The organism is Asticcacaulis machinosus (assembly GCF_028550435.1).
Lineage (GTDB): Bacteria > Pseudomonadota > Alphaproteobacteria > Caulobacterales > Caulobacteraceae > Asticcacaulis > Asticcacaulis machinosus.
Map to the genome: position 1 here is coordinate 1,438,501 of NZ_JAQQKV010000001.1, position 115,343 is coordinate 1,553,843.

Sequence of the window (115,343 nt, forward strand, 5' to 3'; positions counted from 1 at the left end):
TTCCAGCCGGTTTTCGGAAAGCCCGGCGCGTGTCCGCTCTCCCCGTCCCAGCCACCGGCCATCAGCGCAATCGCCAATAAAAGCCCGCCATTTGATGGAAAGTAAGTTTCCGCCGCCCGCTGATAGCCCGGCCCGTCCGGCCCGGCATGTTTGGCCCCTGCCCCTGTTGCCGTCGGCACAAAGGCCTCGGCATGGGCATCCAGATGAACACGCGGCGTCATGCCGCTTTGGCCAAACTGGTTGTTCTTGGCCGGGAAAAACAGCCAGTCCAGCGCCTCATTTGGCGCTTTCAGACGCGCGGCGGTCATGGCCATCATCGGATAGTCCCACCCCCAGGTCTGTCGCAGATCCCAGTCGCGTTTCATCCGGTCGAGCGTGTTGCGCATAACTGCCTTATTGACATCCCGACCCGGCAGCCAGCCGAGCGGCATCAGGAACGACATATGGTCGCGGTTCTGGCAGGTCTCGGCAATCGCATTGCTCTTGCACGTCCCCGCCGCCTTATCCCAGAAACCCGGCTCTGACGCGACCGGCAGATATAGCCCGTCTTTTTGCGGGATATCCGGCCATTTGGCGAGGATACCGTCCCAATCCGCGCGGCGGCCCTTACCCGACCGTTCCCGCCACGTCTGCGCCGTCTCGATGCCCCAGCGGTAATAAGCCACTTCAAAGGCCGGATCAAAGGTGGTCAGCGGATCGAAATTTTCCTGCACCGGAATGATCGGCGGGCCGAGGCGGTAGCGCCCGCTGGCCTCATCCAGATAGGCAAACGATGCCAAAAGTTCCGCGCTCTGTTCAACCAGTTCGCCGTAAGCCTTAAGCACCCGCTGCCCTCCGCCCGCACGGTAGATCAGTTCTGACATATAGATCGGGTGCGGCTGCTGCCACATAATAAAGGGCGAGACTTTTGAAGGGCTGTCGGCACCATCAGGGCCGATCATCTTGGGCCACCATGCGCCTTTCAGACCCTGCTCTTTGGCCCGCGCCTGAGCCTTGGGCAAGAAATTGACATACCAGCCGAGGCTTTTTTCCAGCAACTGCGGGCGGCCCCACAGGGCAAAATGCGCCGCGTGCCACGGGTGCATCTCAAGGTGCGACTTGCCGTTCCAGCTATTGGAAAACAGCCCCTCCTCCTGCGGCGGGAAGGTGCCCGACGCGTTCACCGCCATCAGATATTGCGACAGAATAATCCGGCGTTCCAGTTCCGGCGCGCGCGGATCGGTCGAGCCCGCAAACTCGACCATGCCACCGTTTGACCAGTAATCGGCCCAGTGGTGTTCGGTGGCGGCTTTGGCCACAGCAGCGGTCGGTAAGAGTGCCCCGACCGTGGACGAAAACTGCGCCATAACGGTAAGCGTCGCGGCCCTGGTGCCCACCCGGTATTCATGCGGCGCGGTCTTTGTGATCTTGCCATCCATCGCTGTGCCGATGGCGGCATGATAGATCGTGTCGTCAATCTGACGCTTCAGGCGAAGTTCGCCCGCTGTGCGCGACACTTCGGTCGTGGTGTGGCCATCCGTATTCGTCCAATCCGACGGATCGGGGTTGAGCGATTTCGATACGCCGGGGAACCTGACCGCGACGCCCAACCGGCCCTGCGCCACCAGCGCAGAGGTGACCTCCACCATCACCGTGTCCTGGTCAGGCAAAACGCGGGTGATGACCGTGACCTTTTCACCATCATATATAAAGTAACTGGTCAGGGTGCCGGTCCACAGATCCAGCGTCTGATGGGTGGCTGTTATATCCGCGAACTTTGCCGGTGTGCCATCCTTAGCGCGCAGGTCAAGCGCCACCCGCCCCAGCGAAAAGCGGTGTGGATTTTCGCGCACATAGGCAATCGCTGGATTCTTCGTCGCTTCGGTCCAGTCCTTGATATAGCCATAGCGGCGGGCCTTCCCGCGCACCTCGATCGGGATCTGCGTATCAGCGACGGTGTAGCCATTTGGATTGGGAAAGCTGTGCCAGGCCCATTGCGCTTCGGTCAGCAAGGGCGCGATCTTAGAATAGGGTTCGGTAAAGGTCTGAAGGCCGGTGATGTCGGCGGTAAAGCCAAGATTGCCATTGCCCAGCATCAGCGGCGCGTGCGGATCAACCGCCGTCAGCACCGGATTGTGTCTTGCAACCAGCGCCTTACGGTCGATCGGGGCGGCGGGCTGAGCCGAAGCGGCCGGCAGAGCGGCTGTACTGGCCGCAACCGCAGCGGCTGACATCAGCAGACGACGGCGTGATAAAGACAAAGATGGCATGAGATTTACCTGAGCGTTCCGGAAGGGTTTTCTGGGATATTATACTGATGGCGCGCCACTATCGTCATGACAGCGATGTCAAAACCATCGTTCCCTTATTTGTATTATCATTCCATAATTTGAAATGCAGTCACAAATATTGCAGTGCATCACATTACGAAACTGAAATACCCCATCATCTTTAGCCCCAAACCCAGCTTCTGACAATCACAAAGGGGCAATGCGAATAGACGCCAATTGTCAAAAACAGCCATAAACAATCATGACTGAGACCTGAAAAACACAGCAATTTTCAAATAAAGCAACAAATTTGTAGCATAAATTCACCCATGAAAACATTTTTGAAAAATATGTCGAAAATGAGCATTTTCGTTTACAGCCCTTAATACATGCAGTATCTATTTTAAAAAACGCGTTCAAAAAAAAGGGATGGAGATGTCGTCAGCCAAACTGGCCGGATTGATGTCCGCTGTAAGTATAGTGATGGCCTCACCGGCCGTGATAGTTATGGCCTTGCCGGCCACGGCGGCGGTGATCGGCGTCAACACACCGGCGACTGAAGTCAGTCTTGCGCGCCTGAGCGAACTGCCGGCATCACAACGGACTGAGTGGACAGACTATATCAATCGCTCAGAGCAACAAATGGCCTTTGACCGCGCCACTTTAGCTGCGGAATTGCAGTCGGGCGAAGCGTCTCCGCCGCCCCCTACTGCCGGCAGCGGCAAGATGGTGCTGGGTAAGGACGCGGCGTGGTATGCGACGCCTGAGGCCCGTGCTATCGCCGATACGATCATAAGCTTTCAGACCCCGTCCGGCGGCTGGAGCAAGAATCAGGATCGCACCAAACCACCGCGCCTGAAAGGCCAGCGTTACTCAAATAATGCCGAGACCATGACAGTCGGCACCGGTAGCTTTGATGAGCCCCGCGACCGCTTCTGGACCTTTGTCGGCTCACTCGATAACGACGCCACCACCACCGAAATGCGCTTTTTAGGCCGTGTGCAGGCGCAGTTGCCGGGCGCTGAGGGCGATGTTTATCGTACCAGCATCATCAAGGGCATCAAATACCTTTTGATGGCGCAGTATCCCAATGGCGGCTGGCCGCAGAACTATCCGCTGGAAGGCGGGTTTCATGACGGCATCACCTTTAATGACAATGCGGTGGCCAAGGCGGCAGATATCCTTGAGGATGTGGCCGAAGGCCATGCCGATTTCGCCTTCGTGCCCGCCGACCTGCGCCAGACAGCCGGAGCCGCCAGCGCACGATCCATCAAAGTTATTCTGGATTCGCAAGTGGTGGTGAACGGCAAAAAGACCGTCTGGCCGCAGCAGGTCGATGCCCTGACCTTAAAGCCCATCTCAGCCCGCAACTATGAGCCGCGCTCATTGGCCAGCGCCGAAAGCAGCGATGTCCTGCTGTTTCTGATGCGCCAGCCCAACCCCTCGCCCGAACTTAAAGCCGCCATTCATACCGGCGTTCAGTGGCTGAAGGATCATGCGATTTATGATGTCGCCTTTACCTCGGTCAGCCCCGAAGAGGGCCGCAAGCTGATCGCAAAGCCCGGCACAGGCCCTATCTGGTCGCGCAATTACGACATTAAAACCGGTAAGCCGATCTTTGGCGACTGGAGCAAGTTCATCCATAACGATGTCAATGAAATCTCCAAGGGCCGCCGCAACGGCTATTCCTGGTACGGCAACAGCCCGCAAAAGGCCATTGACGCCTATCCGGCATGGAAGGCGCAGAACCCGTAATGGCCCCCTTCGCACGACGCCTTTTCCTGAAGATGACCGGCGCTTCGGTGGCCGCGTTGGGCTTTGGTCATGTCTCTGCGCTGGCGGCCAGCGGAGATGACATCGCCATTGATGCTCCGAAGGGCCTGACGGGCGCTGTGATCCAGGCCTCAGCCTACGGCGCCAAAGGTGATGGCGTAACCAACGACACCGCCGCCCTGCAACGGGCCATTGAGGCCACCGCCGCGGCTCATGGCACGTTGGTGCTGAAACCCGGCATATACCTTACGGGATCGCTGTTCCTGAAATCCGGCATGGCACTACGCCTCGATAAGGGCGTGACCCTGTTGGGTGCGCAGGACATTGCGGCCTACCCTGATAAGCCTACGCGCATCGCGGGCATTGAACTGTCGTGGCCCTCGGCCCTGCTCAATGTTTACGGCCAGAGCGATGTCAAAATTTACGGCGAAGGCACGATCGACGGCAATGGCAAGGTGTTCTGGGAACGCTTTAATGCCATCCGTTATGATTATGAGGCCAAGGGCCTGCGCTGGGCCGCCGATTATGATGCCAAACGCCCGCGCCTGATTCAGATTTATGATTCTAAGCGCGTTGAACTGGGCGGCGGACTGATGCTGACCCGCTCCGGCTTCTGGACGGTGCAGGTTGTCTATTCCAACAACGTCAAGGTCTCCGGCATTACCGTGCGCAACAATGTTGATGGCAAGGGCCCGTCGACCGATGGCGTGGACATCGATAGCTCGCACACGGTTCTGGTCGAAAACGCCGATATCGACGCCAATGACGACGCTTTGTGCCTTAAGGCCGGACGTGATGCCGATGGTTTGCGGGTCAACCGTCCGACCGAGAATGTCGTCATCCGCAACTCGACCGTGCGCACCGCCTATGCAGGCGTTACGTTTGGGTCGGAAACCTCCGGCGGCATCCGCAATGTGCGCGTTTACGGCCTTAAGGTCGTGGGGCCCGTACGGTACGGCGTCCTGTTCAAATCGGCAGCCACGCGCGGCGGCGGCGCGTCAGATATCCATATCCGCGACATTGAGGTGGGTCAGGCCGAAACCGGCATCCGCATTAACCTGAACTGGTTCCCGGCCTATTCTTACACAAAAATTCCTGGGGGTATGACCGATTATCCGGCCTACTGGACGACGCTGACCACGCAGGTGCCCAAGGATAAAGGTCTGCCGCAGGTGCACGACATCCATATCTCAAACGTGCACGGACGCGGGCTTAAAACCGCCATCGAGCTTGAAGCCTATGCTGGCGCGCCGCTTAAGAACATCCATTTTGACGGGCTTGATCTGGAAGCCGCGCAGTTCGGCACCATCCGTCATGCCCGCAACGTGCATTTCGCACGCAACCGCATCACCACTAACGGGGGAACAGTCATCACGGAGAATGTTGAGAACATCACTGGCCTCAACTGACGGCCGGATTTTTGCCGCCGAATGACACCGGTGGCGCAGACAGAAACTTAAATCAAATGATCTGCCTAAAAGGCACGATCACAAAAGGGGTTAAGGAAACCATGACACATAAGGATTTGAAATATTTACTGGGGGCATCGTCACTGGCGCTGACCATCGCCATGAGTGGTGGCGCATCGGCACAAACGCCCGCCGCGGCACCGGCCGCCGCACCTTCCGATGACGTGCAGGAAGTCATCGTTGTCGGCGCCCGCCGCGCCGAACAATCGGCTATCAACCGTAAAAAACGCGCCGCCACCGCTCAGGATTCGATTGTCGCCGATGACGTCGGCAACTTCCCGGACAAGAACGTTGGTGAAGCCATTTCACGTATCGCCGGTGTGGCGCTTGATGTCAGCGATGCCGGGGATCAGGGTGGCTTTACCATTCGCGGACAATCCGCCGATCTGATTCGCGTCGAAGTTGATGGCATGTCCATGCTGCCGACCGATGCTCAGAACGGACGCTCGGTAACGGGTCTGGGCGACATGTCTTCCGACCTGATCAAAAGCGTGGACGTGATCAAGGGCCAGACCGCCGATATGCGTGCGGGTGGCGTCGGGGGTACGGTCAAGATCGAGCAACGCTCTGGGCTTGATTTTAGCAAGCCACTCTACAAGCTCAACGTACAGTACCAGAAAAACACTTTGGATGACCACTGGTCACCGCGCATCAACGCCATCTTCACCCGTAAGTTCCTGGATGGCCGCTTAGGTATTCTGTTCAACGCTACCTATGATGATCAGCGCACCTCGACCGACTTCAACAGCGTGTCGGACAAACAGGTCGGTTATCAGCCCTTTGGTGACCACGACAATTCGCCCGAAAAAACCTTTACCACGCCGTATGAACCTACGGCAGCGGCTATCACCAACAAAGCTGATTGCGCGACACTACCTGTTGCCATCGCTGGTCAACCAAATGCGTACCGCGACCGCAACCCGCGCCTGACCTGCTATGCCCAGTGGGAAGACTATGCTCCGTCCCTGCCGCGTATGCGCCGTGAAAACCGCCGCGATGTGCGCACTTCGTTCCAGTTGCGCGCCGATTACCGTATCAGTGACGAACTGACGGTCTTTGCGTCCTATAACCCGAACATCCGTAAGCAGGATTTCCAGGCCTATAACCTGCAAATCATTCCGCCCACAGGTTCCACTAATGCCAGCGGCGTTCTGTCGACCAATATGCGCAACGTGGTGGTCAATGAAAACCACTACATCACATCCTACGATCTGATCCGAGGCAATGGTGTGACCACGCTGAACTACGACAGTCAGGTGCGTGACATTCAGCGTACGAACGAACAGCACTATATGCAATTGGGTGCCGACTTCAAAAACGAGAACTGGCTGGCCAAGGCCCGCATCCAGTACGCTTCCTCTAAGGGCGAACGTGAAGACGATGCCTTTAAAATTATTGCCTCTATCCCCCGCGCCTCCTTCTACATGATCCCTGAAAATGGCCTTTGGACGTTTGACGTACCGAGCTTTGATCTGAACAATCCGGCGTCCTACTATCCGACGTCACCTGACAGCCCGACAGTACCGGTACGCCCGGGAGTTTTCCAGAACCCGACAACCACCGCCCGGCTTGAATACACACCGCAGGCCGATAAAAACAACGAGTTGAACTACCAACTCGATGTTACGCGCAACTTTGATGATTTTGGCCCGTTGAAGTCCATAAAATTCGGCACGTTATACACCAAGCGTGAAAATGAGACCTGGCGTGAAGGCGGCTTCCTGCTAGCGCCTGGCGTCACCATTTCACGCGCACGCGCGCTTGACTATGTCCGTTTCTGTGACCCCACCGTGACCAATGCCAACTGTCAATTCGGCTCCAGAACCCTCGTCACCAGTGCCACCAGCACGGACCGTGTGGAAAAAGAGCACATGCTCACTCGCGCCCAGTATCAGGAGATGATCAACAACAGCCTGATTACCTTGCCGGGCGCAAACTACTTTGATGGCATGCCGGATCGTGGCAATCTGATCGATTCCTGGAAAGCGTTTGATTTCGACAAACTGTTCGGGACGTTGGGCAAGTATGCTGACCTCAGCCACCACAATATGGACTGTCTCTACACCTGTATTGCCTCAGACGGTAAGACCTATACACGCCCAAGCTACTCCACTGAGGAAGGTACGACTTCAGCCTATCTGATGGCAGACTTTGAAACCAAAGTCTTTGGCATGGACGTCATGGGGAATCTGGGCGTGCGCTACCAGAAGATTGATGTGCAGGCTGCCCCATCGATTAACTTCTATGAGCGCAAATTTGACCCAACCCAAGTCGCCACAAACGATCTGACGCCATACACTGAAACGCTTGTGGCACGCCGCACCAGCCAGATCGACCGTACCTCTGAGGATGTTCTGCCGAGCTTTAACCTGGCCGTCTGGCCGATCGAGGATCAGGTCGTTGTGCGCTACTCCGTAGCCAAGCAACGTGCCCGCCCCAGCATGACCAACCTTACGGGTACCAGTGCGGCAAACTGCTATAAGCTGGACCAGGCGCTGCTCGACTTTTACAACAACAATCCGGGATATTTCGACGATGGTGATCCGGACACCGAAAACCCAACAGCCTCCGCAGCCACACGCTGTTCAGGCCGCATAGGCAATCCGGAACTCAAGGGTTATCAGGCCGATACCCAGAACCTGTCGCTGGAATGGTATCCAAACCGCGATTCACAACTGAGCATCGCGACCTATTCTATCAATGTTAAAACCGGCAAGCCTGACACGGTTACGCTCCCCGAGTACGAGCTTGAGGGCACCCGTTATATTGCCGATACCTTCGAAGACGGAGACGGCGGCCTTAAGCAGACCGGCTTCGAAATCGCGGGCCGTACCGCCTTTACGTTCCTGCCCAGCTTCCTGCGCCATACCGGTGGGGGTTTCAACTATTCGACCACGGAAAGCAACGAAAGCTTTACGGCTATAGACCCGATGACTGGCAAGCCTCTACCGCCTGAAAAGCAATCCAGCTACTACTACAATATCAACTTCTGGTATGATGACGGACGCATCAACGCCCGCGTCGCCTATCAGGAACGTGATTTCTACTATGACCGGATTGATGCGTCCGAAAGCACCAACCGCGTGCCTACCGCGGCGATCCAAGACGCCATAGGCATAGATCTTCCGCCTGCTGGCGGAGGTACCAGCTACTTTAAGACGGTTACGCCGGTCTATAAGAATGGCTCCAAGTCACTCGATGCCCGCGCCTCCTTCAAGGTCAACAAAAACCTTGAAGTCTTTGTCGAAGGCAAGAACCTGCTGGATGACACCATTACCCGCTATGCACCTGATGAATTACGTAACATCGGTGATGGCGTACCTTATGTGTTTGATACCCTCTATTACGGTCGCCGTTACTACCTCGGTCTGTCGACGACCTTCTGATTTTAAGCGTTCATCTCCTGGCCCTGTCCGGCCCTGTTTATCAGGGCCGGACCTTTTTTCCTTAAGGTCAGCGCTAAAATCGATCAGTTTATAGCTTAAAGGATTACCTTATGAATGTGCGCACGATTATGCTGTCCTCAGCCCTGTCAATGGCCATGATCGGTGGTATCCCCGCTTACTCACAAGCCCCCGCCCCTGCTCAGGTGGCTGGCATAGAGGCCAGTTGGCTTAAAGCCCCCGCCCGGCCTAATCTTGACTTTTCAACGAACAGCATACCCTCACGTCAGTCCGTGATGTCCGCCCTCGATTATGTCGCAGCGTCCCAGATCGCTGACATGAGCCGCCGCCCCATTCAGCTTTCGACCGGCTCGAACCTGTCGGAAATATCGTCCAACTGGGTGGCCGCCACCTTTTACGTCGGCGCGGCGCGATTTGCGCGCGAGACGCAAAACAAAGACATTCTGCGCTTTCTGACCGCCACCGCCGAACACTATAACTACGCCTTTCGCGGCGCGCGGGCCGAGCGCCTGCTGCTCAATGCCGACGATGTGGCGATAGGTGATCTCTATCAGGAAATCTATGCCCGCCGTGGCCAGCAGGGCGTGATCATGCCCTTGCAGCAGCGTCTCGATTACATGGTGCCGCACCTTAACCGCTCTCAGGAAACGGAAAGCCTGATCTGGTGGTGGTGCGATGCGCTCTATATGGCGCCGCCAGTTCTGGCGCGGCAGACCGCTCTGACCGGTGATCCGAAATACCTCAAAGCGATGGATAAGGAATGGCGCCGCACCGCGGCCCGCCTGTGGGTCGAAGACGACCGTCTGTTCCTGCGCGATGAACGTTTTAAAGATGAGCACCACAAGGGTGCGGGTGGCCAGCCGATCTACTGGTCACGCGGCAATGGCTGGGTGATGGGCGGGCTGGCGCGCGCGCTGGAATCCATGCCCGCTGATTTCGAAGGCCGCGAGTTCTATGTCACCACCTTCACCAAGATGGCGGGCCGCATCAAAGATCTGCAACGCGCCGATGGCCTGTGGGCGACGGATCTCAATGACCCGAAATCCTTCCTGGAGGCCGAAACGTCGGGCTCGGCCTTCTTTGTCTATGCCCTGGCGTGGGGCATCAATCACGGCCTGCTGGATCGCGCAACCTACCAGCCCACCGTGCTCAAGGGCTGGGCGGCGCTTAACAAACATGTTCTGCCCAATGGCCTGATTGGGGCAGCACAGAAGACCGGCGACCGTCCGGTGCCGACCAAGGCGAATGATGTCGGCCCCTATGCCACCGGCGCTTACCTGCTGGCCGGGATTGAGGTCATGAATCTCGGTAACGCCACGCAAACCCTGCCCAAGGCCGAACCTGCGCGTGATGATGAGGCCACCATCCTTGCCACTACGCCGCAACCGATTGCCCCGGTCACCGTTATTGGCGACGAAGAGAAAAAGCGCCGTGATGCCGAAATGCGCGCGACCCGGGCCCTCGCCTACGATCCGGTAACGCTGAAACGGCCCGCAGCCGTCGAAAAACTGATTCCGCCCAGCGACCAGACGCCGCGCGCCGTCGCCCGCTTTGCGCCCGACCGATTTGATGACCTGTTGTGGGAAAACGATAAGGTCGCCCACCGTATCTATGGCCCGGCCTTAGAGGCCCGTGAAGCCCCGTCCGGCTCCGGCATCGATGTCTGGGCCAAGCGCGTGCGCTACCCCTATATGGACCGTCAGCTTAAGTTCCCGAACTACCACGTCGATCGCGGCGAAGGCTTGGATTACTACGATGTCGGCCGGGGTCGCGGCGCCGGTGGGCTTGGTATCTGGTTTGAAAACAAGCTGTGGACGTCACGCAATTTCTCAAAATATGAGATCCTGAAAACCGGCGGGGATGAGGCGAAGTTTAAGGTCGATTACCGCCCGTGGCCGGTCGATGTGGCGCGCAAGGTCTGGGAGACGCGGACGTTTTCATTAGCCTTGGGCTCAAACTTCACGCGCATGACCTCGACGATCTCATCAGACACCAAAGACCCGCTGATCGTCGCCATCGGTATCACCAAACGTAAAGGCGACGCCAGCAACGGTATCGTCACCCGCGATGCCAAATCTGGTATTTTGAGCTTCTGGGAACCGGCCAATCCATCAAGCGGCAGTATCGGTATCACCATTGCCGCCGATCCGGCGCTGGTCACAGGCTTTGCTGAGGACGCCGAAAACTACCTGATCCTGATGAAGGTGACACCGGGCCAGCCGTTTAGCTACTACATGGGCTCAGCCTGGGACGGCGGGCTTGATTTCAAATCGCGTGAAGACTGGGACGCCTTTGTGAAAACTCAAAAATTCTCATTCGCGCCTGCAAAGTAAGGAGTACCGCCCATGACCACCGGAACACGCCGCATGGCCCTGAAAGGCTTTCTGGCCGGAGCCTCCGCCCTGAGCCTGTCGATGACGCAGGCCTCCGCCCAAACCGCTGCGACCTCAGCCGCCCCGGCCAAACCCGCTGGCCCGGCACCAAAAGACTGGATTGACCCGAAGACCGGTCATCGGATCTTACGTCTGTCGGATGAGGCCGGATCGGGCGTGCTCTATTTCTACCGCCACGCCTATACGCCCGAAGGCGACCTGATGGTCATCAAATCGCCGTCCGGCATTGTAACCGTGCGGTTAGCAGACTGGAAAACCAGTGTGCTGGTCAGGGGTAAGGAAAACGATCTTCTGTTTATGATGCGCACCACGCGTGAAGCGGTCTATGCCGTGACCGACCCTGGCGCAGGTGAAGCTGAGGACAGGCCCAAGACTCTCTACGCCATCCATGTCGACACGAAAAAAGTACGCAAGCTGGGCCGGATTGCCTCAGGCCGCGTCACGGCCTCCAATGCCGATGATAGTTTGCTTCTGGGACAGGTTGCTTACGGGGCCAAACCACTGCAACCCAAGGACTCTGCCTCGATCGAAAAGTTCGGGCAGGCGGAATATGCCGCCCTTGGGCCGGACGGTAAGCCGCTTAACTTTGCCCGTGCCAAGGGCGTGCGGATGTGGGAACGCTGGTCTCAGCGTGTGCCCGCCGAACTGTTTGTCATCGACCTCAAAACCGGTGCGCGCAAGGTCATCTACAATACCGAAGAATGGATCGGTCACGCTCAGTTTTCGCCGACCGATCCGAACCTGATCCGCTTTTGTATGGAAGGGCCGTGGCACCGCGTTGACCGTATCAAGCTGATCAATGCCGATGGCACGAACTTACGATCCGTCCACACCCGCACCATGAATATGGAAATCTGGGGCCATGAGTTCTTCAGCCACGATGGCAAATGGCTGTGGTACGATCTGCAAACGCCGCGCGGTCAGGTCTTCTGGGTCGCGGGCCTCGAACTGGCGACCGGCAAGCGCGTGTGGAAGCGGGTCGAGCAAAACCACTGGGGCGTGCATTTTAACGTCGCCCATGACAATGTGACCTTTGCCAGCGACGGCGGCGACCTTGATATGGTCGCCCATGCCCCCGACGGCAAATGGATATCCCTGCTTCAGGGCGAGACCATCGTTGATGCCGATCTGGATGGCTATGACGACAGCCTGATCACCATCGAAAAATTCAAAGGCACGCGTCTGGTCGACATGGGCGCTCACGATTACCGGCTGGAGCCTAATCTGAGGTTCACGCCGGATGGCAAATGGATCGTGTTTGTCTCCAACATGCACGGTGATAACCATGTCTATGCGGTCGAAGTCAAACCCACCCGCGCGCCTGTGAAGGGTTAGTTTTAACGTGTTTCATAAGACCTATTACGCCACCCATCCGGATGAACTGGCGAATGCAGACACAGATGCCTTGCGGGATCGCTACCTGATCACCGACCTGTTTGCTGCGGATGAGGTGCGCCTGAACTACCTGCATCAGGAACGCCTCGTGATTGGCGGGGCCGCCCCGGTCAACCGGCCCGTCGCGCTACCCCGGCAGAGCGAACCGCCGTCCGCGGCGGGGCAATCCTTGCTGGCCCGGCGCGAAATGGGCGTGGTCAATGTCGGCTCAGGCGCGGGCACTGTGCGGGTCGACGGCGTGGCCTACCCGCTGGAACCGCTCGATGCGCTCTATATAGGTAGCGAAACCGGCGACGTCTCGTTTGAAAGCGACAGCCCGGATCAGCCGGCGCGCTTTTATCTGGCGTCCACCCCGTCGCATCAGCCCTACCCGACGGTGCGCATTGCCCTGAAGGACAGTCAGCCACTGGAACGCGGCAGCCTTGAAACCTCCAATGAACGCACCATCCATCAGTTGATCGTACCGCGCGTCTGCCGGTCGGCGCAACTCCTGCTGGGTCTGACCCTGCTCAAGCCCGGCAGTGTGTGGAACACCATGCCGCCGCACCTGCATGACCGCCGCTCAGAAGCCTATTTCTACTTTGATATGGGCGCGAACGACCGCGTGTTTCATTTTATGGGACAGCCCGACCATACCCGCCACCTGATCGCCGCCAATGAGCAGGCGGTGATCTGCCCGCCCTGGTCGATCCATTGCGGTGCGGGCACATCCAACTACGCCTTCATCTGGGCGATGGGCGGCGAAAACCTCGACTACGGCGATTTCAACGAACTGGATCTATGCCAGTTGGCGTAAAGACGCGGACTTTAAGACTCCGCGTCAGTCTCTGCCGGATCCGCCGGATTGGCGAAACGCACCATGACCTGACAACCGCTGTAGCCTCGCTCTGAGGCCTTGGCCGTGGATTGGCGCACCATCTGTTCAGCCGCACGGGCAAACTGGGGCAGCGGATGCGACAGGGTTGATCTGATGCGCACCTCACCCCACGGCGCAATATCAAAGCGCACCATCGCCATGCCCTCGATCTTCATGCGGCGCGCCTCTGCCGGATAAAGCTCGGCATTAAACACAAACGGCATGATCTTTTCACGGTCGTCATTGGGGCAGTCCTTCGGCCCCTCATCCTTATAGAAACTGTCGCGGTATAGCTCGCGCAATTCCGGCCACAGGGATGCGTCATTCGACGGCAAGGGTGCGGGCGGGATGATGTAACTGTAAAGGCAGTCTTGGGCGGCCGCACCGGAATAATAGTTTAACTGGGACAGCGCCTTTGCGATTTCGGCGGCATCTTCGGCGCGCGCCTCTGAGACAACCTGCGCCCCCAGCCTGACCTTGCCAGTGTCCAGCACATCATAGCGGGTCACTACACGCTGCGGCCGACCGGGCGCCCGCCTGAAAGTGCGGCTGTCCGGATAGGCCCGGCTGCGCACCTGCTTACCGGCCGCACGGCACGCCTCCGAGCGGGCATCGGTGTAGGGAATATTCATATAGTTGCGCAAATGGAGCGCCTCATACTTCAGCAGCATGGCCATTTCAGGCGCATGATCCGTCCTGACCGCCCAGGTCATCTTGCAGCCTTTGAGCGTTTGCGCCTGCGGCCCCAGCGACCAGCCCGCCGCCCATACCGGCAGAAACTGATTGCCGAACAAAGGCGCGCCGCCTGCGGGCACGGCCATGATATTGGTCAGGCGGCCATCTTTCAGGACATGGAACGACAGGGTATAGCTGTTTTCACGCGGTGGCGCCACCACATCGGAAGCGGGCTCAAACACCACTCTGGGCGATGGATTCACCCGGTACATTCCGGCCGGAAATTTCAGCTCAGACGACCAGTCCAACTTACCGTTTTCGCAGACCACCCCGGCCTGTTTCGGCTCAAGCGTATAGACCTGCGCGGTCGGCATCGGGCTGGGTATAGGGCGCTGGGCAGACACCGGCGCAGTATCAATCTGCGCCATAACCGCACCCGCCCCAAAAGGCATGAGTGCCAACGTAAACAGTATCGATTTCATGAGCCCCCCGACATTTTATCGGTTCAACCTATCGGGGTTTTATGACGCCATCAATACAAATCTGACGCAGGCGATAATAACCGCCCCTAGCCCTTATAGCCCAGTTCGCGGCTGATGGTGGCGGTGACTTCCTTGACATAGCCTTTGAGGGTTTCAAGGCGGGCATCGTCCATATATTGCGCCGCACTGGAGATCGAAATCGCCGCCACAATATTGCCCGACAGATCACGAATGGGGGCGGCCACGCAGCGGATACGGTCTTCGTTTTCATCCATGTCGAGGGCAAATCCGCCCTCGCGATACCCCTGCATGACCTCTAGCCAGCCTTTGAGATCATAACGGTATTTCGGAAATTCGCGCGCTTCGCGGTTATAGACTTCGCGCAGCTTATCCTCATCGGCATCCAGCAGCAGGGCCTTGCCCAGACCGGTCGGGCGCAGATACTGACGCTCCCCGATCACGCAGCGCACTTCGATGCGACGCGTGCCCGGAATCTTATCAATATAGTGCACCTGATGGCCATCCAGTACGCCCAGATTGATCGTGTCGCCGGTATCGGCCGCCAGCCGCACCAGATGATCGTGGGACACCCGTGTCAGGGTAATCTGCTGTGAGGCGGCGTGGCCCAGTTCCAGCAGCATAGTCCCCAGCGCATAGCCTTCGCGCTGGGTGAACACTAAAAAATGCTCCTCCACCAGCGTCGTCGCCAGCCGGTGCACGGTCGATTTGTTCAGGCCCAGCGATTTGGAGATCTTACCCAGCGTGTTATCACCTTTGGACACGCGCTTAAGCACATCCAGTCCGCGCATCAGGGTCAGGGCACCGGTGACACCGCGTTCTTTATCCTCGCTCGCGGACACCAACAGATCCTGATCGGCCAAATCGCTCATACCGTTTACTCTTCCCTTGCCGGCGCACGTCATCCCGAAATTCGGATAACCGTCCCAAATTATAGGCCAGCCCCGCCCCTAAACGCAAGTGTCAGACAAAAGACTATTTTTTGCAGGCTTGAATGGTTATCGCAGGCTGGACAGAGGTATGCGTGTCAGGGCGATGCTTTCTTTGTGGGCAGAATATACGACATAAAGATGGTCCTGCCAGACAACGGATTTAGGATAGTGGTAGCCCAGCCGTTTATAGCGCCCCTCAAACCTGAGCGGTTCAATATCGTCCCCACCGCGCAGCAGGTAGGACCGCGTAAAGGTGCGGCCATCATCGCTTAAGGTCACGGCCAACGGCATCCGCAGTTTATCACCGTTCGGCGCATTGACCATATAGGCGGTCCCGTCCGGCAGGTTACCGGCGCTTTGTTTGGCGCGCGCGTCCGGCATATTGGTCAGGGCGGGTTGCGTCCAGGTCTGACCGCGATCACAGCTTTCCGAGGCCAGTTGCTTAAAGGTCGAGGCCTGATCACGAAACACCATGACCGCGCAGTTACCGCGCAGGAACAGGCTGGGTTCCAGTTCGCGGCTGACCTTACCCTCGTGCGGCAAGTTGGTCATCTGTCCGCGCCGCCAGCCGCTGATCCCCAGCGGATCATCGGTAAAGAACGGTGCCGCGATCATGCCCGGTCGCAGGTGAAAGGCGGTGATAATCCGGCCGTCGGCCAAGGCGTGCGGATCCTGCTCGATAATGCCCTGAACCGGTTGATTATCCGCACCGGTGACGGGCTCTGGCTTTGACCAGTTTACGCCGTCAGAACTGCGGATATAGGCGGTGTATCCACCGTCACCCGACTGAAATCCGGTCGGCCAGACATTGATATAGGCAATCAGGGTCTGACCATCCGACCACCAGCCGCCGTTGGAGTGCATTTGCCCGCCCGAACCCGCAGGCATCAGAACCTTTGGTTTATCCCAGACCACCCCGTCGGCGGATGAGGCATACATGATCTTGGTGTCAGAGCTGTCTTCATCGGTGGCGGAGGATTGCCACTGGGCATAGAGACGACCTTTGAACGGGTAAAGCACCGCGCCGTTATTGAATTTATCGTCGTCGGACATGGGCGTGAAAATAGTGACGGTCTCAGTCCCCGTGGCCCGCGCCAGTCCCAGATTCTGCCGCGACGGATCAAACAAACCCGCCGCGATCGTATAGGGCGCTTCGGCCACAGCGGGCGCCGCCATCAGGGTCAGCGCCAGCCATAGCCCCCTCACCGCGCGGCGGCCTTAGGGTACAGCGATGCCCAGCCGGCCTTGGGCGACATGTCGTCAAGGTTCCAGTCGGCCTCGGTGAACGGCGCGGCGGTGGGCTTATAGTCCGGATAACCGCTCGACTCTGCCTCATTATCCACGATCTTGCCGCGGCCTTCGGCAACATCGGAGATGATCTTGAAGTCGATCTTATCGCGCGCCCACGGCCGCATACCGGCGCTGACATAGATGGCGTTTTCCAGCTTGGCCGCCGGAATGATGCTGATACCCGCCGGCAGGTATGGGGTTTTCGCCGTCAGAATCTGCGCGCCCGACGCCGTATAACGCCCGGTCTGCGGCAGCTTATTGCCGTTCTCATCGGCGGCGATATTGTCCTTAAGGTACAGGCTGACATCGCCTGAGCCGCCCAGTGCAAATAACGGCACGCCCTTACGGGTATCAGGGCCTGCACGATAGACATTGCCGATCAGGGTGATGATCCCCGTCTGCGGCGGCACGTCACCCCATTCATGGGCGATCAGGTTATAGTGCACCGCCTTGCCGCCCGGATTGTGGATCAGGTTATTGACGATGGCGACATGAGCCCCGCCCTTGATCAGGGGGCTGCGTTCTTCATTGGAATTATAGAGATTGCCGTAGATCAGGATTTTCTCGGCATTGTCATGGATCAGGGTGCCTTTGGAGTGTTCGCCCTTTTCGTGGACCGAATTGGCCAGCCCTTCGGCAATGATATTGTGGCTTAAGGTGACGCGATTGGATGTGCCTTTGCGCCATTCATCCGGCGTGGCCCCTTCAAAGCGCGGGCCCGACGCCGACAAATTCTCATCGGTCGCCCAGGAAAATGAGCAGTGGTCGATGATGACATTATAGGCACTGCGGGTCGACAGGCCATCAAGGCCGCCACTGCGCGGGGCCTTATCGTTGGCGCCGGGGCGAATGGCCACATGTTGCAGGATCACGTCATGGGTCGCGATCCCGAACTCGCCGCGCACAAAGGTAATGCCGGGGTTCGGCGCCGTCTGGCCCGCAATGGTCACATAAGGCTTGGCGATACGTAAAGTAGCCCCCTTAAGGTCGATCACCCCGCCCACTTCAAACACGATGATGCGCGGGCCATCGGCGGTAATGGCTTCAGCAAATGATCCGGGGCCGGTGGCATTGAGGGTAGTGACGCGGATGATCCGGCCGCCTTGACCGCCCTTGGTATCGGCGGCCCAACCCTTCACGTCAGCCGAGGTCTGGCTGAGGTCATGATCCTCGGTAAAGGCTTTCGCCGGCTGTACCTGAGCGGTGGCGGCATAGGCCGCGCCCGTGAGCATCAATGCCGCACATCCGGCGCCTAAGAAGGATTTCAGATAATTGGGCATAGTAACCTCCAGTAATTTCTATTTTTATATCGGCTTATGTTTATGGAATCAGATCGCGACGCAGATCCGGCACGGCGGCGGCCAGTTCACGGGTGACAATGGTAGCAAAAAAGTCTGCGCCGTCACGGCCCAGATGGGTGTAATCGAAACTCAGCTTCGCCTGCCCCATCGGCTCCAGCGAATTGCGTATCTGCTCTTCGGTCAGGGGCGGCGCATTGGGTACTGGCGCAACCCCGGTTGAGCCCGCAATGGTCGTGCCAGTCTTTCCGGCCTCCAGCACCTGCGGTGATGGCGGTTTCTGGGCAAACTTCATGGCCTCAACCGCCCCCATCGCCTGCACCGCTTCCTGTGAGCGGGCATAGAGGTCGACCAGCGGCACATTCATGTCTTTCGCCACCGCCCGCGCCGCGTCGGCCCACGGCCCCAGATCGTTTTCGACCTTACCGTCCTTAAAACCCCGCCGCGTCAGGGGCGTCAGCAGCACCGGAATAGCCCCCGCAGCGCGCACCTCATTGACATATGCCGCCAGATTTTGCGGAAACTCGGTCTCAAGATCGGTGGATCGCCCCGGCTTACCCGGCTGGTCATTGTGGCCAAACTGGATCAGCACATAGGTCTTGGCAAACCCGCCCGACTTCATCTCAGCCAAAGCGATATCCCATGAGCCTTCGGCGCGATAGTTGAAGGTCGAACGCCCGCCGCGCGCCAGGTTCACACACGCGGTAAACGAGGTCAGGTGATAACCGCAAAAGCTCGGCCCCCAGCCACCAACCACTGCCGTCGTCGAATCCCCGACCAGAACGATCTTTTTGGCCGTGACTTTTTTGACCTGCGCGCGGGCCTCGGCATCGGTCACCACCGGTGGGGCAGCAGGGGCGACTGGCGTCTGGGCCATAGCGGATGTCGCCAGCAGACCTGCCATCAAAGGGATAAGTAACTTCATAGGCGTGGCTCCCGTATTTATGTATATGGCGCGAAGGGCTGGGTTTTACTGGCCCGTATCTTACCCTGTGCATCGAATTCTATGGCAATCAGGCCGGGCTTTTCGCGAAACGGCATCTGGTCGTCATTGCCGAAAAAGGTCTGCCACCACTGGCCGTCCTTATCGCGGAAGACATTGCCCCCGCCCGCCCCCGCCGGCCCTTCGTGCCGTCCACGGTAAGGGCCGTACAGTTTGTCCGACGTGGCGAACATAAACGAATAACGCCCATAATAAAAATCGCACGCCCCCAGATAATAGGTGCCCTCGCGCTTAAACAGGGTCACCCCTTCAAAGCCAAGCTGGCGCAGGGCATGGTCGTCTTTTTTGTAATGGGTGTCGGGATTAAGATCAGGGTCGGTAAATACCATCGGCTGCCAGTCACCCGCAAAGCCGCTGAAGTCCGGCTTGATCTCACGGATCGTTTCCCCGCCGCCGTAGGACAGATAAACTCGGCCCTCATCAGCAAACAGGGTGGAATCAATCCCGCCCTTGATCGGTTCATCCGACAGAACATGGACATAGGGGCCGGTCGGCTTACCTGTAGTGCTTTTCAGCACCCCGATGCCGACACCGCTGATGCAGTGGCACAGGTAGTAATTGCCATTGATAAAATGGATTTCCGGCGCCCAGATTGCCCGGAACGGCACGCCCTGGCGCATCGTCCAGTTCTTTTCCCACTTACCGTCGCGCTCAATGCTCCAGACAAGGCCGAGATAATCCCAGCGCTTAAGATCACGCGACCGCCACAGCTCAATGCCGTCATTGAAGGCCCAGATATTATCGCCGGTCGAGCCGGTCATGTAGTAGTAACCGTCCCCCCCAAGGCAAATAATGGTGTCACGGATATGGGTCTCCCAGATCGGCCGGATCGCGGGTAAAAGGCCGCTTTTCACCGCCGCGCCGCCATCGGCATTATCCCAGGCCGCGGTGGGGTAGGTGCGCGGTATGGGGCCTTTGTAGCGCACCTCGGACAGGTTTGAGACCCAGCCGCCGTCCTGATTATCCCGCGTGACCGGCCCGCCCGCACCATTGACACCGCGAAATGGCCAGTAGTCTTTGGCAGGGGCTGGCACAATCCGGCGGCTGTTGTCGGCCTTCGTCAGGCGCGGTGTGCCGGGCTTAGGGTAGGTGTCATAAACGGCACCGGTTTGCGCGTGCCCAATCGATGGACTGACCAAAGCCGCCGCCATCCCGCCTAAAACCTGCCGCCGGTCAAACCGCATCACTTCACCTGCGGATGTTTGGCGCGCCAGCCTTCATAGGTCTCAATGGCCTTTTGCGGGCTGGTCGAGAACCAGGCATAGCCATTGCGGCGACCGGCGCTGACATCATCAACCGTATCGAAAATCTGCTTTGAGCGGTCACTGAAAATCGGTTTCAAGGCTTTCATGTCGTAATAGCGCGACCACAACGGCGGGGCATCGGCCTGCGCGTGCAGGCGGCGGCCATCGTCGCCCTCGACGCGCTTAAAGACATAGCCGTCGATCTTAAGCTGTTTAAGCATGGCGACACCGGCATGGACGGCCTTGACCTCTTCCGGTGACGGATCAGGGCGCTGCATCAGATACATCAGTATACCGGCGCTTTCAGTCGAGGATAGCGACGGCGGCTCATAGTTGCGGGCCGAGGTCGGCTGTCCGGTCAGCGGATCATACTGCTGCGGCCACAGGGTCAGCTTACCGTCGATCACCACCTGTCCGGCCAGTAGGGCCTTTAACCCCGCCTGTTCGGCGGCGCGGGCGCGGGCTTTGAGGGCATCCGGCAAAAACGCGAAATCGCCCTTGCCCTGAGCTTGGCCCGCCCCGGCATCGCGCATCAGGCTGATCACGCCCTCCATCGCATTGTCGTTGAGGGTGACCATGTCATGATAGCCGCCCTGCAGCGGCCAGACCTGCGGCCAGCCACCGTTCGGAAACTGAGCGGCCAAAAGGTACTCGATCCCACGCACAATGCTGTTGTGATAAGGGGCGGCCTCCGCCGGATTTTGGGCTGCCACCCGCGCCAGATAGCGGATTTCGGTGATGGTCGCGCCATTATCGGTCGTGCCGACATAGCTCCATTTGTCGATCAGCGGCCGGTCGAAATTAGCTGGATCATTGACGCGGTTTTCATTGCCGCCGACATAGGCCTGCCCCTTCTGGCGTGGCGGGACGTTATAGGGCTGGTTCTTGCCCCAACCGCCGGCGGGGGTCTGGTAGCTGACGATCGAATCCGCCACGGCGCGGGCCTCAGGGGTTTTGTACCACGCGGCCTCGGCTTTAAGCGGCATGGTCGCTTCGCCATTGCCGGTCGCCGGTTCGGCGGGGATCGTGGTCAGGCCTTTGCGCTCGGCCAGCAGGGCGTCCTGATCGGCGGTCATCCGGGCTTTTGAGCGCGCCAGATAGTCCAGCCAGGCTTTAGACTGCGGGCCCGCCAGTTCGGTAATGCGGGCCTCATTCAGCGGTGGCGACGGCACATTCATGCCGATTTCCTTGGCCTGAGCGGTGGTCAGGAAAGCCGCGGCCATGAGGGCAGCCAGTGACGGAACGATATATTTTTTCACGATGTTCTTCCCTGTTTAGGATGCAAGCCAATTTATGGCGTTAATCAGAAGTCGCGTTTGCAGCGGCGCCACCATGTCCGGCAAACGATGAACCATGACCTTCATGGCATTTTTTTGGACCACAAAGGTCGCCGCGCCATTATGGCGGTCATGGTCACGGCTGTAGGCGGCGATGACCTCGATACCATCACCATCGATGATCAGGCCATTGGACGGCTGCCCCTCGATCTGATGGAAGACCGATGTCGCCTGATCGACCGGCAGGCCGTCAAAAATGGCGTAGGCCCGCAGGTAGTTCCAGTTGCCCATCCACGGCGCGCGCAGATTTCCGACCGCCCCTGAATAGCTGAATAGCCCCAGTGCCGACAACTGCTTGGCTACCCCGTCGGCCAGACCATCTTCGGGCACATAGGCCATCAGCGGCGTACCGGATTTGACAGCCGACAACACATCAGCAGGCAACTCCCCCAGCACCAGTTTCGGCTTTTCGTCCTTGCTTGGCTGGGCCTCAAGGCCGGTTTGTTCGCCGATTTGACGCCGCGCGATTTCATCAGCTTTGAGGCCCGACGCGATTATGGCGTTATATTTGACCCCGACTTTGAAATCCTCAAAGGTCACGCCCTTGATGGCCGAAAGCTGATCGCGGAAGGATTTCGATACCCCCGACAGGGCGATGCGTATGGGCTTGGTAAAGGCCGGTTTAGTATCCACCACCCATATGTCGCGCACAAAAGACGGATGGCCTTTCAGTTCGATCTGGATCTTATTCAGCCCCGCCTTGGTCAGGGCCGGTGTTTTGACGCTTTCGGCCAGCAGATAGCGGTACTGATCGCGGACATGGGTTGGCGCGGCATAGGTCGCGATATCGGTCGCCTTACCGTCCGGCTCAATCAGGCTCAGTTTCAATTCGCCGGATATTTGTGTATCCGTATCATTGAGCAGATAGATATCCAGCTCCGCCGCCTCACCGGCCGCATAGGTTAGCTTTCTCTGCTTAGCGATGGGGCGGACCGGCAACAGGCTCTGTCTGATCAGGTCGGGATTGGCCTTGAAATATCTGAGGTTATCGACAATGCCGGAATGGTTCTCAATGGCCGTCGTTTCCCAGCCGGAAATGGCGGCGACATCGACTTCATCACCGATACGGATATTTTCCATATAGTTCTGCCAGCCGTCATAGACCTTGCGCCCGACCGATAAAAACAGGCTCTCAGTGGTCGGAAACGCTTTGCGGAACCCCCATTTGTCGAGATAGGCGGAGGTGTTTTCGACAATGACCTTATGGTCCTCAAGGTCGTAGGATTTGCCGCCGCTGGCTAAGATATCGGCGACCATTTTCACATGGTTGTCGGCAACCGCACAGCCCTGCATTTCACCGAATTCGACGATGAAGGGCTTCCCCGTCTGGCGATGCACATAGTCGTCTTTGTTGACATAAAAGCGGTCATACCATTGATCGCCCGCGGCCTGATGCTCGACCCACCAGCCGCCCCATTGCTCCACGTCTGAGCGGTAATAGTGGTCGTTATAGGCCAGGTACATGGCTTGTGCTGCGCCGCGCTTAACGAAGCCGTCATTAAGGATGACCGTGCGCGACGGGTCGGTGTCATGAATGGCTTTCAGCACCCGCTGCACGTCGGGGTTTTGCAGATTGGCCCCGATCTCGTTTTGCAGGGTGTAGTGGGCCAGCGACGGGTGCGAGCGGAAGGTTTTGGCCATCGTCACGCATTTTTCAAACATGAAGTCGCGGCTGAACTGATCGGCCTCGGATAAGGTCTCGCCGGGTTTCAGGTCGCGGCCAATGGCATGGCGTCCCCCGCCCGGCTCCATCACCCGCATCAGGCCCAGTTCGTCCTGCGCGGTAAAGACATCGTGCTTACCGACATTGCGGTGGGCGTGCAGGCAGTTGAGGCCCAGATCGTGTGCCGCCTCGACCTCCCGCCTCGACAAAGCCTTGGTTGGCCACATGCCATTATAGGCCCAGTAACCCCATGAAATCGCCGAATAGAGCTTGATGCGTTTGCCGTTCAGCCGCAGCAGGGCATCGGTGCCGACGCCATCAACCACAAACCAGCGGAACCCAAAGCGCACGGTTTTGATCGAGGTGCCCTTCCCTACCGGCCACTCAAAACGCAGACGATAAAGGTTGCGGTTGTCTAAATCCCACAGCTTGGCATCCGGCTTGGTGAGCGTAAACTTCGCCGTGGCGCGGTTGCCGCTGATGTTGAGGCTGTCCAGTTTGATATCGGCGGCCAGTGGCGTTCCGTGGTCATCCGTCAGCGTGATCTTCGGTTTGCCGGTCTTCACGGCCTTACTGAGCGCAACCTCCATATGGGCGGTGACGGTACGAGCGTCAGGTGTATTCAGAACCCACGCATCCTCGATGTGCGCCTCCAGCGGATGCACACTCAATGACAGGCCGCGGTCCAGCCCGCCAAAGCCGTGGGAGGCAAACAGCTTCAGCTTGCCCCACATCATGGTGGTCGAATCGCGCCAGTCATAGCGCCCGCCCGGATTGGTGATGCGGATCGCCAACCGGTTGGCCTGCCCCGGTTTCATGGCCGCCGTCAGGTCGCAATCGATCGGCAGTTCCGACATGATCGAATAGCCGACCAGTAGCTCATTCAAGAACACCTCGGCCCGCAGGCGTGCCCCGCGAATATGCAGCAATACCCGCTTGCCCTTGGCTACGGCCGGGATTGCAATCTCACGCCACCACCACGACACACCGCGATAGGCACCGTTTTGCGGCACATCATCATCGGCAGCATAGCGGTATTCATCGCCCGTATAGGGGCGCAGACCAAACCGGCCCCAGAAATACTGCTCGACCGTTGCAGGCAAGGTCACCGTGACTTCGGGTTTCAGCGCCCCCCAGCCGCCGGTTGGCGGATTAATCGGCAATGATTTCAAGTCGACCTGCGACGGCAAGTAGATCACATCGTCCTTATAGGCGGCTTTTTCATCGACCCACAGGTTCCAGCCCTCATCGGGAATGTCCAGCGCACCCGTTTCAGACGCCACAGCGGGGGCTGAAAACGTGACGGCGGTTCCGGCAGCCGCCGATGCGCCCAGGAAATTACGTCGGTTAATCACGGTCATTATTCGCTCGTTTCCCCCTCTCCCCACATGTGGGGAGAGGGTTGGGGTGAGGGGCAATCTTTTGAGAAACCGTTTGGCCCCTCATCCGGCACAAAGACAAATCTTTGCGCCACCTTCTCCCCGCTTGCGGGGAGAAGGAAATTCATTCGATCCAGTTCAGGTCTTTGAACACGGCCTGCAGCCGCCATTTCGCCGCCTGTTCCGCCGTCAGCGTTTTGGCCCAGAAGGCCCGCTGGCTCATATCACCACCGGGGCCGGTCGAATTAAACTCGGCATAATGGGCGGTGGCATAGGTTTCGGTCTTGCCCGGCGTCCATTCGCGCCAGCCTTCCGGGTGGATGCGGCCGTCGATCTGGGTATTGAGAAAGATCACCTGCGCATAAGGCCGCCACGCCCGCCCGAAGTAATAGGTGCCCGTCCCCGCCGTGGTGATGCGGCAGTGATCAAACACATAGGCTGAGGTCTCCGACTCAGCCGTGCGGCTGTGGGCCGTAATAAACGCCCCGTCACGTTCGATAATATGCAGGTGACATTTATCAAAAAACGCCAGGGCATTGCCGAAAATAAAGTCGACATGGCCCTCGATATAACAGTCCTTATAATACTGGCGGCTCGGCTTGTTTTTGTCCTTTGAGGCCGCGTAAAGCGTGTCCTGCGCCCCCAGCAGCATGACCTTATCCAGCACCGCCCGATCGGCCGTCAGGTACAGCGCCACGGCTTGCGACGGATTATCCGGCTGGGTGGTGTGATAGTCATTGGCTATGGTCAGGTTTTCGGCGCGAAAGCCATCACCGGTCACCGTAAAGGACGAAGACTTGCCCGTCCCGCCCGCCATTTTGGCGCTGTCGCCCCAGACGATGACCGTATCATCGGGCCGCTCCCCCTTACCCACAATGTGGACATCGGGTTTAGACAGCGTCAGCTTTTCGCGGTAGGTGCCGGCTGATAGCTCAATCACGCCGCCGGTGGCGGGTAAGGCCTCAAATGCCGCCGCCAGTGTCTTGTGGTCGGCAGGGACACGAATGACGGGACGATTCTGGGGCTGGGCCCAGGCCTGCGTTACCGGTGTCACCGCCACCGCAAGGCCGCCCAAGACTAATCTGCGCGAAATCATATCCGCCCCTTACAACGCTCTGTAGGTGAAGTTCTTAAAGCGCGCCTCGCCCTTACCGGCCGCGTAGAAACCGGGCTTGAGCATCAGGAAACCGCCGCGGACATTGTGGTGATAGCCCGACACTTCCATGCCGCGGTCAAAGCGTTTCCACGTCTTACCGTCGGCGGAGGTATCAAACGTCACGATATGGCGGTTGTTCCGCAGGCGCATAAACATGCGTTTGCCGTATTGATGGGCCGGACGCCCGCGCTCAATGCCATACTGGTGGGTGACAAAATTTTTCCCATCAAACCCAAGACCGCAATAGAGTTTGGTGTCGTAAAACAGGATCAGACCCGCGCGCGCACCATCATCAATCTCGATCTCACATTCAATCTCATAGGCCGGATCGCCGACAATGGTGATCAGCGGCGCGCCTGAGCTTGGGGCCTCACCGGCGGCCTTGAGGTGCAGCGTGCCATTATTGAGACGGATACGGTCGCGCTCACCCGCCGGCGGGTTGAAGAAGTTCCACTGAATGCCGTACTTATCGGTTGAGAAATCATCCGAGCGGGCAATGCCGTGAGCGGGTGTCGCGCCATGCGGTTTGCCGCCCTTGGGCTTTGCGATCGGCTTTGACAGGTCGCCGCCGCCATAATCGAACCAGCCGTCTTTCGTCCAGGTGATCGGGGCCAGAAGCGTCTGCCGCCCCAAGGTCCAAAAACCGTTTTCATAGCCGTGATAAACGCTCCACCAGTCACCCGCTGGCCCTTCGACCAGGGTGGCATGGCCGCGTGACCACCATTTTTCGTCAGCACTGACCGTGCGCACCAAAGGATTGCGCGGGTGATCTTCCCACGGGCCATTGATCGACTTTGAGCGGGCGGCGATGACCATATGGCCGGTCGGCGGGCCTGCGGTGCCACCCACGGCGGTGATCAGGTAGAAATAGTCACCGTGACGGGTGATCTTCGGGCCTTCCGGCGCAAAACCTTCGACGATCCAGTCGGACGGATAGCGCCACGGCTTATAGACATTTTCCGGCGCGCCGACGCGGCTTAAACCATCGTCCGACAGGCGAACGCGGTCACCACCCGACAGGAACAGCCAGCGTGAACCGTCTTCGCCGACCGCATGGCCGGGATCAATGTGGCTGGGCAGGTCAAGGTCGATCGGCTCGGACCAAGGCCCCTCGATCTTGTCGGCCCAGATCACCCACGAGGTGGTTTTCGAGTCCGGCGCTGTGGTCTTTTTGGTCGGGATATAAAGATAATACCGGCCCTTGTGTTTGATCAGTTCCGGCGCCCAGACCGAGCCGATGTTCTTCGTCAGGGTCGCCGTCACCGGCCGCCAGTTGACCAGATCCTTTGAATGCCAGATCACCAGACCCGGATAGGCGTCAAAGGTCGAAAAGGTCATATAGTAATTATCACCGTCCTTCAGGATCGACGGATCGGGATGATCACCGGCCATGATCGGGTTGAGGAAGGTGCCGTTGCCGAGGTCGGCCTTGCGCTGCCCCTCGACGCCCTTGGCCCACGGCGATATCTTGCCTGTCAGTTGTTGCAGTTCGTCCGACGGCGCCTGTGCCTGGGCGGCCTTGGGCGCGCCCAATAAAAACGCGCCTAAACTGAACGATTTCAGGGCATTGCGCCTGCTGGTGTCTGACATTTCCGGTTCCCTTGTTTCATAGTGCAATAATTTTTAAGTGTGTTGGATCGGGTAGCCCCCGACCTCTTGTTCTGAATGCATAATCCGGCCCGTACCGGCTTTGGCTTGGGCTACAATACGGGCATCAATGGCATCGCGCCGGTTGGGACGCGCACCACAGGTTTTATACACGAAGGCTTCAACGGCTTTGGCCGGGCGGGAGTTAAGCCCCTGCGGCCAGAACATCTCCTTTGGCACCGACCGGATAAAGGCTTTTGGCTTATACGTGTCACCGGTGTCATGTCCGTCGGGACGGGCCTGATAATAGCCGATAATCGGAGCTGTGCTGCCATCGGCAAAGCTTGCGATATTATCAGTGGCATGCAGCCGCAAATCCCCCGCGCCACCAAAGGTCAGCATAGCAAGACCTGCCCGCGTATCCACGCCCCCGCGCATGACGTTTCCACGCAAAATCATGCCGCCGGACTCAATCACCCGCCCCGCCCACTGATCCTCAACCAGCGTATATTGCGCGCACGTATGGCCCGGATTGACGAACACATTATTGATGACCGCACACTGCCCGCCGCCCTTAACCAGCGGATGGCGCTCATTATTATGGGCATACAGGTTACCGTAAATCAGCACCCCCGTCACATTATCGTGCACCAAAGACCCCATCGAATGGGGGCCTTTTGAATGGCTGGCGTCATGCAGGGATTCGGCGATCAGGTTATGGCTGAAGGTAATGCGGTGGGAAGTGTTACGCCGCCAGTCCTCAGGCCCCGCCCCGTCAAAGCGCGGCCCCGATGCCGACAAGGCTTCATCGACCGCCCAGGTAAAGCTGCAATGATCGATAATGACATCATGACCACCGACAATCGACAGGCCGTCCGGCTCAAAGCCGCCGCCCTTGGCCACCCCAGCCGTGCCCGGCCGCACGGCGATATGGCGGAAAATGACATCATGGGTGGCCACCCGCACCCCGCCCTTGATCAGGGTTACACCAGGTTCGGGCGCGGTTTCACCGGCCACCGTCACAAACGGCTCACGGATATCGAGCGAGGTCTTACTGAGATCGATCACGCCACCTATGGCAAATTCAATCACCCGCGGGCCGGTGGCTTCCAGCGCGGCTTTGAGCGAGCCTTCGCCGGACGGATTGAGATTAGTGACGCGTAAGGTTCGCCCGCCCGCCCCGCCGCGTGTGGCGGTATAGAGCGACGGCGATGAGGCCAGCACGGGCCCTGCCACGGTCAGGCTCATCGCCCCCGCCAAAAGACCGCGCCGGTCGATCATGCCGCCACCAGCTTCACGCCGTCAAAAGTGTAGGCCGCGCTTTGACCGGCCCGCAGCTTAACCTCGATCACCTGCTGACCAAACACCAGACGGGTAGCCTCGCCCAGACGGCTGGTCAGAGTTACCCGCTCAGGTTTGCCATCCTTCCAGCTCAGATCAACGCCGTAGCCCGCCCGCGCCTGAAGGCCCGCCACCTTACCGGTCGGCCAGGCCGAGGGTAAGGCAGGCAGGATGATGATCTCATCATTATAGGACTGCATCAGCATCTCAACCATGCCGGAGGTGCCGCCGAAATTACCGTCGATCTGGAACGGCGGATGGGCATCGAACATGTTGGGATAGGTGCGCTCAGGCCCCAGCAGCAGTTTCAGGATGCTGTGGGTGCGCTCCCCCTCGCCCAGCCGCGCCCACAGATTGATGCGCCAGCCAATGGCCCAGCCGGTCGACATATCGCCGCGCAGATCAAGCGATTTCTTGGCCGCGGCGGCCAGTTCAGGCGTCCCGCGCGGGGTAATCTGGGTTGACGGATAAAGGCCATACAGATGCGAGACATGGCGATGGTGCATGTCATGGGCGTCCATATCCCAGTCGTCTTTCCATTCCTGAAGCTGACCGGCCTTACCGATCTGGTTGGGCACCAACTGGCCGCGCAGGGTCTTAATTTCCTTGCGCAAAGCCGCATCGGTTTTCAGGATTTCAGCCGCCCTGACCGTATTGTCAAACAGGTCGCGGATGATCTGCATGTCCATAGTCGGCCCGGCGCAGATCGAGGTGCCGAACTTATGGCGGTTTTCCGGCGATATCGACGGCGATGTGACCATGTAGCCTGAGGCCGGATCCTTAACCAGCGTATCGACAAAGAACAGCGATGCCCCTTTCAGGATCGGGTAGATCTCCTTGAGGTAAGCCTTGTCGCGGCCATAGTCATAGCGATCCCACAGGTGCAGGCACAGCCACGCCCCGCCGGTCGGCCATGTGCCATAGAAAGCCGCATCGATCGGGGCCGTCGCCCGCCACAGGTCGGTATTGTGATGCGTCACCCACCCACGAGCGCCGTACATGATTTTGGCGGTCTCAGCCCCCGTCACCGAAATGTCCCTGACCATCGAAATTAATGGATCAACCAGTTCCGGCAGGGCGGTCGGCTCAGCCGGCCAATAGTTCATCTCGGTATTGATATTGATGGTGTATTTGCCACCCCACGGAGCCGAGGTCTTTTCGTTCCATAGCCCTTGCAGGTTCGCCGGTTGCGTACCGGGACGCGAGCAGCCAATCAGCAGATAGCGCCCGTATTGGAAATAGAGCGCCGCCAGTGCCGGATCGTCCTGAGACAATGATTTGGCGATGCGTTCATTGGTCGGCTGATCAGCAAATTCGGTGCGGCCGAAATCGACAGAAACACGGTTAAACAGGCGCTGATGCTCGACCACATGGTCGCCCAAAATCTGATCATAGGGACGCGCCACCGCCGCCGCGATTTGGGCTTTGGTAATGGCGGTGGGATCGCCCGACACATCACGATAGGTCTTATAGTTGGTGGCCGCCGTCGAATAGATGATGACCTCATCGGCCTTCGAGACGACCAGTTCATCGACGCCTGTAGTCTGCTGGCCACCCTTGGCCACCACCCGCACCCGGTTTTCAAAGCGGAGCGCGCCGTCCTTACCGTTATGAGGGCTGTTGCGTCCGGACAGGACAATTTCGGTAGGGCCTTCGATCGCGACCGCTGCTGCCATCGGCGTCTCAAACCCAAGCTGAAATGATACGCTGCCCGGTTTGTCGGCGGTCAGGCGCACCACCAAGACCTGATCGACGGGGGAGATAAAGGCTTCACGCGTATAGGTCACGCCGTTCTGACGATAGGTGACGGTCGATACCGCCCGCGTCAGGTCAAGCTCGCGGCGGTAACCGCTGGCGTTCGACGACGGCCCAAAGGTCAGGGTTAGTTCCCCGATCGTCTGGTATGAGACCTGACGGATCGGATTGGCCATCATCCTGGCCTGAATGAGCGTCTGCGCCTCAAGGTACTGGCCGTCAAAGATCAGCTTGCGCACTTCGGGTAGAGCCGCCAAGGCCTCCGGATTTGCCGGCTGATACGGTGCCCCGGCATAGAGGGTGTCTTCGTTCAGTTGCAGCCGCTCACGTGCCACGCCGCCGAACACCATCGCCCCCAGACGGCCATTGCCCAACGGCAGGGCCTCAGTCCATTCCACAGCGGGGGTTTTATACCACAGGGTCAGGTCACCCGGTTTTGCAGGCTGACGCGGCTGTGGTGACGGAAGAGCGGTTTGGGCCAGCACTTGGGCCAGCACATGGGCGGGGATCGCGGTCATGCCCGCAAGCACAGCGGAAAACTTAAGACCGGTTCGCCGTGTAATGCCTGCCATGATGAACGCTCCGTATGGGCATAAATACTAAAGCGATATGCGAAAAAGTGTAAGCGGTTTTTCGCACCAATATCGCGTTAAAACAAAAACTTAGAGAAAAATGACGATTCCATTAAAGTCATTTTTCTCTAAAAAAAAGCGGACACCCTGAACAAAGGGTTTCAGGACATCCGCTCAGTCAGCCAGCTTGTGTCAAACCTAAATGAGGCAAACAACGGGGAGCTGGTTTCGGGCAGCAAAGGCCGGGCAGGCCTTCGCATGGGAAGAAAACAATCCCCGGCGCAGAGATCACCGCGCCGGGGTATATGCTTAGTACTTGTAACGCACGCCCAGGGTATAGGTCGGGCCGGTCGAGCCGTACTGGCTGACGACCGACTGAGAAGTAACCCCATAGGCATAGCGGTTCGTGGTCTCATCCGTGATGTTCAGGCCTTCGAGCGTGATCGAAATCCGCTTGGTCGGCTTATAGCTCATCGAGAAATCGACATTGAGGGTATCAAGGCTGCCCGCAAAGTCGTTGATCAGCGGTGAGTTACACGGTGTTCCGTCCGCATTCAGACCCGGTGAGCACGAACCCGACGCCAGCGGATAGGTCGTGTAATAGCCTTCGCGCTGTGACCCCGAAATACGGGCGCTGAACTTTTCAGTCTCGTAGTACAGGGTCAGGTTCATGGCGTCAGGCGAAGCCCCCAGCCACGGCCCAAGGCCATAGGTCGGCGCAACCGTGGCCGTGCCCGGATCAAGGATGTAGTTCAGTTCAGAGTCGATATGAGTCATATTGAACTGAATGCCGGTGTTCTTGAAGTACCAGGGCAGGAAGGTGAAGTCCTGCTGATAGTTGAACTCCCAGCCCTTAAGCGTACCGCCCGGTGCGTCGCGGAACTGACGCGCGGTGGCTTCGTAATTGCCGTCCACATAGGCCAGTTGGTTGGCATTGGTGAACTGAAGCCGCAGTTGGGCGATATCTTCCGCCGACAGGAAGGTGTTCAGAGGTGCCGAGAACAGAACCGTCTGCGGGTATGAGCCGATGTCTTTCTTGAAGTAGGCAAACGACACCAGACCACCCTTGGCAAAATACCATTCGGCACTGAAGTCATAAGTATTGGCACGGAACGGGCTGAGCTTCGGGTTACCGATGGTCAGTGTGGCGCCTGTAGTGGCCCCCGTGTTCGGGATATTGATCGCGGTGATCGATGGCGACAGGTTACCCAGCAGCGGGCGCGCCATAACCTTAGACGCCCCGAAACGCAGGTAGAAGTCGTTCATGACTTCCCACGCCAGGTTAAACGACGGCAAGGTATCGGTATAGCTGTTCTCACCGGTGATCGGACGACCCGCAGAGGTCGACCCGTAAGAGGTCAGATTGGTTTCGACCTGACGCACGCCGATGTTCCCGAACATGTTACGACCAAAGACATCGTAATCAAAGTTCAGCTGGCCATAGAAGCCTTGCGTTTTTTCCGAAACGCGGAAGTTTTCACGCCCGCCGTTACGTTTACCGTGGATAGTCCAGTCACCATATTGATTGATACACTCACAGGTGAAGCCAAAGACAGAGTCAAAGGCGGTGATGCTGGGGGCAAAGAAGCTGGTGGTGGTTCCCGCCGGCAGATCAAGCCCCTGACCAAACTGGATGACCCGGCCCAAAGAGGCGACTGAGACACCGGCTTCTTTTTCGGTCGGGTTCAGCAGATCGTTTTCACGCTCCGTGAGGTTGGTCTTGAAACCAAAGGTCCTGCCGATAGCCCCGAATTTAAACGTCAGATGATCGTCAAAGTCGAAGGCGAAGTCTGCGCGCAGGCTTTCGTAGTCGTTGGTGACAAAGCGCTGATAGTGACGCATGCCGGAAAAGCCCTTGACGATGCCCCAGTTGGCTGGGTTTGCCGTGTCAAAGCCAATGTTAAACACCGGCATGGCGCCGTCAGCCCGCTCATCAAAGGTGAAGGTTTCAGGCGCATCCATACGGTTGAATTCAACCAGAAGGCCCTGATTCTTGTTTTCCGAACGCGAGCGACCGTAGGTGAAATCACCACGGAAGCGATCGGTGAATTCATGGGTCAGGTTGAACGACAGTTGCTTGAACTCGGTCGTGTAGAAGTTCTGATCCGCCGCCGAGCGCCAGTCAACATTGCGCAGTTGCAGATAGTCCGCCACGCCGTCTTCGACATTGGCCGCCAGCACATCCACGCCCTGACGCCCGATCAGCTTGTCGCGGAAGCCAAGACCATCGGCTGACGCCACATAGCCCGGTGAGGTCGCGACGTTGTAATAGTCATAGGGGTCAAGGTTTTTCGGGTTGTAGCTATAGTTATAGCCCGACACCAATGCCCCGCCGTAGAAGCTCTGACCGCAATCGATGGCCCCCTGGATCGCCGTTTCGGGACGTGCCGTACAGGTACCGGGATAAAGTCCACGACGGGTGTTGCGCGCCGCCGTTGTATTGACGGCCGTATTGGCCGAGGTGGCATAACCGGCATTGGTATTATCGCGGTTCAGGCCGACGGATGACACCTGATAGATGGTGCTTTCGTTCTTGAACTTGGAATAAAGCCCATCAACGGTCAGGCGGGTTTTTGGCGTGATCTGCATCTGGAAGGCGGTGGTGATACCCAGACGCTCCTGATAAAGATCCTGCTGCTCGATCGAGCCCAGCGCGGGGATACGTACCAGAGACGCATCCAGCGGGTTATGCAGCAGCGCATAGGCCGTCGGGTCAGAGCCGGTGACCGCGTTCAGATAGTTGGTATTGGTAATCGCCGGCGTATTGGTGACGACACCGGTCGCGCTGATCTGGTTGGTAAAGGTCGTGCCCACAGGTGCCGAGAAACCGGCGCGGCGCGGGTTTTCCAAAGTTGTCCAGGTCGAGTTGCGGTACAGGTAATCGGACTGACCGGCACCGCGACGATACTGATCGTTCTCAGCCGTGCGCTCGGAATAGGCGACCGAGGCGAGGAAGCCCAGACGGCCATCGGCCCAGCGCTTGGACACCAGACCGGTGACGCGCGGATTGTGGGTTTCACCGTTCTGATAATAGGCATCCTGCAGCGAGAAGGCGAACTGATCGTCCTTATAGTCGAACGGACGGCCGGTTTGCAGGTCAACCGTGGCGCCCAGCGAGCCTTCGTCGGTTTCAGCCGAAGCGGTCTTACGCACCTTCAGCGAGTTGAACAGCTCCGACGCAAAGGTGTTGAAGTCAAACGAGCGAGAACGGTTGGGGCTGGAGCCGGCATCATTGGCGCCGCCGGTCGACAGAGCCTCAAGGTTATTGATGCGGACGCGGGTAAAATCGCCGCCCAGACCGCGCACCGAGATGGACCGGCCTTCGCCGTTATCACGGTCGATCGAGATGCCGGGAATACGCTGCAGCGATTCAGCCAGGTTGGCATCCGGGAAGTCAGCAATGTCTTCGGCATTGATGGCGTCCAGCATAACGTCGGCCTTGCGCTTGACGTTCAAAGCACTTTGCAGCGAGGCGCGATAGCCGGTCACCACGACCGTCTCCACATCACCCGCCTCAGGTGCAGGCTCAGCCTCCTGAGCAAAAGCACCCGACGCAACTGCCAAAGTCATCATAGCCGCGATGGAAATACTGCACCGCAGAGCACTAGACACATTTCGCCCGTTATTTTTTAAATACTTCATTGTTTTCATCCCTGTTATTAGGCCCCTCTACTTAAGAGACCCGTTGCCGTTTTTTTTATTTTTATTAATTGACCTGCATGATACCGGTGTCATCGCCATCTGAAAAGCAGGCCGATCAATTAGATTTAGATGGTAGCGTTATCTTTTGCGCAAAGACAAGCCTGAAAATATGATAATATGGCTTTTATCCTACGGATTCGTCGCGTTATTGCCACAAAAACACACAATTTTTCATATCCAATTTTATGATATAAAATAATTTTTAAATTTAAAATTTTTCCGCACTGCAAATAAACCGACTTGAGAATAATTATAAATATTAGCCGAATTACTTTAATCATGGCAACGCTGTCATTTTAAACTTAACAACCCGGTTTACAGCCAACCGACTCACAGGCCATCAAGTATAGCCCGGACCCTTGCCGCCAGTTCATCAATAGTAAAGGGCTTTCCGATCAGTTCCACACCCGCATCGACCACGCCATTATGGACGACGGCATTGCGGGTATAGCCCGTCGTATAAAGCACCTTAATCTCCGGTCGGATGGCTCTGGCGGCATCCGCCAGCTTTCGCCCGTTGGTATCTGGCATGACGATATCTGTAAATATCAACGCGATATCGGGCAGGGCTTTTAAGATCTCAAGGGCCGCCGCCGCACTGTCCGCCTCCACGACACGATACCCCAGTTCGGTCAGGGCATCGCAGCTAAACCGGCGCACGGCGGGCTCGTCATCCACCACCAGTATCAGTTCCTGATCACCACTGGCTTCTTCATCAACCGCGGCCTCATCCTCGATCACCTCACCTGAGCTTTCAGTATCGCGCGGCAAGTAAACCTTGATGGTCGTCCCCTCCCCGACTTCGGAATAGATTTTGATGTGGCCGCCGGATTGCTTAATAAAGCCATAGACCTGACTGAGCCCCAGCCCCGTGCCCTTGCCCACCGCCTTGGTGGTGAAAAACGGATCAAAAGCCTTGGCAATCACATCGGCAGGCATACCTGAGCCGGTATCGGTGATGGCAATCATGACATAGTGCCCCGGCGGCACGCCCACCTCTTTTGACACATAACGATTGTCCAGATGGGCGTTCTGGGTTTCTATCGTCAGGCGCCCGCCCTCCGGCATGGCATCGCGGGCATTGACCGCTAGGTTGAGAATAACGTTTTCGAGTTGATTGGGGTCGGCCTGCGTCGCCCACAGGCCGCCGGCCAGAACGGTCTCCAGCCGGATATCCGCGCCGATCGAATGCCGCAGCAGGTCAGACATCCCCGATACCAGCCGGTTGACATTGAGCACTTCCGGCCGCAGCGGCTGCTGCCGCGAAAACGCCAGAAGACGCTGGGTCAGATTGGCCGCCCGGCGGGCCCCATCCAGCGCCGCTTCAATATAGCGGGCGACCCGAGAATCTTCGCTGCCCAGCCGCCGTTGCAGCAACTCAAGCGACCCCATGACCACTGCCAGCATGTTGTTAAAGTCATGGGCAATGCCTCCGGTCAGGTGCCCCACAGCTTCCATTTTCTGGGACTGGCGCAGGGCCTCCTGCACGTCCTGCAGTGCCTGTTCTGCCGCAATGCGCTCATTGATATTGGTGACCACCTGATAGGCACCGATGCGCTGGCCTTCATCGTCATAAAGGTTATTGAACTTCATCTCATAGGTGTTGCGCACCCGGTCCGCCTCGCCAAAGGCACTGATGGCCGTAAACTCTTCCCCTGCCAAAGCCCGCGACCACACAGCCTGCGCCGCCGTCCTCTGTTCAGGCAGAGGATCCAGAAGGTCGAGCATCCGGTCGCCGACTTTAGGCATGGCCCCGAATACGCGTTCAAATTCATCGGCGCCGGCTTTGTTAATTGCCAGCCAGCGATAGTCGAGATCAACCACATGGATAAAGGAATCGGTCGATTCAAATACAGTGGCCAGCAGGTTGCGTTCGGCCGTGCGCGCCCTGACCTGCGCCTCCAGCGACACCGCCAATGCCTTAAGCGCGCCTTGCGCCTTCACCCGTTCAACGGCGGCGCGGATGCGCACCGCCACTTCCTGAATGAGGGCTGTTTCATCCTCAGACCACTCGCGAGGCGTTTGAGAATTGATAAACAGCATGGCCACGGCCTGATCGCTTTCGACGATCGGGACATTGACCAGCGACAGCGCCTGCTTGCCCTCCAGAGCGTCTATGGCATGTGCCGTGCGCACATCCAGCCTGACGTCGTTAATCGACACCAGCCGTCCCGCCTTAAGGTCATCAACAAAGGTGCCAAAATGACGAAGATTCAAAGTGCCGACCACGCTTGTAACCTGCGCCGCGGTCCAGTTGCCTGCCACCGTGATGCTGTCGTCGCGCGGGTCAATCGTCCCATAGCCGACGCGGCCAGCTTCCAGCGCTTCACCCAGCACTTTCGAGGCGGCATAAATGATGTCTTCGGCAGCCTCCAGATCCCGGATGTCTTCGGTCAGTTTCATCAGGGCTTCACGGCGCACCTGCGCCTGCCGCCGGTCGGTGACATCCACCCCTTCGACCAGTATGCCGTCGACCTCGCCTTTGCTGTTTCGTAAGGGCTGATACACGAAATCGAGATAATGGTGCTTGACCGGGCTGGTCGCGCCCGATTGCAGCGCGAATTTATGGTTTTGGCCGCTGTAAGCTACGCCTGATCTGTAGACCTCATCCAGCAAGTCGGCATAGCCCTGCTCGCTGGCTTCCGGCAAAGCGACCCGAACCGGCATACCCAAAACCTGACGATTATCGATCAGCCGGTTGTAACCGGGATTACTGTAGACATAGACATGTTCCGGCCCGCGCAGCAGTGCCATGAAGGTCGGGGACTGGTCGAAAAGCTGCACAAAGCGTTCGCGCTCTTCGCGGGCGATGCGGTCGGCCAGAACCTTGCCCGTGGTTTCAACCACCGTATCCAGCATCCCCAGAACCCGGCCGGTGTCATCGCGCACAGGGCTGTAGCAAAAAGTAAAATAGGCTGTCTCAAGCGTGCCTGAGCGGTCAATAACCAAAGGGTAGTCTTCAATAAAAGTCGACGCACCGCCCAATGCCTTATCGGCAATCGGCTTTAGCTCTTCCCAGACCTCGGCCCAGGTGACCCGCATGGGCTCTCCAAGCGCTGCCGGTTTTTGCCCCAGAATGGTTTCATAGCCATCATTATAAATGGCAATCAGCTCCGGCCCCCAGAACAGACACTTAGGGAAATCCGACGACAGCATCATATCGACCGCAATACGCAGGGTGGCTGGCCAGCCCTCTATCGGCCCTATCGGTGTTGCGGCCCAGTCAAAGGCGCGAACCTTGGCGCCCATCCGACCGCCGCCGCTGTTAAAACCCGAAAGTGCTCTGTCCAAGAAAGTGCCCCGTCAATTACCGCCGTCCCGGCGATTACCCCAAACGCCTCTTTATCAAAGGGCCCGAATAAAGGATCAATCAGGAAGCGATCAACGCACCTTTGACATTTTGCCCGCAAAGCCTTATCGCCACGGGCATGTCAAATACCCCCTCGACCGAAGCGCCACGGCGCAGAACCTTCGCCATCATCTCCCACCCGGACGCCGGTAAGACGACCCTGACCGAGCATTTGCTGCTGGCCGGTGGCTCAATCCGTGCCGCGGGTCAGGTCAGGGCGCGCGGTGAAAACCGCCGCACCCGTTCCGACTGGATGAAGATCGAAAAAGAACGCGGGATTTCGGTGTCGTCGTCGGTGATGACGTTTGAACACGATGATAAGATGTTCAATCTGCTCGACACACCGGGCCACGAAGACTTTTCGGAAGATACCTATCGCACCTTGACCGCCGCTGACGCCGCCATCATGGTGCTGGACGCCGCCAAGGGGATCGAGCCGCAAACCCTGAAACTGTTTGAAGTGTGCCGTCTCAGGGATATCCCGATCATCACCTTCATCAACAAGATGGACCGCGAAGCCGAAGACGCGCTGGCCCTGCTGGATGAGGTGGCATCAAAGCTGCAACTCGACCCATCGCCGCTGTACTGGCCTGCCGGGTCCGGCAACCGTTTTCGCGGCATGATCGAGCTTAAGACCGGCCTGTTTTACCCGTTCACCAAGCGCGATTCCGGCGCCGAATATGATCAGGGCCACGAAGCCCCTGCCCCCGTCGATGACGCCGTTGCCAAGGGCTGGATGAACGCCGACGAGCTGAGCGAACTGAAAGACACCGCCGAACTATTGGAGGGGGGATTTAAGCCGTTCGACGTTGAGGCCTTCCTTGAGGGCCACATGACGCCGGTGATTTTCGGCTCCGCGCTGCGGCATTACGGCGTCAACCAACTGCTTGAAGCCATTGGCAATTTTGCGCCCGCGCCCAAGAAGGTCAAGGCGTCCAAAGCCGGTGCCGAGACCCTGGTTGACCCGACCGAAAAAGAGGTCACCGGCTTTGTTTTCAAGGTGCAGGCCAATATGGATCCCAACCACCGCGACCGCATCGCCATGTTGAAACTGACATCGGGTAAGTTCCAGCGCGGCATGAAGCTTAAGGTGCAAAACACCGGTAAGCAGTTGTCGGTCAATGCGCCGATCATGTTCTTTGCGTCTGACCGCGAACTGGCCGAAGATGCCTTTGGCGGCGACGTTATCGGCATCCCCAACCACGGCGTGTTGCGGGTCGGCGATTCATTGTCCGAGTCCGGCACGGTGCGCTTTGCAGGGCTCCCCAACTTTGCGCCGGAAATCCTGCAACGGGTGCGCGTGAAAGACCCGCTCAAGGCCAAGCACCTGAAAAAAGCGCTGGAGTCCCTTGCCGAAGAAGGGGTGACCCAGTTGTTCCGCCCGTCGATTGGCTCGGACTTTATTGTGGGGGCCGTGGGTCAGCTTCAGTTTGAGGTTATGGCCGACCGTCTGGCCAATGAATACGGCCTTGATTGCGTCTTTGAGCCCTCGCCTTACGCCGAAGCCCGCTGGCTGGGCGGGGATGCCGCTAAGGTAGAGGACTTTGCCTCAAAGCACCGCGGCGCTATGGGTACGGACATCGACGAATATCCGGTGTTTCTCGGTAAATCGGCGTGGGAGATCAACTATGTGGCCGAACGCTATCCAGATGTTAAATTCCTGCGCACTAAGGAACGGGGTTAGAAATTAACACTGCAACGAGTTTACCCCAAACTAACCACCGAACTTGCCTCGCAGCTCTCACTGATTGAGCCGAGCGATGGCGGAGTTTTATATTACCCCTGCGCCATTACGTTGAAAGACGGTACAGAATTGCCGCGCGTCTATATTTGCGAAGCCACATCGTGGTATAAATATTGGGGAGTGTGGCCTGAAGACGATGCTGGCAAAAAGAGTATCGATCTAAATCTGATAGCTGGCATTGCAGCGAGCCCTCAAAGACTTCCTGCAAGTTTTGCAAACAAACTGTACGATGCCGGAGAATCCGGCATGGGCTATACTATCTTTACGGTCGTTTTCGCTGACGGCTTAGAAGTCGCCTATGGCACTGGCAATGCCGTAGATTTCATTAGATACCCGCATGGTAAAACGGCCCATGACATAAGGGATGTTTTGCCGCATATGGGCCGTGATACAGCACGAACTTGCCCCGATTATATCTGGTGCTTGTATAGTCAGTAATAACCTGTATTCGCCACCACTTCGGGAGTCGTGCCCTGAACGCTTTCACCCCAAGCGCGCTGGGGCATAAATCACGCGCCCTTGGCCGTCAGGCGTTCCAGCGCTTTTTTGGCATCGCGTTCGGCCAGGGTAAAGCTGCCCGCCACGCCGGTGGCCGCAGCCACGCCGCCGCCGGTGGGCCATATTTTCCACTCGGTATTTTTCGGACCGCGCGGGTAAAACTTGATCTCAAAGGTTTTAGGTTCTGTTTGCATGGTGTCGCAGTAACAGTAATTGCGCCAAACACCTAATCCCGAATGACAGCCCTTGCCAAGAGCCCTCAAACGCGTCACCATTGCTCAAAAATAATCACATTTGATCTCCGGAGGATCGCATGGGCAATTTCGGTCTCAACCGCCGCCAAATGACGCGCGCTTTGGGTTTAGGCGCAGGGCTGGTCAGTATCGGCACCCTGCCCGCTCAGGCCGCCGCCAAGCGTCCGTGGCCATTCCTGATCGGGGCGGACGTGTCGTGGATCCCGCAGGATGAGGCCGAAGGGGCGACCTATTTCGTGGACGGCGTACAAAAAGATCCGCTGGAGATCCTCAAATCGGCCGGTTTCAATGCCATCAAGCTGCGGGTCTTTGTTGATCCTGAAAACGGCTATTCCAAGCGTCACCCCGACAAAAAATGGTGCGGGATTGATCAGACCATTGCCTTTGCCCAGCGCATCAAGGCGGCGGGAATGCACTATTCCCTGACCTTTCACTACAGCGATACCTGGGCCGACCCTGAGCATCAGAACATCCCCGCCGCTTGGGCAAAACTCGATACCACCGGCCTGATCGACGCGGTTTACCGGCACACTCACGACAGCCTGAGCGCCATGAAACAGGCCGGCGTTTCGCCCGATCTGATCCTGATCGGCAATGAGACGACCTTTGGCACGCTGTGGCCGTTCGGGCGAGTGCCGCTGACCATACCGACCGGCAATCCCGTTACCGACGGCAACCACATGAAGGTTGAAGGCGCGGGCGGATTTGATGTCTTCGCAGAGTTCCTCAAAGCTGGTCTGGCCGCCTGTGCTGAGGCCACACCCGATGCCAAAACCGCGGTCCATAACCATCTGGGCCGCCACTGGCCGATTGTGCAGAACTGGATGGATAACCTCATTCAGCGCGGTGTGAAATTCGATGCCACCGGCTTTTCCTGCTACCAGCAGGCGCAGGAAGGCGACTGGGAGCGCACCTTTGCAGAATACGCCAGACGCTATCCTGACCACGGGTTTTTCGTGGCTGAATATTCGAGCCGCAAGCGCTATGTCAATGATATCGTCCATGCCCACCCGAACGGCTGGGGCGCCTATATCTGGGAGCCGACCCGCCATCAGGAAGCGGTGTTCGACAAGGACGGTCATAACGCCGGCGAAGGCCCGCGTCCGAACCTGATCTCTCAGGGCCTCAATGCCGCCGAAGCGCCGGGGTCGACGCCCTCAGCACCCACCACCACGCCACAGCGCCCGCGCAGCCACGGCGGCCGCTATGACGCCAATGGCTTGCTGGATCTATACCGGCAAATGGCAAAGGATTATGCCGTCTAGGCCGCCGCCACCTGATCGTAACACAACACCCGCAGGCGGTGACCATCGGGATCGAGCGCCACAAACCCCAAACCAAAGCCCAGATCGGTCGGGATCTGCGGCAGACGCACGCACGCATCCCACAGGCGCTCATAGGTGCGCACGATCATATCCGCATCGGCCATGACAATATCGATGTGCTGCGCTACCGCCGAGCCTGGCACCAGTTCCAGCCGCATGTCGTCGGTGACGAAGATAGCCTGATCCACCGCATCCCCGACACCCTCACGCCCCAGCAAAGCCTCGTAAAACCGTGCGCTCAGGTTCACATCGCGCACCTGTAATCTGATCTGCTTCATGATGGCCCCTCATATTGAACAGAGCGACTGTAACCGGAACTAATGCCAGCTTTTGTCAGCAGACTCAGGCACCGGTTCACGCCCACGATGCTCGCCGCGACTATCCCATTTCGCCTGGGCGCAGGCCTCTTCGTCGCGCCAGTCCTTAAGCAGCGATAACCGGCGGCGCGGATAGCGCTCGGTCGTGACGGTCAAGGTCTGGATACGGTCAGAGCGGAAATGGCGGAAATTGCTGCGGGTTTCACACCACGCCACCAGCACGCGCGCCCGCTCCCAAAAGCCGAGCGCCACCGGCCAGATGACGCGGTGGGTCACCACCTCATTGACGTCGCTATAGAGAATATCAAGTTTGCGCTCATGGCGCATGGCCTGCCGGATCATCGCCAGATGCTTGTCTTCCTGCTCGGACGGGGCCAGTTCCTTCCAGTTCGAGACCATCAGGCCCGACGTCTGCAATCCGTCGCGCACATCATCCGGCAGGACCGCCGAAATCTTGGCCAGAGCATTGGTCGCCGCCGCACTTAAGGACTTATCGGCCCGGCCCGCGACCCACTGCGCACCCAGCGCCAGCGCCTCGATCTCCTCCAGAGACAGCATCAGCGGCGGCAGCATAAAACCCGGCCTGAGCACAAAGCCGACCCCGGCTTCGGCTTCTATATCCGCCCCCTGCCCGCGCAGTTCACCCATATCGCGGTAGAGTGTGCGCAAGGAAATACGCAGTTCCTGTGCCAGAAACTCCCCCGACACCGGATAGCGGTGCCTGCGCAAAATTTGCAGCAGATCAAACAGTCTTTGCGTGCGCGACATGGGAGAGTTCCTGAACAGCCGCGTCTGTTTTACCTCATTTAAATGAGAACAAAAGCAGAATTTAGGTATGTCTCGCTTTATTCCGCGATTTTCCCGCGCAGGCCCATGCAAGTGACGTTTTCAAGCGCCTCAAGCTTAAGCTGCGCCCCCTCAAGGTTGGAGCGCGAAATGTCGGCCCCATCCAGCTTAGCCATCCGCAGGTCGGCAAAGGTGAAGTTGACATTCCTCATCCGCGCGTCTGACAAATCCGCCGGCATATAGCGATCCTTGGCAATCATCAGCGCGCCGAGCTTCGCCCCTTCGAGATTGGCCCCGTCCATGCGCACCTTGGCCATACGCGCCCCGCGCAGGTCAGCGCCGGAAAGGTCGCAGTTACGCAAATCCGCCCCATCAAGCTGCGAGCCCTGAAGCTGAATACCACGCATATCCAGACCGTAAAACACCGCGCCCTTGGCCGACAGCGCCGCCAGATTAAAGCCCTTGATCGACTTCAAACCGCGCAGATCCGCCTTATCGAACACGGACGGCGTGCCCTCCTTGCCGATCGTGCTGACCCACAAAGCGTGCTGGCGCAACATATTGCCATAGGGCAGATCGGTAATGTCCTGACCCACCGGTTTATCGGTCAGAACCCCGGTCATGTCGGTTTGCGATACCCGCCACATATCGGTCTTGGCACCGATCAGCACGGCATCTTTCAGCGACGCGCCACTGACATCGGCCCCCGACAGATTGGCCCCCTCAAGGTCAACATTGTCCATGATCGCCTGCTTCAGGTTCGCCCGCGACAGGTTACACGATTTCATGATAGCGTCGGTGAAATCGGCCTTCATGGCCTGAATGCCAGTCAGTTTTGAGCGCTCAAGATTGGCCCCGCGCAGGTTGGCATAGGCAGCCTCAGACGCCCGTTCGGAGATTTCGCGATAAACCAGACCGGTTTTCTTATCCGGCATGGCCATAGCGCCTTCGCGCAGGTCGGCCTCAAACATATCAACGCCTTCGAGGTTGGCCCCGCGCAAACACGCCCCGCGCAGATCAACCCGCCTGAGGCTTGCCCCTTTGAGACAGGATAACTGGATATCGACACAGTACAGGTTCGAGCCGTCCAGCACCGCACCGGTCAGGTCACAATCGACCATAATGGCGGCGGTGAAATCGGCATCTTTCAGCACACGGCCCTTCAGCGACAGGCCCGACAGGTCACACCACGCCAGTTTCGCGCGCATACCGCCGGGTATGCCCTTCATCAGCCGCTCATGCTTCAGGCAGATCTGATCCAGTTCCGCTTGAGACAATCGGGTAAAACTATATTCGGCGGCTGCCGCGCTCATGCCAACTTCCTGAAGTTTCAGGCGTTAAGCATAGGTAAGAAGTCTTAACTTAGGCTTTAAAAGCGCATGCCAAAAAGTGTTTACGGTTTTTGGATCCACATGCGCGTTAACTTTTAAAAGCGCTGTCCACGGACAAATAGCCGAGTTCGTGCAGCGCCTTTGCCACCTCAGTACCAGGACGCACAAAGAGGCTGCGGTAGCCTTTTAGCCCCAACGCCGCCAGACCTTCTTCGTAGGAAATGCACGGGTCGGGTTCGTATTCGCCGTCAAAGCCAATCCCGTTATGACTTTCGGCAATGCGCGGACGGCCCGTTTCCAGAAAATGCACGAAGCCCGCAATCAGATGGAACGCCTCGTCGTTCAACAGCCCGGCCTCAACCTCTACGCCGGCGTTTTGCAGCCGGCGCACACCAGTGTGTGAGGCAAAGGGCGACGGATCGGGACAGGCGAAAATGACCTTAACCACCCCCGCTGCGACCAGCTTTTCAGAACAGGACAGCCCGCCGCCGGAACGCTGCCCGCATGGTTCCAGCGTCACATAGGCCGTGGTGCCTGTGGCCGCATCACCCGCCTGCTCCAGCGCCATTTCTTCGGCATGGGGCCGCCCACCAGAGCCGGTAAAGCCCTCACCGATGACGGCACCGTCTTTTACGATGACGCAGCCGACTGCCGGATTAGGCCAGGTCGTCCCTGGCCGCGCCAGCGCGATTGCCCGGCGCATGAACGAATCTCCCTCTCCCCGTAAACGGGGAGAGGGTTGGGGTGAGGGGCTTCTTTCCATTGCCGGAAAATAACTGAACTCAGGTGACTTCACAATTCCCTTGATCCGCCCATCGCTAATGGCCGCAATCGTCTCCAACACCGGCCTGACTTCGCGCATCACATCGGCTTGCCAGAAACGTGCGACCGACCAACCATGCTCATTCAGGTAGCGATTTCGCACGTCATCATACAGATTGCCGACATGCTGACTGCCGTCAATTTCGACGACCAGCCTGATCTCTCGACACGCAAAATCTGCGAAATACGGCCCGATTGGCAGTTGCCGGACAAATTTCAGACCGCCCAACTGCCTATTGCGCACATGATGCCAAAACCGGGATTCTGCGTTGTTTTCCACCCTGCGCAATGACCGTGCGCGGTTTGTCGTTGGTTTTGGCCCGCGCACTTTTGCCCCTCACCCTTCCCTCTCCCCGTAAACGGGGAGAGGATTTTATTTACGATGACAGGGCGTCGAGCACCGGCAGAGGATTGGCGCGGTCGACATCCAGATAGTGCGCCGACATCGGGCGCAGCGTGTCACTCAGTTCGATCACCAGCGGATTGCCGGTCGGCACTTCGACCTCAAGGATCGCCGCATCGCCCAGATCAAACAACAGCTTGATAATGGCGCGGATCGAATTGCCATGAGCTGCGACCAGAACCGTCTCACCGTTTTTCAGTTCCGGCACGATGGTCGATTCCCAGAATGGCAGAACGCGATCCAGCGTGGTTTTCAGGCTCTCAGTGAGTGGCAGAACCGAACCGGCATAGCGGCGATCAGCGGCGAAATCATAGGCGCTGCCGGCCTCAAGTTCCGGCGGCGGCACGTCATAGGACCGGCGCCAGATCTTAACCTGATCTTCGCCGTGAATGGCCGCGGTTTCCGCCTTATCAAGCCCGGTCAGGCCGCCGTAATGGCGCTCATTCAACCGCCAGTCCTTGATCACCGGCACATAACTCTGACCCGCCGCATCGAGCGCCAGATTGCAGGTGCGAATGGCGCGCGTTAGCACCGAGGTGAAGGCCAGGTCGATTTCGATGCCCTGTTCTTTGATCAGTTCACCGCCGCGCGTGGCCTGAGCCTCACCCTCAGCGGTCAGGTTGACATCGACCCAGCCGGTAAAGCGGTTTTCCAGATTCCACTGGCTCTGGCCGTGGCGTAGAAGGATTAGCTTGGGCATGGGTTCACCTGTTCAAATATTGAGATATCACAAGGCTATAAAAGCCCCCAAATAAGGACGCAAGGCTATTTCTTCACTTCCGCAGAAAGCCTGTCCTTCTCACTCCTCCCTACGAAGTGGGGAGGTGGCATGGAGCGTAGCGAACATGCCGGAGGGGGATATCGGCAAGAGGTAAGGCCCCCTCCGTCTTTTTAGCCATCGCTAAAAATCCACCTCCCCATCGCTACGCGACAGGGAGGAGAAAAAGCGATGCCATTCAAATTCCCAACCAAGTTGTCGGTTCTAAACGCACGCCTTCCAAACTCTGATGGCCTGTTTCATCGCCTGCACATCATGAACTCTGACCATTTTCGCCCCCAGTTCAAGGGCTTTCAGATGCACGGCAATCGTTCCACCGATGCGCTCATTCGCCTTGGACGGATCGGCCCCTTCGCGCTCTTCCAAGGCCGCAATAAAGCGTTTGCGCGACGCGGCCATCAGCAGCGGAAAACCGTGCGCCGCTAACCGACCCGTGGCGCGGATCAGGCTCAGGTTATGATCCAGCGTCTTGCCAAAGCCGATACCGGGATCAAGCCAGATGCGCTCGCGCCCTACCCCCGCCGCCATCGCCGCCTCGGCGCGGGCCAGCAGATAGGCTTCAACCTCGGCCACGACATCGTCATAGCGTGGTTCAGACTGCATGGTTTGGGGATCGCCCTTCATGTGCATCAGGATGATGTCGCAGTTCAGTTCAGCGGCGGCCTCTAAGCTGCCCTCGCCTTCCAGCGCGCGGATATCGTTCCAGATGGTGGCTCCAGCAGAAACTGCAGCGCGGGCGACTTCGGGTTTGAAGGTGTCGATGCTGATCGGGACGTCATAGTCCTTACGCAGTCCCTCAATCACGGGCACGACGCGGGCGATTTCATCGGCTGCACTGACCGGAACCGCACCCGGACGGGTGGACTCACCACCGATATCGAGCACATCAGCCCCCGCCTCGATTAGCTCTTTAGCCTGCTCAATCGCCGACGCGTGCAGGAAAAACCGTCCGCCGTCAGAAAAGCTGTCGGGCGTGACATTGACCACCCCCATGATCAGCGGGCCGGATTGGTTGCTTAATTCACTGAGCGTCATGTTCACCCCACCACCATCTGCGCCCTATGGGCTTGATGGCCCCCCTCCCCTGCAACAGGGGAGGTTCTACGCTGAGAACTCCCCCTGTTGCAGGGGGAGCTTGATGGCAATAGCAATATTGACATCAAGAGGGGGTAAATCACTTCCGACCCACGCGCTTGATTTCCCAGTTAAGCTCGACGCCGAACCTGTCCTTGACCTCGGCGCGGACGGTATCGCCCAGGCCTTCTAGGTCGGCGGCGGTCGCTTCACCGGTATTGATCAGGAAGTTGGAATGCAGTTCGGAAAACTTGGCACCGCCAAACAACTTGCCCCGCCAACCGGCTTCATCGACCAGCTTCCACGCCGAATGGCCTTCGGGGTTTTTAAACGTAGACCCGCCGGTCTTTTCGCGAATGGGCTGGGTCGTTTCACGCCGCGTGGTGATTTCGTCCATGCGGTCCATGACCGCCACCGGATCATCGGGCGTCCCCTGATATAGCGCGCCCGTATATATAAGGTTTTCCGGTACTGAATGGCGATAGGTGTAGCCCATATCTTTGTTGGACAAAATCACCCGCTCACCAGCCCGCGTTAAGGCATAGGCTTCGACCAGCACGTCCTTGGTTTCCGCGCCATAGCAACCGGCATTCATAACAATCGCCCCACCGATCGTCCCCGGCACACCGGTGTAGAATTCCAGATCACCGATACCGTTTTGCGCAGCAACCTTGGCCACCTGTTTATCGAGGGCTGCCGCTCCGGCATAGATACGGTTATGGTCCATCGGGCGGATATCGGCAAAGGCCTTACCCAGCCGGATAACCACGCCGTCCAGCCCGCCATCGCGCACCAGAAGGTTGGAGCCCACGCCGACCGCCATAACCGGCACCGCCGGATCGATAGCCTTAAGAAACGCCTCCAGATCGGCTTCGTCTTCGGGCAGGAAAATCACATCCGCCGGCCCGCCGACCCGGAACCAGGTAAACGGCGCCATGTCGGCATTGGTCATGATACGACCGCGCACGGCGGGAAGGTTGTTTATCCAGTTTGTAGGCCAGCTCATGCCGCACCATCCAGTTGCCCCGGCAGGGCATAGGCCCATTGCGTGATATCACCGGCGCCCAGCAGGACGACCAGATCGCCCGGCTTGGCCTCAGTGCGGATCAATTCGGGCAGGGCCGCGGGGCTTTCCAGCGCAATGGCGTTGCGGTGTCCAAAGCGGTGCAGGCCGTCAACCAGCGCGTCCTTGGAAACGCCGTCAATCGGCGCTTCACCGGCGCTGTAGACATCGGCCACAATCACCGTATCGGCATCATGGAAGCAGGATGAAAACTCAGCCATCAGGTCACGCAAGCGGGTATAGCGGTGGGGCTGCACGACGGCGATGACGCGATTTGAAGTCACCTGACGCGCGGCTTTGAGCACCGCGGCGATTTCGACCGGATGGTGGCCGTAATCGTCGATCACGCGGATGCCGTCCTTGGTCACGCCGGTCGTGGTAAAGCGGCGCTTGACCCCGCCGAACCCGCCCAGGCCCTTACGCACATCGTCCTCACTCACGCCCAACTCACGAGCCACGGCGATGGCGGCGGTGGCGTTGGAGACATTGTGGTTGCCGGTCATGGGCAGTTTCAGCTTTTCCCAGGTGAAAGGCTCAGAGTCGCGCGGTGAAAACACCACATCAAAACACGCCCCGTCGGCGCTGAATTCGATATTGGCGCAGCGCACCTCGGCCTGCGGGCTAACACCGTAAGGGATCAGGCGGCGGTTATCGACCTTGGCGGCCAAAGCCTGCACTTCGGGATGGTCGATGCACACGCAGGCGAAACCGTAAAACGGAATGTTTTCAACGAAATCGACAAAGCCTTTTTTGACGGCCTCAAAATCACCCCAGTGGTCGAGGTGTTCGGCATCGATATTGGTGACAATCGCCAGCGTCGATTTCAGGCGCAGGAAGGAACCATCGGATTCGTCTGCCTCCACCACGATCCAGTCGCCGTCACCGACCTTGGCATTGGTGCCATAGGCGTTGATGATGCCGCCATTGACCACCGTCGGGTCCATTCCGCCCGCATCCAGTAAGGTTGCCACCATTGAGGTCGTGGTCGTCTTGCCGTGCGTGCCACCAACCGCGATCGAAAACTGCAAACGCATCAGTTCGGCCAGCATTTCGGCGCGGCGCACCTGCGGGATGCGGCGTTTCCTCGCTTCAACCATCTCAGGGTTATCGGCCTTGACCGCTGTGGAATAGACGACCGCGCATACGCCTTCGGTCACATGTTCCGGTGCGTGGCCGATGAAGATTTTCGCCCCCAGCTTTTCAAGGCGTTCGGTGTTGGCGGAGGATTTCGCATCCGATCCCTGCACCTTATAGCCGATTTTGATCATGATTTCGGCGATGCCGCTCATACCGATGCCGCCAATGCCGACGAAGTGCACGGGGCCTAAATCAAACGGGGTCGGGCGAAGTTTCTGAGTGGTCATGTAAGGCGAAATCACTATTATAAATTAGAGGTGGGGTTTGCGTTTAAACCATAGCGCCTGAGGTGTCACTTGCGATTTTGAGCACAGGCCACGATCGGAACAGGTAGGAATAGTTCGGATTATATGCTACAATCAGGTGCGCACAGTTAGGAGCTTTTGATATGGCCAAGATTTCAATTTCCATGACCGATGGCATGAACGACTATGTTCAGGCGCGTGTCAAGGCTGGCGACTATAACAACACCTCCGAATATTTCCGCGATCTGGTCCGGCGGGATCAGGATCGCCGCGACGCCCATGAGAAGTTACGTGAGATGCTGGATCATGCCGAAGCCAGCGGCATAAGCCCGCGCACGCCGCAGCAAATTATGTCTGATGTCAAAGCAAAGTTCAAAGCAGATGGCCGCATATAAATTAACGGCAGATGCGGACGCTGACTTTACCAACATCTACGCATATTCTCTGGAAACCTATGGTGAGCGCCAAGCTGACACGTACACAAGTGCACTCATTACAGGTTTTGAGATTATAGGCTCGAACCCATTTATAGGCAGAGATATCTCTTCCATTAAACCTGGCGCACGATGCCTGTTTCACGAGCGGCACAGCATCTATTATCGTTTAGACGACAGCGGCATCGTTATATTTCGCATCCTGAATCAAACACAGGATCCGCTGCAACAGCTTTAATCTACTTTCCCAACCTCTTTAAAAACCAAAATATCCCCGGCGCTTTACCCTTTCCGGCATCGGGGTCAGCACGGGCGGCGCCTACCGGGTCATCCAGCACCTTCCCCACATAGAGCTTAAGCACCAAAGTGTAGAGCACCACCGTCAGCGGCGTGGCGAACAATATGCCCATCGGCCCCAAAAGCGTACCAAAGGCAATCACAGCAAACAGGGTTACAACCGTCGGGATTGAGGCCACATGCTTTTGCACCATCGGCGTAATCACATTGCTTTCCAGTTGCGACACGCTGACATAGATCAGCAGCGCCCACAGGAACGTCGGCAGACCCTCAGACCCCGCCAGCAACAACCCCGGCCCGGCCGAGACAATCGGCCCGACGATCGGCACGAACTGCGCTAACCCGGAAATCAGCCCCAAGGCCAGCGCGGAATCGACGCCGACAATCGACAAACCTATGGCGGTCAGACTGCCCACCAGCACCATCGAAAAGGTCTGGGCCACCAACCACATCTGAAGCGCCTTACCGGAATCATTCAGACATTCCTTGGTCAGGGCGCGCTGCGATTTGGGAAACAGGGTGACAATGCCATCACGGTAGCTGCCCGGCCGCATAGCCAGGAATATGCCGCCGACAATCGCCACCACCAGATTAGCCAGCGTCGAGAATACCTCACCGGCAATCTTCGGCGCCATCGAGATCAGTTGACCGGCCTTTTGCCCCAGACTGTCGATCTGCTCATGGACAATCGTGTCGGCGGGCGTGCCGTTGATCTGAAGCTGAATCTGGTTCCAGGCCGCCGGCATCTGCTGCCACAAATCCTCGATCTGGCGCGATATTTGCCAGCCAAAGAAGTAAAAGGCCCCCGTAAGCCCCGCGATCAAAATCACCAGCGCCAGCAGGATAGATATCGGTTCGGGCACCCTGAGATAGCGGATAAGGGGCTCAGATACCGCCCGCAAGACCACCGCCACAATGATCGCCCCAAAGATCAGCAGCCAGATCGAAACGAGCTTCAGGGCCAGCGCGCTTAAGGCGACAATCAGCAATATGAACAGCACGCGCTTGATAAAACCGACCGTTAAATCGCCGCTGTCAGGCTTGAACATCGCTATCCCTTTATAAACACCGGATAAGGCTACCACGCCCTATGTAAAGACGCGCTATTGAAATCAGGCTTTTTTCGCCACAGTCCGCTCAACCAGATCAGCCAGCCGTTTGGCGGCATCGGCCCGCGCCACGGATCGGGCGCAGACGGCCATACCTTTCAGGCGCACCGGCTGATCGATGAGGGTCTTGATCGCCTCGGCCAGAGTTTCGGCATCGGCGTCGTCTTCGTTGATCACGATGGCTCCGCCCGCTTCTTTCAGCACCTCGGCATTGTGGAACTGATGATTATCGGCGGCGATCTTAAGCGGGATCAGCACAGACGGTTTTCCGGCCACCGCCAGTTCGCAGCAGGTCGAGGCCCCGGCGCGCCCGATGACCAGATGAGCGCGCTCAAGGCGTTCAGCCATATTGGTGAAAAACGGCGCAATATCGGCCTCAATCCCCGCCTCGGCATAGATTTTCTTCGCCTCATCCACCTGTTCGGCGCGAGTCTGCTGCTCGACGCTCAAGAGTATTCGCAGTGATGGCGGCAGCAGAGCCAGCGCCTGCGGCACGGTCTCGGACAATATCTTCGCCCCCTGCGACCCGCCGGTCACCAAAATGCGGATCGGCTTGAAATTGTCCGGATAGGGTTTGTCAAAAAGCGCACGAATATCAGGGCGCACCGGATTGCCGACCACCTCGACCTTACCGGTCAGGGCCTCAGGCGCCATCTTCAAGGTCGGGAACGCGCAGGCGACCGCATCGACGCGGGTGACCAGTTCACGGTTTGAGCGCCCCAGAACCGAATTTTGTTCGTGGATCAGGGTCGTATCCGAACGGGTAATCGCCGCGATCAAAGCCGGATAGGACGGGTAGCCGCCAAAGCCAATAACGGCATCGGGTTTTAGCCGCCCGAAGGCTTTGCGGGCCTGAAGCACACCGGTGGCGATCTTGAACCCTGCGCGGAGCATGCCGAAAATATCGCCGCGTTTAAAGGTCGCGGCCTCCAGAGACAGGCGTTCAATCGCCGGAAAATTTTCGGCATAGGCCGCGCCGCGCGTATCCGACGCCAGCACAATCCGCCAGCCGCGGTCAATTAGTTCCCGCGCCAGAGCTTCGGCCGGAAACATATGGCCGCCCGTGCCGCCTGCCGCCACGACCGCCAGTTTGGATTCGGATTTTTGTTTATCGGCCACGATCACTACCTTCTTAATTTTATGAGGGCATATGTCCTCATCGATACTAAAAACTCAAGTCGGTTGACGGGCCGCCCCTAAGCCGACTTGACCTTATAATACCACCTTAAAATTGGAAATTTTAAGGTGAACTACGTTACCATTTTGTATGGTCATTATCCTCGGTCACCGGCACTTCACCGGCGCGTTTACGGGTGAGCGCCAGAATAAAGCCCATCGTCAGCCCCATAGCCAGCATGGACGATCCGCCATAAGAAATAAACGGCAAGGTCATGCCTTTGGGTGGGATAACCCCCAGATTGACGCTGATATTGATGAATACCTGCGAGCCCAGCATGATGTATAGCCCTGAGGTCGCGATCTGACGAAACGGATCGGTCATAGACATCGCCTTACCCAGCCCACGCACGACGATGACGGCAAAAATGGCGATGATCAGCAGCAGCATAAATAGCCCCGCCTCTTCACCGATCACCGAATAGATGAAGTCGGTATGCAGATCCGGGATAAAGCGTTTTTGGGTCCCCTCATTGACACCCTGCCCCCACAGGCCACCATTGGATATGGCCGACAAAGCCGCATTGACCTGATACTTGTCACCATCCGGGTTGATAAATCCGATCAGGCGGTTGCGAAAGTGCGGTGCCCAGAAAAACAGGCCGACCAAGGCTGCCATGACCGTGCCGCCTAAGCCCACCATCCAGCGCACCGGCACGCCGGAGATAAAAAAGCACGCGCCAAAGGCAATAGTGATCAGGAATGACTGCCCAACATCGGGCTGGATCAGCAGCAGGCCTATCGCCAGCACATAAAGGCAAAAGGCGATGGTCACCCCCGGCACGCCCTTACCCTTTTGACCCTCGGCAAACATCCAGGCGATCAGAATTATCAGCACGGGTTTCAGAAATTCAGACGGTTGCAGCTTGAAAAAGCCCAGGTCCAGCCAGCGCTGCCCGCCTTTTGAGGTGTGACCGATAAACGGCAACAGCATCATGATCAGAATCGCACCGCTATAGATGGCGGCACTCACCCGCTTGACGCCTTTCAGCGACAGCATGGACACAGCGATCATGATGCCGACCGCGACCAGCGCGAATAATATATGGCGCTGCGTAAAATAGATCGGCGAATGGGCGCCAATCTTGGCCGCAGCAACCGGTGATGAGGAAAACGAAAACCACAGGCCGATGATCATCAACAAGGCCACAAAGCCCATAGTCGCGCGGTCAACCGTCCACCACCACATGGCCATCGGCCGGCGGTCGGTGCGGGAAAAAGCCTGAGCGAAACCGGTGGCCATGATCTCACCTGAAATTGACGGAGTGTATGTAAGGTTTCAGGTGTAGAGGATGAGGGTTAATGGATGTTAACTGTGATGTGCTTTTTGTTAAAAAGAACTCCCCCTGATGTAGAGGAAGCTGATGATTTTGAGCCTTCAAAATTATCAGAGGGGGTTAAGGTGCCGTGTAAGTTACCCCCTCTGAAACCAAACAGGTTTGATTTCAGTTCCCCCTCCAAGAGGGGGAGTTCTTAGAGCTAGGACGCCGCCCCCGCAATAATCGATTTTGAAATTTCCGCCACAGCCTCTTTGAAGGCGTCACCGCGTTTTTCGAAATCCGGAAACTGGTCAAACGAGGCGCAGGCCGGTGACAGCAGCACGACCTCATCCTTTCCCGATTTCTCAGCCTCGGCATAGGCCTGAGCCACAGCGGTAAACAGGTGGCGCGACTGCACGCACGGCGCGGCTGAACCGATAGTCTTTTCAAACAACTCTGCGGCCTCACCGATCAGGAACGCACCTTTCACACGCGGAAACAGATCAGACAGGCTCTCGATGCCGCCCGCCTTGGCGCGGCCACCGGCGATCCAGTAGAATTTATCATAGCTCGACATAGCCTGACGCGAGGCATCAGCATTGGTCGCCTTGGAATCGTTGATAAAGCGCACCTTACCGATGCGGCCGATCTCCTGCATCCGGTGATCAAGACCGGGGAAAGATTTCAGACCCGCCGCGATCACTTCTGCCGACAGTCCCAGCGCCTTGCAGGCGCTATAGGCCGCACACGCATTTTGCCAGTTGTGGCGCCCAACCAGTGAGCGCGCGCTTTTCAGATCGAACACCGCCTTGGCGCGGTCGGAGGTGGCGTCATAGATCATACCGTTCAGCGCATAGACTCCGCGCCCCAGCGTCCGGCGCGCTGAGATCGGGATCAGCTTGACCGACGGATGGGAGTTCATCTCAGTCAGCACCCCTTGGGTCCACTGATCATCCGCACCGATGACGGCGGTTTCCTCTGGCCCCTGACCCGCAAAGATGCGCAGCTTGGCCGCAATATAGCCATCCATATCACCGTGGCGATCCAGATGGTCGGGCGAAAAATTGAGCAGCACCGACACATCCGGTTTGAAGCTGTGGGTCAGGTCAAGCTGATAGCTGGAGGTTTCAATGACATAGATACTGCCCGGCTCCATCGCAGGCAGATCAAGTACGCCAATGCCGATATTGCCACCGACATGGACATTCTTTCCGGCGGATTTAAGGATATGGCCGATCAGTGCTGTGGTCGTCGATTTGCCGTTGGTGCCGGTAATGGCCACGGTTTTCGGGCGCTTACGCTCCGGCAAGGCATTCAGGGTGCGGGCAAACAGCTCGATATCACCCAGCACGGGCACCCCGGCAGCCTTGGCCGCCACCACCGACCAGTGCGGCTCAGGGTGGGTGAGCGGCACACCTGGCGACAGCATAAGCGCGTCAATCTCTGACCAGTCGGCGGATTTCAGGTTCTCGATCGTAAAACCTTCTTTGGTGGCGGCCAGCATGTTCTGGGGCTTATCGTCCCACAGCAGCGGCTCAGCCCCTCCGGCCTTCAACGCGCGCGCGGCGGTTAAGCCTGAGCGCCCCAGACCAAAGACCGCCACCCGTTTTCCTTCAAAGCCTTTAACGGTTATCACAGGCCTGCCCTATCTTAATTTCAGCGTCGCCAGACCAATCATGGCCAGAAGGGCCGCAATGATCCAGAAGCGGATAACCACCGTCGATTCCGCCCAGCCCAGCTTTTCAAAATGGTGGTGGATCGGCGCCATCAGGAACACGCGCTTACCCGTTAGCTTGAAATAGCCGACCTGAATCATGACCGACAGGGCTTCCATAACAAACAGACCACCGACAATGGCCAGCACAATCTCATGCTTGGTCGTCACGGCGACAGCGCCCAGACCACCGCCCAGAGCCAGCGATCCGGTATCGCCCATGAAAATCTTGGCGGGCGGCGCGTTATACCACAAAAAGCCCATACCGCCGCCGATAATGGCCGCGCAGATCACCGCCACATCGCCCACTCTGGGGACAAAATGGACATTGAGGTAACCCGCAAACACATAGTTACCAACAAGGTACGAAATCAGCGCAAACGCCCCGGCCGCAAAGATCACAGGCACGGTCGCCAGCCCATCAAGGCCATCGGTCAGATTAACCGCATTGGACGCGCCGATAATGACCACGGCCCCGAACACCACATAGAACCAGCCCAGATTAAGCAGAAAATTCTTGAACACCGGCACGGCCAGCGAGGTATGCAAATCTGGTGAGGTCGGTGACTGCGGCCCAAACGCCACCAGAGCCCACACCGCCACCACCGCCACCACGGTTTGCGCGATCAGTTTCTGGATGGACGATAAGCCCGCCGAGGATTGTTTGGTGACCTTGGCGTAGTCGTCGATGAACCCTAAGCCCCCAAAGGCCAGCGTGACGCCAAATACGACCCAGACCGCCGGGTTGCTAAGGTCTGCCCACAGCAGAACCGCCACCGTAATCCCGGCCAGTATCATCAGCCCGCCCATGGTCGGCGTGCCTTTTTTGGTCAGCAGGTGCCCAGCGGGGCCGTCTTCGCGTATCGGCTGCCCCTTACCCTGCTTTGAGCGCATCCAGCGGATGAAGCGCGACCCCAGCGCCACCGCCACGATCCAGGAGGTGGCCAGCGCCAGCGCAATGCGCACCGTCAGATACTTCAGCAGGTTCAACAGTGGGATGTGGGCCGCCATGCCCGCATATTGTTCGTAGAGCCAGTAAAACATGAACCGTCTGAAACCTTAAACCAGAAATTATACGAGAGACGCCGCGATCAAACCGGCTTTCGAGCCGTTGGAGCCCTTTATCATGACCACATCCCCTGAGCGCAAGTCCGCTTTTAAGGGGACGATCAATTCGGATGCTGTGGGCGCATAGGCCCCGCGAAGGGCAGGCGGTACTATCTGCCAGAGATTGGCCATCAACGGCCCCGCGCAGTAAACCTTATCAATAGCTTGCGCCTCGATCACCCCAAACAGACCGGCATGCAGCGCCGCCTCATCCGGCCCAAGCTCCAGCATATCAGTCAGCACCACGATTTTACGCTGATCAGGTTCTACTACCCGCGCGCCTAACGATTCGATGGTCGCCGTCATTGAGATCGGATTGGCATTATAGCTTTCGTCGATGACGGTGATGGCCTTACCGTCCACCGTGACATGACGCACACTGCCGCGTCCGGCCAGTGGTTTGAAATCCTCTAACGCCGCAATGGCGACCTTGGGATTCACGCCCAACGCCTGCGCCATCAGCAACACCGACATGGCGTTGACGGCCTGATGCTTACCCGTCGTATAGAGTTTGAAGTCATAGCTCTGGCCGTGAATTTCGGCCTGAACGCGGGCATAGTCACCGTCAGCACCCGTCACGACATCATAACCGGTCAGCAGGGCATCCGCCCCAACGCTTTCACCGAATGATGTGACCTTTACGCCGACCGCCTCGGCGCGTGTCTTAAGGTCATCGAACCATTTATTGTCGGCATTGAGGATGGCCAGCCCACCAGGTTGCAGCCCGTCAAAAATCTCGGCCTTGGCCTTGACGATCCCCAGTTCGCCGTCCGGGAAGTTTTCGGTGTGAACCGCCCCGACCGTGGTGATGATGACCGCATCGGGAGCCACAAACTGAGACAGGGGCGTGATTTCATCGGCGTGGTTCATGCCGATTTCAAACACCGCGCGCTCAGTCTCACGCGGCATCCGCACCAAAGTCAGCGGCACACCAATATGATTGTTAAAGCTCTTGATCGCCGAATGGGCACGACCGGCGCGCTTAAGCGTCGCCATGACCATCTGGGTGACTGAGGTCTTGCCGACACTGCCGGTCACCGCCCCGCGCTTACAGCCAATCGCTCGGTCGCGGGCATAGACGGCGGCGGCCTCTAACGCGCCTTGCACGTCTTCGACCACGCAGCAGACAGCCCCTTCAATTGCCCGTTCGGTAACACAAAACGCGGCACCGGCCTTGTAGGCAGAGGCCACAAATTCATGACCGTCGCGCGCACCTTTGAGGGCCAGAAAAATATCACCGGCCTCAATGGCGCGACTGTCAAAATTGACGTTAGAGGCATGGAGCGCAATGGCGGCCTGATCGCTCAGGGGCAAACCCGCCGCATCAACCAGAGCGCCGCCCACGGCCTGCGCCCACTCCTTTGCCGTCCACAAAACTTCGGTCATGCTCTCTCAAATGTTTAGTGGCCCCTCACCCTAACCCTCTCCCCATGAAATGGGGCGAGGGGACTTTTCTGCTCCCTCTCCCTGCTCGCGGGGAGAGGGCTGGGGTGAGGGGAAAAAAGCCGGATTGAGAAACAAATCTTATGTATTTAGCGCCTCAAGCACTACACCGGCGTCATCGAAAGGCAAGATGTCGCCCTTGATAATCTGGCCCTGTTCGTGACCTTTTCCGGCGACCACCAGCACATCACCGGGTGCAAGCTCATCCACCGCGGCGAAAATGGCGGCGCGACGGTCACCGATATCCTTATAGGCACCGGTACCGGTCATGCCGGCGCGAACCTCGGAGCGGATCGTTTGCGCCTCTTCGGAACGCGGATTATCATCGGTAACAAAGCTTAGGTCCGACAGACGCTGGGCAATGCCGCCCATGATCGGACGCTTGGTCTTATCACGGTCACCACCGCAGCCGAACACACACAACAACCGGCCTTTGGTATGGGGACGCAGCGCCTTTAAGACCGTCTCAAGACCGTCCGGCGTATGGGCATAATCGACATAGACCTCTGCACCATTCGATTTAGTACCCACCCGCTCCAGACGCCCGCGCGCGCCGGTAAGCTTCGTCAGTGACGCCAGCACATCGTCGATCGCCTCACCGGCAGCCAGACACAAGCCCGCCGCCACAAGGGCGTTCGACGCCTGAAACAGACCTGCCAGAGGCAGCTTGACCTCATAACGCTTACCATAGTGATCAAGGTGCAGAACCTGACCATCAGCGATCAGATCACGCTGGATCAGGGTCAGATGCTGCCCGCGCTCACCGACGCTCATGACATTGGCGCCCGACAGGATCGCCGTCGCCGCAAAGGCGTTATAGGCCTCGGAATCGGCATTGAGCACCGCCTGACGTCCACGCGGCAGCAGTTGCTCAAACAGGCGCAACTTCGCCTGGCGGTAGCTGTCCATAGTGGCGTGGTAGTCGAGGTGATCCTGCGTCAGATTGGTGAAACCCGCCGCCGTCAGGGTGACGCCGTCAAGTCTGCGTTGATCGATACCGTGCGACGACGCCTCAAGCGCCATGTGCGTTACGCAGTCCGCAGCCAGATCCGCCATATAACGCGCCACATCAGCGGCATCTGGCGTCGTAAGCCCCGGTGCGGTAATCGCCGTCTCCACAGCACCGTCCTGCTTGACGACACCCAGCGTTCCCATGCTGGCGGATTTGCGACCCATATGGGCAAACATCTGACGACAAAATGTGGCCACCGACGTTTTGCCATTGGTGCCGGTGATCGCCACGCAGGTCTTGGGCTGGGCGCCGTAAAAGGTCTTGGCCGCCAGGGCATAGGCACGGCGCACATCAGCGACCCTTATCAGGTTGTCGATATTATCAACCACGGATTTCAGTTGAGACTTTGCACCGTCATCGGGTGTCAAAATCGCGGCAGCCCCTGCCGCCAAAGCTTGCGGGATAAACTCACGGCCATCGACCTTGGTGCCGGGCAGCGCACAGAACAGCACGCCTTCGCCCACCTTGCGGCTATCGGCGGTGATGCCGGTCACGACCGGATCGTGATCCAGATCGCGGCGCAGGATGTCAGACAGTTTCATGCCGGTTTTGGCGGTAGTCATCACTGGCCTCCCGATACCGGCGTGGTTGCGGCCGGCACTGCCACCGCCCCAGCCACGGCAAGGGATTGGGCACCGCTTTGGGTCTCAGCCGCGACAGGGGCCTTTTCAAACTCGGCGGTTGCAAACTTGTCTTCCTTGCGCGCCACGTCCACAAACGGCGCAATACGGTCAATGACACGGCCCGCCACGGGAGCCGCCACAAACCCGCCGGTGCGCAGGCCCGATGAGGCTTTTGAACCCTTGGGGTCATCGACCATGATCAGCACCATATAGCGGTCGTCTTCGATAGCGCCATCGGTCGGAAAGACGGCCACATAGCTGGAGAACAGGCTGGAGCGCAGATAACGGCCATCCACGACCCGCTCCGCCGAGCCGGTCTTACCGCCGACCCTGAGGCCCGGCGCATTGGCACGGGTGCCGGTGCCGCGAATGCCGTTGATGCGCATCAGATCAAGCATCTGGCGCGAGGTATTGGCCGAAAAGACGCGCGGCCCTTCCAGTACCTGCCCCGGCTGATGCTTACGGACGGTGAGCGGGCGCACATAACCGCCATTGGCCACCGCGCCGAACGCCTGCGCAAAGGCCAGCGGCGACATGGAAATACCATGCCCGAACGAGGTCGACGCCAGAGTGCTGCTGGTCCATTTCTTCGGCACGATCGGGCGGGCCGATTCATAAAGCTCGGTCTCCGCGGCCCGGAACAGGCCCAGATTGTCGTAGAACTTCGTCATGGTATCGATGCCGACACTTTCGGCCAGTTGCGACACACCAATGTTGGAGGAATGGATAAACACATCCTCCAGCGTCATGACGCGATTCTCAGCGTGATAGTCGGAAATTTTGCGGCTGCCGATCTTAAATGGTGCGCGGGCATCAAAGACCGAATTGATCGAGGCCGTGCCGGTCTCTAACCCGATGGCCACCGAAATCACCTTAAAGATCGAGCCCATTTCGTAGACTGCTGCCGCCGCACGGTTCTTCTTTTCGTTCTCGGAAAAGCTGCCGGCGCGGTTCGGATCATATTCCGGCCAGCTTGCCATACCTAAGATTTCGCCGGTGCGCACATTGGTGACGATACCGATGGCCCCTTGTGCCTGCTGATCGACGGCCGCCGCACGCAGTTCGTTCTCCAGCGCACCCTGCACCCGCAGATCCATAGCCAGTTCGACCGGCCCGCCGCCGTGCGCGGCCAGAGTCAGGTCAATATCGTCATTCAGGGCCCGCTCGGCCCCGGCCACACCTTTGCCGCCGCGCTCGGTCGCCCCGATATAGCTGGCGCCCGTGATGCCCAGCGGATAGGTGCGCACCCGCACCGGCTCAAAAATCAGGCCCGGCAAACCATAGTTCAGGATACGCGCCCGATCCGAAGGCTTCAGCCAGCCCGCGATGCGCGCCCGGCCATCGCCGCGCAGAGCCTTATCAATCGTTTCCAGCGACACATCCGGCAAAAGCTGGATCAGAGCCCGCTTCACCAGTGGGCGATCAGCCGCCATCATGTCGGTCGGATCGACATAAAGAATGAAGTTTTCACCGTCCGCCGCCAGAAGTGCACCATTACGGTCGACCAGTTCCGAGCGCGCACCGGGCGACACCGGCGCGCCGGTCACACCATCGGCACCGCTGAACAGCGCAGCCTTGACCGCAAATATCATCAGCACCGCAAACATGCAGGCGATCAGCGCCAGAATGAAAAAGATGCGCTGGGCGGTGTTTTCGTGGGTCTGCCCTTCGACATGGGCGCGCTCAAAGGCATGCTCGACCTTCCAGACGCTGTCGGTGACCCACTGAAAGCCACCAGACGACGGGACAAACGGAATAGAGTATTTCATCGTGTCCCCTCCTGCGTATGTTCGATCACCAGCGTATCCGGCGCTGCCGTCGGCACAGGCACCGCCGAAGGCGCTTGCGGCATCGGCGGCACGGGCGAGGCCGGGCGCTCAACCCCGCGCACGCCGGCGCCCTGCCCGCGGGAGATTTCCACCAGCGAATCAAGATTGGCCTCGTGGCGGGAATCGACCGGCTTCATGCCGAGATAGACCGACGCCAAAGCTTCGATGCGCTTGGGCTGCTCAAGGTGGGCGACGGCGGCGCGAAGCGCCTTAACCTGCTCGGTCTCCGCCACGATCTCACGCTTTAAGGCCTCAAGCCGCTTTACATCGGCATCTTCCTTCATCTTGATCCAGCCCAGAGCAAACATCATCCCAAGGCAAAGCACCAGCCCCACCAGTTCCACCAGCCGGACGCCGCGCACCCTTTGCTCAAATACACCCAGTATGCCACTCATGACCGCACCTTATTGGCCGAAGGTTTGCCGGAAATCGTTTGTTCAGACCATGAGGCTGCCGCCGTGCGACGCCCCGCCCGCAGCTTGGCCGATCGCGCGCGCGGATTACGGGCCAGCTCAGCCTCTGACGGCCCCTGCGCCTTATGAGTCACCAGTTCGTAAGTCGGATCATTGGCGGCCTTGACCTCAGGCGCATAGCGCGAACCTGACGGCAGCTTGCCGCAGCGCTCGGCAAAGAAGTTTTTAACGATGCGGTCTTCAAGCGAATGGAAGGTGACCACTGCCAGCACCCCGCCGGTTTTCAGAACGGCCTCCGACACCTCAAGGGCGCGCTCAAGTTCACCCAGCTCATCATTGACCGCAATACGCAGACCCTGAAAGGTGCGCGTTGCCGGATGGACCGGCGCGCCCCGACGCCCGCCCAGGGCGCGCTCGACCACTTCGGCCAGATCCAGCGTGCGCTCAAACTTTTGCTCGGCCCGCCTGCGAACGATGGCCGCGGCAATCCCGCGCGACTTGCGCTCCTCACCATAGAGCCAGATGACGTGGGCGATCTCTTCGGCGCTATCCTCGTTCACGATATCAGCCGCCGAGCGCCCATCAACGCTCATACGCATATCGAGCGGCCCGTCACGCATAAACGAAAACCCGCGCTCGGCCTCATCAAGCTGCATAGACGACACGCCGATATCGAGCACAACCGCATCGACAGCCGCAACACCCGCATCCGCCAGCCCTTCGGCCATTTCCGAAAACGGGCGATTGATCCACTGGAATTTACCCGGAAAATCCGCTGCCACCGCATCGACATAGGACTTTACGCGCGCATCACGGTCAAAACCGATGACCTTCGCGCCACGCTCCAGGAAAGCGCGCGTATAACCACCCGCGCCGAAGGTGCCGTCAACGACCAGCTTACCCTCAATATCACCTAACGCTGCCAGCACTTCATCAAGCAGCACCGACATGTGGACAGATTGAGACATGTTACGCCCCCCTCTGCATGAGCACGTCACGGGCAAGCTGATCCTGCTCAGCCTGATAGGCGGCATAGGCCGTGGGTTCCCATATCTGAAAACGGTCATAAAGACCGACGATCAGCGCCTTATCGCTCAGGCCGAATTTGAGACACAGACTATCCGGCAGGGTAATCCGCCCGGCAGTGTCAAAGCTTAGGCGGTGCATGCCGCCGTAAATCTTGTGCTCCAGAGCCCGGCGCGCCGGCGATCCCACAGCATAGCCTTCGATCAACTGCCGATAGCGCTCGAAAAACGCCGCCCCGCCGCCTTCGAGACAATCGGCTTCGATCGAGGCAAAACAGTAAACGCCCTCAAAGGGGGCAGCATCGGCAGAGCCTTGGGTTGCGGTCGTGCGGAAGTCCTGCGGGATCAGCAATCTCCGCTTGGCATCAAGCTGCTTCTCAACATGTGAGAGAAACACCCCTCGCACTCAGGCTAAAATCTGCCCGCTCCCTTTTCACAACCTACGGTGCGCGCCAGCCCGCCCGGCGCACCTCATCCGACGACATCAATAGGGTTAACATGGGATGAATTGGGATGCAATGACTCCAAATGACACTTTCGGGGAATTTTGACCCAAAAACAACAACTTGGAACAAATTAAGAACACGGCATTTCAAGGCTATTTTCGGCGCAAACGATTGAATCGACGTTAATATGCTGACAAATTCCGGCACAAAGATGCCATAGAGGACTCAGCAGGAGGCCACACCATGTACGGACTTATCGGCAGCTTCAGTGCTCACCCCGGCAAACGTGACGAACTGATCGGGTTAATGACGGCCTCGACCAGCGCTATGCCGGAATGTATCAGCTACATCATCGCCAAAGACCCGCAGGATGCCGACAAAATCTGGATCACCGAAGTGTGGGACAGCGCCGAAAGCCATAAGGCATCGCTACAAATTCCTGCGGTCGCCGAAACCATCAAAAAGGCCATGCCGCTGATCGCCAGCTTCGGCCAGCATACAATCACCGAACCCGTCGGCGGTATGGGTATGTAAAAAGATTAGAACCTCCCCTGAAATCAGGGGAGGCTCTTTAAAGCGAGTAATATATATCAGATGGCCTGTAAGCCGGGTTCTGTACGCGTTGCCGCGTGGCGATCATTCCTCTGGGCGACTCATTGCTGAGCCGCTCAAGCAACCGACCCGGACGTGCTGGGGTAGTAACACCCTGTAAGGCCGAAACCTTACGCGCCGCCCCTATTTGGTTTTGCTCCGGACGGGGTTTACCGTGCCGTTCATGTTACCATGAACGCGGTGCGCTCTTACCGCACCCTTTCACCCTTACTGTTATAAATAACAGCGGTTTGCTTTCTGTGGCACTATCCCTAAGGTCACCCTTGGCGGGCGTTACCCGCCGTCCTGTTACCGTGGAGCCCGGACTTTCCTCGAAACCCGCAAAGGCTCCGCGACCGCCCGGCCATCTGATAAGCTCTTTTGCGCGTAAATCAGACTGAAATCAAGGGTTCTGCGGTTTCTCAAACAGCTTGAGCCACGCGCCCACCACGACACCCAGCCAGCCGATCATGGTCAGTGTCCCGCCGACCGGCGCCATCATCGACAACAGGCCCGCGCCCCGAGTCACCCGCATCACGATATCACCGGCAAACAGTCCGGCCCCGGCCAGCAGCAGAAACGCCGCGATAAGCTTCAGCTTCGGCCCCATAAACGGCACGCCCATCAGCCCCATACCCGCTGCGGCATGAAACAGCAGAAACGATCCTGCCGTCGTCAGGCGCGGATCGGCATGGGCCCCCGCCGCCAGCAACATAACCCCCGCCAGCCCCCACAGACCGGCAATCATCAGCAACATGGCATCAAAGCCCTTGGTCGGTATCGGGGTCATAGCTTACTCCACTAACAGGGTGACATGCCGCAGCAGCGCCATCAGGCGCACGCGGGTTTCCGCATCGGCGCGGCCGTCGATGTTTTCCGGCCGCCAGTGGCGCTGAAAGGCCGTCACAATGGTTTTGGTCTGATCATCGTAAGGCCCACCCGCCAGAATATTATAGCCCAGCTTCCCCAAGGCACTTTGCAGGGAAAACACGCCAAGACCGTCATCGCCTATATCGAGCGGCGGCCCCATAACACCTTCAGGCGGCAGATCCGGCTCAACCCACAGGCCATGCCCGCGCTGAGCCAGATACGCCCACGGGAACAGTTCACCGGGGTCTTCTTTCCGTTCAGGGGCGACATCGGAATGACCTAAGATACGGTGATCGGGAATATCCCAGCGGTCACGAATATCATCCAGCAGCAGCACCAGCGCCTCAATCTGTTCGGGCGGAAAATCGCGGTAGCCGAACTCATGGCCGGGATTGACGATCTCAATGCCGATCGACGCGCCGTTGATATCGGTCTCCCCTTTCCAGTACGACACGCCGGCGTGCCAGGCGCGGCGCGCTTCGGCGACAAGGCGGTAAACCGTGCCATCTTCGTCGATCACATAGTGGGCCGACACCTTGGCGCCGGGATCGCACAAACGATCCAGTGCGGCCTGTGCCGTTTGCATGCCGGTATAGTGCAGCACGATCATATCCGGCGGGGATTTTCTGTCGTTATAATTCGGGGAAGGCAAGGAAATGTAGGGCACAGCTCTTTCCAAAAATCAGAGCCAGCAGCCGAAAAAAATCGTGAGATTTGAGTCGAGTACTAGGCGTCAAGTGCAGCAGGTATACCGAATACCTGCCAGCGCAGACAACGACGTAATCGTCCAAAGACCGCGATTTTTATTTATAAGCGACCCAGGTATTACCCTCTTTTTTGGCCTCGAACACGCCTTTGGCGGCCTGATCGGGCTTGCAGCGCACTGATACGCGTAAGGGCTTACGGGTAAACAGGGCCACCAGTGTCGCGGCACCCAGACCAATCACCGCCAGCACGGCCAGTGCCGAGGCAAAGACCACCATAATGGCCAGAGCGCCCAGCGCCCCCAGCCCCAATAAGGTCATAAATGCAATATGGGTAAGTCTTGACATGAGGTTTCTCCGGCGCAGGCGGCCCCAGGGCTGATAGCGGTTACTAAATACGCCACCGACCCGATGAATAGCTTCGAATGTTTTTGTGTAACCGTTCATCGGTGTACCCCTAAAACAAAGCCTAAACACACATGCCCCGCCGCTATCTGGGACACTAACAAACCTCTTAAGTCATCAGATTGGCATGAATGAGGCAAACGTCAACCATGCACGGCGGCCTTAACTTCGTTTTTACAGAATTTTTACCCTGTTCTTCACAAAAGTGCGCTATTTTTGCGCCGCACGTCCCGAATACGGACAATTTTAGCCTCTGTCACCCCGATCGTCAGTTCAGCCCGCGCTCCCCCAGAATCTGGGCATAGGCCTGATTGATGGCCGCAGATTTGTGGTTGTAAAGCGTGATATATTCGGGCGGCAGGCCGCGCGCGGCGATCTTGTCCGGGTGAAACTCCGACAAGCGTTTGTTTCGCGCCAGCCGGATTTCCCCATCATGGGCATCCGGATTGAGACCTAAAATCACATAGGGATCATTGTCGTTAAGGGCGACATAGGACGATTTGATCCGGCGATAAACCGGGGTTTCAATGCCGAACAGCCTCGCTACCGTTTCCAGATAGGTTTCTTCGGCGTGGTTAAGTGTGCCGTCGCTGAGGGCAATGTGAAACAGTCCCTCCAGCACGTTTTCCAATATGTGCGGCAGACGGGCATAACGCCGCGCCAGCCGCTGGGCATAGGCCTCAAAGCCGATCGAGGTCTGACGCGCCAGATCGTACAGCCGCAGCACATCGCGCTCAGACCGCGCTTCGGGGCTGAACACATCCAGAAAGGCCTGCTGTTCGATATCGTGCGCCAGCCCGTCGGCCTTGGCCAGCTTTGCCCCCAAAGCGGTCACCGCTGTGGCGAAGGCCGGATCACGGCCCGGCGGGCCTTTGGGGCAATCAGGACATTCGGCCGGATCAAACTGCCGGACGGCCAATTGCGCGAGGTTCTTCCAAAATGACATATCTCAACCATCATAGCGGCTTTTTCCGCAGGCGCGAACTTAAGTTTTTGTAAGACTGTCATTTTATGGGGCGCTTATATTTTCGCCTTATTTCCACGCATAATAAATCATAGCTTTTGCGGCCGCCACCTGTGTAATAGTGTCGCATTTATTATTATCTTAGGATTACCCGCCCTGATGCCCCTGCGTTTTACATCTGCCTGTCTTGCTCTGTTGATGGTGACGGTCTCAGCGTCTCCCTTGCTGGCACAGGACGCCGCGCAGACCAATGACGGCCCGATCTCCACCAATGTCAGCGGGATCAAGTCGCAACTGCTGCACACCCCGCAGATCGAAGACGCCCCAAAGGACGATTTTGGTAAGGTGGCGTGGTGCCACGGCGCCCTGTCCGGACACATGATGATGGCCGAACGCATCAGCGCGGTCGAGCCGCTGAGCAAGGACATGCAGGCGATCGGCCAATCTTACCTGCGCGCCTATGAGGCCGCCCTTACCCTGTCTAAAGACGGCAAAACCGAAAAAGGTCGCAAACGCGCCGAACTGGCCCGCCAAAACGGCTATGACGGTTGGGAAGAAGCCCGTCGCGCTGATCTGGATAAGGCCGTCGGTGCCTATGTCACCTGGTCTTTGCCCGGCGTGTGTGAAACCGCAGCACTTAACATTTCCGGTCGGCCGAAGCTGTTTTCGGAGTTACAAACCGAAGATGAAGCCCGTATTGTGACCGAGGCCCTGAAGCCCGCCTCGGAACGGACGGCCTTAGATGTTCATCAGCCCAAGGCGCGGGAATCGCGCGTGTTGGGCGATGAACCACCTCCCGCCGCCACGTCGGAAGTCAAACCGGAACCCGCCAGCCTGACCGCTGAGGCCGCGCCGTCTGATGATAGACCCTCATGGGCGGACGGACTAAAAAGCCGGTTGGGCTGGGGCAAGAAAAAGAACTAAATACCGCTTAATCCCGATTAACCATATTTCTGAACCTGATTTTCAGGGTTTTGAGCCACAGTCGCCTTATGACGATATGGCTTTATCTGATGGCTTACCTCGGCGTGGTCAACTTTTTGACCTATGCCGTCTGGGCTATGGACAAGACATATGCGACCCACGGCGCCCGCAGGGTGTCTGAGCGGCGCCTGCTGGGGCTATGCCTGCTGGGCGGGTGGCCGTCGGCCTTGATCGGCACCTACAGGCTGCGTCACAAGTCATCAAAGCCCTCTTTTCTGATCAAGATGTACAGCCTGATTGTTCTGCAACTCAGCGGTTTGGGCGGGCTGATCTGGTACGCCACCGCCGCGGTTTAGAGCACGTCCCGATCTGATTGGATCGGAACGACGCTCTAAAGTTTTGGTTTAACGCGCATTTGAGTCCGAAAACCGTTGCACACTTTTCGGAATGCGCTCCAGGTTATTGTAAAGCTACAGTTTGCTGATATGGATGCGTCATGACCGACGCACACTCCGCCCTGCCCCTGTCCTGCTATATCCGCACCCACAACGAAGCGCGTAACATCGAAAATGTTGTTCGCGCCGCCCTGAGTGTGGCTGATGAAGTTATTGTCATCGACGCGGGATCAAACGACGGCACCGCGCAAATTGCCGAAGCGGCGGGCGCGAAAGTCATCCACAATCCGTGGCCCGGCAATGGCTTTCAAAAACGCATCGGCGAAGAGGCCTGCCGCCATGACTGGCTGCTGGATATTGATGGCGATGAGGTCATCACGCCGGAACTGGCCGCCGAGATCAGGGCATTGTTTGCACAGGGCGAGCCGCCTGCATCCGTCTATGAGATCAAGATGGTCCATGCCCCGCCCGCCGGTGAGCCGTGGTGGGGGTTCAATCCGTCGTTCCGGCGCAAGCTCTATGACCGGCGCAAATACCGCATGCCGGAACACAAGATCTGGGATCAGTTGCCGATCCCCAAGAATGAGGCCGTGCCGACGCTCAAAGGCATTCTGCTGCACTATGCCTTTAAGGACGTGGAGCACGTGGTCGCCAAATATAATGGCCGCTCCACCGCCCGCGCCCGCGACGGTAAGCGTAAGTCGAAGGCGTCGCTTAAGCTGCGCCTATGGTTTGGGTTGCCGGTCTATTTCCTGAAACAGTTTGCCGGTCGCGGCCTGTGGCGGGCGGGCACTTACGGTCTGATTTTCGCAGTGTTGTCGGCCTATATGCGCTGGCTGCGCGATGCCAAGATGTATGAGGCCATCCTGTTTGAGGAACGCGCAAAAGCCCGGCGTTAACCGGTTTTCGTAAAGCTTTCTCAATACCGGCCTTTTAATCACCACCTCACGGCGGACAGGTATCATCCGACCGATTTGAGATGAGTATGAGTGCTGTAAACAGTTTGCTAAATGTGCGGGGCGCCCTGAGCCACACCACGCACCTGAACCCGATCGGATCGACCTATTATCGCAACCGTGACGGCTATACGTCGCGCGATGTCCGCGATCATCCCCGTGTTCCCAATCTCACGGCCACCAACCACGCCGCTCAGGCGGTACGGGTTACACTATCACCCGCGGCCCAGGCGCTTATGAAGGGCTAATCCGGCATCTTTTAAGTATCTGTGCCGACATCGTCCCAATCGCCGTCTTCGTAATTAATCAGCCAGTTGAGCGCCTGATGGCGTTCGCGCACCACGCTTGGGTGAAGGTTCGCGGGCGGCTCGGCACCCTCGAGTCCCGCCTGACGCACGGCCCAGTGCAGGCGGTAGATCAGGTCGGCTTCGTCAAGGATTTCATGGACATCGCGGTGGCCGATACGGGTGATATCGGGGTGATTAAACCCGATCCAGTAGTCGATAACATCAGACACATCGACCTCATCATCGGGGAACCATAGCTCAGGATAAACCCCGATCGCCCACATCAACGGGATAGCGGCTTCAATGCGCCATGAAAACTGAATGGCAGCATTTTCCGCAATTTCATCAGCCTCCAGGAACGCCTGCTCTTTCGGTGATAAGTGTTCGGCCAGATCATGTTTACGAACATAGGCCCGCGCGACGGAAACGTCATTCTTGATCGCCGCATTGGCCACGGTGGCAAGGCACATGGCGCGGCGCACAATCTCAGCCCCTGAGCGGATTTTAACGTCCGCCGCCTCTTCGATCTCCGGCAGGGTGCCGAGCACCGGCACGCCTTTGGATTTCAGGAACGCGATGGATTTTTGTTTGCGGATTTCGGATTCAGACATGAAATATCTTCTTAAGAACTCCCCCTGCAACAGGGGGAGCTTTTATTTGATGATTTTTCATCAAATAAAAGAGGGGGTAAACTTATGGCGTGAACAATTTCAGGCGGTTCAAGGTTACAACAATAATCCCTTCAACCACCTCTACAGGATTTGCCAATACATCCGTTGCTTGAATCCTGTAAACCTCAAGACCTTTATCCCGCAGCCATTTATCGCGGATAATATCGCGCTCTGGGCGGTCGCCGATATCGTGCGCCATACCGTCAATTTCGATGACTAGCCGCGCCCTTGAACAATAGAAATCTGCGACATAGGGGCCGATGGGATATTGCCTGCGAAAGACAGGGCGGCCAATTATACGCTGCTTTAACCGCGTCCAGACCAACATCTCAGGTAACGACATATCTGCGCGTAACGCCTTCGCTGCACAGCGCATGTCGTTGGTCATTTTACCCCCTCTTCTATTTGATCCATAAGATCAAATAGAAGCTCCCCCTGCAACAGGGGGAGTTCTTAAGACGGTATATAATTCAAAATCGGAGACAACCACCGCTCGGCCTCATCAACAGCCCAGCCCTTGCGGCGGGCATAGTCTTCGACCTGATCTTTTTCGATCTTGCCGACGCCGAAATAATGGGCTTTCGGGTGCGCAAAATAGAGCCCCGACACCGACGCCGGTGGGGTCATGGCCAAGCTTTCGGTCAGTTCCATACCCGTCCGCGCCCGCGCATCCAGCAGGTCAAACAGCGTCCATTTTTCGGTATGATCAGGCTGCGCCGGATAGCCCGGCGCCGGACGGATACCCTTATACTGCTCGGCAATCAGACCGGCGATATCGAGGTCTTCGTCAACCGCATAGGCCCACAGTTCACGGCGCACCTTTTTATGCAGGCTTTCCGCAAAGGCTTCGGCCAGACGATCGGCCAGAGCGGTGGCCAGAATGGCGTTATAATCATCGCCAGCATCTTTGAACTTTTTGGCGATTTCCAGCTCACCATGCCCTGCCGTGACCGCAAAGCCGCCAATCCAGTCGGGCGTGCCATATGGTGCCACAAAATCCGATAGCGCCAGATTGCTCTGGTCGGCGCGCGGTTTTTTCATCTGTTGGCGCAGGGTGTGGAACTTGGCGATAACCTTGGTCCGCGTCTCATCTTCATAGACTTCGATATCGTCATCGTCGGTGGCATTGGCAGGCCAGAACCCGACCACGCCGCGCGCTTCAAACCATTTCTCGGTCAGGATGCGCGCCAGCATTTCCTGCGCGTCTTTGTACAATCCACGCGCCGCTTCACCAACGATATCGTCCTCTAAGATATCCGGGAACCGCCCCGCCAGTTCCCAGGTCGCAAAGAATGGTGTCCAGTCGATATGCTCGGCCAGATCATTCAGATCATAGGGACTGAACGTGCGCACGCCCAGAAAGGTTGGTGCGACCGGCGGTTCCGCAACAAAATCAATCAAGAATTTGCGCTCACGCGCTTCGTTAAGGTCTGAGCGGGGCTTGTTATCGCCCTTGCCGTAAGCGTCTCGTACCTTGACGTAATCGGCCTTGGTATCAGCCACAAATTTCGGTTTATCGGTCTCACTCAGCAATTGCGACACCACCCCCACAGCGCGGGAGGCGTCGAGCACATAGACCACCTGATCATTGGAATAGCCCGGTTCGATCTTGACCGCCGTGTGGGTTTTGGAGGTCGTCGCCCCACCGATCAGCAGCGGAATATCAAAGCCGGTGCGCTGCATTTCGCGCGCCACAAACACCATTTCATCAAGGCTCGGTGTGATCAGGCCGCTCAGGCCAATCATATCGACCTTATGTTCCTTCGCTTCGGCCAGAATCCGATCCGCCGGCACCATGACGCCCAGGTCGATGACTTCGTAATTATTACATTGCAACACAACGCCGACGATATTTTTGCCGATATCGTGGACGTCGCCCTTAACCGTCGCCATCAGGATCTTGCCCGCCGCCTGATAGGCTCCGCCGTCGGCGACATGCTGCTGCTTTTCCGCTTCCATAAAGGGCATGAGGTAGGCCACGGATTGCTTCATGACGCGGGCGGATTTCACGACCTGCGGCAGGAACATCTTGCCGGCCCCGAACAGGTCACCGACCACGTTCATCCCGGCCATCAGCGGCCCTTCGATGACGTGCAGAGGGCGCGCGGCTTGCAGGCGGGCCTCTTCGGTGTCGGCATCGATAAATTCGGTGATGCCATTGACCAGCGCGTGTTTCAGGCGCTCCTCAACTGTCCCTTCGCGCCAGGCCAGCGTCTTAGCCTCGACCTGACCTTTTTCGCCTTTGTACTTGGGCGCGAGATCAACCAGATATTCCGTGTTCGATACGTTATGCCGCTGGGGCCGGTTCAAAATAACGTCTTCGACGGCCTCACGCAGTTCCGGGTCGATGTCGTCATAGACCGGCAGGTCACCGGCATTGACGATGCCCATGTCCATGCCAGCATTAATGGCGTGGTAGAGGAACACCGAGTGGATCGCGCGGCGCACGGGCTCATTGCCGCGGAAGGAGAACGACACGTTCGACACCCCGCCCGATATGCGCGCATAGGGCAAGGTCGCCTTGATGACCTTAACGGCCTCAATAAAATCGACGGCGTAGTTATCGTGCTCTTCGATCCCCGTCGCGACCGCGAATATATTAGGGTCGAAAATGATGTCTTCAGCCGGAAACCCGACCTCGTTCACCAGAATATTATAGGCGCGGGTGCAGATTTCGATCTTGCGCTTGGCCGTGTCGGCCTGGCCCACCTCATCAAACGCCATGACCACGACGGCGGCCCCGTAACGCAGACATTTAATGGCCTCGGCGCGGAACTTATCCTCGCCCTCCTTCATGGAGATCGAGTTGACGATGGCCTTGCCCTGCACGCACTTCAGGCCGGTCTCGATCACTTCCCATTTGGAACTGTCTATCATCACCGGCACGCGGGCGATATCGGGTTCCGCCGCCAGCAGATTCAGATAGGTGCGCATGGCCACCACCGAATCGAGCAGGCCTTCGTCCATGTTTACGTCGATGATCGCCGCCCCGGCCTCGACCTGCTGACGCGCGACATCGAGCGCGGCGCTATAATTGCCCTCGATGACCAGTTTCTTGAACTTGGCGGAGCCGGTGACGTTGGTGCGTTCACCGATATTGATAAAGGAAGGTCGCATTAATTCGGATCATAATTTTTGATTTTTAGAAGCTGCACTTGGCGCTTCACAAGCGTCTTGATGTCCCTGTAAGCCTGATCAGAATCAAGTGCAATCGCTTCACGATCTAATTTGTCAGCCAACGCACAAAGAGATACATAAAATCTTCGGCAGCTCACGCTTCTTAAAAGGATACTGTTAAGAACATTGGTTTCAAAAACCTGTCGTGACGACATGATTTCGGACTTCCCCGCTTCGTAATAGCCCAGATCACGGCGTCCAAGCATATGCTTGACGCAGTTTTCAGACCAGCGGGTGAACAGGTCAACAGAGATCAGACCTTTAGCGAAATACTCCCATTCAAGTTCACGCTGTTGCCAATACTGATAATAATATTGCAAAACTTCGTGGCGCGTTATGGTTGCATCACCAGCCTGGAACCGCCCCTGCAAGTCACGGCGCATAGCGGCAGTGCGCGTGAAATTCTCATAAAATTGCAGCAGGGCCTGTCCCGATATTTCACCCGCCGAAAGCCGCGCCTGAGCTTTTATTTGCAGAAATGCAACAAATACAGAAATCGCAATTACAGGAAAAGCCAAAATAGATATAAAGCTTTCCAAATCCTGCCAATTACTAATTTTCCAGTTTATATCCATCATAGCACAACAATCACAAACTTTTTATACTACGTTTATTCATATAACTTTGAATATATTTTGAAACCTCAGACATCCTCTTATCTTTTGGTATAATGCCATGCTCATACCGCCCCACACCGATTTGATAAAGTCCCAGATAGAATTCGTAAAAATAATGATGATTTTTATAAACACTATCAATAAATTTAGTAACAAATACATCTCTAGAATTCAGATTTTGGTGGATGCCTTCTTTGTCAAAATATGGCACATCAAGTTCACCTGACATCATTCCATAACTATATAAACACCACCCTCGAAAGGTATGATAAGGAATAAGCCCGGCTTCAAAAAAGTCCCATTGGTGACTGGTATGAAGCCAGTACTTGGCATAGTATGTATAAGCCGTTCGATAATTTATGGTTTTATCGTCGCGCTCATATCGTTCCTTCAGGTTCTGTAAATAGTCTGAGATAAGGCGATATCCGGCACTGTTTGATGCAAGCCCATTAAATGTCAGATCCTTACGACTTATATCGGCCTGGATTCTGATTTGCCTGAAAGCCAGATAGACAGATAAAAGAATAAACGGAGCCGAAAACGCTGTAACTATACCGCCCACATCTTCCCATGATTTGATCTCAAGCATCCCCGCCCCCGCGTAAAACCAGTTTTATATTAACTCAAACGGTTCTAGCCCCGCAAGGCGCATGGCCTTGGGGCGGTCAGGCACAGGGCGCGGTGTGATGCCGCGCACTTCATCGGCCACATGGCGGATATGATCGGGCGTGGTGCCGCAGCAGCCGCCCAGGATATTGACGATCCCGTCTTTCGCCCATTCATGCAGTTCGTGGGCGGTCTCATGAGGTTGCTCATCATACTGCCCCATAGCATTGGGCAGGCCGGCATTGGGATAGGCGGCCACCAGCGTATCGGCCACCCGCGACAGCTCCGCGATATGCGGGCGCATCAGATCGGCCCCTAACGCGCAGTTAAAGCCAATCGCGAACGGCTTGGCGTGCTTGACCGAGTTCCAGAAGGCCTCGGCGGTCTGGCCTGACAAAGTGCGTCCCGACCGGTCGGTGATCGTGCCCGAAATCCAGATCGGCAGCTTTTCCTGTTCTTCGTCTTCGAGGTCTAAAATCGCCTTCAACGCGGCCTTGCAGTTGAGCGTATCGGTAATGGTTTCAATCAGATAGAGATCGACCCCGCCCTGATAGAGCGCCCTCACCTGCTGCTTATAGGCCTCATAGACCTGATCAAAGGTCACCAGCCGTGCGCCGGGATCGTTCACGTCCGACGACATGCTGAGCATCTTGTTCAGCGGCCCGATGGAGCCGGCGGCAAAGCGCGGTTTATGCGGCTCCTTGGCCGTCCACGCATCGGCGGCGGCGCGGGCCAGCTTGGCGCCTTCATAATTGATGTCCCAACACGCCTGCGCATCCAGATGATAATCATCCTGAGCAATCGTGGTGGCCGAAAAGGTATTGGTCTCACTGATATCCGCACCAGCCTCGAAATAGGCATTGTGCAGGTCGGTGATGATATCCGGCCGCGTCAGGCACAATATATCATTATTGCCCTTCATCTGGCCGACGTGATCCGCAAAGCGCTCACCGCGAAAGTCTTCTTCGCTCAGGTCACGGCGCTGAATCATCACGCCCCATGAGCCATCCAAAATCAGAATGCGCTCTTTGGAAGCGGCATAAAGCGCTTCAATGCGTTCGGAGCGGGTCATAGGGTAAGCACCTTTTAGTTTAAGCCATTTCGCGGTCATCACTCAGTTATGCGCATGACGTGCGGTTTTCAAGACGACAGATCATCCGAAGTCTTAGCAGACTTCCTGACCAGCCGGATATTCAGTTCCGTGTTCAGCCCAGCGGGCAAGATACTTGCCGGACTTGAGCGGGTTGCCACCACCTGAAACCACGGCGCAACCGCCTTGATCAGCGCCTTGTGGTCAAAGCCCAGATGGTGTGGATAATAGGCCATGTCAGGGGTCATCCACACCTTATGGCGCTCAAAGCCCGCATCCCCTTGTGCCGCCCGCCATATGCGTCGCCAATCCGTATCAAAATCCTGACGCCGCTGCGACCGGAACAGGCCCTTAACAACAGCGATCGGCCCTGTCTCGACCGGCACGCCAATAATCAGTTCACCACCGGGTTTCAGTATCCGATACATTTCCTTAAGCGCCGCCTTCGTCTCTTCCGGCGGCAAATGCTCAAAAACTTCGAGGCAGAAAACCGCATCCGCCCAGCTATCCTGAATATCAGCCGAAGCTGCCGTAAGCCTAACTCCGTCGTAGCCCATGAGATGGGCTTGCGCCTGAGTCAGGAGGTTGTGCGTGGGTTCAAAGCAGATAAACTCAGCGTCTGGCACATGCACCTTTAACCGCACGACCAACTCACCGTCACCGGCGCCGTAATCCACAATTCTGGCCTGATGACGCGGCCCAAGAAGCCTGATGGCATCTCTGAACCGTCTATTCTGCAACCAGCGTTTGAACGGATTTGGGTCATGCCGCGTCAGGGCCGCATAGCTTGGCTGCACATTCATGACCTGACCCCATAGCTTTGGACGGTAACCACGGCCTGTCCGTCAGGCGCTTACCGCCTTTACACCAAGCACCCGGCAGATGGAATAGACCAGTTCAGCACGGTTGAGGGTATAAAAATGGAAATTCTCCACCCCTTCGCGCTCAAGCTCCAGCACCTGCTCTACCGCCACCGCCGACGCCAGCAGTTTGCGCGTTTCGGCATCATCATCCAGCCCGTCAAACAGTTCGGCAAGCCACCCCGGCACATTGGCTTCGCAGGCCGCAGCCATGCGTTTTAAGCCTTTGAAATTGGTCACCGGCATGATCCCCGGCGTCAATTCAATCTCAATACCGGCGTCCGCCACCGCATCGCGGAACCGGAGGTAAGTTTCCGGCTCAAAGAAGAACTGGCTGATGCCACGCGTGGCCCCGGCATCGACCTTTTGGCGCAGGACATCCAGATCGAAATCCAGCGACGGCGATTGGGGATGCTTTTCCGGGTACACGCCCACGCTGACCTCAAAATCGCCAATACGCTTGATAGCTGCCGTTAATTCAGTCGCGTTCTGATAGCCATCGGCGCGGGGGGTATATTGCCCGTCCTGAAGCCCTGTCGGCGGATCACCGCGCAGGGCCACAATGTGACGCACACCGGCGGCCCAGTATTCACGGATGACCTCATCAACCTCTGCGCGTGACGCCTCAACGCAAGTCAGGTGAGCGGCGGGCTTTAGCGAAGTCTCATCCAGAATACGCTTGACCGTACGATGGGTACGCTCACGGGTCGAACCACCGGCCCCATAGGTCACCGACACAAACGACGGATTAAGCCCCTCAAGCCGGCGGATAGAATTCCACAGGCTCAGTTCCATTTCTTCCGATTTAGGCGGAAAAAACTCGAACGAAATATTGAGATGGCTGCCGCCGGATGACACCGAACGCGCAATGGAACTCAGGCGGGTTTGCAGATTGGGGCTTATCATAGTGAGGTCTTTATTTTTGAATTAGTCTTTGCGCGCCAGCCAGATGCGGACGGTGAGGCCCGCGCCATCGATCGGCGGCAGGGCCGTGTCGTTAATGAGCGTAAGATTCGCCCGCATCAGCCAGCCGGACATATCGTCATCACTGATGCCTAAGCGCCTATGCTGATATTGCTCCCGCATGTGCTCCAGGCCATGTGGCGCGAAATCGACCACCAGCAGACGCCCGCCGGGTTTAAGGATACGTCCGGCCTCGCGCACCGCCTGCACCGGATCAGGCAGGAAGTGCAACACCTGATGCACGATTACCAGATCGGCACTGTCCGCGCTAAGTCGTGTGTCGGCAATATCGCCGTGGCGAAACTCAAGCTTGACGTTCGATTTCAGGTCGCTTTCGGTGGTTTTGGCGCGGGCGACATTGAGCATCTGCTGCGACAGATCAAGGCCGGTCGCGGTCTTGGCGCGCGGCCCTAACAAGGTCAGCATGCGCCCGGAACCCGTGCCTAAGTCCACTAAATGATCAAACGGCTGATGCCCTAAAATACCCACGATCGCCGCTTCGACATCGGCTTCAGATATGTGGTGTGAGCGGATTTCGTCCCACCGGCCCGCGATATTTTCAAAATAGCTCTGGGCCGATTTCAGGCGTTGCGCGTGAATGTCATCCAGTGCGCGCACATCATCAGCATAGTCATCGCCCAGGGCATCCAGCACCGCCGTCACCAGCGGACGGATGGCCGGCGCATCTGAGGCCCGGTAGAACACCCAGGCACCGTCCGGAAAGCGGTCAATCAGCCCGGCCTCGCTCATCAGCTTCAAATGACGCGAGACACGCGGCTGGCTCTGGTTTAAAATCTGCACCAGTTCCATGACCGACAGCTCCTCATCGGCCAGCAACCGCAGCAGGCGCAGACGCGTCGGCTCACCGGCCGCCTTTAAGGCCTCCAGCAGCGCCGCCGCACCCAACACAGGATTCGATTTCGATCTCATATAACCATATAAAGATATCTTTATATGGTATGCAAGCTTTTGTTTTCGCTGAGCACGATAAGACGTGATTTTGCACTAAAAAACGCGCCATCTTGCGAAACTACCGCGTCGCCTTCACAATAACCCACATGCTGATGGCCACCGCTCAAAGCCTTGTAACACAAGATCCACATCAAAATGGACAGGAAATTCGCGCCCTGATGCAACAGGCCCATGACGCCGGAGCGCGTCTTATTCATTTCCCCGAAGGTGCCATGTCGGGCTATCAGGTTTCTAACCCGCAGTGGGAAGCCCTGCACGAAGAACTTGAACTTACCGCAACGCTGGCCAAAAATTTGAATCTTTGGACGATATTGGGCAGCGAACATCGCCTGACACCCCCTAACCGCCCACATAATAGCCTTTACGTCATCTCAGATTCCGGAGACGTGGTGGCTAGGTATGATAAACGCCTATGCTCACACAATGAGATCAATCATCACTACACCCCCGGCAACACCCCAATCGTCTTTTCAATCGACGGCTTCACTTTTGGCTGCGCCCTCTGCATTGAGATTAATTTTCCGGAACTCTTTCTTGAATATGAAAATTTGGGCGTCGATTGCCTGCTGCTGTCTTCCTATTCACAAAACCCCATTTTTGGCATCATGGCTCAGGGCCATGCGGCCGCAAATAATTACTGGTTCAGTATTTCCGTACCCGCGCAGTTCGCAAGCGCCCTGCCCGCTGGCCTTATCGGCCCCGATGGCTATTGGATCAGTCAGTGCCGAACGGACGCAGCTACCGATCTGTGTTTCGCACACTTAGATCGCATGTCCCCCGCGTTCGACATCGCTCTCAACAAAGCCCGACCGTGGCGAAAAACGGCGAGAGAGGGCAGCATTTACAGAGACAATCTGATTTGTGACCCACGCAGTGAGAATAAAGCTAGTTTCTGATTTAAACGGTCAGCAAACCTGCGACCGTATGGCACAGCCTGCGTGACTTGATCTTTATATCCTGATAAGCCAACTAGGTTATTATGAGCACGAACGCATCTGAGCCAAATCTATCTGAGCACGCCATGACCGCTGAAAAGCCTACCCTTATGACCGCCATCAAGCGGGGTCTCAACCGGCGCTGCCCGGCCTGTGGCGAAGGCCGCGCCTTTAAGGGCTACCTCAAGGTCGTCGATGCCTGCGATCATTGCCATACGCCGCTGGGGCTATATCCGTGCGATGACGGCCCGGCCTATGTCACCATGATCATCGTCGGTCATATCGTGATCGCGCCGCTGTTTATGTTCGACAGCGTATTTATGCACTATCCGTTTGAGATCCTGATCCCGTCATCGATTGCGGTTATGGGTGCACTGACCCTGTGGCTTTTGCCCTATATCAAGGGCGGCTTTCTGGGGCTGGTCTGGCGGCACGGGTTGAAGCAGAAATCCTGACTCAGGCCGGCATAATTCCACACGGTCGGAACAATCAAAGTAATGTGATTTACACCGCCTCCGCCGCGCTTGACAGCCTGAGCGGGTTTGCGCGACATAAAGCCTCGTTTTCATGAACTTATTCACGGGGCACATCATGGCGCACACATTTGAAATCAAGAAAAACAAGGCTGGCGAATTTGTCGCCTATTTCAAATATAATTCTGAGAGCATCTTCTGGACCGAGGGTTATAGCTCAAAGGCGGGCGCCAAAAACGCCATTGAATCGATCCTGAAAAACGGCCCGAACGCGGAAATCGTCGACTCCACCGCCGACTAAACAAAAAACGCCCCGGTCGATGCCGGGGCGTTTTTTAATATCTAACGCGAACTAAATTTATTACACCCGGTCAAGGGCATCGCGAACCAGAGCGATAGCGCCTTCGGCCTCTTCGGTGCATTCCATCGACAAACGGTCGATTTCTTCCTGCGCAAATGAGCGCATCAAAAGTGCCGCCTGAGGCGACAGAGCCATGAGGGTACGCACAGATGCGCGCGCCATGGCCAGCGCAGCATCCATATCTACTAAATTCGCTGTGTCACGCGCCACTGCCAAAGCATACAGGCGCGATGCCACATCCGGGGAGGAACTTGGCATATTATTCTTCTTGGGCATGTAAGGTGAATGGGGGAACTCAGGTACAGTACACGGGTAGATAATGACAAAAACACACAGTCCCGCTAAAACTGCTGACGCCTTGCATAATTTACATTGTAACGAATATTGTGACGAAAGCTAGGCCACCCAAATTGGTCAACCATAGCGGTCATCAGTCGTCATATAATTGTAATTTAAAGACTCTTTGAAAATTGCTTTGGAAAAATTACGAATTAACCGTGTTTTTTCGTATTATTTATCATGGTAGCGCTATCAAAACGCATAATATATCGAAAAAATTGCACATCTTTGCAATAAAAACGGTATCAAGATGATGAATTATGTCGGAAATAAGGCCGCACCCGACATAATCCACACCCATTCAATCAGAATCGATCAGCGCTTGAACAAACCACCCAGCACGTCCTGAACAATACCGCCATTGCCCAATTGCCCTACGATATCACCAAGCCCATCCGCTGAGATCTGACCATTGGGGCTAAGCTTATCGATCAGGCCTGGCAGCACATCGGCGATTTGCGCCGGATTAACGCCCAGGCTCCGCGCTAACTGCCCCACCTGCTCGGAGCCCAGAACCGACTGAATTTGTTCGGCCGATACGGACAGGTTTGCACCACTACCCAGCCACGACTGCACCACATCCTGCAGACCGCCCTGAGACAAAGTGCCAACAATATCATTCAGGCCGCCGTTACCAATCAACCCTGACAAAGCCTCAATATTGAGACCGCCCTTATCGCCGCCACTCAAGGCTCCCAAAACACCATTCAGAATGTCCATAATCCGCTCCTTGATTTTTGCACTCACCCGACCTTAAGCCGTTAACCGCAGATGTGAAAAGCCGCAAATCGCACTCTGACAGGGCTTTGAGTAACAATTGCGACACCAGAGCGTTTTCCCATAGATGCGGACGACAAAACAAAAAACCCGCGCCAGATACCGGAGCGGGTTTTTCAGATCTTTAACCGGACTAAGCCTTAACCAACCTTGGCGGCCAGACGCTCCTGACCTTCACGGATCAGTTGGGCGGCCACTTCGGGCTCACCCCACCCCTTGACGGTCGTGGTCTTGTTCTTTTCCAGATCCTTGTAGTGCGCAAAGAAGTGCGTGATCTGCTCGATCAGGATTTCCGGCATCTGGCGATAGCTGGAGACATTGGTGTAGTATGGGTGCAGCTTATCAACCGGCACCGCCAGGATTTTTTCGTCCTTGCCCGCTTCATCTTCCATCAGCAGCACGCCGATAGGGCGCGAACGGATCACAACGCCCGGATAGACCGGCACCGGACCGACCACCAGAATATCGCACGGGTCACCATCATCAGCCAGGGTGTGCGGGATAAACCCGTAATTGCCGGGATAGAACATAGAGGTATAGAGAAAACGGTCGACAAACAAAGCGCCGGAATCCTTATCCAGCTCATACTTGACCGGCATGCCCCCCTGCGGGATTTCGATAATGGCGTTAATGTCCCACGGGGCGTTCGGGCCGATAGAAATCTTATCAATATTCATTTGTTTTGGCTTTTTGATCTGTATAACAAAGTTGCGCCCATTTAAGAGGTTGAGACTGTTCGCACAAGCGAAGAGTTACAAAAAGCGAAAACTTTGTATCCGCGCAGGGTAAAACCCTGTTCCCGATTGTATCGGCAGTCATTTGTTAAGCTTAATGAAATCAATCCCGTGTCAAACAAGGCACAATACCGAACGCTTCAGGCATCAGGGAGATTAACATGGCTGATCTGAATTTCTGGGCTTTAAGATTTGATATCATCGCCCTTGGTATATTCTTCATCTGCTGGTTCGGCTATGAGCACCTGATCCGGCTGTTGTCAAAGCGCCGCGGGATGCTGCTGAAAGACCTGACCGTCGTGCGCCATGCCTGGATGCGCGAAATGGTCATCCGCGATTTCAAGCTGTACGATTCCAACCTGATCGGTCACGGCGTCAATTCGGCCAGCTTTTTTGCCTCAGCTAACCTCATCCTGATTGCGGCGATCGGCGGCGCCTTGTTCAGCACCGATGTCACCTTCCAGTACGCCACCGGACTAGGAATTGACACCTCATCATCGCTGCTGGTGATCAAACTGTCGCTGGTCATTCTGTGTCTGGCGCGCGGTCTGTTGAATTTCGTCTGGGCCCTGCGCCAGATGAACTACTGCGTGGCCGCGTTCGGGGCCATACCGCTGAATGTCGATAAAGATACCGCCGAAAAATTCACCCAAGCGGCCTCGGATATCATTGATCCGGCCATGTCGAATTTTTCGCAAGGTGTGCGCGGCTATTATTTCTCGCTGGCCGCCGGGGCCTGGTTATTCGGCGCCTGGCCGCTGGCCATAGCCAGCCTGGGGGCCGTGTTCCTGCTTGGCTGGCGGCAGGCCAACTCTCAGGCGTCACGCGGACTTCGCCGGATGCGCGAATTGCTGGAGACGCATCCTTATCCCACTCGCACCCGCCCGCTGTACGAAAACGACCCTCTGCCAGCCGAGGAAATTATCGCAATGCAAAAGGCCGATAAGGCCAAACATTCGCCCGAAAACCAATAGAGACTCCCGCAAACCCAAGCCTAATCACAAACGCCTTCAGGATGTTTTTGCATTTGTAACCATACGTGATCATACAAATGTACATTTGCACTTGCGATTTTCCGCACCGCAAACTATCTTGAGCTTGTTCGACGTGTTTACGTCGATGCCCTTCCTGGGCGTTTCCTCCCTGTAGACTTTAGCCGCGCTTGTAAATAGCGCGGCTTTTTTTTGCCCGCAAACCGGCATGCGCTCACACATGCAACGGTTTCAGGCGATATTAAACGCCTTAAGGGCCTCGATCACCGTCGCCAGCGACGCCTTAAGCGGGCCATAGCCCGAAGTCGGCTCCAGACGCGCTTCATCCATGTAGATGCCGCGATTGATCTCAATCTGCAGCGCATGAACGCCCCGGTGAGGCTTACCGTATGTTTCCATCGTATAGCCGCCGGCAAAGGGCATATTCAGCCCGACTTTCAGCCCCTGCGCCTCAAACTGCTTTTTGACGAACCGCGTCAGTTCCGGTGCGCAGGTTTCCCCGTAAAGATCGCCCAGCACAATGTCCGGCAATTTGCGCTGCGGGTGAGCGCTGTTCAGCACCGATGACGGCATGGAGTGCCAGTCGATAAAGGTAACCGTGCCACATCCCGCCTGCGCCTGACGGATCAGATAGTTTAACGCATGATGATAGGGCGCATGGACGCGCTCGATGCGGATTTTGGCCTCATCATAGCCGATCGGATGGCGATGAATTTCCCTCTGCCCGCTCAGGCAGCGCGGAATAACCCCAAAGCCGGAGCGCACGCGCAGGGTCTGAGTCAGGGCGTCGCGCGGCAGCGCTCCTTTGATCAGCCGGGCATCCAGTTCACGCGGGTCACGGTTCACATCGACAAACGCCCGGCCATACACTGCGCGTACCGTGCGGATGCCTAAATCGGGCGACATGCCGATCAGGCCATCAACATAGGCATCTTCGGTTGATCGCAGAACCGTTTCCGGTTCGCGCGCACCGGCTATGAAACTATCCGGATAATAACGTCCCGAATGCGGCAGCCCGAACACCAGCGGCACAGCACGTCCGTCCTCCGGCTCGATCAGATCGACCGCTGGCAAAAAATCGCGCGACATGTGCCACAGTTTCGAAACATTCGTATCCATATTAGCTATTTAGTAGGCCATTCGTGCGAGTTCTTCATCCCTAATTTACGTCAATTGCGTTATTATCGGTTATCGACACCGGGACGGCGCCTGATCTGGACGTAAGGCGTTTAGTGATTATGGGGTACCATGAAGAAAATTCTGCTGGCTGAAGACGAAGATTCCGTACGCAGTTTCCTGACCCGCGCCCTGCAACGGGCGGGCTATGAGGTCGTAAGCTGTGCCGATGGTGACAGCGCGATTGATGCCCTCGATCAGGGGCCCTATGATCTGCTGCTGACCGATATCGTCATGCCGGGCGCCGACGGCATCGAGGTGGCCAAGGTCGCCGGCCAGCGTCAGCCGGGCCTCAAGATCATGTTCATCACCGGCTTTGCGGCCGTGGCCCTTAATGCGCAAAAGGCTTCTCCCGAAGCCAAGGTACTGGAAAAACCGGTGCATCTGCGTGAGATCGTAACTGAGGTCGAGCGCCTGATCGCGGCTTAAGCACGCTTAAATCTGATTGTGGGATTAACCCACAGATTTCCCGAAAAATGGCTTGCTATGGCGGGGAGGCTTGGTTATACACCGCTTCCTCGCATAAAGTGGACTCGTAGCTCAGCGGGAGAGCACTACGTTGACATCGTAGGGGTCACAGGTTCAATCCCTGTCGGGTCCACCATTTTACCCTTGCACACCAAGGGCTTGTGAAAAACCCTTGTTTCATCTCAAAACTTATGCGGCACGCAGGCGCTACGCTGAGATATCAAAATCTCACATAGTGCGCGAATGCAATATAGCCGTTATGTACGACGACGTAGCATTTTCATCCGCTCCGAGGACCTCACAGACATTAAACTGTCGCCTTGGGCACACAGAAAAGGACCATATCCTGACCCGGCAAGTCTGAATATGGCCTGCGATTTCGATCAACCGTATAGCCTTTACTGGCCAAGCGGGCACTTAAGCGGATTACATCGCGCAGCACCGCCGCCGGGCAGGGTCACCACATAGTCGGTGCCGTAGGCATTGCCCGGGCGGAAAAAGTCCGTGGAGACAACCTGCGCACCACTATCGAAGGCAGCCTTCGCACGGGTCATATCATTGGCCTTGGCCTCATAGGTTTCGATGTCGGAGCGCGTGCGCACGATATAGCCTTCGGCGACATAGCGTTTAATCTCCTCTGAGCGCACCAGAGCATTGTCGTACATCAGAAATGCGGCATGATCTTCCCCCGGTTCGGCGCGCAGGAAAGCCACACGGCCTTTTAGTGAGGGATGCCCGTCAAGATAGGCCTTGGTCGCCGCAGGCCCTGTGGCCGTGATCATCAGGAATACAATCTTGCCCCGTGCGGCCTTGAGGGTGGGCCAGTGCCCCGCACGAACCGCCGCATTCAATGTCGCATAGTTACCGCGCACATCATCCGGTGTAATCAGCCGCTCACGTCCCAGAACATCGATAATTTCCTGATCCAGTTCGGCAAAGCGTGCTGCATCGAACGGCACCGGCGGTGTTGGCTGCGGCAGGACAGGCAGGCCCTGGGTCTTGGCTTCCAGAAGAATGAATACCGGCACATGTCCCGGATTGGCATTCGACCATTCGCGGATCTGGGTCAGACACAGTTTCAGAGTCGGGCAATGGCTGCGAAAATCGATATCCGGCACATGCAAAACCTTGAAACCCGGCTTATCCAGATCGGTCGTATTGTGTGGTGGCAGATCGGTTACCCCTTGCGAACGCAGAAGACGATACCCTGCCGGATCAAGATAATGACCGCCCTTAGGGTCGGGATTGACATCGATTTCGAGACTGCGCAGGCCGGCATCCAGCTGGGTCTTCAGATCCGGATGGTCGTAATTCAGCCCTTCGGACAGTTTCATACCGCTGGGGTGTTCTTCCTTAAAACGGGCCATATCAGCTTCGGACATGTTGGCCGAAAACTGCGCCATCATCTTTTCTATCACCGGATCAACTACAGCCATAATCCGCTTATCGACCGGACGGGCATAGGAGTTGTGCGTACCCAGAACCTGAATTTCGTTGAGCTTAAGGTCACGAGGCGCGGTTTCGAAGTCTTTGGCGACGGCGCCATGGCTCAGGGCCGCAGCGGCCACGGCCAGAAGAAGCATGTTTTTCATAAGAAAGCTTTCAGGCAGGTTGTTGCTTTAAAGAGGTGCCCCACACCGGTTTAGCGGACCGGTGCGGGGCGATAACGCCATGACAGGGGATATGTCGCGACGACCTATTTCGAAACCGTCAGACGCACGCCAAAGAAGCGCGGTGCCGCCGGAATAACGGTGGAGATACCAAACGATTTGCCGGTATTGCCGACATCGCGGTACCATTGCGTATCGAACAGGTTCTCGGCATAGGCTTCGAAGCGCAGCGTGCCGTCCTGACGCTCGACGCCCAGACGCAGATCGGTCAGGCCGAACGCTTCCTGACGCTCTATGGTCAGGTTGTCATTGTTGAAGAAGTAGTCCGACTTCCATGAATAATTGACATTGCCATAGCCCCGCCAGTTCTGCCCGATCGGGCGGCGGTAATCGGCGCTGACCGAGTAGGTGTGCTCAGGCGCCAGACGGAACTTGTGACCGGAATAATCAACCAACGCCCCGCCGACCACTTCGTAGAATTCGTCATACTGGGTGTGCAGATAGGTATAGCTGCCGTTGAGGCTCAGTTCAGGCGTAATCTTAGTGCGGCCCAGCAGTTCAAGACCATAGGCCGAAGCCTTACCGGCATTGATCGTGCCTTTCGTCAGATCCTGAGAGCGGGTCTGGAAATCTTTATAGTCATAGCTAAAGGCAATGGCCTCGACATAGGTGCGCGGTGCGACATTCCCCTTGAAGCCGGCCTCCAGATTGACCACTTCCTCAGACTTGACCTCACTGTAGGACGGCTGGGCCACACCGCCCACCGGAGCCGCAAAACTGATCTGCGGATAACCGGCCTTGATGCCCTTGGACGCACCGGCATAGAGGTTCATGGCATCATTGATCTTATAGGTCACTGCCAGACGCGGCTGGGTCAGACCATAGGTTTGCGAATGGCTGAAGGTCTGCCCCAGAGAGTTGGACAGGCCATTAGGCAGGGCAATCGCCCGAACGCCGTCAATGGTCGAAACGGTCGAACGCTGACGCACCGTAGCATCGTCACGGGTATAACGCAGACCGGCATCAAGCACCAGACGATCGGTGGCGGCAAAGGTGATATTGCCATAGGCCGAAACCGAGTCACGGCTCAGGGCACTGTAGAGATCGGTCTGGTTACCTGTGGTCACAGGCATGCCGTAGAAGCTCGTCACCGGCGTCAAAACCCGCGGGAAGCCCGCCAGCAGATACTGTTCATTGATAATGAAGCTCAGTTCATTCTTGGTGCGGTCCTTATAGAAGGAGACACCGAACACCGACTTAAAGCGGCCTTTGTTGTCATAGCGGAAGCGGAATTCCTGACTGGTCAGCCACTGATTATCAGGATTATTCACCGGCAGGATGAACGGATAGCTGGTGCCGTCACCATCCCACGCTTCCTGGAATGTCACTTCACGGTAGCCAGTGATCGAATTCAGCGTCCAGGCATCGGAAAGCTTCCAGTCGCCCAGCAGGGTCACGCCGGTCTGACGGCGCTGCTGCGGCACCGGCAGCTCATTGCGGTCAAAGGTCGTGAACGGGTTGGTGTCCGTACCGGGGGAAGCTACCGACAAAGCCTTGGTGATGGTGGCGTTATCATTATCGGCCTGATGATCGACGATCAGGTCAAAGGCCAGAGCTTCGGAAGCTTCGTAGCGCAGAGATACGCGCGCCGCCCACAGATCATCGCTGCCGGCCGGTTTGCTCGCCGATAAGATATCCTGAAACCCTTCGCGCTCACGGCGGCGGGCGGCTACACGCACCGCCAGCTTGTCCTCGATCAGCGGCATATTGACCATGCCACCAACGCTGTAGAGGTCATAATTGCCAAGCTGGCCTTCCATATTCCAGTCATAAAGGCGCGTATTGGCCTTTTTGGTATAGACGGCCACGGCGCCGATTTCAGAACCGCGACCATAAAGGGTTCCCTGCGGGCCTTTGGCGACTTCGACGCGTTCAACGTCAAACAGTTCCTTCAGAAGGCCGCGCGAGCGCGATGTGTCGACATCGTTCAGGAAGAAGGAGATCGACGGTTCGGCAATGGCGCCGGCGTTACCGGCCTCGATGCCGCGCATGACGAAGCTGGCCGAAGAGTCTGTGGATTGCTGAACGAAGAACCCCGGCGTGCGCGTCGACAGGCGCTCAAAATCCGTGAAGTTTTCGCGGTCGATATCAGATGCCGAAAACGCCGTGATGGCCAAGGGCACGTCCTTGACAGCCTGAGTGCGCTTCTGGGCCGTAACAACGACGGTTTCCAGCTCCGCAGGCGCAGCGTCCTGAGCATACACTTGTGCGAATGGCAGCGCACTGACGCCGGTGATGAATGCCGCGCTCAAGGCGCGACGGAATGTCCTTAAGGACGACGGATTACAACGCATGGCAAACCCCTTTGGCCGAGATGTTATGGCCGGGAGATAACATTGACGCATGACAGTTGCGTGACGAATGTGCGAAAAAATTAACCAGAAATAGCCCTGAGAAACGCAACATCAGAACAGTTGTGCGAAAAATATTATGCCGCCGATTTTAATTGGCGCCACACAACCCACAACATAAACACAGAGGGCACAAGCTGGCCGATCACGGCAGCTATGCGCACGGCATCTGCCTGCACGTCGCCTGTTATGGGCTGACGCGGATCAAAACCAGCCTCACCCAACAACCGGAACAGAATGAAAGTCGTGGTCGCTGCCGACAGGTTCAAAACCAGATGAAACGCGCCATAAAAGGTTCCGGCAGCTTTGCGTCCGTTGCTGACACCTTCACGATCCAGAAGCTCCCCCAGAAGCGCACGCAAAAGCGTAAACGCCGCCCCGCTGATCAGCCCGCGGACGATAGCGTAAATCACGAAAGGCCAAAGCTCACCTTTTGGCAACACCATCAACACCAGACTGCAGAAGACCTGTAGCCCGAGCACCAGCTTTAAGGTCGGCACCGTATCCCAGCGATGATGCAGCCGGATCCACACAACAATGCCCAGCAAACCGCACACAGTCTGAACCAGCAACAGGCTGACGCCCCATTCCGGCAGTCCCATCCCGTAACGCACCAGAAACAGATAAAGCCCGGAATCCACCGCATAATAGGCGCCAATACCTGCGAACAATGAGGCCAGCGGCCAGTAGGCGCGTTTGGAAAAAGCCAAACCATAGCTGTGCCGCAAGGCCCGCAAATCCATACGTCCCGTCCCATTGCTGTCCGGAGTCCGCCACAGCATCCAGATCAGGGTTACCGGCAGAACCAACAGTATCAAACCGCCGATCAGGTTCATCTGCGCGGCAATATTGTTGTGACCGAGCCGTTCCAGCAATGCCGGGCCAAAGGCAAACACCGGCATGGCCAGCAAACCCGCACCGGTACGCAGGCCGAATACCTTCATCCGCTCCTGCGGGTTTTGGCCGATCTCCAGAGCCCAGGCACCGTGCGGCACATTGATCATGGTCCAGCCTGCGGTCAGCGCAAATAATCCTGCCGCCATCTGCCATAGGGGCAAACCCGCCGGCGCAAAATAGACAAGGCCGGTTCCCACCAGCACCAGCGGCAGACCAGCCGCGATATAAAGCTTGCGGCGTCCATAGCGAAACCGGGTGGCATCTGAAACCGCCCCCATCAGCGGGTCATTGAGAGTATCCCATAGCCGGATCACCAACATCAGAAGGGCGATTGTTGCCAGAGGCAACCCGATGTGCGTACTCAGATAGGTCGGCAGAAAAATGCTGACCGAACCTTCAAATCCGGCAAAGGCAAAGGTCGGCGCTGACAGGGCCAGCACCTGCGCCCAGCTTAGCGGTTGGCTTCGTGAAGGCGTCATATTCTCATCCCCGTCCGCCCCAGCCTAACACACGCCTATGAAAGTTTTTGACGGATTAATCCGCTAAGAGCCTCTATCATGGCGGCAGCATCCCGCGACGCCTCAACATGACCTTTGGAACCGGACAGGACGATCTGACCGATAGCCGCCACCGACAGCGCCTGTGCCGCCAGCGGATCAAAGCGCGGGTCGGGGAATTCGGCTTTGAGCACCTTATGCAAATTGATCCCGCGGCGGCGGCGCATGTCGGCGGCACAGGCCAAAAGCTGCGGCCTGCGGGTCGCCGACAGGGCTACAGCAAAAGTCGCACGGGCAATTTCGATACTGGAATAAGGCCGATTGCTGACCTCACGCACAAAGGCCTGCCGTCCGCCATCGGCCGTCAGGTCGCTGACCTCCGCTTGAAGTCGGCGGATGATGTCCTCTAACCCGGCCCTGACCAGATCCTCCTGCGTGCGAAAATGATAGGCCAGAGTTGAAGCCGCCACCCCGGCCCGCCCAGCCACTGCCCGATGGGTGACCGACTCAATCCCCGCACTGACGATGAGTTCGGAGATATGCCCGACAATTGCGGACTGCTTGTCATTAAGGACGGCCGCTTCGTGATCGACACCGAACGCATCCGGCAATTGCCCTATTTCGTCATAAAATACCCGGAACAGATCAGCATCACCCGCCGCAAGCTCCGCACTGACAAAGCCTGTAAACAGACGCCGCAAGGTCAGACGCCGCAGCCAGCGATAGGCTGGTAGCGCCTCCAGCGCTAAAGCATGTACGGTTTCGTCGATCGCATAGGCGTGCAGCATCTCGGCCATATCAATATCTGCGGACGGGCTAAGACGGGCCGTCAGATCGCGCCAAAATTTCAGCCGGTCGCCCAGCCACGGCAGCAGCATAATGTCCACGCCCGGCTGGTGGGCGCTGGCCTGCACAAGTTCGCTGAAAAATAGGGTACGGCGCTGATGGCGGGTCACCATATCGCTCAGAATGGTTTCGATCACATCCGCCATATTGAGCGGCGACAGGCACGGCACCTCCTCCAGCCGCCGATGCCAGCCGTCGAAAAACGCTAGGTCCTCAGTACGCGCCGTGCTGATCAGATGACGCAGCAGATCATCCTTGACGCCGAAATGGTAGGTCAGGGCTGAAACGCTGGTGTTGGTGCGCTGCGCCAGCGGACGCAGGGTTAACGCGCCCAGCCCCTCCTCGGCCACCATGTCGAGGGCCGGTTTCAGAATATCCGTGGGTAAAACATCACGCCGCGCCATAGAGATCCCTGTAAAGTTCCACCTCCCTTAGCGGAAAATGCTGCCCCCGTGTAGGCCCTGAGAGGCTTTCACCTCCCCTGTGCGGAAATAAACGCCTCCCAATCCGTCATTTTTGTGAAATTAAAAAACTTGGCACGAAATCGCCGTTCGCCGGCCAAAAATCATCATATGCGGGCCAATACAACACATTATTTCACATAAATGGCAATTTTCTCACAATTGTCACACACAAGAGATAGCCTCATGCCTTGGCAACTAAACGGGTCGGATGCAAATCCGCCCATCACAAGGCAGACTCCATCGATGACTATTAACATCAGACTTTTTGCACGGCTCGCCGCATTTGTATCCACTGTAGCGCTGGCGGGGCCTGTGCTGGCGGAGCCTGCCCGTCATGTGATTATCATCGGAGTCGATGGCTTGAGTACCAATGGCGTCAAGACGGCGGCCATGCCCGTCCTGCAGGATATGATGAATAAAGGCAGTTACAGCCTGCACGCAAGGGGGGTTCTTCCGACAACGAGTTCTGCGAACTGGGCCTCTATTCTTAATGGCGCAGGACCTGAGCAGCACGGCGTTACCAAGAACGAATGGCAGGTCGGCGACTTTAACTTTCCCACCTCAGTCACCGGTTCCGGCGGTTTTTTTCCGTCCTTGTTTCAGATTGTCAGCGATCAGCACCCTGACTGGGAAGTCGGGTCGATTTATCAATGGGGCGGGTTTAGTAATCTGTACGACCACCGTTTTGTCGACTACGATGTCAATACCAAGGACGAAGACGAAACAGCCCGTACGGCCGCAGACTATATCCGCCAAAAACGCCCTAACCTGCTGTTTGTGCACTTAGATCATGTTGACCATGTTGGGCATCACGACGGTCACGGCACGACCGAATATTACGACGCAGTGGCAAAGGCCGACCGGCTGATTGGTGTCATCCGTCAGGCAACTGTCGATGCCGGTATTGCCAAGGACACCGTAATCATAGTGACCTCAGATCATGGCGGCGTCAGCAAAGGGCATGGCGGAGAGACCCTTGCTGAACTGGAAATCCCCTGGATCGCCTATGGCCCATCAATAAATGCCGGCCGTAAGCTCGATCAGCCGATCAATACCTTCGATACCCCCGCCACGGTGGCCCACCTTTTGGACGTAAAAATCCCCTATGCATGGCTGGGCCGTCCGGTAGCGCTCGCGCTCAAGGGAGCACCTGAGCCTGAACAGATGTATAAAACCAGCAGCTTTTATACATCTCCCGTCATAGAACCGATTAACGAAGGCAACGCGCCTGCGGGCGGATTGTTCATCGATAAGACTGCACAAATGACGATCCGCAATCCCAATCCAGCCGGAGAGGTGCGCTTTACGATCGACAATACCGCTCCCACTGCCAGTTCGGCGCTTTACACAAAACCCATTAACATAACGCAGTCCACGATTGTCCGCGCCACGCTGTTTGTCGACGGCAAAGCCGCCAGCGTTCCGACGACGGCCTATTTTCGCCTCGTCAACACCAAGTCTGGCGAGAGCAAGGGCGTGAGCTATAGGGTGTACCCTCTGGCCGAAGGCACCGCACGCCTGCCTGACTTTAGCCGCATAAAGCCCATCACCAATGGGCACAGCTACGAACTGAGCATAGACGGCCTCACCCTGCCTCAGTCGGCCAATGTCGCAGTGGTATTCGAGGGCTATTTAGATATTCAGACGGCCGGCAACTATACCTTCATTCTGGCCTCCGATGATGGCAGCAAGCTCTATATTGACGACAAGACCGTCGTAGATAACGATGGCGACCACGGGGTGATCAGCGCCAGTGGCTCGATCGACCTTACATCCGGCAAGCACAAAATCCGTGTAGAATGGTTCAACGGCGGTGGCGGGGCCTGGCTGGGTGCCTATTATCAGGGGCAGGATTTACCCCGGCAGTTCATTGACGCAAACCGTCTGTCACCAGCCAAGTAACAGTCGGCAGGATGGGGGAAGCTGGCTTACCGACGTCGCCCTTTTTAGGCCATAAACTCATCGGCGACCAGATGTTGCAGCACGCGCTTTTCCAGCACCAGCAGCGCGCTGGCGCTGTTGGTACGCATAATCAACCCGTCGGACAGAGGTCTGGCGGCCTCGTAAATCGTGCCAGCCAGATAACGGAATTCCGCACGCCCGGCCCCGCCGACGCCGTGCAGGGCACAAAGCTGCCGCCAGTCGAGGACAAAATTTTCCAGCAAGGTATGGAACTGTGTCATATTCGCATGCGCCTTTTCTGTCCCGGCCCCAACCAATTCTGACCTTAAGTCTTCGACCAGCAATTGCACCTCGGCGACCGGCATGATGGGTGAACGCTGGGCGTTTTCAGTCATCAGTTGCGGACGGTGAGCGGGGTTGTACGCGACCGTGCGCCATGCCTCACGCGGCGGCCCTTCACCGCACGCGAACTGCCAAAAGGCCGCCGTTCCGGTGGTGTCGGCGACCAGATGGATGCGCGCGCTGTCGGAATTATTCTCCACGTGATGTCGGCGCCAGTTGTCGAAAATCCAGGCTTCACCGGCGGCCATATGCACAGCCTCCCCGTCACAATGGAAGCGCACCTGGGGACGGGTAAAAACCGAAATGTGCAGCCTGACGCGGTTGTGCCAGTGGTAGTTGATGTCGGCATGTTCAGGGACACCTGTACCCGGCTCAAGGCGCATCAGTCGTGATCGGCTCCACACCACCCCAAAACCCGCCAGAACCTGACGCAGATATGGCATGGCCTCAAGCCACGGGGTCGGAAGCATCTGGCCATGGACGGCATCAGTCTCGGCCCCACCGGCACTGATCAACCGCACCGCGCTGTTGCCCGGCACCCGATCCGGGTGAGCCACCCAGGCCTCATCCGGCAAGGCGGCAACCTCCGTCTGCAAACGCGCCACGTCGAACAGTACGGGAAGCTGGAAAAAAGGTCGCGACAGCTTCATCTGTTAATTCCTGTAGCGGGTTATGGCGTCACCAAGCGCGTTTCGGAGGGGTTCAAGCCACGGCGCGTAGTTCTGCCACTGAGTAAGGCCCTCACGGCCAATGGGCTGACGCACCTGTTCAGAACTGGGGGTGCGTATGCTGCGTTGCGTGTCATGGAACCTGAGGCACCCGGGCTCAAACGGCAGACCGCAGCCCTCAAGCAAACGCTGCACGCCACTGTCTATATCCTCAACAACCGCCTCATAGGGCACGCGTACCACCCTTCCGGGCAACACCGCTTCCCAATGCTGCATTATGTCAAGATAGGTGCGGTAATAGCGGGCGATATCGTTCACGCCATACGTAAATTCCTGATTGGTCGTGCCGAAGAGTTGCTTAAGATTACTGAACGCACAGGCCATGGGCTCACGCCGGACGTCGATGAGGGTCGCGCGGGGCAGGATCAGATGAATCAGACCGATATGCCAGAAATTATTCGGCATCTTGTCGATGAAGAAAGGTCGCCCCAGCCTCCGGTAAGTCCGCGTCTCATTCAGAAAGCGCTCACCCAGTTCGCGCGCCTGACCCGCCGTCAGCCGCAGCAAGGCGTCGGGCTCAAGCGGCAGGTCGCAATCGGGATCACGGCCGCAGAGTTCAGCCGCATAGCGGCCAATTTCGGTGAGTTCTTGCGTCCCCTCCACCTTTGAGTGGGATGCCAGTATCTGCTCAATCAGGGTCGATCCCGAACGCGGTAGCCCCACAATGAAAACGGGTGCTGGATCACTCGCGCCCCAGCCAGACCGCGCCGCAAAGAATTCCGTGGTGAATATGCGCTTCAGGTTTTGCGCACAGTCTTGCGCAACCTCAGGACGCCAGCGGCTGAGCGAACGGCGCAGCGCATTTGCGCGCATGTAATATTGCCATGAGGCCTCATAGTCGCCAACGTCCTCCAACGCCTTACCTATGGCAAAACCAAGATAAATCCGGTCCATATCATGTGTCGCCGGACGGGCTTCCGCCACCCGCATCCGCGCGATATCCTCATGACTGAAGCGATAGGTTTTGAGATTGGACAGACTGAACCACGCCACACCGTAATCCGGTCGCGCCGCTAGAGACGCCCGGTAGTCGGCTATGGCCTCCGCCTGACGGCCCGTCACCTTCAACGCATTGGCGCGCCATAGCCTAAGGTCGGCCGCTTCGGCTGCGATTGCCCCGGACAGGAGGCGGCCATAAAGGTCTATGACCGGCTCATGATCCCCTAAAGCGAGGCAGGCCGCCCCGTATTGCTTGAGGTAGTCACGATTATCCGGATCGCGGGCGAGCAAGCGCTGCGCCTCTTGCCGTGCCGCCAAAGGCTTTTGTTTTTGCAGCAGAACCATTGCGTAATCGAAACGTGCGGCGTGATAGTCCGGTGCCAATTCAAGAACGATGGACAGCAACCTCTCAGCTTCATCGACGTCGGCGACGTCACGACGAATGCGGGCCAGTAGATGCAAGGCCCCGACATTGTCGCCATCTTTGCCGAGATATGCCCTAAGCACGTCTTCGGCCAGTTCAAAATCGGCGTCGGCATAGAGACTGTTGGCCACCACGATTTCCGTCGGCAGTTGCTGCAACGTGGCGACACGCTGAGCTGCCGTGGCCGCCTGAGCGGGATCACCGGTCAGGCGAAAAAGCTGGGCCAGCATGTCCCAACTGGCGGGCAGAGTCGGATTGAGACGCACCGCTTCGCGCAGGGCATCAATCGCTGCTGGCGCATTGCCTTGCTGGATATGGCAATGGCCGCGCTCCTGATAAAGACGACTGAATCGGGGATAGGCCGCCTGCAGCCGGGCTAACGTATGCAGCGCCTCCGGCAGACGCTGATGGGCGCGCAAATTCTGAGCTTCCCGCAACAGGGCCTCGCGCTCGGACACGCCGGTATTCATCACATCGGCATTCATCATGCCGGCCCGGCCCGCAGCAATGGCTCCAGCCAGTCCGGGTCGGGCTGGTCAGCGTCGTAATATTCAAAAATAAGGTGGATGCGATCGCAGCCGCCGGTGTTACGCACCCAGTGCGGCCCTAAATTATTGACCTCCACGGCCTCACCCGCGGGGAAATAGTGCTCCCGCCCCCCAAAGAGGGCTACAACGCCCGGATTGGTCATAAGCGGCACATGGATCTTATGCGGCCATCTGGCGGCCGGGTTGGCATCGACATGCGGGTGGATGACCCCGCCCTGCGGCATTCTGGCCAGCATCACCCTCGGAAACACACCCCGAGCATAGTCGTAATCGCGCACAGCCTGGGCCATAACCGGTTCAAGCACCTTACGCCACGACGACCACCCCGCCCGGTCGTGTGAGTGACGCCAGTCAAGCGGGCCATCCACAAAGCGAAAGACGATATGGCGGGTGTCTTCGAGCACTCCGAATTTGTTGGGCTTGGCGGCATTTTCCGCGTCCCATACATCTTCCGGGATCGCCCGCACAGCCGCTTGCAGCGCCGCTATGTCGATGGGCCCCAGTCTGCGAACGCCTTTGGTTTTACGCGGATTGGCCGTCAGTTCAGGAAACGCCGCGCTCATCCCATGCCCTCTAAAGTGTAGCCGAACAGCTCAATATCCTGAGCGTATCGTGCCGCGACAGCTTCGATCAAGTTCTGGTCATAATATTGACGGTAGTCGCCGTGCCGGCTTGAATTAACACGATCAAGGGGCCGCGACGCAATGCCGATCCGCGCACAAATAGCGTCATAGCCCGCTTGCATGTCCTCGACACGCCCCACCATGTCAGCCAGTAAAGTCTGACCATCCTCACCGACCAGAAGCGATGACTGCGACCGGAACAGAATATGCCCTTCCGGCGGCGCAACAAACAGGAAGTGGCGCATCACGTCGCGTGGTCGCTGCGCAAAAACATCCCCGTCACGGGTCATGAAGGCGCAATAGGAAACAAAACGATCAAAAGGATTGCGCACAAATGCGAACTTGAAATAGCTGGTGAAGGCCTCTTCGCCGAGATAGGGCCGCACCTGTTGCAGCGACAGATGGCCATGACGGGTCTCCGCCAGTTCCGGCCACGGGAAACGTTTGTTGATAAAAAGCCCCACCTGTTCGACATCCTCATCGCCCATCTGTTCGCGCAAGGCCTGTCGCACGGAATGGGTGCCCGTCTTGGGCACGGCCGCGAAGATAAATCGGTGTCGGTGAGAAATAATCATGTGTCTTTAAATACGAAAAAAACGCCCCTCCCGGTTAAGAGAGGGGCGTCCGTCAAGGTCGTCTTAGAACTTGTAGCTTAGACCCAGCATGTAGGTAGCACCACTTTGGTTCTGGTTATAGAGGTAGCGGTTCTGACCCCAGAACTGCGTGTCCTTTTCGTTGGTCAGATTGACCCCGTTCAGGGTGATCTGAAGGGCATCGCTGACGTTCCAGAAGGCCGAAGCGTCCACATAGGTGCCACCCTCAAAGCCGCGTGTGCTGGCGCTCATGACGTCATCGCTATAGCCGCTGTACCAGCGATCACGGTGGCTCATTGAGGCGCGCGCACCCCACAGGCTGGTCTCATAATAGATGGTGGCGTTATAGCTGGTCTTGGATATACCGGTCAGGGCCTGATCGGCATCGACACTCGTATAGTTGGCAACTGCGCCCAGATTATCGAACGGTGCCGGCAGGAAAGTGAATTGCCCCTGAGCCACCAGTTCAATACCCGTCAGTTTGTTCTTACCCGCGACGTTAACCGGCATCGAGAACTCAGAAACGATGGTATCCGCCGTAGCCCCCGGTATGGTCGCGAACGGAACGCCCGTCTCGCTGAAGGGGATATCTTCGAGGGTCACAGAACCGATGTAGTTCTTGATTTCCTTCTGGAAGACACCTGCCGAAATCAGGCCCATCTTACCGAAGTAATATTCCACAGCCAGATCGAGCGTGGTGTCCTTATAAGGCTTCAGGTTCGGGTTGCCACGCGACGCCGTGATCTCGCCAGAGTCTGAATCCTGGAACGCGCTGCCCTCAGCGGCCATAGAGCCCAGTCCGGGACGGTTCAGGTTCTGCGTGGCGGAGAAGCGCACCAGAACTTCCGGTGTCACCTCAAGCACTGAGTTCATGGCGGGCAATACGCCTGAATAGCTGCCCTCTACGTCAGTGGTGCCGAGGTAGGCATAACTATCCCCCTGGATCCAGCCGGTCGAGTGGGTGTCGGTTGAATAGCCGCGCAGACCGATATTCCCGCGGAAGCGCTTACCCATAAGCTCGCTGTCCCAGTCCGCCTGAACATAGGCGGACACGGTTTCTTCCGTGGTCTCGTAAACGTTTTCAATGTCCTGAAGCGCGCCACCGGTGCCGTCGGTATTGGGCCCGAAGCGATGATATTCGTTATATTTGGCAAAGGCTTTGGCATAATCGCCAATCAGCCACGATCCAAAATCGTTGGTGAATACCGACGTGACGTCCGCAACAGATGTGCCACGCATTTTGGAGCGTGTGCCATTGACGTTGTCGTCATAGAACAGATCGATGCCCTCTTGCGAGAACTTGTGGTAGGCGACACCGGCGCGCAGCGTCCACACGTCAGACAGCGAATACCGCCCGTTCAGCACACCTTCGCGCAATTCCGAAGCGTTGTTGAAGCCGCGGTAGTAGAAGGAATCCATCGCGTAGTTGGCCGGATTGGTGGTATCCCAGCCCGGATACTGGAACGACGCCGATTGGCCGTCAGTCCCATAGTTGGCAATCAGATTGCCCTTGGCGCGCATATAGAGCTTGTCATCGTAAGGGGTCTCGTAGGTCGACTTTTCATAACCGATATGACCATCCAGTGTGAGGCGGTCAGATACGTCCCACTTACCGGTCAGCACCAGTTGGTCAAAGTTATTTTCGTTCAAAGACCGGCGATGCTCACTGCCGAAGGTGGTGCCGGTAACGTCGGTCATGGTGACGTAGTTATCGCTGTCCCAGGCGAGGTCATTAATGACCGAATTGGTCTGGAAGGCGGCAGGCCAGACGCCGCCAGCGGCGGTATCAAACGCTACGGAGCCCGTCGACGACAGAGGGCGCGTGGCCAGATGCATCTCGTTGCGCTTCGTCGTAAACTCACCGTGCAGCGCATCCAGCGTCAGCAACAGATTCTCGGTCGGGCGCCATTGAACTGCGGCCGTGATACCAAGACGCTCCTGCTCTGCATTCCAGGAAGAGGTGCGGTTGCCGTCAGCAAAATAGAGATCCCCGGACAGGAATTTGGTCTGTTGTGCGGCACTCAGATTGGAAATATCTAAGCCTTTGGTGACCAGGCCCTGAAGGGTTGCCGCACTGGGGTTATCGTAGTTGTAGGTATTTCGGCCCTGCTCGGTGGTTTCGCGCTTACCATAGGCGACCGAGACGGCCACGCCGAACTTGTTATCCCAGTTGCGGCTGAACAAGCCCGCGATGCGCGGCTGTGTGTCCTTAGTATATTCGTTAGTGCCGAGTTTGACCGAGACTGCACCCTTTGAGCCGGGGGCATAGTCAAAAGGCTTGCCGGTAAACAGGCCGACCGTACCGGCCATGCCGCCCTCATTCTGGGCCGCCTGGAAGGTCTTTTCGACCTCAACACGCGAGAACAGTTCAGAGGCGAAGATGTTGAAATCGAAAGCGCGGTCGCGTGAGCGCTGGCCACGGCTGTCTTGTGCGGAGTCGACGTTGCCAAGCACTTCCATGCCATTGAGCTGCACACGGGCGAAATCCGGACCAAGGCCCCGTAAGCTGATGCGGCGACCTTCGCCGGCTTCGCGGTTGATCTGCACGCCCGGCAGGCGCTGCAAGGATTCGGCGAGGTTCAGTTCCGGAAACTTTGCCATGTCTTCGGCGACGATGACGTCCTTGATGATGCCGGATTCACGCTTAAGCTGGCGCGCCTTGGTCAGCGATCCGCGAAAGCCCGTCACAACAACGGTCTCGACCGTCTGATCGTCACCCAGACCGGCCTGTGGTGTCGCTGTGGTGTCTGTCTGCGCATAGATCGGCGCCGCAGCAAAGAACAGCGCGCCTGCGGCAACCCCTGTCATCAACATCTTCATATGAATGTCTCCGTGAATGAACGCCGGGCTATCGCGATGCACGGAAGATGCCCCCCGCGGCCGGCCACGGAGGCAATACTTAACGCCTCATTGTGACAAATGTGTATTTTGCGCCAAAAAATGTGAGGTTTTGTGAGATTTTTTTGCCATACTGTAGCGTAAAATGACAAACAACCGCTTCAGCCGACCATAACCTCAACCTCATTTAGGGCTTTCAGCAGTTGCGGCGGCGGCGTCTGATCGGTGACAAAAATATCAATCTGCTTGAAATCCAAAGACTTGACGATCCCCTGCCGCTCAAACTTCGAAGAATCGGCCAGGGCAACGACACGCGAAGCCAAGGGCCACAAGCACGCCTTAAGGGTCGCTTCAGGATTATGAAAATCCAGCAGCCCGCGTTTGGAATCAACGGCACCGATAGCAAAGAAGGCAACTTCGGGTGTAAACCGGCTCATGAAAGCCTCGGTTTCATGGCCAAAGCAGGATTGATAATCGTAGTCGATTTCCCCACCGGCGAAGAACACCTTACAACCGTTACGGCCCGTCATCTCACGGGCGACTTCTAGTGCATTGGTAACGACGGTCAGATTGCGCTGCTTTGTCAGGGCCCGACTCAGCCAGTACGATGTCGAACCGGAGTCGATGAGAATGGTCATGCCGTCTTCGACCAGTTCGGCCGCTTTTAGGGCAATCGACTGTTTCTTTTCAGCATTTTGGTTTCGGCGTATAAGGTAGGGCGCTTCCGCCGCGGTTTCCTTCAGCGTGACGCCACCGCGAACGCGGAACGCGAACCCCTCTTCTTCAAGCTGGCGAATGTCGCGACGGATGGTTTCATCGCTTACGTCAAAGCGCTGGGCAAGGTCCGTAATGGTACATGTCCGATGCACCTGCAGCAGATTATAAATTTCGGACTGGCGGGTATCCTGTAACATGCGCCCCCGGTTAAGATTAAGCATTCGATGCTTCTGTTTTGTTTCGTTTTGCTATCATCTGTCAACGGGAGCCTTCAGCTTAGCCCTGACCGCCTTCCGGGCAGGCGATATGAGATCCGCATGACAGCCGTGTGATATAATGTGAGATTTTGTGGAATTTTTGTGTAAAACTAAAATTTAAAGGCTGAGAAGCCTCGGCAGGTCTGCCACCGTATCGATCACCACGTCAGCCCCGGCCGCGTAAAGAGCCGCGCGCGCCCGGTCAAGCCCGAGGCCACGTTCGTCGTCAGTCAGCGCCGCGAAAGCCTCTTCAGTCAGCCCCATTTCGTTGCCGCATGCGGCCACACCGACCGTAAAAGCGCCGGCGGCTTTTCCGGCGGCGATGCCGACAGGTGCGTCATCTACAACGACAACCTCTGAGGCAGGCCACACCCCCAGTTCAACAAAATTCTTCCAGAGCATCAGCGGTGCCGGCCGCCCCTGCGAAGTCTCCCCGGCACAGACCACAAGTTCGGGCTCATAACCCTGAGCCGCCGCCGCGGTCAGAATCGGAGTCATCATGGCACGGGTATAGCCAGTCGATGACCCCACCCGTATACCCGCCACACGCAGGCGCTCAAAGGTCGCCCGTGCGCCGGGGATCAGCTTTGCGCGTGCGGTACCGGCAGCGCGCATCAGACCATCAAGGCTGGCATAGATACGTTCAATATCGTCTTCCGCAGGTGCGCGACCTGTCTTTTCCTGCCAGCGTTGCGCTACCTCCGCCTGGGCCAGAAGGGCCGCAACGTGATCGCGCTTGGCCTGCCCCATAGGCCGGCGCACCTCCGCTTCGCTGACCTCGACGCCCGAAGCGGCAAAACCCTGCTGCATGGCAATGACCGGGGCCAGAGAGCCGAAATCAACCATGGTTCCGGCCCAGTCAAAGATTACAGCCTGAGGCCGGTGGGGTTTAGCGTTCATAAGAGGTCTCCGTGCCAAACAGGTCATTGAGGGTTTCTTCGGCGATACCGAAAGAGGTCGACGCACCGGTGCCACTGGTGACAACCACCAGCCGCACCCGGTCATCGGGCGATGCATACATCAAGTCGTCAGCGGCACTGGCATAGGTGCCAAGCCAACGCTCAATGACCGGCGGCGGGTCAATGCCCAGCACACGCTTAAACTCGTCGAGGATCAGCGCCTCAACCGCCACGTCATAAAAGGGTTCTGGCGCGCGGCCGTAGTGGTGGCTGTCGCCTACGACCAGCGAACCGTCAGCCCCCTGCGTGACAATCAAATGAATGCCCGCCTCCAGATGTTGAGGCTGCTCACGGGCCAGCCCCCCGGCCAGAGCCTCGCTTTCCTTAAGTTCAGCGTAGCCACGATAGCGCACCAGCGACAGGTCCGACATACGCGGACAACCGATATCAAAGCCGGGCGGGGACAGACGCATCATGTGCAACTGGCTGCGCGTGACGGCATGGCGGGCATATATATCTGGATAAAGGCAGCTAAGGTCATCACCGGGACAAACCACAACGGCGCCGGCGCGTAAACGTCCCTGCGGCGTGACCACTTCGGTGCCTTCGATCGCCAGGGCCGTTGTCTCAAACCGGAAAGCCACACCGTGGTTAGCCAGCCATTGCACCAGCCGCGGAATTGCCGTGCGCGACTCCACCCGAAGATCGTGGGGACTGTGTAGCCCACCCTGCAAGGTGGAGCCTACGCCTTTGTAGTCGGCACGCACCGCATCCGCCGTCAGCAGGCGGCAATCACGGCCCATATCGTGCCTTGAAAAGGCCTCCAGCACCGTCATCGCCTCCGGGCGCTGCGCCGTCACCAACAGGCCACGTTGCAGTATCTCTATACCCGCTTCAGGCGCAATCTCCAGCCAGATATCGCGGCTCCGCATAGCCCTTTGCCACGTACCGCCGGCCCCTTGCCCGGTCACCGTCACGAAACCGAAATTACGGATTGACGCCCCAATGGGCGCGGCATGGCGATCAATTACAACTGGCCGCAAGCCGCGTCGAACGGCCATGACGGCATGGGCCAGACCCACAATCCCCGACCCAACAATGGCTAAATCGTGCATTCCACAGCCTCACCACATCATAATAATTTTAAATGATATACACCTTATGATAATTAATTTTAATTTTAAATCAATAAGCCGCTTATATAAGCTTTCATCCAGCCTCCATATTATCCGCGACTTGGCACACCAAGTCATGTGACTATATTCTAAGCAATGAGACTGGCACGAAGGATTCGCGAATGGCTACATCTGCAGATGAACCGGTGGAGCCCTCTACCGCTGACCGAACCGGGAGACGGCGGGAAACCAGCGGCCTGTCCATAGGTGCACTGCGAGCCTTCGTCGCTGTAGTCGATCTGGGCTCGTTTTCGCGTGCAGCGACGGAACTTGGGGTCTCGCAACCCAATATTTCCAATCAGATCATTGCTCTGGAACAAGCTTGCGGCCTAAGGCTTCTGCACCGGCGCTCCCAGAACCAGGCCCTGACCGACGCCGGACGTGAACTCTACACCCGGGCACGGCTGGTCATCAGCCGGATGCTCGACTTTGAAACGGCGGCTAACCTCTTTTCCACCTTGAAGCAGGGCCGGATCGTGGTCGGCTATTCAACCCCGCCGATCGCCATGAGCCTGATCGGTCACTTCATGCGCACCTACGGCGATATAGAGGTCGTGGCGCGCCACGGTAATACGGCCGCGCTTAGGGCGGATATACATGACTGCCGCATAGATGTGGCCATTACGTCGCTGATGGAACCTGACCCCGGCCTGTCCTGCCATCTCATCGCACATCAGGGCCTAAACCTGCTGGTTCCGGCGGCCCATCCTTTTGCCGGGCGGGCCGAAATCTCTGTCAGCGACCTGGCCGGGCTGTCCATAGTGGCGCGCGAAGACGGCTCTGTCACACGTCTTCTCAGCGAGGAGGCTATGAGTGCGGCGGGAACGCCCTTCGCTCCCATTCTTACGGTCGAGAGCCGGGAAGCTGTTAAAGAGGCTACGGCCAATGGAGTTGGACTGAGCTTCATACTTGATGGTGAGATCGGCGAAGATGCGCGCCTCAAGGCCCTGCCCATTCGCGGACTGACGCGCAAGGTGGGGGTGTATGCCGTCGCTCTGCGCGAAAGCCTCGAAATTCCAGCCGTTGCCGCCTTTGCCAGGCTTGCTCAGACCGCACCATCGTGATATAATAATTTCAAATACAAACCACGAATTGAATATGAAATTATTATGAAAGACTCCGCAACTCTGATTGAGGAAATCCGCCGCATCTATCTGCGCGACGGCCATCACGCCTACGGCCTCTATCACCTCAATCAACTTCAGCACGCCTTGCAATCCGCCGCGCGTGCTGAGGCGCAGGGGTTTTCAGCCGCCCTTATCTTGGCGGCTCTTTTACATGATGTCGGTCATATGGTGCACGATCTTGGACACGCCCCCGCAGAAGACGGCGTGGATGATAAGCATGAGGAACTGGGCGCAGTCTGGGCGGCAGCGCGGTTTCCGCCTGCTGTCAGTGAGCCGATCCGTTTGCATGTCGCGGCCAAACGCTATCTCTGTGCCGTAGAAGATGGCTACGAAGCCGCCCTGTCGAAGGATTCTGTCATCTCTCTGGCTCTGCAAGGCGGCCCGATGAGCGCGGATGAACAGTTAGCCTTTCTAGCCCTGCCCTATGCCCGCGATGCTGTCGCCCTGCGCCGCATCGATGAACTGGCCAAGGATCCGGCAGCCATAACCCCTACGCTCGACAACTTCCTGCAAACCTATGTTGACGTAGCCCGGCAAACATTGACGGCCCAATAAAGCACAGGCTGTCACACCCTCGTTAAATTACTCAATTATTAGTTCTGGTGATATTTCAGCACGTCCCATAACTTTATTTGAAAAGACCTATCATGACCTCCGGTCTGACCCGCAGCCTGTCTCGCGCCGGAAATATATGGGTCGCCGTTTATGCGCTGACGGCCGCGTTCCTCACCTACTTTTGCATGTACGCCTTCCGTAAACCGTTTACGGTCGGCACCTATGTCGATATCGGCGACTGGCACTTCGCTGTTGATTTCAAAATCACCGTCGTCATCGCCCAGGTCATAGGCTACGCCCTGTCCAAACTCATTGGCATCAAGGTCGTCAGTGAGGCCCCACCTCAGAACCGGGCTCTGATGATTATCGCGTTCGTGCTCGCCTCTCTGGTGGGCCTGATCCTCTTTGCGGTGCTGCCCACAGGATTTAAGGTCGTCGCCATCTTCCTGAGCGGTCTGCCACTGGGTATGATCTGGGGTCTCGTCTTTGGCTTCCTCGAAGGGCGCCGGACTTCGGAATGGTTAGGTGCAGGTCTTTGTATTAGCTTCATCGTGTCTTCCGGCGTCGTAAAGTCGGTCGGTAAAGCCCTGACGGTCGATTACGGCGTGCCGGAACTGTGGATGCCTGCCGCGACCGGCGCCTTATTCTTTCCCCTGCTCGCCCTATCCGTATGGATGCTGTCTCAGACACCGCCGCCGGATGCTCAGGATCAAGCCGAGCGTATGGCCCGCCAGCCCATGTTCCATGCTGAACGCAAAGCGTTCTGGGCACGCGCAGGATTGGGCCTCGTTCTGCTGATCATGGCCTATGTGGTGTTGACGGCACTACGCGATTTCCGCGACAATTTCGCGGTCGAACTGTGGGATTCGCTGGGATACGGGGATGAACCCGCCATATTCAGCCTGTCGGAATTGCCCATCGCTGCGTTCATTTTGCCCCTGTTTGGCCTGAGCGCACTTATCCGCAACAATGCTCATTCGGTTCTGTTCTATCACGCCATGATCATTGCCGGAGCGGTGCTGATTGCCGCGGCGACCCTAGCGTGGCAAGCAAATCTCCTGAGCCCGCTGTGGTGGATGATCGCTGTGGGTGCCGGCGTATATCTGGGCTACATCCCTTACAATGCCGTACTTGCCGACCGGCTCACCGCAGCCTTGGGCCTGCCCGGTAATGCCGCATTTTTCATGTATATGGCCGATACCTCTGGCTATGGCGGCAGCGTCGCCCTGATGCTACTGAAGAATTTCGGCCTTTCCCTTAGCTGGCTGACTTTCTTCACCTGGTTGTGCTATATCTCAGCGGCCATAGTGGGGGTGACCGCGGCGCTTTCAATGCTATATTTCCACCTGAAAGTTTTTAAAACACCATATAGCCGTACTATATAGACGCCTGATCGTGTTTCTTTTGAGCCTGTTAGTTTCTATGGCACGCAAGTGACACGCAGTATAATCCTACTCTCACGTCCACATTTTCTCCGAAAATTCAGAAATGCTTCTTTTATTAGCGCTCAAGGACCGAAGCCATTGGCGGCGCTCTACTTGTGCCCACACTTGGCCGTCAGTCGGCCTGCTTCGCCTCGACTGAGTTTTTTTTCTTAAAACCATAGAGATAATTTTACGGAACCTCCTGTCTCAGGCATCGTCTAGGTAGGAGGCTTTTATGGTTTCTGCGCCGGGACACATTGTAAGCTGGGTAGGTACCCAGATTTTGCCGCATGAGGCTGATGTGCGCCGCTGGCTGCTGCGCGCCCGTCTGGGACGCGATGATATAGAGGACATATTACAGGAATCCTATTGCCGGATGGCGGAACTGATAAGCGTGGATCATATCTCTTCGCCGCGGGCGTACTTTTTTACGGTCGCCCGCAACATCGCCCTGATGCGCTTAAGGCGGGCGCGGATCGTGAGCATGGAGTCGGTGGATGAGATCGACCGGCTAGAGATCAGCAGCGACCTGCCCTCGCCGGAGCAGGTGACGGTGGCACGGTCGGATCTGGCCCGTCTTAAGCGGGTGATCGCGGGCTTACCTGCGCGTTGCCGCCAGATATTTGAGATGCGCCGGATCGAAGGCCTGCCCCAAAAGGAAATCGCCCGGATCATGGGCCTGAGTGAACATATTGTTGAAAATGATGCGGCCAAGGCCCTTCGGCTTATCATGAAAGAGATAGCCTCCGAAGACAGCCGTTTCCAACCCCAAAAGGAGTTTAAGCGTGGCACCGACGCCGGTCGAAACTAGCGAGCAGATTGAGCACGCGGCCAGCCTGTGGGCGGTGAAGGACTATCCTTTGTCACCGGAGGATGAGGCCGTCTTGCACGACTGGCTGGCGGGCGATCCACGCCGTCGGGGTGCGCTGTTGCGGGCGCAGGCCGGATGGCATGCCCTGTCGCGGGCGCGCGCGCTTGGGCCGTCTGCGGCATGGCAGGGTGCTTCGCGGTTGCCGGTGCCCAACCTGTCGCGGCGCCGACTGTTTGCTGCCGCGGGCGGGTTTGGGCTGGTGGCCGCCAGCGTGCTGGCTGTTGTCGGGCTCAGGACGCATGAGACCATGACCCATACGGGTGAAATCCGCCGCCTGCCCATGAGTGACGGATCAATCGCCGCTATGAATACCGAAAGCCGACTGCGCATTGACATGGCCGATAGCGAACGGCGCATCGAACTGGTCAAGGGTGAAGCCTGGTTTAAAGTCGCCAAGAACAAAGAAAGGCCGTTTATCGTCGCGGCCGGTACGGCCCGTGTCAGAGCGGTCGGCACCGCCTTTTCGGTCAAGAAGCTTGAGGACGGCGTCGAAGTTCTGGTGACCGAAGGCACGGTCATGGCTTGGTCTACGCAAGACGGTAATGACCACGCGGTGCGCCTGAATGCCGGTGACCGCACGATCATCAGCGATCATAAGCCTTCGCACATCCGCCATGCCCCCGATGACATCGATGATGATCTGGCCTGGCGTGAAGGCCAGATTGCCCTGAACGGCAAGAGCCTGTCGGAGGTGGCGGGCGAATTTAATCGCTACAACCGCATCAAGATTGTCATTCAGGACGACGATCTGGCTAAAGAACGGCTGATTGGCCGCTTAAGCGCCAATGACCCGGAGGCGTTTTCAAATGCTATTCAGCAGGCCTATGGCGCCGACATCAGCCGAAGCGAAAAAATAATCCTTATAGGTACAAAAAAATGAGTAATGACGTACGGAAGTGCGCGATCAAGACATCGTAGTTAAAGAAGGCATAAAGTCTTCGAAAATAAAAAAGCGCGACACAGCGCAAACATACAGGGATTATCTTAATGACGAATGCATTCATGCGCGCGTTTAACGGCCCTTTGCTGATCGCTGGCGGGACGTTGCTTATGGTTTCGACTTCGCCTGTTCTGGCTCAGAACGCGGTCAAGTCTTTCAACGTACCGGCCCAGGCGGCTGAAAAAGGGATACCTCAGTTCGCCCAGCAGGCCAACATCCAGCTTATGGCCCCCGAAAAACTCGTCAAAGGCAAGCAAACCGCGGCGGTTGAGGGCAATATGCCGGTGCGCGAAGGCTTAGAGCGCCTGCTGGCAGGCACCAACCTGACACCGGTTACCCAGTCCAACAATATCATTGTTTTAGCCGAAAACACCCCCGCACCCACGGCCCGCGCCCCGTCCGTCATCAGAACTGCCTATGAAGCGACCGCGACCGCAGCCGAAGAGACCGGCAGCGACGCGGACGTGACCGAAGTTGTGGTGACCGGTATTCGCGGATCGCTCAGCAAGGCGCGCTCCATCAAGCGCCGGGCCCCTAATGCGATCGAGAGCATCGTCGCCGAAGATATCGGTAAGATGCCGGATCTTAATCTGGCCGAATCCATCCAGCGCGTTCCCGGTGTCGCCATGTCGCGCGAAGGCGGCGAAGGTCGCAACATCACCCTGCGCGGCTTTGGCCCGGACTTTACCCGCACCACCTTGAACGGCATGGAAGTGCCCGCCAGCAGCGACGGCCTCGATACCGGCGGCGTCACCCTCAATGCCGGACGCGCCTTTGATTTCCATCTGTTTGCGTCGGAGCTTTTCAACCGTATCGACATTGAAAAGAGCCAAAAGGCTTCCACCGAAGAAGGCGGCATTGCCGGTACGGTCAATCTCTATTCGGCCCGCCCGTTCGATTTCCGCAAGGATTTCACCGTTTCGGCCTCGGCTCAGGGCAATTACAACACCCTGAACCAAAAGATTGATCCGCGCGTCGCCTTACTGGTCAGCAAGACCTTTGCCGACGGTAAATTCGGCGCTCTGGTCTCGGTCGCCGCGTCTGAGCGCACCGTGCATCAGGAAGGCTATTCCAGCGTTCGCTGGACCTCGCCGTTTGCCAATGGCGATTCCTGGGCCGATACCAATCCGACTGTCACCGGCACACCGTCCGGCGATTGCGGCGCCGCTGATCCGCTCGACTGCCTGTGGGCCCCGCGCCTGCCGCGCGCCGACTATTTCGGCAATGACCAGAAACGGATCGGCCTGACCGGCTCCTTCCAGTACCGGCCTTCGGATGATCTGCTGATCACGCTGGATGTGCTCCATTCGGAACTGACCAATGACCGGCTGAGCTACAACTCGATGGAATGGCTGCTGACCCACGGCGTGGCGGGCAACTATACCGGCCAGACACCGCGGTCGTTTACGGTCGGTGCCGATGGCAAGACGCTTGTGGCCGCGGCCTTTGATGATGTCACTTCCTGGTACGAAAGCCGCCATCAGAAGTCAGAGTCCGCTTTTGATCAGGTCGTCCTGTCGGGCAAGTATAATATCAGTGACAGCCTGACGCTTGAGGCCATGATCGGTAAGGCCGTCGATGACGCCGACCGCACGGAACTGCGCTTTTATTACCGCTCGGTGCCGCACTATTATGCCTATGACTATACCGGCAATGAATATGTGCCGGAAATCAGCTTCGGCAGCTATGATCCGAATAATGCCGACAACTATATCAATGCTGTAACGGCCTCAAACCGCATCAATACCGTCAAGAAAGAAAACTTCACTTCACGGTTTGACGCCACCTATGCGGTGGATCGCCTGTCCGTCAAGGCGGGCCTGAGCTATAATGACCGCACGGTCAGCTATACCGAAGGTCTGGGGGCGGCCCCGTCTTTTGATCCGTCGGACTATACCCGCCCCTTCCCAGTATCGAACTTCGGGGATGGTCTTGATGGCCCCGGCCTCCTGCCCTTCCGCGTGGCCGATTTCGGCGCTATCGCTGCGGCAGGCATTATACCGTCAGGCTACACCAACAATGCCGGTGCGGCCTGGAAAGTGGGCGAAGAAACCATCGGCGCCTATGGTGAGATCAATGCCGAATTTGACATCGCCGGTATGCCGCTGCGCACCAATGCCGGTCTGCGGTATGTCAAAACCAATGTCACCTCTCAGGCTCTGGTCAGCGGCACACCAGTTGAGGTCAATGTCTCCTATGACAACTACCTGCCGTCTATAAACGCCGCCCTTGATGTCCGCAGCGATCTGGTGGTGCGCGCCTCCTATGGCCGCAGCATGACGCGGCCGGGCCTGAGCACCCTGAACATCGCAGGACCTGTGTTTGGTTACACCACCCGAACGGTCGGCAATGTCGGCAACCCGTCGCTTAAGCCCTATGAGTCCAATGACCTCGATCTGGGTATTGAGTGGTATTTCGGCAACGAAGGCCTGCTGGCTTTGACGGTGTTCAACAAAGACATCGTGCGCTCACTACGCACCGATGTCGTAACCCAGATGATCGATCCGTCCTTCTGGCCGGCTATCTATGCCGATCCGCTTTATGACACGTCCTACAATGCCGATCCGGCGACCGTGCCCTATACCTTTACCATCCCGGTCAACAATGATGACGGCAATAACGTCAAGGGCTTTGAAATCACCTATAACCAGCCCTTTACCTTCCTGCCGGGGATATGGTCGAATTTCGGGGTTGCGTCTAACTACACCCGTGTCGAGGCCGAGGATTCGACCGGCCTGTCGCCCAATTCGTACAATATGACGCTCTATTACGACACCGAGACCTTCGGGGCACGGTTGTCGGTCAATAAGCGCGACGATTACCTGATCAGCGAACCGGGCGGAAATGGCCACGTTCAGGAGCGTAAATACGGCCCGACCCATGTCGATTTCGCCTCGTTCTATAATGTCACGCCAAGGCTTACCCTGACCTTTGAAGGCATTAACATCACCGATGAGGTCGAACGTATCTATGGCACCGGCGACACCGGCAGCATGGATCTGACGCGTGAATATACTCACACCGGCGCCCAGTGGATTTTGGGCCTGCGTTATAAGTATTGATAGACTGAACGCGGTCTCCGGTGCAATTTCGCCGGGGGCCGCCACTTTTTTCGGGGTAGATGATGCGTCAAGTTTTGGCAAAGCTGGCTATGGTCATAGCCTTATCCGGCCCGGCATTCGCGGGCGACCTGATCCCCGTTGACGACAGCTACACGATTTCACAGCGCTATGAACGCTATAAGGATCAGTATGCCGGCATCACTTGGCCGGTTTCAGAGTTTCAGACCGGCCAGCAGGTTCTGTTTGACCGCCGTTATAAGTCGGTAGGTGCGCGCGAACTGCATATCGATGTGTTCCTGCCGCCGGCCGAAATCCGTAACGGCAAAGCCATAGTTCTGGTGCATGGCGGCGGATGGCGTTCCGGCGGCAAATCGCATTTCTACGGCCTGGCCAATCGTCTGGCGCAAAAGGGCTATGCGGTCTTTTTGCCAGAGTTTCGCCTGTCACCCGAAGCGCCCTATCCGGCGGGGCTTATTGATGTCAACGACGCCATTGTGTGGGTGAAATCTCAGGCCGACACCTTTGGCATCGACCGCGATAAACTGGCGATCGGCGGGGCGTCATCGGGGGGCCAGATGGCGGCGCTTCTGGCCTACACCGCCGATAAGCCCCTGTTTAAAACCCACGCCAGTGACGATACGCGGGTCAGCGCCCTGATCGATATCGACGGTGTGCTCGATTTCACCACGCCATTGGCCCTGCAGTATGAGAACGCCGCCGGAAAGACTTCCGCCGCCGGTCTGTGGCTGGGCGGGGCGATGGAAGATGTCCCCGACCGCTGGCGCGAAGCCAGCGCCGCTCAACATGCCGGAGCGCAGTCGCCCCCCACTCTGGTCATCAGCAGCGGCATCCCCCGCTTTACGGCCGGTCGTGAGATTGTCGAGGCCAAACTGAAAGCGCAGGGCGTTCGCTACCGCTACACCACCTTTGAAAAGGCCCCGCACGATATCTGGCTGTTCGACCCGTGGTTCGGCCAGATTGTCGATCATATCGATTCATTCCTGTCCGAAAAATAAGGCTTTTGCTATGTTGCGCGCCGCCTGCCTCACCCTGTTCTCAGCCGCCTTGGCCCTTGCCGCCCCGGCGATGGCGGATGTCCAATATACCGTCAGCCCGTCATGTGGGGAGCAAAAGCACTGCTTCGCCAGCCTGCAATCCGCTCTCGATACTGCAAGTGCGGACACTAGCGATCAGTGGATTAAGATCAGGATCACCGCGGGTGATTACTATGAAAAGGTCACGATCAGCCGCCATAAAATCCGCCTTATCGGCGCCGGGCCTGACCAAACCCGCCTGCACTTTGATGCGGTGGCCGAGACCGCAGGCAAATACCACCGCCGCAACTGGGGCACACCGGGTTCGGCCACGCTCACCATTAATGCCGATCAGGTCACGGTCGAAGGCCTTATGATCGAGAACACCTTCGACTACCTGTCCAACGACGCCCTGCCCGACGCCGATCCGAAGAAGATTTCCAATTCCCAAGGGGTTGCCGTTCTGCTCGATATCGACAGCGACCGGGTGCTGATGCGCGATACCGCCCTTCTCGGCTATCAGGACACCCTGTTTGCCAACGGTAAGCGCGCCGTGATCCGCGACAGTTTGATTGCGGGCAATATCGATTTCATTTTCGGCAATGGCCAGCTTCTGATCGAAGACAGCGAAATCCGCACGCGCAACCGTGCCGTGACCATAGCGCCCGGTGAGTTTCATTCCTACCTGCTGGCGCCCTCCACCCCTCTGAGCCAGCCGGTCGGGATCGTCGTCTATCGCTCAAAGCTTACCCGTGAGGCCGGTGTACCCGATCTTTCGGTGGCGCTTGGTCGGCCCTGGCATCCGACCACGACCTTTGCCGATGGCCGCTACGCCGACCCAAACGCCGTCGGGCAGGCCTCATTCATCGACTGCGTCATGGGGAGCCACATTCATCCCGACCACTGGACCAGCATGAACGGCACCGCGCGCGACGGCACCAAGACCGCCGTGTTCCACCCGCAGGACTCACGTTTTTATGAGACCGGCTCAACCGGCCCCGGTGCGCCCCACCGCGACATTGGCATCACCTGGAAAGACGGGCTGGATATCAAAGCCGTACGTCGTCACCTGTTCACCGGCTGGCCGCAAGCGTCTCACCCATAACCCCATCCGACGCCTCTTCCCCGTTGATGCGTCCAGCCTCAGCCGCTTTGTTCCTGTGACAGAGCGGTCTTTTTCTATTGAAGCCTTAATCCGCATGGCGCGCTTATGGTCATGGGCGCCTGGTTTACGGGTAAGGATGATCCGAAACTGCAATTGCTGCGCTTCGATGCCCGCGATGCCGAAATCTGGGTCGATGCCTCCAGCCTGATGGCGGGGCTGAAACTCCTGCTCGGTTCTGACCCAAAGGAAGACTACAAGGATAAGGTCGCCAAGGTTGAGCTGTAGCTTTAAGATTGGTTGAAAAACCCGCGCGTCAACCACCGACCCAGCCAGTGCGGTAAGCGCTCGGCAGCGGCTTCGGTGGTAATAGCCTCTGTGAGGTTTTTCCCTTGCGACAGTCGCGTTAGCACATCGTACTCCAGCGACTCCAGGGCGTGGCGGTGGACTTCGTGGTCGTGGCGGACGATCAGCAGATATTCCGGCCCTGCGCCCATCAGGGCCGAATCACCCGCCCTGTGCGCCGTCAGATATTTGTTGGGTGATGTCTCAAAGTGCAGAAGACGCGAGGCTGTACGCAGCATAAAACCCATTTGAGCAAAGGCGGCCTCGTCAATACCAGTCAAATCAGCCGGTGTTAGGGGCGCACTGTCTGCAGCCCAGAATACCGCCGCAATCGCCGCTTCCAGCGTTGCCAGATCCCTGGCCGGGCCGGGCGGCATAAGCTCAGGCAAGCCAATGGGATATAGGTTCAAATCCCAGTGACATGACGGCGTGGCCTCGACACAAGCCTTGACCACGGCCTCAAACGCATCCGCCCCCATAAAGGCCAACAGCGCCGGATAGTCGGTCGCGATCGCTGCCCGAAGCCGCTCACTATAGCCGTCGGCGTAGATATTCAGCCGTCGCTTAGGCGTCAGGACATTGCCGCGTGAGAGCTTAAACAGGCGCATATCCGCGGGCCCTCGTCCGGTCACCGCCTCATAAAGTTGCTCAAGCTGGTGACGATAACTCACCTTGCGCGCACCTTATCCAGTTCGGCCTCCAGCACCTCAAACGCCGGAATATCGGCGTCCCATTCGATCATGGTCGCCCGCTCACCGTGCACAGACCTGGCATAGTCATACAGCGCCCAAACTGGCTCTGCGACCGGCGCATTATGGGTGTCAAACAGGTAGTCGCCATGATCGGTATACCCCGCCAGATGGTACTGCCGGATAGCGCC

97 protein-coding genes, 1 tRNA gene and 1 other RNA gene (2 of these 99 only partly in view) are annotated in these 115,343 nt (G+C 57.5%); 32 read left to right on the forward strand and 67 right to left on the reverse strand.

Annotated elements, in window-relative coordinates:
• Nucleotides 1-2,249, reverse strand: the 5' portion of a protein-coding gene (locus PQU98_RS06660; protein WP_272744122.1) for a hypothetical protein. 34 nt of this gene lie to the left of the window's left edge; only the first 2,249 of its 2,283 coding nucleotides appear in the window; it begins with the start codon at nucleotides 2,247-2,249; its stop codon lies beyond the left edge, outside the window.
• 435 nt (nucleotides 2,250-2,684) lie between these two features.
• Between PQU98_RS06660 and pelA (PQU98_RS06665) the strand changes: the two genes are divergently transcribed.
• From pelA (PQU98_RS06665) to kduI, 6 genes are all read left to right on the forward strand, one after another.
• Nucleotides 2,685-4,004, forward strand: a complete 1,320-nt coding sequence (gene pelA / locus PQU98_RS06665; RefSeq protein ID WP_272744123.1) for a pectate lyase — start codon at nucleotides 2,685-2,687, stop codon at nucleotides 4,002-4,004.
• Entirely contained in the window at nucleotides 4,004-5,431 is a 1,428-nt protein-coding gene (locus PQU98_RS06670; protein WP_272744124.1) for a glycoside hydrolase family 28 protein, read from the forward strand. The genes pelA (PQU98_RS06665) and PQU98_RS06670 overlap by 1 nt, the downstream gene beginning before the upstream one ends.
• 101 nt (nucleotides 5,432-5,532) lie before the next feature.
• On the forward strand, nucleotides 5,533-8,877 hold the full coding sequence (locus PQU98_RS06675; RefSeq protein ID WP_272744125.1) for a TonB-dependent receptor: 3,345 nt from the start codon (nucleotides 5,533-5,535) through the stop codon (nucleotides 8,875-8,877).
• A 110-nt stretch (nucleotides 8,878-8,987) separates the two neighbouring features.
• Nucleotides 8,988-11,228, forward strand: coding sequence for a glycoside hydrolase family 88 protein (locus tag PQU98_RS06680; protein WP_272744126.1), 2,241 nt, complete (start codon nucleotides 8,988-8,990; stop codon nucleotides 11,226-11,228).
• A 12-nt stretch (nucleotides 11,229-11,240) separates the two neighbouring features.
• Nucleotides 11,241-12,623 (forward strand): oligogalacturonate lyase family protein, encoded by a 1,383-nt coding sequence (locus tag PQU98_RS06685; RefSeq protein ID WP_272744127.1) that lies wholly within the window; start codon nucleotides 11,241-11,243, stop codon nucleotides 12,621-12,623.
• A gap of 7 nt (nucleotides 12,624-12,630) precedes the next feature.
• The gene (gene kduI, locus PQU98_RS06690; protein ID WP_272744128.1) at nucleotides 12,631-13,479 is read left to right on the forward strand and encodes a 5-dehydro-4-deoxy-D-glucuronate isomerase; all 849 of its coding nucleotides are present in this window, start codon (nucleotides 12,631-12,633) and stop codon (nucleotides 13,477-13,479) included.
• Between the two features lie 11 nt (nucleotides 13,480-13,490).
• On the opposite strand, the gene PQU98_RS06695 is transcribed toward kduI, so the two are convergent.
• The 14 genes from PQU98_RS06695 to PQU98_RS06760 all read right to left on the reverse strand — a co-directional run bounded on the left by PQU98_RS06695 (nucleotide 13,491) and on the right by PQU98_RS06760 (nucleotide 38,264).
• On the reverse strand, nucleotides 13,491-14,696 hold the full coding sequence (locus PQU98_RS06695) for a TonB family protein (protein WP_272744129.1): 1,206 nt from the start codon (nucleotides 14,694-14,696) through the stop codon (nucleotides 13,491-13,493).
• Between the two features lie 86 nt (nucleotides 14,697-14,782).
• Nucleotides 14,783-15,586, reverse strand: a complete 804-nt coding sequence (locus tag PQU98_RS06700) for an IclR family transcriptional regulator (RefSeq protein WP_272744130.1) — start codon at nucleotides 15,584-15,586, stop codon at nucleotides 14,783-14,785.
• 126 nt (nucleotides 15,587-15,712) lie between these two features.
• Nucleotides 15,713-16,852 carry a sialidase family protein gene (locus tag PQU98_RS06705; protein WP_272744131.1) on the reverse strand — a complete coding sequence of 380 codons (1,140 nt, stop codon included), beginning with the start codon at nucleotides 16,850-16,852 and terminating at the stop codon, nucleotides 15,713-15,715.
• Complete coding sequence (locus PQU98_RS06710) at nucleotides 16,849-18,216, reverse strand: pectate lyase family protein (RefSeq protein ID WP_272744132.1); 1,368 nt, start codon at nucleotides 18,214-18,216, stop codon at nucleotides 16,849-16,851. The genes PQU98_RS06705 and PQU98_RS06710 overlap by 4 nt, the downstream gene beginning before the upstream one ends.
• Nucleotides 18,217-18,256: 40 nt before the next feature.
• Nucleotides 18,257-19,159, reverse strand: a complete 903-nt coding sequence (locus tag PQU98_RS06715; RefSeq protein ID WP_272744133.1) for a rhamnogalacturonan acetylesterase — start codon at nucleotides 19,157-19,159, stop codon at nucleotides 18,257-18,259.
• Nucleotides 19,160-19,176: 17 nt separating this feature from the next.
• Nucleotides 19,177-20,421 carry a family 43 glycosylhydrolase gene (locus PQU98_RS06720; protein WP_272744134.1) on the reverse strand — a complete coding sequence of 415 codons (1,245 nt, stop codon included), beginning with the start codon at nucleotides 20,419-20,421 and terminating at the stop codon, nucleotides 19,177-19,179.
• The gene (gene pelA / locus PQU98_RS06725; protein ID WP_272744135.1) at nucleotides 20,421-21,740 is read right to left on the reverse strand and encodes a pectate lyase; all 1,320 of its coding nucleotides are present in this window, start codon (nucleotides 21,738-21,740) and stop codon (nucleotides 20,421-20,423) included. Before pelA (PQU98_RS06725) ends, PQU98_RS06720 begins: the two co-directional genes overlap by 1 nt.
• A 15-nt stretch (nucleotides 21,741-21,755) precedes the next feature.
• Entirely contained in the window at nucleotides 21,756-24,842 is a 3,087-nt protein-coding gene (locus tag PQU98_RS06730) for a twin-arginine translocation signal domain-containing protein (protein WP_272744136.1), read from the reverse strand.
• Between the two features lie 142 nt (nucleotides 24,843-24,984).
• Nucleotides 24,985-25,956: a pectinesterase family protein gene (locus PQU98_RS06735; protein ID WP_272744137.1), complete on the reverse strand. Its 972-nt coding sequence runs from the start codon at nucleotides 25,954-25,956 to the stop codon at nucleotides 24,985-24,987.
• 9 nt (nucleotides 25,957-25,965) lie between these two features.
• Complete coding sequence (locus PQU98_RS06740; RefSeq protein ID WP_272744138.1) at nucleotides 25,966-27,606, reverse strand: family 43 glycosylhydrolase; 1,641 nt, start codon at nucleotides 27,604-27,606, stop codon at nucleotides 25,966-25,968.
• Nucleotides 27,607-27,639: 33 nt separating this feature from the next.
• Nucleotides 27,640-28,884 carry a pectate lyase family protein gene (locus PQU98_RS06745; protein WP_272744139.1) on the reverse strand — a complete coding sequence of 415 codons (1,245 nt, stop codon included), beginning with the start codon at nucleotides 28,882-28,884 and terminating at the stop codon, nucleotides 27,640-27,642.
• Nucleotides 28,881-31,271 carry a glycoside hydrolase family 95 protein gene (locus PQU98_RS06750; RefSeq protein ID WP_272744140.1) on the reverse strand — a complete coding sequence of 797 codons (2,391 nt, stop codon included), beginning with the start codon at nucleotides 31,269-31,271 and terminating at the stop codon, nucleotides 28,881-28,883. The genes PQU98_RS06745 and PQU98_RS06750 overlap by 4 nt, the downstream gene beginning before the upstream one ends.
• Before the next feature lie 309 nt (nucleotides 31,272-31,580).
• Nucleotides 31,581-34,883, reverse strand: coding sequence for a TonB-dependent receptor (locus tag PQU98_RS06755; RefSeq protein WP_438263860.1), 3,303 nt, complete (start codon nucleotides 34,881-34,883; stop codon nucleotides 31,581-31,583).
• 420 nt (nucleotides 34,884-35,303) lie between these two features.
• Nucleotides 35,304-38,264, reverse strand: a complete 2,961-nt coding sequence (locus PQU98_RS06760) for a GAF domain-containing hybrid sensor histidine kinase/response regulator (protein ID WP_272744141.1) — start codon at nucleotides 38,262-38,264, stop codon at nucleotides 35,304-35,306.
• Between the two features lie 137 nt (nucleotides 38,265-38,401).
• Here PQU98_RS06760 and PQU98_RS06765 point away from each other — a divergent pair, with 137 nt between their 5' ends.
• Nucleotides 38,402-40,006, forward strand: coding sequence for a peptide chain release factor 3 (locus PQU98_RS06765; protein WP_272744142.1), 1,605 nt, complete (start codon nucleotides 38,402-38,404; stop codon nucleotides 40,004-40,006).
• A gap of 111 nt (nucleotides 40,007-40,117) precedes the next feature.
• Complete coding sequence (locus tag PQU98_RS06770) at nucleotides 40,118-40,504, forward strand: hypothetical protein (RefSeq protein ID WP_272744143.1); 387 nt, start codon at nucleotides 40,118-40,120, stop codon at nucleotides 40,502-40,504.
• Nucleotides 40,505-40,575: 71 nt separating this feature from the next.
• Here the strand turns inward: PQU98_RS06770 and PQU98_RS06775 are convergent, their stop codons facing one another.
• Nucleotides 40,576-40,758 carry a hypothetical protein gene (locus PQU98_RS06775; protein WP_272744144.1) on the reverse strand — a complete coding sequence of 61 codons (183 nt, stop codon included), beginning with the start codon at nucleotides 40,756-40,758 and terminating at the stop codon, nucleotides 40,576-40,578.
• Between the two features lie 119 nt (nucleotides 40,759-40,877).
• Between PQU98_RS06775 and PQU98_RS06780 the strand changes: the two genes are divergently transcribed.
• On the forward strand, nucleotides 40,878-42,083 hold the full coding sequence (locus PQU98_RS06780) for a glycosyl hydrolase 53 family protein (protein WP_272744145.1): 1,206 nt from the start codon (nucleotides 40,878-40,880) through the stop codon (nucleotides 42,081-42,083).
• Here PQU98_RS06780 and PQU98_RS06785 read toward each other — a convergent pair.
• The 8 genes from PQU98_RS06785 to murC all read right to left on the reverse strand — a co-directional run bounded on the left by PQU98_RS06785 (nucleotide 42,080) and on the right by murC (nucleotide 50,081).
• A complete protein-coding gene (locus PQU98_RS06785) occupies nucleotides 42,080-42,421 on the reverse strand; it encodes a VOC family protein (protein ID WP_272744146.1) in 342 nt (113 codons plus the stop codon). The two genes, PQU98_RS06780 and PQU98_RS06785, sit on opposite strands and share 4 nt — an antisense overlap.
• A gap of 39 nt (nucleotides 42,422-42,460) precedes the next feature.
• Nucleotides 42,461-43,228 carry a helix-turn-helix transcriptional regulator gene (locus PQU98_RS06790; RefSeq protein WP_272744147.1) on the reverse strand — a complete coding sequence of 256 codons (768 nt, stop codon included), beginning with the start codon at nucleotides 43,226-43,228 and terminating at the stop codon, nucleotides 42,461-42,463.
• Nucleotides 43,229-43,305: 77 nt separating this feature from the next.
• Nucleotides 43,306-44,559: a pentapeptide repeat-containing protein gene (locus PQU98_RS06795; RefSeq protein ID WP_272744148.1), complete on the reverse strand. Its 1,254-nt coding sequence runs from the start codon at nucleotides 44,557-44,559 to the stop codon at nucleotides 43,306-43,308.
• A gap of 106 nt (nucleotides 44,560-44,665) precedes the next feature.
• Nucleotides 44,666-45,727 (reverse strand): DUF559 domain-containing protein, encoded by a 1,062-nt coding sequence (locus tag PQU98_RS17045; protein WP_272744149.1) that lies wholly within the window; start codon nucleotides 45,725-45,727, stop codon nucleotides 44,666-44,668.
• Between the two features lie 49 nt (nucleotides 45,728-45,776).
• Nucleotides 45,777-46,502 (reverse strand): 2,3-diphosphoglycerate-dependent phosphoglycerate mutase, encoded by a 726-nt coding sequence (gene gpmA / locus PQU98_RS06805; RefSeq protein WP_272744150.1) that lies wholly within the window; start codon nucleotides 46,500-46,502, stop codon nucleotides 45,777-45,779.
• A gap of 282 nt (nucleotides 46,503-46,784) precedes the next feature.
• A complete protein-coding gene (gene folP, locus PQU98_RS06810) occupies nucleotides 46,785-47,615 on the reverse strand; it encodes a dihydropteroate synthase (RefSeq protein WP_272744151.1) in 831 nt (276 codons plus the stop codon).
• 139 nt (nucleotides 47,616-47,754) lie between these two features.
• Nucleotides 47,755-48,660 carry a UDP-N-acetylmuramate dehydrogenase gene (murB, locus tag PQU98_RS06815; RefSeq protein ID WP_272744152.1) on the reverse strand — a complete coding sequence of 302 codons (906 nt, stop codon included), beginning with the start codon at nucleotides 48,658-48,660 and terminating at the stop codon, nucleotides 47,755-47,757.
• A complete protein-coding gene (murC, locus tag PQU98_RS06820; protein ID WP_272744153.1) occupies nucleotides 48,657-50,081 on the reverse strand; it encodes a UDP-N-acetylmuramate--L-alanine ligase in 1,425 nt (474 codons plus the stop codon). Before murC ends, murB begins: the two co-directional genes overlap by 4 nt.
• Before the next feature lie 161 nt (nucleotides 50,082-50,242).
• On the opposite strand from murC, the gene PQU98_RS06825 reads away from it, so the two are divergent.
• Together PQU98_RS06825 and PQU98_RS06830 are read left to right on the forward strand one after the other, a co-directional pair.
• On the forward strand, nucleotides 50,243-50,494 hold the full coding sequence (locus PQU98_RS06825) for a type II toxin-antitoxin system ParD family antitoxin (RefSeq protein WP_272744154.1): 252 nt from the start codon (nucleotides 50,243-50,245) through the stop codon (nucleotides 50,492-50,494).
• Nucleotides 50,481-50,771 carry a type II toxin-antitoxin system RelE/ParE family toxin gene (locus PQU98_RS06830; protein WP_272744155.1) on the forward strand — a complete coding sequence of 97 codons (291 nt, stop codon included), beginning with the start codon at nucleotides 50,481-50,483 and terminating at the stop codon, nucleotides 50,769-50,771. The genes PQU98_RS06825 and PQU98_RS06830 overlap by 14 nt, the downstream gene beginning before the upstream one ends.
• A 1-nt stretch (nucleotide 50,772) precedes the next feature.
• Here PQU98_RS06830 and PQU98_RS06835 read toward each other — a convergent pair whose 3' ends face one another.
• The 11 genes from PQU98_RS06835 to PQU98_RS06885 all read right to left on the reverse strand — a co-directional run bounded on the left by PQU98_RS06835 (nucleotide 50,773) and on the right by PQU98_RS06885 (nucleotide 63,937).
• Nucleotides 50,773-51,879, reverse strand: coding sequence for an AI-2E family transporter (locus PQU98_RS06835; protein WP_272744156.1), 1,107 nt, complete (start codon nucleotides 51,877-51,879; stop codon nucleotides 50,773-50,775).
• A gap of 63 nt (nucleotides 51,880-51,942) precedes the next feature.
• On the reverse strand, nucleotides 51,943-53,058 hold the full coding sequence (gene murG, locus PQU98_RS06840) for an undecaprenyldiphospho-muramoylpentapeptide beta-N-acetylglucosaminyltransferase (RefSeq protein ID WP_272744157.1): 1,116 nt from the start codon (nucleotides 53,056-53,058) through the stop codon (nucleotides 51,943-51,945).
• A 136-nt stretch (nucleotides 53,059-53,194) separates the two neighbouring features.
• A complete protein-coding gene (locus PQU98_RS06845) occupies nucleotides 53,195-54,358 on the reverse strand; it encodes an FtsW/RodA/SpoVE family cell cycle protein (RefSeq protein WP_272744158.1) in 1,164 nt (387 codons plus the stop codon).
• 236 nt (nucleotides 54,359-54,594) lie between these two features.
• Entirely contained in the window at nucleotides 54,595-56,010 is a 1,416-nt protein-coding gene (gene murD, locus PQU98_RS06850) for a UDP-N-acetylmuramoyl-L-alanine--D-glutamate ligase (protein ID WP_272744159.1), read from the reverse strand.
• Nucleotides 56,011-56,019: 9 nt separating this feature from the next.
• Entirely contained in the window at nucleotides 56,020-57,132 is a 1,113-nt protein-coding gene (mraY, locus tag PQU98_RS06855; protein ID WP_272744160.1) for a phospho-N-acetylmuramoyl-pentapeptide-transferase, read from the reverse strand.
• A gap of 27 nt (nucleotides 57,133-57,159) precedes the next feature.
• Complete coding sequence (locus tag PQU98_RS06860) at nucleotides 57,160-58,581, reverse strand: UDP-N-acetylmuramoyl-tripeptide--D-alanyl-D-alanine ligase (protein WP_272744161.1); 1,422 nt, start codon at nucleotides 58,579-58,581, stop codon at nucleotides 57,160-57,162.
• A 138-nt stretch (nucleotides 58,582-58,719) separates the two neighbouring features.
• On the reverse strand, nucleotides 58,720-60,213 hold the full coding sequence (locus tag PQU98_RS06865) for a UDP-N-acetylmuramoyl-L-alanyl-D-glutamate--2,6-diaminopimelate ligase (protein WP_272744162.1): 1,494 nt from the start codon (nucleotides 60,211-60,213) through the stop codon (nucleotides 58,720-58,722).
• A complete protein-coding gene (locus PQU98_RS06870) occupies nucleotides 60,213-62,042 on the reverse strand; it encodes a peptidoglycan D,D-transpeptidase FtsI family protein (RefSeq protein ID WP_272744163.1) in 1,830 nt (609 codons plus the stop codon). Before PQU98_RS06870 ends, PQU98_RS06865 begins: the two co-directional genes overlap by 1 nt.
• Nucleotides 62,039-62,497, reverse strand: a complete 459-nt coding sequence (ftsL, locus tag PQU98_RS06875) for a cell division protein FtsL (RefSeq protein WP_272744164.1) — start codon at nucleotides 62,495-62,497, stop codon at nucleotides 62,039-62,041. The genes PQU98_RS06870 and ftsL overlap by 4 nt, the downstream gene beginning before the upstream one ends.
• On the reverse strand, nucleotides 62,494-63,483 hold the full coding sequence (rsmH, locus tag PQU98_RS06880; protein WP_272744165.1) for a 16S rRNA (cytosine(1402)-N(4))-methyltransferase RsmH: 990 nt from the start codon (nucleotides 63,481-63,483) through the stop codon (nucleotides 62,494-62,496). The genes ftsL and rsmH overlap by 4 nt, the downstream gene beginning before the upstream one ends.
• 1 nt (nucleotide 63,484) lies before the next feature.
• Complete coding sequence (locus PQU98_RS06885) at nucleotides 63,485-63,937, reverse strand: division/cell wall cluster transcriptional repressor MraZ (RefSeq protein ID WP_272744166.1); 453 nt, start codon at nucleotides 63,935-63,937, stop codon at nucleotides 63,485-63,487.
• A 292-nt stretch (nucleotides 63,938-64,229) separates the two neighbouring features.
• Between PQU98_RS06885 and PQU98_RS06890 the strand changes: the two genes are divergently transcribed.
• Complete coding sequence (locus tag PQU98_RS06890) at nucleotides 64,230-64,520, forward strand: putative quinol monooxygenase (protein WP_272744167.1); 291 nt, start codon at nucleotides 64,230-64,232, stop codon at nucleotides 64,518-64,520.
• 52 nt (nucleotides 64,521-64,572) lie between these two features.
• Here PQU98_RS06890 and rnpB read toward each other — a convergent pair.
• The 5 genes from rnpB to PQU98_RS06915 form a co-directional block, all read right to left on the reverse strand.
• Nucleotides 64,573-64,949, reverse strand: an RNA gene (gene rnpB / locus PQU98_RS06895) — RNase P RNA component class A.
• 31 nt (nucleotides 64,950-64,980) lie between these two features.
• Nucleotides 64,981-65,367 (reverse strand): DUF423 domain-containing protein, encoded by a 387-nt coding sequence (locus PQU98_RS06900; protein ID WP_272744168.1) that lies wholly within the window; start codon nucleotides 65,365-65,367, stop codon nucleotides 64,981-64,983.
• 3 nt (nucleotides 65,368-65,370) lie between these two features.
• Nucleotides 65,371-66,114 carry an N-acetylmuramoyl-L-alanine amidase gene (locus tag PQU98_RS06905; protein ID WP_368408142.1) on the reverse strand — a complete coding sequence of 248 codons (744 nt, stop codon included), beginning with the start codon at nucleotides 66,112-66,114 and terminating at the stop codon, nucleotides 65,371-65,373.
• A gap of 136 nt (nucleotides 66,115-66,250) precedes the next feature.
• Nucleotides 66,251-66,499, reverse strand: a complete 249-nt coding sequence (locus PQU98_RS06910) for a hypothetical protein (RefSeq protein ID WP_272744169.1) — start codon at nucleotides 66,497-66,499, stop codon at nucleotides 66,251-66,253.
• A 325-nt stretch (nucleotides 66,500-66,824) separates the two neighbouring features.
• Nucleotides 66,825-67,502 (reverse strand): TerB family tellurite resistance protein, encoded by a 678-nt coding sequence (locus tag PQU98_RS06915; protein WP_272744170.1) that lies wholly within the window; start codon nucleotides 67,500-67,502, stop codon nucleotides 66,825-66,827.
• 177 nt (nucleotides 67,503-67,679) lie between these two features.
• Here PQU98_RS06915 and PQU98_RS06920 point away from each other — a divergent pair, with 177 nt between their 5' ends.
• The 4 genes from PQU98_RS06920 to PQU98_RS06935 all read left to right on the forward strand — a co-directional run bounded on the left by PQU98_RS06920 (nucleotide 67,680) and on the right by PQU98_RS06935 (nucleotide 70,043).
• Nucleotides 67,680-68,444, forward strand: coding sequence for a hypothetical protein (locus PQU98_RS06920; RefSeq protein ID WP_272744171.1), 765 nt, complete (start codon nucleotides 67,680-67,682; stop codon nucleotides 68,442-68,444).
• Nucleotides 68,445-68,512: 68 nt separating this feature from the next.
• Complete coding sequence (locus PQU98_RS06925; RefSeq protein ID WP_272744172.1) at nucleotides 68,513-68,800, forward strand: DUF1294 domain-containing protein; 288 nt, start codon at nucleotides 68,513-68,515, stop codon at nucleotides 68,798-68,800.
• 140 nt (nucleotides 68,801-68,940) lie between these two features.
• Nucleotides 68,941-69,738 (forward strand): glycosyltransferase family 2 protein, encoded by a 798-nt coding sequence (locus tag PQU98_RS06930; RefSeq protein ID WP_272744173.1) that lies wholly within the window; start codon nucleotides 68,941-68,943, stop codon nucleotides 69,736-69,738.
• Nucleotides 69,739-69,824: 86 nt separating this feature from the next.
• Nucleotides 69,825-70,043: a hypothetical protein gene (locus PQU98_RS06935; RefSeq protein WP_272744174.1), complete on the forward strand. Its 219-nt coding sequence runs from the start codon at nucleotides 69,825-69,827 to the stop codon at nucleotides 70,041-70,043.
• 11 nt (nucleotides 70,044-70,054) lie between these two features.
• On the opposite strand, the gene PQU98_RS06940 is transcribed toward PQU98_RS06935, so the two are convergent.
• The 9 genes from PQU98_RS06940 to PQU98_RS06980 form a co-directional block, all read right to left on the reverse strand.
• The gene (locus PQU98_RS06940) at nucleotides 70,055-70,693 is read right to left on the reverse strand and encodes a DUF4272 domain-containing protein (protein ID WP_272744175.1); all 639 of its coding nucleotides are present in this window, start codon (nucleotides 70,691-70,693) and stop codon (nucleotides 70,055-70,057) included.
• An 82-nt stretch (nucleotides 70,694-70,775) separates the two neighbouring features.
• Nucleotides 70,776-71,141 (reverse strand): endonuclease domain-containing protein, encoded by a 366-nt coding sequence (locus PQU98_RS06945; RefSeq protein WP_272744176.1) that lies wholly within the window; start codon nucleotides 71,139-71,141, stop codon nucleotides 70,776-70,778.
• A gap of 65 nt (nucleotides 71,142-71,206) precedes the next feature.
• Nucleotides 71,207-73,870, reverse strand: a complete 2,664-nt coding sequence (gene metH / locus PQU98_RS06950) for a methionine synthase (protein WP_272744177.1) — start codon at nucleotides 73,868-73,870, stop codon at nucleotides 71,207-71,209.
• Nucleotides 73,870-74,508, reverse strand: coding sequence for a hypothetical protein (locus PQU98_RS06955; protein ID WP_272744178.1), 639 nt, complete (start codon nucleotides 74,506-74,508; stop codon nucleotides 73,870-73,872). The genes metH and PQU98_RS06955 overlap by 1 nt, the downstream gene beginning before the upstream one ends.
• A 10-nt stretch (nucleotides 74,509-74,518) precedes the next feature.
• The gene (locus tag PQU98_RS06960) at nucleotides 74,519-75,136 is read right to left on the reverse strand and encodes a hypothetical protein (RefSeq protein ID WP_272744179.1); all 618 of its coding nucleotides are present in this window, start codon (nucleotides 75,134-75,136) and stop codon (nucleotides 74,519-74,521) included.
• 24 nt (nucleotides 75,137-75,160) lie between these two features.
• On the reverse strand, nucleotides 75,161-76,225 hold the full coding sequence (locus tag PQU98_RS06965) for a homocysteine S-methyltransferase family protein (protein ID WP_272744180.1): 1,065 nt from the start codon (nucleotides 76,223-76,225) through the stop codon (nucleotides 75,161-75,163).
• A 68-nt stretch (nucleotides 76,226-76,293) separates the two neighbouring features.
• Complete coding sequence (locus tag PQU98_RS06970) at nucleotides 76,294-77,046, reverse strand: class I SAM-dependent methyltransferase (protein WP_272744181.1); 753 nt, start codon at nucleotides 77,044-77,046, stop codon at nucleotides 76,294-76,296.
• Nucleotides 77,047-77,088: 42 nt separating this feature from the next.
• A complete protein-coding gene (gene metF, locus PQU98_RS06975; RefSeq protein ID WP_272744182.1) occupies nucleotides 77,089-78,009 on the reverse strand; it encodes a methylenetetrahydrofolate reductase [NAD(P)H] in 921 nt (306 codons plus the stop codon).
• Between the two features lie 21 nt (nucleotides 78,010-78,030).
• Nucleotides 78,031-78,996, reverse strand: coding sequence for an ArsR/SmtB family transcription factor (locus tag PQU98_RS06980; protein ID WP_272744183.1), 966 nt, complete (start codon nucleotides 78,994-78,996; stop codon nucleotides 78,031-78,033).
• Between the two features lie 128 nt (nucleotides 78,997-79,124).
• Here PQU98_RS06980 and PQU98_RS06985 point away from each other — a divergent pair, with 128 nt between their 5' ends.
• From PQU98_RS06985 to PQU98_RS06995, 3 genes are all read left to right on the forward strand, one after another.
• Nucleotides 79,125-79,934: a carbon-nitrogen hydrolase family protein gene (locus tag PQU98_RS06985; RefSeq protein WP_272744184.1), complete on the forward strand. Its 810-nt coding sequence runs from the start codon at nucleotides 79,125-79,127 to the stop codon at nucleotides 79,932-79,934.
• Nucleotides 79,935-80,017: 83 nt separating this feature from the next.
• Complete coding sequence (locus PQU98_RS06990) at nucleotides 80,018-80,428, forward strand: DUF983 domain-containing protein (RefSeq protein WP_272744185.1); 411 nt, start codon at nucleotides 80,018-80,020, stop codon at nucleotides 80,426-80,428.
• A gap of 136 nt (nucleotides 80,429-80,564) precedes the next feature.
• Nucleotides 80,565-80,747 (forward strand): YegP family protein, encoded by a 183-nt coding sequence (locus PQU98_RS06995; RefSeq protein ID WP_189485564.1) that lies wholly within the window; start codon nucleotides 80,565-80,567, stop codon nucleotides 80,745-80,747.
• 60 nt (nucleotides 80,748-80,807) lie between these two features.
• Here the strand turns inward: PQU98_RS06995 and PQU98_RS07000 are convergent, their stop codons facing one another.
• The 3 genes from PQU98_RS07000 to ppa form a co-directional block, all read right to left on the reverse strand.
• Nucleotides 80,808-81,065, reverse strand: a complete 258-nt coding sequence (locus tag PQU98_RS07000; RefSeq protein WP_272744186.1) for a hypothetical protein — start codon at nucleotides 81,063-81,065, stop codon at nucleotides 80,808-80,810.
• A gap of 396 nt (nucleotides 81,066-81,461) precedes the next feature.
• Nucleotides 81,462-81,866, reverse strand: a complete 405-nt coding sequence (locus PQU98_RS07005) for a YidB family protein (protein ID WP_272744187.1) — start codon at nucleotides 81,864-81,866, stop codon at nucleotides 81,462-81,464.
• A 197-nt stretch (nucleotides 81,867-82,063) separates the two neighbouring features.
• The gene (gene ppa / locus PQU98_RS07010) at nucleotides 82,064-82,600 is read right to left on the reverse strand and encodes an inorganic diphosphatase (protein ID WP_272744188.1); all 537 of its coding nucleotides are present in this window, start codon (nucleotides 82,598-82,600) and stop codon (nucleotides 82,064-82,066) included.
• Nucleotides 82,601-82,818: 218 nt separating this feature from the next.
• Here ppa and PQU98_RS07015 point away from each other — a divergent pair, with 218 nt between their 5' ends.
• The gene (locus tag PQU98_RS07015) at nucleotides 82,819-83,631 is read left to right on the forward strand and encodes a DUF599 domain-containing protein (protein WP_272744189.1); all 813 of its coding nucleotides are present in this window, start codon (nucleotides 82,819-82,821) and stop codon (nucleotides 83,629-83,631) included.
• Nucleotides 83,632-83,880: 249 nt separating this feature from the next.
• On the opposite strand, the gene PQU98_RS07020 is transcribed toward PQU98_RS07015, so the two are convergent.
• Complete coding sequence (locus tag PQU98_RS07020; RefSeq protein ID WP_272744190.1) at nucleotides 83,881-84,768, reverse strand: N-formylglutamate amidohydrolase; 888 nt, start codon at nucleotides 84,766-84,768, stop codon at nucleotides 83,881-83,883.
• 129 nt (nucleotides 84,769-84,897) lie between these two features.
• On the opposite strand from PQU98_RS07020, the gene PQU98_RS07025 reads away from it, so the two are divergent.
• Nucleotides 84,898-85,254: a response regulator gene (locus tag PQU98_RS07025; protein WP_272744191.1), complete on the forward strand. Its 357-nt coding sequence runs from the start codon at nucleotides 84,898-84,900 to the stop codon at nucleotides 85,252-85,254.
• Nucleotides 85,255-85,354: 100 nt separating this feature from the next.
• Nucleotides 85,355-85,429 (forward strand) — tRNA-Val (locus tag PQU98_RS07030).
• A 262-nt stretch (nucleotides 85,430-85,691) separates the two neighbouring features.
• Here the strand turns inward: PQU98_RS07030 and PQU98_RS07035 are convergent.
• The 4 genes from PQU98_RS07035 to PQU98_RS07050 all read right to left on the reverse strand — a co-directional run bounded on the left by PQU98_RS07035 (nucleotide 85,692) and on the right by PQU98_RS07050 (nucleotide 91,958).
• The gene (locus PQU98_RS07035) at nucleotides 85,692-86,885 is read right to left on the reverse strand and encodes a phosphatidylinositol-specific phospholipase C1-like protein (protein WP_272744192.1); all 1,194 of its coding nucleotides are present in this window, start codon (nucleotides 86,883-86,885) and stop codon (nucleotides 85,692-85,694) included.
• A gap of 104 nt (nucleotides 86,886-86,989) precedes the next feature.
• Nucleotides 86,990-89,257 carry a TonB-dependent receptor gene (locus PQU98_RS07040; protein ID WP_272744193.1) on the reverse strand — a complete coding sequence of 756 codons (2,268 nt, stop codon included), beginning with the start codon at nucleotides 89,255-89,257 and terminating at the stop codon, nucleotides 86,990-86,992.
• Between the two features lie 134 nt (nucleotides 89,258-89,391).
• The gene (locus PQU98_RS07045) at nucleotides 89,392-90,690 is read right to left on the reverse strand and encodes an MFS transporter (protein WP_272744194.1); all 1,299 of its coding nucleotides are present in this window, start codon (nucleotides 90,688-90,690) and stop codon (nucleotides 89,392-89,394) included.
• A gap of 35 nt (nucleotides 90,691-90,725) precedes the next feature.
• On the reverse strand, nucleotides 90,726-91,958 hold the full coding sequence (locus PQU98_RS07050; protein WP_272744195.1) for a TetR family transcriptional regulator: 1,233 nt from the start codon (nucleotides 91,956-91,958) through the stop codon (nucleotides 90,726-90,728).
• Between the two features lie 303 nt (nucleotides 91,959-92,261).
• Here PQU98_RS07050 and PQU98_RS07055 point away from each other — a divergent pair, with 303 nt between their 5' ends.
• Nucleotides 92,262-93,920 carry an alkaline phosphatase family protein gene (locus tag PQU98_RS07055; RefSeq protein WP_272744196.1) on the forward strand — a complete coding sequence of 553 codons (1,659 nt, stop codon included), beginning with the start codon at nucleotides 92,262-92,264 and terminating at the stop codon, nucleotides 93,918-93,920.
• A gap of 44 nt (nucleotides 93,921-93,964) precedes the next feature.
• On the opposite strand, the gene PQU98_RS07060 is transcribed toward PQU98_RS07055, so the two are convergent.
• The 8 genes from PQU98_RS07060 to PQU98_RS07095 form a co-directional block, all read right to left on the reverse strand.
• Complete coding sequence (locus tag PQU98_RS07060; protein ID WP_272744197.1) at nucleotides 93,965-94,912, reverse strand: aspartyl/asparaginyl beta-hydroxylase domain-containing protein; 948 nt, start codon at nucleotides 94,910-94,912, stop codon at nucleotides 93,965-93,967.
• A 3-nt stretch (nucleotides 94,913-94,915) separates the two neighbouring features.
• Nucleotides 94,916-96,841 carry a tetratricopeptide repeat-containing sulfotransferase family protein gene (locus tag PQU98_RS07065; protein WP_272744198.1) on the reverse strand — a complete coding sequence of 642 codons (1,926 nt, stop codon included), beginning with the start codon at nucleotides 96,839-96,841 and terminating at the stop codon, nucleotides 94,916-94,918.
• The gene (locus PQU98_RS07070) at nucleotides 96,838-97,464 is read right to left on the reverse strand and encodes an aspartyl/asparaginyl beta-hydroxylase domain-containing protein (RefSeq protein ID WP_272744199.1); all 627 of its coding nucleotides are present in this window, start codon (nucleotides 97,462-97,464) and stop codon (nucleotides 96,838-96,840) included. Before PQU98_RS07070 ends, PQU98_RS07065 begins: the two co-directional genes overlap by 4 nt.
• Complete coding sequence (locus PQU98_RS07075; protein ID WP_272744200.1) at nucleotides 97,461-98,099, reverse strand: sulfotransferase family 2 domain-containing protein; 639 nt, start codon at nucleotides 98,097-98,099, stop codon at nucleotides 97,461-97,463. Before PQU98_RS07075 ends, PQU98_RS07070 begins: the two co-directional genes overlap by 4 nt.
• 63 nt (nucleotides 98,100-98,162) lie before the next feature.
• Nucleotides 98,163-100,937, reverse strand: coding sequence for a TonB-dependent receptor (locus PQU98_RS07080; RefSeq protein ID WP_272744201.1), 2,775 nt, complete (start codon nucleotides 100,935-100,937; stop codon nucleotides 98,163-98,165).
• A gap of 179 nt (nucleotides 100,938-101,116) precedes the next feature.
• Entirely contained in the window at nucleotides 101,117-101,869 is a 753-nt protein-coding gene (locus PQU98_RS07085; RefSeq protein ID WP_272744202.1) for a DeoR/GlpR family DNA-binding transcription regulator, read from the reverse strand.
• A gap of 177 nt (nucleotides 101,870-102,046) precedes the next feature.
• On the reverse strand, nucleotides 102,047-102,829 hold the full coding sequence (gene phnX / locus PQU98_RS07090; protein WP_272744203.1) for a phosphonoacetaldehyde hydrolase: 783 nt from the start codon (nucleotides 102,827-102,829) through the stop codon (nucleotides 102,047-102,049).
• Nucleotides 102,819-103,943, reverse strand: a complete 1,125-nt coding sequence (locus PQU98_RS07095) for a TIGR03364 family FAD-dependent oxidoreductase (RefSeq protein ID WP_272744204.1) — start codon at nucleotides 103,941-103,943, stop codon at nucleotides 102,819-102,821. Before PQU98_RS07095 ends, phnX begins: the two co-directional genes overlap by 11 nt.
• Nucleotides 103,944-104,125: 182 nt before the next feature.
• Here PQU98_RS07095 and PQU98_RS07100 point away from each other — a divergent pair, with 182 nt between their 5' ends.
• The 9 genes from PQU98_RS07100 (at nucleotide 104,126) to PQU98_RS07140 (ending at nucleotide 114,406) form a co-directional block, all read left to right on the forward strand.
• On the forward strand, nucleotides 104,126-105,067 hold the full coding sequence (locus tag PQU98_RS07100) for a LysR family transcriptional regulator (RefSeq protein WP_272744205.1): 942 nt from the start codon (nucleotides 104,126-104,128) through the stop codon (nucleotides 105,065-105,067).
• A 45-nt stretch (nucleotides 105,068-105,112) separates the two neighbouring features.
• Complete coding sequence (locus PQU98_RS07105) at nucleotides 105,113-105,685, forward strand: HD domain-containing protein (protein WP_272744206.1); 573 nt, start codon at nucleotides 105,113-105,115, stop codon at nucleotides 105,683-105,685.
• Nucleotides 105,686-105,777: 92 nt separating this feature from the next.
• Nucleotides 105,778-107,070: a DUF5690 family protein gene (locus tag PQU98_RS07110; protein WP_272744207.1), complete on the forward strand. Its 1,293-nt coding sequence runs from the start codon at nucleotides 105,778-105,780 to the stop codon at nucleotides 107,068-107,070.
• Nucleotides 107,071-107,344: 274 nt separating this feature from the next.
• Nucleotides 107,345-107,920, forward strand: coding sequence for an RNA polymerase sigma factor (locus PQU98_RS07115; protein ID WP_272744208.1), 576 nt, complete (start codon nucleotides 107,345-107,347; stop codon nucleotides 107,918-107,920).
• Entirely contained in the window at nucleotides 107,895-108,860 is a 966-nt protein-coding gene (locus PQU98_RS07120) for a FecR family protein (RefSeq protein WP_272744209.1), read from the forward strand. The genes PQU98_RS07115 and PQU98_RS07120 overlap by 26 nt, the downstream gene beginning before the upstream one ends.
• A 107-nt stretch (nucleotides 108,861-108,967) precedes the next feature.
• Nucleotides 108,968-111,982, forward strand: coding sequence for a TonB-dependent receptor (locus tag PQU98_RS07125; RefSeq protein WP_272744210.1), 3,015 nt, complete (start codon nucleotides 108,968-108,970; stop codon nucleotides 111,980-111,982).
• Between the two features lie 59 nt (nucleotides 111,983-112,041).
• Nucleotides 112,042-112,998 (forward strand): alpha/beta hydrolase, encoded by a 957-nt coding sequence (locus tag PQU98_RS07130; RefSeq protein WP_272744211.1) that lies wholly within the window; start codon nucleotides 112,042-112,044, stop codon nucleotides 112,996-112,998.
• A gap of 10 nt (nucleotides 112,999-113,008) precedes the next feature.
• Nucleotides 113,009-114,121: a pectinesterase family protein gene (locus PQU98_RS07135; RefSeq protein WP_272744212.1), complete on the forward strand. Its 1,113-nt coding sequence runs from the start codon at nucleotides 113,009-113,011 to the stop codon at nucleotides 114,119-114,121.
• 111 nt (nucleotides 114,122-114,232) lie between these two features.
• Entirely contained in the window at nucleotides 114,233-114,406 is a 174-nt protein-coding gene (locus PQU98_RS07140) for a pyridoxamine 5'-phosphate oxidase family protein (RefSeq protein ID WP_272744213.1), read from the forward strand.
• A 2-nt stretch (nucleotides 114,407-114,408) separates the two neighbouring features.
• On the opposite strand, the gene PQU98_RS07145 is transcribed toward PQU98_RS07140, so the two are convergent.
• Both PQU98_RS07145 and bufB read right to left on the reverse strand, forming a co-directional pair.
• Nucleotides 114,409-115,134: an HvfC/BufC family peptide modification chaperone gene (locus PQU98_RS07145; protein ID WP_272744214.1), complete on the reverse strand. Its 726-nt coding sequence runs from the start codon at nucleotides 115,132-115,134 to the stop codon at nucleotides 114,409-114,411.
• Nucleotides 115,131-115,343, reverse strand: the end of a protein-coding gene (bufB, locus tag PQU98_RS07150) for an MNIO family bufferin maturase (RefSeq protein WP_272744215.1). 597 nt of this gene lie beyond the right edge of the window; the window shows 213 of its 810 coding nt (coding positions 598-810); the start codon falls outside the window, past its right edge; the stop codon is at nucleotides 115,131-115,133. The genes PQU98_RS07145 and bufB overlap by 4 nt, the downstream gene beginning before the upstream one ends.

What these genes read in the sequence shown, in the direction of transcription:
- pelA (WP_272744123.1), top strand. Translation starts at nt 2,685, where the DNA reads ATGTCGTCAGCCAAACTGGCCGGATTGATGTCCGCTGTAAGTATAGTG.
- PQU98_RS06670 (WP_272744124.1), top strand. Translation starts at nt 4,004, where the DNA reads ATGGCCCCCTTCGCACGACGCCTTTTCCTGAAGATGACCGGCGCTTCG.
- PQU98_RS06675 (WP_272744125.1), top strand. Translation starts at nt 5,533, where the DNA reads ATGACACATAAGGATTTGAAATATTTACTGGGGGCATCGTCACTGGCG.
- PQU98_RS06680 (WP_272744126.1), top strand. Translation starts at nt 8,988, where the DNA reads ATGAATGTGCGCACGATTATGCTGTCCTCAGCCCTGTCAATGGCCATG.
- PQU98_RS06685 (WP_272744127.1), top strand. Translation starts at nt 11,241, where the DNA reads ATGACCACCGGAACACGCCGCATGGCCCTGAAAGGCTTTCTGGCCGGA.
- PQU98_RS06695 (WP_272744129.1), bottom strand. Translation starts at nt 14,696, where the DNA reads ATGAAATCGATACTGTTTACGTTGGCACTCATGCCTTTTGGGGCGGGT.
- PQU98_RS06700 (WP_272744130.1), bottom strand. Translation starts at nt 15,586, where the DNA reads ATGAGCGATTTGGCCGATCAGGATCTGTTGGTGTCCGCGAGCGAGGAT.
- PQU98_RS06710 (WP_272744132.1), bottom strand. Translation starts at nt 18,216, where the DNA reads ATGCCCAATTATCTGAAATCCTTCTTAGGCGCCGGATGTGCGGCATTG.
- PQU98_RS06715 (WP_272744133.1), bottom strand. Translation starts at nt 19,159, where the DNA reads ATGAAGTTACTTATCCCTTTGATGGCAGGTCTGCTGGCGACATCCGCT.
- PQU98_RS06720 (WP_272744134.1), bottom strand. Translation starts at nt 20,421, where the DNA reads ATGCGGTTTGACCGGCGGCAGGTTTTAGGCGGGATGGCGGCGGCTTTG.
- PQU98_RS06730 (WP_272744136.1), bottom strand. Translation starts at nt 24,842, where the DNA reads ATGACCGTGATTAACCGACGTAATTTCCTGGGCGCATCGGCGGCTGCC.
- PQU98_RS06735 (WP_272744137.1), bottom strand. Translation starts at nt 25,956, where the DNA reads ATGATTTCGCGCAGATTAGTCTTGGGCGGCCTTGCGGTGGCGGTGACA.
- PQU98_RS06740 (WP_272744138.1), bottom strand. Translation starts at nt 27,606, where the DNA reads ATGTCAGACACCAGCAGGCGCAATGCCCTGAAATCGTTCAGTTTAGGC.
- PQU98_RS06745 (WP_272744139.1), bottom strand. Translation starts at nt 28,884, where the DNA reads ATGATCGACCGGCGCGGTCTTTTGGCGGGGGCGATGAGCCTGACCGTG.
- PQU98_RS06750 (WP_272744140.1), bottom strand. Translation starts at nt 31,271, where the DNA reads ATGGCAGGCATTACACGGCGAACCGGTCTTAAGTTTTCCGCTGTGCTT.
- PQU98_RS06765 (WP_272744142.1), top strand. Translation starts at nt 38,402, where the DNA reads ATGTCAAATACCCCCTCGACCGAAGCGCCACGGCGCAGAACCTTCGCC.
- PQU98_RS06775 (WP_272744144.1), bottom strand. Translation starts at nt 40,758, where the DNA reads ATGCAAACAGAACCTAAAACCTTTGAGATCAAGTTTTACCCGCGCGGT.
- PQU98_RS06780 (WP_272744145.1), top strand. Translation starts at nt 40,878, where the DNA reads ATGGGCAATTTCGGTCTCAACCGCCGCCAAATGACGCGCGCTTTGGGT.
- PQU98_RS06785 (WP_272744146.1), bottom strand. Translation starts at nt 42,421, where the DNA reads ATGAAGCAGATCAGATTACAGGTGCGCGATGTGAACCTGAGCGCACGG.
- PQU98_RS06790 (WP_272744147.1), bottom strand. Translation starts at nt 43,228, where the DNA reads ATGTCGCGCACGCAAAGACTGTTTGATCTGCTGCAAATTTTGCGCAGG.
- PQU98_RS06795 (WP_272744148.1), bottom strand. Translation starts at nt 44,559, where the DNA reads ATGAGCGCGGCAGCCGCCGAATATAGTTTTACCCGATTGTCTCAAGCG.
- gpmA (WP_272744150.1), bottom strand. Translation starts at nt 46,502, where the DNA reads ATGCCCAAGCTAATCCTTCTACGCCACGGCCAGAGCCAGTGGAATCTG.
- folP (WP_272744151.1), bottom strand. Translation starts at nt 47,615, where the DNA reads ATGACGCTCAGTGAATTAAGCAACCAATCCGGCCCGCTGATCATGGGG.
- murB (WP_272744152.1), bottom strand. Translation starts at nt 48,660, where the DNA reads ATGAGCTGGCCTACAAACTGGATAAACAACCTTCCCGCCGTGCGCGGT.
- murC (WP_272744153.1), bottom strand. Translation starts at nt 50,081, where the DNA reads ATGACCACTCAGAAACTTCGCCCGACCCCGTTTGATTTAGGCCCCGTG.
- PQU98_RS06825 (WP_272744154.1), top strand. Translation starts at nt 50,243, where the DNA reads ATGGCCAAGATTTCAATTTCCATGACCGATGGCATGAACGACTATGTT.
- PQU98_RS06830 (WP_272744155.1), top strand. Translation starts at nt 50,481, where the DNA reads ATGGCCGCATATAAATTAACGGCAGATGCGGACGCTGACTTTACCAAC.
- PQU98_RS06835 (WP_272744156.1), bottom strand. Translation starts at nt 51,879, where the DNA reads ATGTTCAAGCCTGACAGCGGCGATTTAACGGTCGGTTTTATCAAGCGC.
- PQU98_RS06845 (WP_272744158.1), bottom strand. Translation starts at nt 54,358, where the DNA reads ATGGCCACCGGTTTCGCTCAGGCTTTTTCCCGCACCGACCGCCGGCCG.
- mraY (WP_272744160.1), bottom strand. Translation starts at nt 57,132, where the DNA reads ATGTTTTACTGGCTCTACGAACAATATGCGGGCATGGCGGCCCACATC.
- PQU98_RS06860 (WP_272744161.1), bottom strand. Translation starts at nt 58,581, where the DNA reads ATGACCGAAGTTTTGTGGACGGCAAAGGAGTGGGCGCAGGCCGTGGGC.
- PQU98_RS06865 (WP_272744162.1), bottom strand. Translation starts at nt 60,213, where the DNA reads ATGACTACCGCCAAAACCGGCATGAAACTGTCTGACATCCTGCGCCGC.
- PQU98_RS06870 (WP_272744163.1), bottom strand. Translation starts at nt 62,042, where the DNA reads ATGAAATACTCTATTCCGTTTGTCCCGTCGTCTGGTGGCTTTCAGTGG.
- ftsL (WP_272744164.1), bottom strand. Translation starts at nt 62,497, where the DNA reads ATGAGTGGCATACTGGGTGTATTTGAGCAAAGGGTGCGCGGCGTCCGG.
- rsmH (WP_272744165.1), bottom strand. Translation starts at nt 63,483, where the DNA reads ATGTCTCAATCTGTCCACATGTCGGTGCTGCTTGATGAAGTGCTGGCA.
- PQU98_RS06890 (WP_272744167.1), top strand. Translation starts at nt 64,230, where the DNA reads ATGTACGGACTTATCGGCAGCTTCAGTGCTCACCCCGGCAAACGTGAC.
- PQU98_RS06900 (WP_272744168.1), bottom strand. Translation starts at nt 65,367, where the DNA reads ATGACCCCGATACCGACCAAGGGCTTTGATGCCATGTTGCTGATGATT.
- PQU98_RS06910 (WP_272744169.1), bottom strand. Translation starts at nt 66,499, where the DNA reads ATGTCAAGACTTACCCATATTGCATTTATGACCTTATTGGGGCTGGGG.
- PQU98_RS06915 (WP_272744170.1), bottom strand. Translation starts at nt 67,502, where the DNA reads ATGTCATTTTGGAAGAACCTCGCGCAATTGGCCGTCCGGCAGTTTGAT.
- PQU98_RS06920 (WP_272744171.1), top strand. Translation starts at nt 67,680, where the DNA reads ATGCCCCTGCGTTTTACATCTGCCTGTCTTGCTCTGTTGATGGTGACG.
- PQU98_RS06925 (WP_272744172.1), top strand. Translation starts at nt 68,513, where the DNA reads ATGACGATATGGCTTTATCTGATGGCTTACCTCGGCGTGGTCAACTTT.
- PQU98_RS06930 (WP_272744173.1), top strand. Translation starts at nt 68,941, where the DNA reads ATGACCGACGCACACTCCGCCCTGCCCCTGTCCTGCTATATCCGCACC.
- PQU98_RS06935 (WP_272744174.1), top strand. Translation starts at nt 69,825, where the DNA reads ATGAGTGCTGTAAACAGTTTGCTAAATGTGCGGGGCGCCCTGAGCCAC.
- PQU98_RS06940 (WP_272744175.1), bottom strand. Translation starts at nt 70,693, where the DNA reads ATGTCTGAATCCGAAATCCGCAAACAAAAATCCATCGCGTTCCTGAAA.
- PQU98_RS06945 (WP_272744176.1), bottom strand. Translation starts at nt 71,141, where the DNA reads ATGACCAACGACATGCGCTGTGCAGCGAAGGCGTTACGCGCAGATATG.
- metH (WP_272744177.1), bottom strand. Translation starts at nt 73,870, where the DNA reads ATGCGACCTTCCTTTATCAATATCGGTGAACGCACCAACGTCACCGGC.
- PQU98_RS06955 (WP_272744178.1), bottom strand. Translation starts at nt 74,508, where the DNA reads ATGATGGATATAAACTGGAAAATTAGTAATTGGCAGGATTTGGAAAGC.
- PQU98_RS06960 (WP_272744179.1), bottom strand. Translation starts at nt 75,136, where the DNA reads ATGCTTGAGATCAAATCATGGGAAGATGTGGGCGGTATAGTTACAGCG.
- PQU98_RS06965 (WP_272744180.1), bottom strand. Translation starts at nt 76,225, where the DNA reads ATGACCCGCTCCGAACGCATTGAAGCGCTTTATGCCGCTTCCAAAGAG.
- PQU98_RS06970 (WP_272744181.1), bottom strand. Translation starts at nt 77,046, where the DNA reads ATGAATGTGCAGCCAAGCTATGCGGCCCTGACGCGGCATGACCCAAAT.
- metF (WP_272744182.1), bottom strand. Translation starts at nt 78,009, where the DNA reads ATGATAAGCCCCAATCTGCAAACCCGCCTGAGTTCCATTGCGCGTTCG.
- PQU98_RS06980 (WP_272744183.1), bottom strand. Translation starts at nt 78,996, where the DNA reads ATGAGATCGAAATCGAATCCTGTGTTGGGTGCGGCGGCGCTGCTGGAG.
- PQU98_RS06985 (WP_272744184.1), top strand. Translation starts at nt 79,125, where the DNA reads ATGCTGATGGCCACCGCTCAAAGCCTTGTAACACAAGATCCACATCAA.
- PQU98_RS06990 (WP_272744185.1), top strand. Translation starts at nt 80,018, where the DNA reads ATGAGCACGAACGCATCTGAGCCAAATCTATCTGAGCACGCCATGACC.
- PQU98_RS06995 (WP_189485564.1), top strand. Translation starts at nt 80,565, where the DNA reads ATGGCGCACACATTTGAAATCAAGAAAAACAAGGCTGGCGAATTTGTC.
- PQU98_RS07000 (WP_272744186.1), bottom strand. Translation starts at nt 81,065, where the DNA reads ATGCCAAGTTCCTCCCCGGATGTGGCATCGCGCCTGTATGCTTTGGCA.
- PQU98_RS07005 (WP_272744187.1), bottom strand. Translation starts at nt 81,866, where the DNA reads ATGGACATTCTGAATGGTGTTTTGGGAGCCTTGAGTGGCGGCGATAAG.
- ppa (WP_272744188.1), bottom strand. Translation starts at nt 82,600, where the DNA reads ATGAATATTGATAAGATTTCTATCGGCCCGAACGCCCCGTGGGACATT.
- PQU98_RS07015 (WP_272744189.1), top strand. Translation starts at nt 82,819, where the DNA reads ATGGCTGATCTGAATTTCTGGGCTTTAAGATTTGATATCATCGCCCTT.
- PQU98_RS07020 (WP_272744190.1), bottom strand. Translation starts at nt 84,768, where the DNA reads ATGGATACGAATGTTTCGAAACTGTGGCACATGTCGCGCGATTTTTTG.
- PQU98_RS07025 (WP_272744191.1), top strand. Translation starts at nt 84,898, where the DNA reads ATGAAGAAAATTCTGCTGGCTGAAGACGAAGATTCCGTACGCAGTTTC.
- PQU98_RS07035 (WP_272744192.1), bottom strand. Translation starts at nt 86,885, where the DNA reads ATGAAAAACATGCTTCTTCTGGCCGTGGCCGCTGCGGCCCTGAGCCAT.
- PQU98_RS07040 (WP_272744193.1), bottom strand. Translation starts at nt 89,257, where the DNA reads ATGCGTTGTAATCCGTCGTCCTTAAGGACATTCCGTCGCGCCTTGAGC.
- PQU98_RS07045 (WP_272744194.1), bottom strand. Translation starts at nt 90,690, where the DNA reads ATGACGCCTTCACGAAGCCAACCGCTAAGCTGGGCGCAGGTGCTGGCC.
- PQU98_RS07050 (WP_272744195.1), bottom strand. Translation starts at nt 91,958, where the DNA reads ATGGCGCGGCGTGATGTTTTACCCACGGATATTCTGAAACCGGCCCTC.
- PQU98_RS07055 (WP_272744196.1), top strand. Translation starts at nt 92,262, where the DNA reads ATGACTATTAACATCAGACTTTTTGCACGGCTCGCCGCATTTGTATCC.
- PQU98_RS07060 (WP_272744197.1), bottom strand. Translation starts at nt 94,912, where the DNA reads ATGAAGCTGTCGCGACCTTTTTTCCAGCTTCCCGTACTGTTCGACGTG.
- PQU98_RS07065 (WP_272744198.1), bottom strand. Translation starts at nt 96,841, where the DNA reads ATGATGAATGCCGATGTGATGAATACCGGCGTGTCCGAGCGCGAGGCC.
- PQU98_RS07070 (WP_272744199.1), bottom strand. Translation starts at nt 97,464, where the DNA reads ATGAGCGCGGCGTTTCCTGAACTGACGGCCAATCCGCGTAAAACCAAA.
- PQU98_RS07075 (WP_272744200.1), bottom strand. Translation starts at nt 98,099, where the DNA reads ATGATTATTTCTCACCGACACCGATTTATCTTCGCGGCCGTGCCCAAG.
- PQU98_RS07080 (WP_272744201.1), bottom strand. Translation starts at nt 100,937, where the DNA reads ATGAAGATGTTGATGACAGGGGTTGCCGCAGGCGCGCTGTTCTTTGCT.
- PQU98_RS07085 (WP_272744202.1), bottom strand. Translation starts at nt 101,869, where the DNA reads ATGTTACAGGATACCCGCCAGTCCGAAATTTATAATCTGCTGCAGGTG.
- phnX (WP_272744203.1), bottom strand. Translation starts at nt 102,829, where the DNA reads ATGAACGCTAAACCCCACCGGCCTCAGGCTGTAATCTTTGACTGGGCC.
- PQU98_RS07095 (WP_272744204.1), bottom strand. Translation starts at nt 103,943, where the DNA reads ATGCACGATTTAGCCATTGTTGGGTCGGGGATTGTGGGTCTGGCCCAT.
- PQU98_RS07100 (WP_272744205.1), top strand. Translation starts at nt 104,126, where the DNA reads ATGGCTACATCTGCAGATGAACCGGTGGAGCCCTCTACCGCTGACCGA.
- PQU98_RS07105 (WP_272744206.1), top strand. Translation starts at nt 105,113, where the DNA reads ATGAAAGACTCCGCAACTCTGATTGAGGAAATCCGCCGCATCTATCTG.
- PQU98_RS07110 (WP_272744207.1), top strand. Translation starts at nt 105,778, where the DNA reads ATGACCTCCGGTCTGACCCGCAGCCTGTCTCGCGCCGGAAATATATGG.
- PQU98_RS07115 (WP_272744208.1), top strand. Translation starts at nt 107,345, where the DNA reads ATGGTTTCTGCGCCGGGACACATTGTAAGCTGGGTAGGTACCCAGATT.
- PQU98_RS07125 (WP_272744210.1), top strand. Translation starts at nt 108,968, where the DNA reads ATGACGAATGCATTCATGCGCGCGTTTAACGGCCCTTTGCTGATCGCT.
- PQU98_RS07130 (WP_272744211.1), top strand. Translation starts at nt 112,042, where the DNA reads ATGATGCGTCAAGTTTTGGCAAAGCTGGCTATGGTCATAGCCTTATCC.
- PQU98_RS07135 (WP_272744212.1), top strand. Translation starts at nt 113,009, where the DNA reads ATGTTGCGCGCCGCCTGCCTCACCCTGTTCTCAGCCGCCTTGGCCCTT.
- PQU98_RS07140 (WP_272744213.1), top strand. Translation starts at nt 114,233, where the DNA reads ATGGGCGCCTGGTTTACGGGTAAGGATGATCCGAAACTGCAATTGCTG.